The following is a 112,551-nucleotide window of genomic DNA, read 5'->3' as shown; positions in this document are numbered from 1 at the left end:
CTGAAAGTCAGTCTACCGCTGTAAATTATTCTCAGGCGGTTTTAACCAACCCTCAGGGATTTTCCGGTCTTGATGGGGTCTTCCGCCTCCATGTAGATGGGCGGAGTGAACGCGGTCTTGCGATTTTGACGCTTGAACGAGATTTGATAAACGTGGTTGAACCAGCGCCATCAACTTTCACACCATTGGTTAACTAAAACCGGGGAGCGGGTGTGGCCTATATTTTGGTAACCAATAGGATCTTGGCGTGGTAGAGAGTAGTCACAAAGACTGTAAGTCTGGGGCAGTAAAAAGTAATTCGCTGATAAATCAAGATGAAGCTGATTGTTGTTTTGGGCTGCCTGAACTTGGGGAAACGGGACTTGTGAACCTCAGCGGGATCTTTAGGACCTTGGGCGACGAAGGTCGGCTTAAATTATGTCTTTGCTGCTTTGAAAAACCCTGTTCTGTGAATGAGTTATCTGAAGCGACAGGACAATCCCAGTCCCTCACCAGTCATAATTTACGTCAATTGCGTGAATCCCGTATTTTGGTTTCCCGCAAAGAAGGACGCCGTGTGCTCTACGAGCTTGCAGATGACCATATCCGCCATGTTATCGCGGATATGGCGCATCATGTATTGGAAGACCATAGTTAACTCTAATATTATCCAAACAAACATCTGATACTATTTTGGATGGCAGTGATTTACACGCTGTGTATAGTGACGTCAGTTTTATTTCTAACAAAGAATGAAAATGATGCCGCTTTCTTATTACCCTATGATTTTATTGGGCTTCTTATTCTTAATCTGGCTCTTCTCCGCTTTGTTGAGTAGAAAAAGATGCCGACCGCCAAGTAACCTGTTGATATGTATGGTTTCTGATAACTTTACATAGAGCAGGTATATGACAATCAACATCTCGCAGCATATTTTAGGCCTCAAAGGGCAACGTGTAAATGAAATTAAACTGGATGACGGCGGTGTTAAGATTGTCATTCACTGCAGCCGAGACGCGCGTAGGAGGGCTATAGACCCTGCTACAGGCCAGAAGGGAAGCATCAACCAGCATGTCCGCCGACAAGTAAACGACATCCCCCTTTTTGGGTATCCTTGTGTGGTCGAGATTGAGCTGGCGCAGGTTTATATTAACAAGGGCGAACGCCGCATTGAGGGGTGTGATTTTGTTGATAAAGGGTGCCGTTTCACTCACCGATTTTGCCGACTGATCAGTGGATTATGTCGGCATATGTCTATTCAAGCGGTTTCCAGACATTTGGATATACGATGGGAAACGGTCAAGAATATCGACAGGGCATACCTTATTGAAACTCTCCCTACGCTTGATCCTGCAGAGCTAACTGGCTTGGAATATATTGGTGTAGATGAAGTTGCCCGGGCGAAAGGTCATGACTACATGACGGTGGTCTACGATATGGTTGGCGGTCATCTGATCTGGGTTGAAGCAGGCCGAACTGCCGAGGTTTTTTCAAGGTTTTTGAAACAACTGCAACCAGATACAGCCTGCAAAATAAAGGCCGTAGCGATGGATATGGGGCCTGCCTACCAAAAGGCTGTCAGAGAGTCCTTGCCGTTGGCCGACATAGTATTTGACCGTTTCCACGTCATGAAAAACTACAGCAAAGCTATCCATAATCAGCGTCGACTTGAGTTCAGAAAGGCCGATCCAAGTGGTAAAGAGTTGATGAAAGGGACACATTATCTGTTGCTCAAAAATGCGGATAAGTTGAGTGAAAAACAAAGTGACAAGCTGCAAAGGTTGCTGGAGAGCAATAGCAACCTGAATGCACTTTACGTCTTGAAAGAACAGCTTCAGCTGCTGTGGAGTGCCGCTTCATTTGAGGCGATGGCGGAGCAACTGGAACGTTGGTGCCTGATAGCAGATCAGTCACAGATGCTCTATCTAAAAAAGTTCGCGAAATCCCTACGGAAACATTGTGTGGGCATCTGCAACTACGCCAAACACAAGCTCACAAGCGCCAGGATAGAGGCTGGTAATGTCAGTATAGGAATGATCCGTAAGCGAGCCAGAGGCATCAAGGATACCGAATACTTCAAACTCAAAATTAGACAATCATCCATTCCAGATAATCAATCTATGCTCTATTTGAAATCCTAAATCTACTCAACAAAGCGGAGAAGTGCCCTTAATCTTGTTTTGGGGTGTTTTAATCTACAACCGGCTTGTGCGATTTCGTCAGCAAGTATCTGAGGGCTGGAGCGGAATAGATGTTCAGCTCAAAAAACGCAGTAACCTTATTCCAAATTTAATTGAAACGGTTAAGGGCTATGCAAAGCATGAAAAAAATACCCTGACCGAAGTTATCGAGTCTCGAGGCCAATGTGTTAATGCCCGCAAAGGCGGGGTATTGGAACGTGGAGAGGCTGAAGGAAAGCTCGCCAATTCTCTGGTGAACCTTTTTGCTGTCGTTGAAAACTATCCGGATTTGAAAGCAAATGATAGTTTCTTAAACCTCCAACATTCTTTGACGGAAATAGAAAACGATATTGAGATGGCCCGAAGGTACTATAACGGGGCCGTGCGCATCATGAACATTGGGGTTGAGGCTTTCCCTGGTGTTTTGATTGCCAAGCGTTTTAACTTTACGCGCGCAGATTATTTTCAAATTGAAAACCCCCAAGACAGGCAGGCCCCTGGAGTAAAACTATGAGTATTTTCTCTACACGGTTATTACCTTTTGTATTCTTCACTTTAATTCAGTTTGCTTTTGTTATTCCAGAGGCCGCAATGGCGGTTGAAGAACGTATCACCCGTTACGTTTCGGACATTGTTGTCAAAAAAAATGCCAGTTTGATTATAACTGAAACCATAACGGTCCAAGCACAGGGGCAAAAAATCAAACGAGGCATCTATCGGGATTTTCCGACTAAATACAAGGTAGATGGCAAGAATTACAACGTTGGTTTTGAACTGATTTCTGTGAAACGCGATGGTGTTCCTGATTCCTACCATACCGAAGATTTACGCAACGGGATCCGCATATATGTTGGTCAAAAGGATTATTTTTTACCAAAGGGAAGTTACCAATACGAACTCCGTTATAAGACGACACGCCAAATCACGTTTCTTGAAAATGTGGATGAACTTTATTGGAACATAACTGGCAATGGTTGGGATTTTCCGATCGATGAAGTCAGGGCCAAAATAAACTTACCCTTGGGGGCGGATATTATTCAGTCAACTGCCTATACCGGGTATCAGGGAGAGCAGGGAGCTTCTTATAAGAGCGACATAAATCAAAACCAGTTGACCGTTGAAACCACGAAGATATTGCGTAGTCGTGAAGGACTATCTGTTGCAGTTTCATGGCCCAAAGGATTTGTGACAGCACCAAGCGCTTATGAGCAAACCGAAATGGTGATCAGAGACAACCTGGGCCTTGTTGCTGGTTTTGCCGCGTTGGTTATCATGACATTTTACTACCTCATCATTTGGTACTTTTATGGGCTCGATCCCGAAAAGGGCATAATCATTCCTCAATTTTCAGCGCCTAAGGGTATGTCTCCTGCCGCAGTTGGTTTTGTTCTTAACCATGGGTTTCGGAATGAATTCAACGAAGAAACAGCTTTTAGTACAGCGTTAACAAGTTTGGCGACAAAGGGCTTTATAACCATCAGGCAAGAAGGCAGTGATTATCGTATAACGAGATGTGATTTCGGGAACATATCCAAATTACCAAAAGGTGAGAAAAAAATTCTTGGTATGCTGGTTCCTCAAGTCGGAGAAGAGTTTTGTTTGGATAATGTTTATAGTTCTACCTTTTCTTCGACGTTTGATAATTTTCAAGAAGAGGTTCGCTCGGAATACCGCGAAGGATATTTCTCAATAAATATGGGCAAGTGGATCTTTGGCTTTTTGATTGGCTTTATCGGAGTGTTTATGTCTTTGGCTAATTCCAATCTCGACATGATGGTGCCGGGTGTCTTTATCATGGGTTTTATTGGCATATTTGCCGGCGTTTATTTGCCTGGCGTTAGCATATTGGTTGCCTGGTTATTAAACACAATTGGGTTTTCAAAGTCCCTGGCAAGTAAGTTATCTCTTTCTATATACTTGTTAATTCCAATGTTGGCTTTAACCTTGATCGAAGAAATTACAGGGGAAAGTCTTTCGATAGAAATCTATTGTATCATCACCTTGATTTTTACTGTGGCTCTTCTTTTTCGACACCTCCTCGAAGCCCCGTCTGTTAAAGGGCGTAAAGTTATGGATGTGCTCGAGGGATATCAGCACTATCTCACTGTTGCTGAGAGCGATAGGCTCAAAACGATAGGAAAAGAACCCGAGTTTACCGAAAAATTATTTGAGCAGCACTTACCCTACGCCATGGCTTTGGGGGTGGAAGATCAGTGGCTGGATAGATTGAACGGTCACTTGATTGCAATGAATAAAGAACCCTCACAATACGAGCCTGACTGGTATAGCGGAAATTATGATTCGTATGGGTCGGGTTATGGAAATTCAAATTTTGTATCAGGCCTAAGAAGAGGAATCTCCCATACTGTCTCTGCAGCATCGACCCCGCCGAGTTCATCTTCCAGCGGTAGTGGCTTCTCTGGAGGGGGCGGTTCTTCAGGCGGCGGCGGCGGCGGTGGTGGCGGCGGAGGTTGGTAAGTTACCGGGAAATTCTAAATCAAACGGTCAAAGGCTTGACTTACGCTATATATGAAAATATATTCATATGAATAATTGTTCATGTGTAGGTATTTTTTATGTCTCATAGTCTATCGCTCGCTGACTTCATGCCCGAAGCAGAAAACTGTAATGATTGTCGACAGAGGATTTTCGATCGTCTAACAGAATTTCCAGAAATTTCTGAGCTGGAAGTAACCCGTAAAGTTGTTGCGTGGGTCGGTGGTGAAGATGCAAGAGCTGTTATTGAAGCTGTTTTGGATGAGATCAAGGCAGCACACCATCACCGGGCTTGGATCATTAGCGGGATGGATTGCCCCAGTTGTGCCAAGACTATTGAGAAGGCAGTTGAACGGGCATCAGGTGTTCATAGCGCGCGCATATCTTTCGCGCGGGAGAGACTGAACGCAGACTTTGATCCGGCCCAAGTGTCAGCTATGCAGCTTGAGGGTATCGTCAAAGGACTGGGTTACAGCCTGTCCAATGATAATGTTGAAAATGCCCCTGCAAAAATTAAAGAAAAATCTAGTTGCTGTTCTTCGAAAGCCGTTGAACACGATCACCCTGTTTCCAGTTCAAAAGCTAAAGCAAAATTTGGTTTGATTGAGCAGTTGAAAAAAAGCTTAAATCAAAGTTGGAGTAAGGTCGCTCTTGCTGGTGGTTTTTTAATTCTTGCTGTTGCTCTCAGCCAGGTTTGGCCTGAAAATTCTCGCATTTTCTACAGTATTTCGGCCCTTATTGGTATGGTACCGATCTTCTTAAACACAGTGCGCTCCATTCGATTTGGTCAATATTTTGGCATTCAAACCCTTATGACAGTGGCGGCAATTGGCGCTCTTCTTTTAGGTGAAGCTCTCGAAGCATCAATGGTTCTTTTCCTCTTCTTAATTGGGGAGGCATTAGAGCAACGCGCGGCCAATAAGGCCCGTGAAGGCGTGACCCTGTTGTTGGAGTTGCAGCCAAAGACAGCTCGCCTTGTTAATGGAACGAACAGTCATGAAGTTCCCGCCGATACTCTTTCTATAGATGATGTCATCGAAGTTCGGCCGGGTGAGAGATTACCTGCCGATGGTGTTGTTCTGGACCAAATTGCAGTACTGGACGAATCAGCGCTTACGGGTGAATCAATTCCCTGTAATAGAGAAGAGGGCGAAGCTGCTCTGGCTGGGGCGCTGGTTTTGGAAAACCTGACCCGTTTTCGGGTTTCATCGGAAGCAGGCGATAACACCCTTGATCGAATTATTCGCCTGATTGAAGAATCTGAAGAACACAAGGCGCCGTTCGCCCGATTTATCGATAGATTCTCATCCTGGTATACGCCAGCAATGATGATTGTAGCATTGTTGGTGGCGGTCATCCCGCCGTTAATGTTTGCTGAGAGTTGGTCGGTTTCGGTTTATAAAGCTCTGACACTCCTTATTATTTCCTGCCCCTGTGCGTTGGTTATTTCTGTTCCCGCGGCGGTAACTTCATCTCTTGCAGCTTCGGCACGTAATGGCCTTTTGATCAAGGGGGGCGCTGCCTTGGAAATCTTGTCTCGGACTAAAGCCATGGCCTTTGATAAAACGGGGACACTTACAGAGGGGAAGCCAGAAGTAACTGACGTATTTTCTTTGCTTGATGAAGTGGAAATGATCACGCTCGCAGCTGCAGTTGAGAGAGGATCAAGCCATCCTCTGGCATCCGCAATTGTCTCCTATGCTGAGAAACAAAATATAACCATCCCAGCGGTGACCTCTGCCCAGTCCATCACGGGAAAAGCCGCTAGTGGTGCGGTCAATGGTCATGACATCATCGTTGGATCTACGGACTATTTATCTGAAGATCTTGCGAACAACAAAGCCATATCAGATAAGGTGAAACAGCTTCTGGAGCAGGGGAAAACCGTTGTTCTCGTGAGTGTTGACGGAGTGTTGAGTGGGCTGATCGCTTTACGTGATAAACCTCGTGAGGCGGCCCCGGATGTCTTAGCTCAGTTAAAAAATCTTGGAATTGAGACCATTATGCTGACCGGGGATAATCCCAAAACCGGGGCAGCTCTGGGACAGCAACTCGGCCTCGCAGTGAAAGCGGGATTAATGCCACAGGATAAACTGGCTGAAATAGAAAGCCTGCGTCAGAGCGGTACCGTTGTTATGGTGGGCGATGGTATTAATGATGCCCCGGCGTTGAAGATTGCGGACGTGGGAATTGCCATGGGCGGAGGAACCGATGTTGCCCTCGAGGCCGCAGATATTGCTCTGATGCAAAACAGGCTAGAAGATCTTCCAAGTTTGATCCGACGCGGTCGTGAAACCATGACCAATATCCATCAGAATGTGACGATTGCCTTAGGCCTAAAGGGAATATTCCTGGTGACGACCCTATTGGGAATGACGGGCCTGTGGATGGCCGTGGTCGCAGATACGGGGGCAACAGTGTTGGTAACGCTTAACGCTTTGCGCCTGTTAAGAGGGCGCCTGTAAATTCTCCGCCTAGCTTGTAATGTTATCCGGTAGATCGGCGATATGTTTGTATTTATCGAACTGCTGGATAATCAGGCTTAGACGCTCTTCCGGAGTAGGTGGGTTTTGAGGATCAAACAAAGGCTCACAGAGCGGATCCAGCGCGGCGTTTTGGAACTCAAGGGAAAGGCTTAGTCTCGGCTCTTTGGCAGAGGCGTGGCTACGTCCTCCCCAATGGAATAAGTCCTGTCGCCAACCGAGAAGAGATCCTGCCTTTGCCGGTAAACAGAGGACATCCTGTAGGGGGATCTGTGAAGGTTCCGTTATCGGAGCATCGTATTGCCGTTCGTAACTCAGCGGCAGGACAGACATGCAGCCGTTATCCGGAGTGGCATCCGTTAACGGAAGCCAAAGACTGAGAGATACCAGCATTTCCTGACCGTATAACTCTATTACCGACTGGTCGGCGCTATCGCGGTGAGGCGGCCAGCCCTTACCTTTTCCGGGTTCAATATACCAAGCCCAAAAATGTGGGAGTATGCGGTAGTTATCGCCGAGAAAGTTACTCAAGAGGGTGCGAAGCCTGAGAAACAAGGTCCAGGTTTCATCATAGAGATAGATAAATGCCTGAGGAATTTGTTGTTTGTGGAACTGATTCATGGCCTCGCGGACAGGTAAAAGTTCTTGTTCTGAAATGAGCCCCGGACAATTGAGGTAACCGTCCTGCCAAAGAGTGTCAGATACGTTGCTAAGGCACTGGTCGTTGATAGTTGGGAGCGGGGCGCATTCGAGTTTATTGTTTGTGATTGATAAGTGTGGGTTTAGTTTTCGCCAGAACTCTAAATCTTGATAATGTTCTCGGTCTATCTTCATCGCGCGTCTATCCCCTGGAAGAACCTGGCTCTAACCCACCTATGAAATGATGCGTTTTAGCGAAGCATCCAAAATGGATCTAGCCATCGCCTGGGCAGTATCGGTTAAAAGCTTGCCATCATCAGCTTTGGGCCCGACAAGTTTTTCCAAAACATAATCAGAGGGTAGGTCATCAATACCTGCTGATATAACATCTGGGTGCGATTTCAATTCATCGATTAGCGATATACAGCCCAACCATTTATGGGTCAGGGTTTGAATGACACGATCTTTGTCTTGTGACAATTGTGAGAGCTTGTCATCTGGGGCGAGATCAGAAAATCCAGAGCGTCTCATCGCTTGTGCGTAAATGACTTCAGCAGCTTTTTCCAGTTTGATCATCACCAATTCCTTTGTTTTAGCCCTTGTCTCAGAAATGGTCGTTAGAGGCAACCAGACGAATGTAAAAACTTAATGAGCTTATCGATCAGATGAAAGATTTCGGAAGGAGGAGAATGAGCCTGTAGAAGAGGTTAGAGAACGGCAATAAGTAATAAAAAACTCAGGTGATTTATTATCCAACACTTAGGTTTAAAACCACCGACTTTCAGTCGGTAGAGTCGGACTTTAGTCCTTTTTTCTCAGTCATTGTATACTCCCAAGAGGTCGTCCCGGAGGGGTGAAACCTCTTGGGAGTATACAATGACTTACACAGCCTCTGGCCATGCCGTTTTTCACAATCGCTATCACCTCGTCTGGATTACGAAGTACAGATACCGGGTATTGACCAGGGAAATGCGCCTTCGTATCCGTGAGATTACCCGCCAGATATGCGCTCAGTTGGGTGTAACTATCGTCAAAGGCGTATTGTCTGATAATCATGTCCATATGTTTGTCGAAATACCTCCCAGGTTGTCTGTCAGTGATTTCCTGCAAAAAGTTAAGGGCTGTACATCCCGGAAGATCCAGCAAGAATTTCCAGAGCTACGCAAACGCTATTGGGGGCAGAGGTTTTGGGCGCGGGGCTATTTCTGTACAACAGCTGGAAACGTCACTGAGCAAACCATTCTGGATTATATCGAAAACCACACCCCCGAACCTACCGGCTTAAGACGGTAGTCGTTCAGGTGTTGATAAGTGATCATGAGCGAACGGAAGTACTACTCGTAGGTAGTGATAATCACCTTCGCTGACTGTATATGAAATCTCCCAAAGCAGGGGGTTTTCAGTTTCAAAAGTTGTTTTAAACTCATCAAAATGTTTTTGATAAATTGGGGTTGGAGTGCCATCCAAGATGCTTTGTCCTGCCAGATCTTCGTTAGAGGCCGCAGATATTTCAGTGCCATCTAAGCGGTAGATGAAGTCCAGTGGATCTTGTTGGATCTCGATAATACAAAGACGACCGAGATAATCCCTGAAATCAAAAGGATTTAACTCACTTTTTAAAGGAAATTTGTTTTCCGCTTTTAAACGCTTCCAGATACCTAAGAGGTTGATAACGTCCTCTGGGGCATCCTCAATATCTGTCATAGATGAGCGGTACGAGAAACTAGACATGAATAATAACTGAATTTAATTCGAAGGAATGTCAATGTTTCTATTGTGAAGAAAAAGAAACCCGGGTGGGGGAATTCAATTGGTTTTCGATTGTAAATTCATATGGAGTTTGCATTTTCCACTGAGCTATATCTGCCATTTTATTTTCGGACTTCTAGAGTCATTTCTTTACTGTTTGGAAGTATCGAATTCAGGTCAATTAAATCAAACTCTGGCTTAAAGTTATATGGCTCTTCTCCGCTTTGTTGAGTAGAAAAAGATGCCGACCGCCAAGTAACCTGTTGATATGTATGGTTTCTGATAACTTTACATAGAGCAGGTATATGACAATCAACATCTCGCAGCATATTTTAGGCCTCAAAGGGCAACGTGTAAATGAAATTAAACTGGATGACGGCGGTGTTAAGATTGTCATTCACTGCAGCCGAGACGCGCGTAGGAGGGCTATAGACCCTGCTACAGGCCAGAAGGGAAGCATCAACCAGCATGTCCGCCGACAAGTAAACGACATCCCCCTTTTTGGGTATCCTTGTGTGGTCGAGATTGAGCTGGCGCAGGTTTATATTAACAAGGGCGAACGCCGCATTGAGGGGTGTGATTTTGTTGATAAAGGGTGCCGTTTCACTCACCGATTTTGCCGACTGATCAGTGGATTATGTCGGCATATGTCTATTCAAGCGGTTTCCAGACATTTGGATATACGATGGGAAACGGTCAAGAATATCGACAGGGCATACCTTATTGAAACTCTCCCTACGCTTGATCCTGCAGAGCTAACTGGCTTGGAATATATTGGTGTAGATGAAGTTGCCCGGGCGAAAGGTCATGACTACATGACGGTGGTCTACGATATGGTTGGCGGTCATCTGATCTGGGTTGAAGCAGGCCGAACTGCCGAGGTTTTTTCAAGGTTTTTGAAACAACTGCAACCAGATACAGCCTGCAAAATAAAGGCCGTAGCGATGGATATGGGGCCTGCCTACCAAAAGGCTGTCAGAGAGTCCTTGCCGTTGGCCGACATAGTATTTGACCGTTTCCACGTCATGAAAAACTACAGCAAAGCTATCCATAATCAGCGTCGACTTGAGTTCAGAAAGGCCGATCCAAGTGGTAAAGAGTTGATGAAAGGGACACATTATCTGTTGCTCAAAAATGCGGATAAGTTGAGTGAAAAACAAAGTGACAAGCTGCAAAGGTTGCTGGAGAGCAATAGCAACCTGAATGCACTTTACGTCTTGAAAGAACAGCTTCAGCTGCTGTGGAGTGCCGCTTCATTTGAGGCGATGGCGGAGCAACTGGAACGTTGGTGCCTGATAGCAGATCAGTCACAGATGCTCTATCTAAAAAAGTTCGCGAAATCCCTACGGAAACATTGTGTGGGCATCTGCAACTACGCCAAACACAAGCTCACAAGCGCCAGGATAGAGGCTGGTAATGTCAGTATAGGAATGATCCGTAAGCGAGCCAGAGGCATCAAGGATACCGAATACTTCAAACTCAAAATTAGACAATCATCCATTCCAGATAATCAATCTATGCTCTATTTGAAATCCTAAATCTACTCAACAAAGCGGAGAAGTGCCAGTTATATGTTGTCGGACAGATCGCGGTAGGTGTGAAATGTACCTTGGGAAGAATTTAAAGAATAACAATAATTGAGAAAAAAACCGGGAACTTCTGAAGACGAATTTCGGTCTTCTGCAAAGGGTAGAATTAAGCGATAATAATCATAAGGCTCATCAGCTTCATAACTAACGTGCCATACTTGGGGTACGGCTGCTTTATAAGCACTTTTAAATTCATCGAAATGCCGTCGATAAACTTCCTTTGGTGTGCCCTCTAGAAGGCTTTTACCACAGAGATCTTCGGGTGAGGCCGCTGATATCTCTGATCCGTACAAACGGAAGATAAAATCCAGGGGGTTGTAGAGCGTCAACCACTTTGTCCGGTTGCGTCAACCACCTTGGCCGCTTTTGATGCGGCTGTGATCTGACGTTTATTTACGATGCTTCAGGCATATTTTTCACCTTTTTGTTTGTGGTTTTCCGCAACATTTTTTTGAGATTTTGGGCGGCTTCCCATTGTCTGTAGCTGTCGATATTCATCTCAAGAATGGTTGAGTGGTGAACAAGACGATCGATTGCTGCAACGGTCATGGCCTTATCTTGAAAAATATTGTCCCATCCGCTAAAAGGTTGATTGGCAGCAATTGCAATACTTCGGTACTCATATCGTCTGGCGATCAATTCAAAGAGCACGGATGTTTCAGATATATCCCTTTGTGCATAGGTAATATCATCGAGAATGATGAGATCAAATTTATCGAGTTTTGCGAGGGCGTTTTCGAGCATAAGTTCACGTCTGGCAGCCTGGAGTTTTTGCACCAGATCACTGGTTTGCGTATAGAGCACACGGTATCCAGCCTCTATAAGAGCATAACCTACGGCGCATAGGAGATGAGTTTTTCCTCCCCCTGAATTTCCAATGGCAATCAGATTTGCTCTTGCGTCAATCCAGTCACCGGCAGACAAGGCTTCGACCTGCGCCTTTTTCACGTTAGGCAGCCGCTTGAAGTTAAAAGTGGCCAGAGTTTTTCCGCCCAGCAGGTTTGATGCGTTGAGATGGCGTTGAATGCGTCGCGTGTCCCTTTCGGCCAATTCATATTCGGCCAAAACGGCAAGGAACCTGGCTGCTGACCAGCCCTCCTTGTCGGATTGGATTGCGATATCTTGCCAGTGTTTGTGAAAGCTGGGTAATCGTAAGTCAGTTAGCATAAGAGGCAGCTTGTGCTGATCCACTTCAATGTTTGTCATGCCCGATCCTCCAACAGAGTATCAAAGACTGATAATGAAGGTTGAACCACGGGAATATCAGGAGGTAAATCCGTGTTCTTTTTTGTGATATTCAGCTTAAGTTTTTTTGCGCAAGGTAGCCTTCCTGCATTGATTTCTCTCGAAATCAGGTGCGCGACTTCGGCCTCACAAGCCTCTTCGTGCGCAAGGAAAAGTATCCCAACCATCTGACGACACGCATCTCTGCGGGACAACTTTTTCTGAAACAATGTCCAGGCCAGGGAGTACTCGGTTCTTGGAAAAATACTGTCACGATAAATAGAATTGGCGAGTGCCTGAGGTTTACGTTTGAGAGCATGAATGACGTGATGATAATTGATAACATGAATGCGGGGGCCTTTGCCGTGCCCCCGCTCACGAGAATGGCTGACGACATGAGTGCTGCCTAGATAGGCTTCTATCCGGTTATCGTAAATATGGACACGCAAGCGTTGACCAATTAGGCGAGAAGGGGCGCTATAAAAAACCTGCTTAACTAAAAAACCACTTGTTTTGGTAACTCTCGACACGACTTCAGTGTAATCTGTTGTTCGCCGAGGAGGTAACGCCTTGAGAGATTTCAACTCTGTTTGGATATCTTGGTCACGATGTTTGTTCCGTCTAGCAATCAGCTCGTCCAAAAATCGCCGATACTCATCCAAAGTGTCAAAGTCATTACTGCCACGCAAAATCAGGGCCTGCTTTATCGCAGTCTTAAGGTGACCGTGGTGAGATTCAATGGCACCGTTCTCGTGTGATTCCCCTCTGTTATTTCGACTGGCCTCCATACCGTAGTGCTCAACAAAAGCAGAATAACGTTTGGTAATGTCCTCCTTTTCCTCAACGCTCAAATTCCGAAAGGCCGCAGACAGGCTGTCGGTCCGGTGGTTTTCAGGAGCGCCCCCCAAGGACCAAAGCGCATTTTGTAAGTTCTCCGCAAGGGCTGTAAAACTCTCACCGCCAAGTACGACCCCAACATGTTCCCATCGGCTATATACCAGAACAAAATGATAGAGCCGATGCACCAAAGGATCTCCTGCAATGGTAATACTTAAGTCGGCTGCATCCGTGAAATCTGATTGGCCCATGTAACCCGGCTCAGGTGTTTGCCTGAAAATGATATCCTTTTCAGGGCCATTCAGAGCCCGCCATCCCCGAACTCGGCGCTCTAACGTGCGCTTGACACGGTCATCGGGAAAACGGAGCGGATAGAGGCTCTGTATGTGGCGCAACAAAGTAATGGGTTTGACCGAGTTGTCTTTATCCAAAATGGGAAGGATGTCCTTATCCCAGATATCTTCAAGCGGATCAGAAACTGTTCGCCCTCGCTTTATATTGCGTTGTGACGGTAAAGTCGCATCAACGTCAAATCGGCGGGCCGTGCGTTCGCTAAACCCTGCGCGGGCAGCGGCGGTTCGTTGACCATGAGTTTTTCTATCTGTCATGTAAAGTCTCAGTTGTTCATCTGTGATAAATTTATACGGCAAACAGGTTCCTCCAATTACATCTAGAGGTTCCTAATTTATCAACTCACAGCAGCTTGTAACTAACACCAAATTAAGCCTTGGCCGGTGGATCTGATTATCAAACGGGCACGCCCTTTTTAATGATCAGATCCACCGGCCAAGGTGGTTGTCGCAACCGGCCAAGGTTATTGTCGCTGAACAGGGGGTCTTGTTGAATTTCAATAATGCATATTCTACCAAGGAAATCCTTGTAATCTACCGGGTCCATTTCATTTTTTAAAGGAAAGCCGTCCGCAGGTTTTTGATCATTCCAGATTTTGAGTAATCGGGATAAGTCTTCGGGTAACTGATCCGTTTCTATAAGAGAGGATTGGTAGGTATTTTTTTGCATCTAATTTATCGGGCTTAAATTATATCTGGATAGACTAATTCTATCGACATTATAACGCATATTTATTTCCTTGGCTTCGTAAATGTCACCAGGATTTAATTTTGAAGCATCATGTGGTGTTTGCATTTTCCACTAAGCCATCTCTGCCACTTTTTCGGATTTTTCTCGAGCCATTTTTCTGCTGCTTGTCGAGGGGTGTATCCCTCAAGGTTCACCAGTAGAGATAGGTCTTCTATCATCTTATTGTTGGCTTCTATTCTTTGAAGAATGTTGTAAGCACAGGGCCACACCTTGGGGAATTCGTGCCAAACGACCTTTTTAAGCCACCCATCAATGGGGTTACCACAATCATAGGCAAGATTGGGATTGATTCCCCATGCGGGATCTGTCGCACACTCTTTTGTATAGGCTGGGAACTTTATAAATTTTCCTGGATAGTGGTGATCTATCCAGTTTGGAGTCCAGTTATAGACGAGGATAGGACGCCTGGCAGCAATATGCTTTTTAATCTCTTCGCGTAATTCAGTCGAATTCCTCAGACGCTTTATAGTGAAGGGAAGATCAAGAGCAATGATGCGAAAATGTTCAAACTTATCCCAAGGGCCTGTAATGTATAGACCTTTCTCAGGATCGGAACTTCCTTCGAAAATTGTGGCGCATTTACGAAGAGCTTTCCAGTTGGGCAGGCCGGGGCACAACGCCTCAACGTAGATAGGGTACCACCACTCTTCTTGCGTAGTTGCTCTGTGTGTTCCCGCAGAGACAATCAATCCTTTTGCGAGCATTTGATGTAATTGGTGACTTTGTGAACCTTCCCATACTTCTATCTGGGCGTGGATGCGTCCTCTTCCCAGAGCGCCCCATTGTTCTGTTATATCGACAGGGGCAAATATTACTCTGTAACCAACGCGTTCTAGTACGCTTCGATAAACCTCTGACAAGACGATCTGACTGGACCAGTTATTAATGGCAATAACGATGGGTTTATCATGTTCTAGGTGATTGGCCACAGTACCACTAATACCTGACAAGATAAGGCAAGCAGTCATCGTTACGAATAATAAAGCCTGACGAAAGTAAGCAATCATTACTCTTACGATAACATCAGGGCGGTTAATTAATTATGTGGGTTATGTTTTTTATAAATCCTCAAAAGAGGCGGGGGATGAATCAGGTTAACAGGTAAGACAACAGGCTGTTTAATCTTGTTCGTCCAGAAGGTGTCGCCCGGATTTTATCATCACTAAGGACCAATAACTGCTCATCACAAAGCTGTTTAAGCCTTGAGTGGTCTATTCGGTTGGTAAAATCATCACCGGTTTCCTCGGAAATAGCTTTTAAAGAAATGCCTTCTTCAAGACGCAGTCCCATCATCATCATTTCTTCAAATCGTTCCGCTATCGAAACGGTGCTGTAGGTTCTGGTTGCATGTCCGGCTTGCTCAACAGTATCGAGCCAAATTTCCGGAGCACGGTGTTGTCTTGTCGCCATTTTAGTGCCCAATGGACTACCGTCTGACAAGGTTAGACGTCCGTGGGCACCGGGACCGATACCAATATAATCTCCGTATTTCCAGTAGGTTAGATTGTGGCGGCTTTCCTGACCTGAGCGGGCATAATTAGAAATTTCGTAATTTAGCAGACCTTTTTTTTCCATGATTTCGTTAGTCAGATCATAGAGTTCAGCTGCTTTGTCGGGGTTGAGCTCTGTGAGCTCGCCACGACGTCTTGCACCGTGAAAAGCTGTGTTTTCTTCAATGGTCAATTGATAGAGAGAAAGGTGTTCGGTTCCCTCAGCCAGGGCCTGTTCCAGTTCTTGTGTCCAGACCTGTTTGTCTTGTTCTGGGCGTGCATAAATGAGGTCGAAAGAAAATCGGTCAAAGTTTTTTCGCGCAATATCGATTGCTTTCAGGGCTTCCTGGGCGGAGTGTTCGCGCCCGAGAAAACGCAAGTCTTCATCGTTTAGAGACTGGATGCCCAAAGAAACCCTGTTTATTCCTGCCTGAGCAAAAGCGGCAAACTTGCCTGCTTCGACAGAAGTCGGGTTTGCTTCCAGAGTGATTTCCAGATCATTGCGGGCTGGCCAGTGTTGACGAATGCGATCTATCAGAGCTCCTGCTGTCTGCGGTGCCATAAGAGAAGGAGTTCCACCACCAAAGAAAATCGAACTGACAATTCGCCCTTCCCCGCCTTTGTTTTTGAGTAATTCTGCATAGTGATCAAGCTCTTGTAGAAGAGCTGTTCGCCACCGCTCCTGAGACACTTCTTCTCTGACGTGGCTGTTAAAATCACAATAGGGGCACTTCTTCAGGCAAAAGGGCCAATGAATGTAAATTCCAAATCCTCGTCTGGCAGCTGCAGGTAAGGGGGTGGATGATTGCAAAGATGTTTCCATTTATTTGCCTGACATTGAAGGAAGCAGAATAGATCTTGGCCTCCCTTCGATATAATTTACATAATCAACCGATATTTGATTATGGATGCTTTGCTAAAGGCAAGTCTATCACAGGCCTGATTTAGCTTAAGCCTTAAACTTCTCTTCGACCAGAAGAGCAAAAGCGCGTGCACGGTGGCTCATAGAGTGTTTACGAGCCGGGTCCATTTCGCCAAAGGTGATGTCCTCACCTTCAGCCTGAAACACGGGATCGTAACCAAAGCCTGAAAGACCTCGTGCTGGGTGGACAATCGTGCCATCGACGCGACCTTCATAGACTTCAGTTGTACCGTCAGGCCAAGCCAGGCAAAGGGCGCAGACAAAATAGGCTGCCCGATTGCTATCGCCATTTTTTGCCGCGACTTGAAGTTCTTGTTCTACTTTTTCCATAGCCAGGCCGAAGTCTTTACTTGGCCCCGCCCAACGCGCAGAGAAGATCCCTGGATCACCGTTAAGAGCAACTACGGCAAGTCCACTGTCGTCGGATAAAGCTGGCAGGCCTGAACCCTTTGCTGCGGCAAGTGCCTTTATTTCAGCATTGGCAGCAAAGGTATCACCGTCTTCTATTGGTTCAGGCAGGCCGAGATCACCCGCAGATACAACATCTACGCCATAAGGCGCGAGAAGTTCCGCAATTTCCCTGAGCTTTCCAGGGTTATGGCTGGCTAGAACTAGCTTGCCATCCCGTAATGATTTATCGGCCTGTGCCATGACCATCTCCAATAGATTTTTTATATAAGTAATATGAGCTGAAGAATTAGCTTTACTTACTCAATGCCGATGGCCTGTTTTTGAAGAACAACAAGCTCTGAAATACCTTTTTCTGCGAGGTCGAGAAGTGCATTGAACTCGTCGCGTGAAAATGGTTTTTCTTCGGCTGTACCCTGGATTTCAACAACCCCGAGATCGCCTGTTAGAACGAAATTGGCATCTGCTTGTGCGTTGGAATCTTCAGGGTAATCAAGATCGAGAACCGGTGTGCCTTCGAAAATACCGCATGAAATCGCTGCAACGTGATCGGTCAGAGGAATGTTTTCTATCATGCCAAGTTTTTTCATGTGCTGAAAAGCAAGGTGCAAGGCGACAAAACCACCCGTAATGGAGGCTGTACGTGTGCCGCCGTCAGCTTGTAGAACATCACAGTCAATTTTAATCTGACGCTCGCCAAATCCTGTCATATCGGCAACTGCTCGAAGAGAACGGCCAATCAAACGTTGAATTTCCTGGGTTCGACCAGACTGTTTACCACGGGCAGCTTCACGGCTTGAGCGACTGTGGGTTGCGCGGGGGAGCATGCCGTATTCAGCGGTGATCCAACCCTTGCCAGAATTGCGAAGCCATGGCGGAGTGTTGTCTTCTACGGATGCAGTACAAAGAACATGGGTGTCGCCAAATTTAATCAGGCAGGAGCCTTCAGCGTGTTTGCTGAAATTGGTTTCAATAGTGACCTGACGCATCTGGTCTGGTTTGCGGTCTGAAGGACGCATGGTTTACCCTCGAGTTGGAAAAGATGTTTCGCGGAAGCTACCTTATGGCTCATGTGAGGTCCAGAAAGATTGCGTCAAAATTCCCTAACTGAAGGCAAAATACTCTAAATTAACTCCGGTGTAGAAGACATAGGTGTTGCCTCGATCTCTTTCCGCTTAAGGCGGACCATGTTTACAGCCAAAATAGTTGCGATGATTAATACAGGTATAAAGATGGCATGAACCCAATAAGCGGTTTGTTCAATGATTTCGAGATTTGCATTTTCACTAAAACCAATAATCGCGGCTGGAATTCCGGCAATTGCTGGACCAAAAGCTGCACCGCACATTTGAAGAGTTGGTACCGCGCCGGATCTTCGATCTTGTTCTTCCTTGTTTCCCGTTTCAATAATGACAGAGGAAAGATCGTGAGCGTGACGTTAACCGCACCTATTTTTGCATGATGTAAGGTGTTACGTTGTTTCTGTTGACGTTCCAGGGCAGCAGAGCTTCAAAGTCTTCGACGGTTTTTGCTTTAGGTAATTGGGTAAAAATGTGTCGAAGATATGAATATGGCTCGATCCCGTTAGCCTTGGCGGTCTCGACGATAGAGTAAAGATTTGCACTGGCCTTGGCACCATTTTGGGATTTTGAGAACAGCCAATTTTTCCTTCCTATTACAAACGGCTTAATTACGCGCTCCATTTCATTGTTATCAATTGGCAAGCGGCCATCATCAAGGTAGCGAATGAGCCGAGGCCACTGCTTATCAATGTAGTGCAAAGCCTTGCCAAGTAACGATGTCGGCGGCACCGACGATTTGACCTTGGTAATCCACTCTCTCAAGTCTTTAAGGATTGGTTTGGCCTTTTCCTTGCGTAATAGCCGACGTTCGTTATCGCTCATGTTTTTTGCGAGCTTTTCAATGCGGTACAAAGCTCTGATGGCCTCCATGGCATGATCGGCAAGGCCGGGTTTTCGCCTTTTGGACTTCTTCCGTGCCTTGATGACATCATTGAACTTACGCCGGGCGTGAGCCATGCATCCGACGCCGATGATTGTGCTGTCGGATGTCACATTCAGATAGACCTGATATCCATCACTAACAAGATACCCAGTGTAACCTTCCAACAATCGCCTTGCCACATCCTCCGCCCTGGAGGGATCGTAGTGGAACAGGATCACTGGCTGGTCCGGAGGGCCTCCTTTTTGCCCCCACATGTAGGATTTGCTTTGAGGTTTTTTCCCAGGTTCTTTCAAGACCTGAACGCCAGTCTCATCCATGGCAATGATGGCTCTTCTCCGCTTTGTTGAGTAGAAAAAGATGCCGACCGCCAAGTAACCTGTTGATATGTATGGTTTCTGATAACTTTACATAGAGCAGGTATATGACAATCAACATCTCGCAGCATATTTTAGGCCTCAAAGGGCAACGTGTAAATGAAATTAAACTGGATGACGGCGGTGTTAAGATTGTCATTCACTGCAGCCGAGACGCGCGTAGGAGGGCTATAGACCCTGCTACAGGCCAGAAGGGAAGCATCAACCAGCATGTCCGCCGACAAGTAAACGACATCCCCCTTTTTGGGTATCCTTGTGTGGTCGAGATTGAGCTGGCGCAGGTTTATATTAACAAGGGCGAACGCCGCATTGAGGGGTGTGATTTTGTTGATAAAGGGTGCCGTTTCACTCACCGATTTTGCCGACTGATCAGTGGATTATGTCGGCATATGTCTATTCAAGCGGTTTCCAGACATTTGGATATACGATGGGAAACGGTCAAGAATATCGACAGGGCATACCTTATTGAAACTCTCCCTACGCTTGATCCTGCAGAGCTAACTGGCTTGGAATATATTGGTGTAGATGAAGTTGCCCGGGCGAAAGGTCATGACTACATGACGGTGGTCTACGATATGGTTGGCGGTCATCTGATCTGGGTTGAAGCAGGCCGAACTGCCGAGGTTTTTTCAAGGTTTTTGAAACAACTGCAACCAGATACAGCCTGCAAAATAAAGGCCGTAGCGATGGATATGGGGCCTGCCTACCAAAAGGCTGTCAGAGAGTCCTTGCCGTTGGCCGACATAGTATTTGACCGTTTCCACGTCATGAAAAACTACAGCAAAGCTATCCATAATCAGCGTCGACTTGAGTTCAGAAAGGCCGATCCAAGTGGTAAAGAGTTGATGAAAGGGACACATTATCTGTTGCTCAAAAATGCGGATAAGTTGAGTGAAAAACAAAGTGACAAGCTGCAAAGGTTGCTGGAGAGCAATAGCAACCTGAATGCACTTTACGTCTTGAAAGAACAGCTTCAGCTGCTGTGGAGTGCCGCTTCATTTGAGGCGATGGCGGAGCAACTGGAACGTTGGTGCCTGATAGCAGATCAGTCACAGATGCTCTATCTAAAAAAGTTCGCGAAATCCCTACGGAAACATTGTGTGGGCATCTGCAACTACGCCAAACACAAGCTCACAAGCGCCAGGATAGAGGCTGGTAATGTCAGTATAGGAATGATCCGTAAGCGAGCCAGAGGCATCAAGGATACCGAATACTTCAAACTCAAAATTAGACAATCATCCATTCCAGATAATCAATCTATGCTCTATTTGGCTCTTCTCCGCTTTGTTGAGTAGAAAAAGATGCCGACCGCCAAGTAACCTGTTGATATGTATGGTTTATGATAACTTTACATAGAGCAGGTATATGACAATCAACATCTCGCAGCATATTTTAGGCCTCAAAGGGCAACGTGTAAATGAAATTAAACTGGATGACGGCGGTGTTAAGATTGTCATTCACTGCAGCCGAGACGCGCGTAGGAGGGCTATAGACCCTGCTACAGGCCAGAAGGGAAGCATCAACCAGCATGTCCGCCGACAAGTAAACGACATCCCCCTTTTTGGGTATCCTTGTGTGGTCGAGATTGAGCTGGCGCAGGTTTATATTAACAAGGGCGAACGCCGCATTGAGGGGTGTGATTTTGTTGATAAAGGGTGCCGTTTCACTCACCGATTTTGCCGACTGATCAGTGGATTATGTCGGCATATGTCTATTCAAGCGGTTTCCAGACATTTGGATATACGATGGGAAACGGTCAAGAATATCGACAGGGCATACCTTATTGAAACTCTCCCTACGCTTGATCCTGCAGAGCTAACTGGCTTGGAATATATTGGTGTAGATGAAGTTGCCCGGGCGAAAGGTCATGACTACATGACGGTGGTCTACGATATGGTTGGCGGTCATCTGATCTGGGTTGAAGCAGGCCGAACTGCCGAGGTTTTTTCAAGGTTTTTGAAACAACTGCAACCAGATACAGCCTGCAAAATAAAGGCCGTAGCGATGGATATGGGGCCTGCCTACCAAAAGGCTGTCAGAGAGTCCTTGCCGTTGGCCGACATAGTATTTGACCGTTTCCACGTCATGAAAAACTACAGCAAAGCTATCCATAATCAGCGTCGACTTGAGTTCAGAAAGGCCGATCCAAGTGGTAAAGAGTTGATGAAAGGGACACATTATCTGTTGCTCAAAAATGCGGATAAGTTGAGTGAAAAACAAAGTGACAAGCTGCAAAGGTTGCTGGAGAGCAATAGCAACCTGAATGCACTTTACGTCTTGAAAGAACAGCTTCAGCTGCTGTGGAGTGCCGCTTCATTTGAGGCGATGGCGGAGCAACTGGAACGTTGGTGCCTGATAGCAGATCAGTCACAGATGCTCTATCTAAAAAAGTTCGCGAAATCCCTACGGAAACATTGTGTGGGCATCTGCAACTACGCCAAACACAAGCTCACAAGCGCCAGGATAGAGGCTGGTAATGTCAGTATAGGAATGATCCGTAAGCGAGCCAGAGGCATCAAGGATACCGAATACTTCAAACTCAAAATTAGACAATCATCCATTCCAGATAATCAATCTATGCTCTATTTGAAATCCTAAATCTACTCAACAAAGCGGAGAAGTGCCGCAATGATATCGTAGTTTAGGAGATGGTCGGTAAACAGATTAATCAGGGGCTGAACAAGATCACCACATTTGATCACCCACCGCGAGAGTAATGTACGGTTAACTCCACACCGGAGCGGTTCAGAACAGGTACCATACGATAGAGAGGCAGGCCATCCACATACTTTCCCGTTACCACATAAGCAAGAAGTCCAGCAGAAGCGATGCTTTTGGGGATGGGCTGTGGTGGCAAGGGCGCGATTGTTACGCCTTCTTCGCATGATTTACAGGCGTATTTGAAACGCACATGCTGAAGAACCTGCATTTTAGCCGGAATTATATCCAATTGTTCGGTGACTTCTTCCCCAATTCTGGCCATAAGACCACATCCGCAAGCGCAAATCTTTTCTTCTTCGGGGATATCGTGTTCAATCCGCACACGGGGCAAGTCTTTTGACAAAGAGCGGCGTCCACCCCTTTTACGGGTATGAGCTGGAACTTTGATCTCTTTATCATCGTCTTCTGCCCCTGTGTCGTCCTCAGCCGCTTCCTCTGCTTCATCAAACAAGAGACCTTGCTCTTGCGGGGATGTCTTCTCACTGGAAGCGGCAAACTGCTGATGACGCAATAATCTGTTTTGCTCTTCAAGAATATCAATACGCGCATGAAGACCACCTATTAAAATACGTGATTCTTCAAGGCTTTCAGGGAAAGAAATGGGCGCTTTTGACATAGCCGAAGTATACCAAATTTATACTCTTCAAAACAGTATAAAGTGCTGTAAATATTTAATATATCTCCGAATAATTTACAGGCTTATGCTCTTTCACATGACGGAGGTCAACACCATCCAGCAACCAGTTCAATTGGCGACCACTGAGCTCTATACGGGCTCCTTTGCTCAAGTGTCGTGGCCAATGAAACCGATCTTTTTCAAGGCTCTTTTGCCACAAACAAAATCCGTTTTTCTCCCAGTAAAGTAACTTGACCTTGTTGCTTAGACGATTAGAAAAAACAAAGAGGTAGCCAGAGAATGGATCAAGGCTGAGGATGTCGTCAACAAGCATCGACAAACCATTTATGCCGCGACGAAAATCAACGGGATTTGCGCAAAGATAAATGACGGGCAAAGCATCTGAAGGCCGCCGCATCACAGACCTTCAAGTGCATCTACAATAGATGTTAAATCCGATGTTCTCCCCGAAACAGGCCATTTGACTTCTAGCCCGTTACGAAGGCAAACCTGACAATACAATAAGCCTGGGCCATCAGCTGAACCATTTACAATCTTGTGTAAATTTTCATCTCGACTAGAAACAACAAAAAGACCCCGCTTAACAAGCTCCCCCTTTTGATGATAAAAATCCTTCAGGTCAAGATCGTGTGCCTCGGCATAAGCTTTCATGCCCACCCCGTTTAACTCACACGAACGCGCATGCTCAAGCCAATGGAATTCTGTTCGCGATAAATCGTTCTCAATTGCTGACATTAAACGCTCCATTCAAAAGAAAAATGAAGCATAACCATTATTCATTAGCTCAAACAGATGCGGTTAACGTCACGCTCACGAAAGATCGGCCCAGAAAACACCAAATCCAGCACCGGCAAGGAAAATGGCAATACTCAGGAGCCACAGAGGGCCGCCGTAAAGGGTTACGGCAATGCCATAAACACCGAGCAGGGCGATAAAAACGCCTACTGGGATCAGGTAAAGGCGCCAATGGGTATTCTGAGGCAATTTGGCACACAGCATTGCAGCCAAAGACCAGGACAGGGATTCTACCGCGACCATAAAACCAGCGGAAAGAGGTGAGAAACCATGTATCTTCTGGAGTATATACGGTCCATAGACCACGAAAGACATCGCTGAGGCCATGGTCAGAAAAACAATCGCCAAACCGGTGCCGGAGGTGTGGAGTAGGCTAAGGCCATGTCGAGGTAACAAAGTGGTAACTGCTTTTTTGTCACGGTACAGGAATAGAGCAAACAACACGAAACCGAGAATTAACAGTAAAATGGCATATTCAGGCACACGGTTAGCCATTGCCACGATCAGAACGGAACTGGTTAACAATCCCAACCGTAATAGGGGGAGTGATTGTTGGCCTGTTGTAGACGCATCACTGGGTGCGATTTTGTCGCTTGGAAAGGTTGTTCTGACCAGAATGACAAACAAAATGGAGCATGCGGTTACAACATAAAATCCACCACGCCACCCGATTGTTTCTGCAAATATACCTCCTGCAAGGGGGCCGCCAATGGAAGCAACACCCCAGACGACTGATTCCATTGCAAATACTGTAGGCCAAAGGTTTCGCGGAAATAGATCACTTATGACGGTATAGCAGCTCGCCAGGATTAAACCTCCACCGGCTCCCTGAACAATTCTGGAAAGAAGAAAGAGCTCTATTGAAGGGGCAACACTTACCAAAAGAGAGCCAATGGCAAAGACTGCACCCGCCATGGTGAGGATTGCCCGGCCGCCAATTTTAGATTTGGCCGTTCCTGCCGCCAGTGAAGCGATCATGGCAGCTGTCGTATAGAGTAAGGCTGACCAGTTTAGAAACTCGACGCCGCTAAGATCATCCACAGCAGAAGGGAGTAAAGTAGAGGTAATAAGGCTGTTGAGGGCATAGAGAGCAACACCCATGCAGATAATGACAAGATGTAAGATGTTCGTTGCTGTCATCTTTGGGGCATCAAGTTTGTTTGCAGATGTTGATGTGCTCATCATTTTGCCTTTAATATAAAAGTAAAATCTTTTGTAATTATACTTATACGCAATAATTAAAAAAGCAAATCCTTTTATATTTGTTTTTGTGGTTTATACTCTTGCTCATGAAAAAGAACGCTAAAACAGAAGATGCGATCCTCGCTTTATTAAAAGCGCGTGGAATTATGTCGGCAGTTGATCTTGCTGACAAATTAAACATGACGTCAATTGGGATGCGTCAGCATCTAAAACGCATGGGCGAAGCAGGAATGATTAAGGCAGCTTCTGCGAATCATGCTTCGCAAAAAGGCGCTGGAAGACCTGCTGCGAGTTGGGAGTTAACGGCTGATTCTCATAATAAATTTGGGGATTCTCATGCACTGTTAACCAAGGATTTGATCGAGGGAGCCAAGGCTGTTTTTGGCGAGGAGGGTGTAGAGCAACTTGTTGCTTACCGAGAAGATCAAACTTTAAAGTTATATACAAAGAATATGTCTGAGGCCTCATCTCTAAAAGAGAGAGTCGCTAAGCTTGTCGAATTACGGGAACAAGAAGGATATATGGCCGAAGCTGAGGAGGATGGAAACGGTGGCTTTTTGTTTATCGAAAATCACTGCCCGATCTGTACAGCAGCCATGGCATGCCAAGGATTTTGCCGTGCAGAACTAACCGTATTCCAAACGGTTCTTGGAACAGATGTTATCGTCGAAAGGGTAGAATACCTGCTAGAAGGGGGGCGAAGATGCAGTTACTCTATTCGCCCGAAATAGTTCCAGAAATTGCCCCTGAAATAGATTGGGAGTTCAGCAGGTGTATTTATCACCCTGCCTGAAGGTCTCTCTATAATCCTGGGGCTCTCTCAGCAATTAAGGGGCTTAGATGCAAACACACTTTAGAGGTGGGAAACCATTAAATCCAACCGAAGAATAGGTTGAGGTATAGGCCCCTGTGGAGTGAATGCGTATTTTGTCGCCGGCTTTTAAATCGAGCGGCAGTTGGTAGGCAACATCTTTGTAGAGAACATCAACTGAGTCACAACTCGGACCTGCCAAGATAACAGAGCCAACTTCGGTGTTGGATTCTTTACCGACAATGGATATCGGGTATTTAATGGCCTCATCCATACATTCAGCAAGACCTGAGAATATACCGATGTCCAGGTAAACCCAACGTCGTTCATCTTGCGCTTGTTTTTGCGCTACCAAGATCACTTCGGCTTCGATAATCCCTGCATTACCAACAATATACCGGCCTGGTTCGATAAGTATTTTTGGAACTTGTTCACCAAATTGTTGCTCTAGGGCGAGCTCTAATCCCTGGCCATAAGCTTCTATGCTTGGGATATCTGTCGTGTATTGAGTTGGAAAACCGCCACCGAGGTTAATGTGGGTGAGGGGGATTCCTCTTAATTTCAAAGAGCTGTAGAGCATCTTTATTTGGTTTAATGCCAAACCCCACTGATGGATTTGGGTCTGCTGAGAGCCGACATGAAAAGAGAATCCAGTTGGTATCAGACCTAATTGCTGAGCCTCTATCATCAACTGCTCTGCCATTTCCAAGGAGCAGCCAAATTTATTGCTTAGCGGCCACTCTGCGCCTGCACAATTAACGAGCACGCGGCAAAATACATGGGACCCGGGAGCGCTTTCGGCTAACTTGCGAAGCTCCTCGGCGCTATCAAAAGCAAAAAATCGGATACCTTTGTTAAAGGCAGCAGCAATATCACGTTGTTTTTTTATCGTGTTTCCAAAGGAAATTCGATCTGCACTGATACCAAGAGCCAAACAGCTTTCAATTTCGCTCAGGCTGGCGGCATCAAAGGATGATCCCAGGTCGGCAAGTTCTTGAAGAATCTGTTGTTCCGGATTGGCCTTTACCGCATAAAATATCTCTGCCTGAGGCATGGCTTTATTCAGGTTTTGGTAATTGAGCGATACCTGTTCAAGATCCACAACGAGGTGGGGATCTTGAAAATTAGCCTCGGTAAAAAAGGAAGATACCTTGGGGCTTAACTGATTGTTGGCCATAGGAATGGTTACAGTCTCACCTTGGGTAGGCTCAACAAGAGCAGGCATAAAATCAGTTGCCATTACGTAAACTCTCTCCGGGTGTTGCTCTTTTGCACAATGTTCAAGGAACCATGGTAGTATAACACTTGTTTATAATACGTGCTTCCATGCATTAGCTTATCAGTCTTCAATACCTGATTTGTTGCCTGATAAGGCCAATTGAAACGGCATGCAAGAATTTAATGCTGTGACCTAGGAACTGATAGCATTGACCACCGCTTGGGCCATCACTACATTTATTGATGGGAAAGGCGTTTAGGGTTGTTTTGTTTATGGAATCCATTCGTCTAAATGAGAGCTTATTGGTGAAGGCAAAGTGGTCAATTTGAACGATAAATCCTTAATGCCATTTGATGTGCCTGATATGAACGATAGATCGCGGGAGATTTTTCGCCTCGTTGTTGATGCTTATGTGGAAACCGGTGAACCCATTGGATCAAGAACGCTTTCAAAAAAACTAGGTATGGACCTATCGCCTGCAACGATCCGTAACGTCATGGCGGACCTCGAAGATATGGGGTTGCTGTTTTCACGTCATACGTCCGCAGGCCGACTCCCCACAGATGTGGGACTAAGACTTTATGTTAACGGTCTGCTTGAGCATGGTAACCTGAGTAAAGACGAAAGGTCCCAGATCAAGGCCCAGTGTGCTGCTGGTGGTAAATCGATGCCTCAGCTTCTAGAAGAAACCACGGGCATGCTTTCTGGTTTGTCCCAGTGTGCAGGCCTCGTCGTTGCGCCAAAGCTTTCTGAGCCGCTAAAACATATAGAATTTGTATCATTGGCTCCGGGGCGGGCACTGGTGGTCATGGTTTCGGCTTCAGGCTCAGTTGAGAATCGAGTCGTAAACATCCCATTGGGGTTGCCTCCTTCTGCTTTGGTGGAAGCTTCCAATTTTCTATCGGCACGTTTGATTGGCCGAACCTTGGAAGAGGCTATTGTTGAAATTCATACGGAGCTCAAGGCCCATCAGGTTATGTTGGATGAGTTATCGCAAAAAGTGGTGGAACTTGGTCTGGCGACCTGGGCGGAAGATATAAATGGTAGTTCTCACGGGGCTTTAATCGTTAGAGGGCAGGCTCAGCTCCTTGAAGATATAAATGCCCTTGAAGATTTAGATCGGGTACGCCATCTGTTCTCTGCACTGGAAAAACGTGAATCGTTGGTTCGATTGCTCGAGATGACCAAAACAGCTGAAGGCGTACAAATCTTTATCGGCTCTGAAAATGAATTGTTTGCTCAAGCAGGCTGTTCTGTAGTAATGGCACCGTATAAAAATGCTCGACAGCAAGTTGTTGGTGCGATCGGCGTCATTGGTCCTACGAGAATTGATTACGCACGGATAATTCCCATGGTGGATTATACCGCCAAGATACTTGGTCGAATGGTAGGGTAAGCAAGGCTGAAATCTTGTGAAGCTTTGAAGATAGTAACTTTATATATAGATGGGTTTACGGAAAATGTCCGAAACGGAAAAGAAATCTCCGGAAGAGAATGTTGTTGCCGAAGATCAGATTCCTGACGATCTGGTAGCTGAGGAAGCATCTGAAGTTGAAGCTCCAGAAGAAGTTGTTGCAGAAGATGAAACGCCTTCTGATGCTGTAAGAGTTGCTGAACTTGATGCCCAAAATGCACAGCTGACAGATAAACTTTTGCGCACCATGGCAGAAATGGAAAACCTCCGTAACCGTACCCGCCGGGAAAGAGAAGACACGGTTAAATATGCACCGCAAAAACTGGTGACGGATCTGATCGGTGTTATGGATAATCTTCAAAGAGCATTGTCATCTGTGTCGGAAGAAATTGCAGCAGGTCACGACGACTTGAAGAATCTGCGCGATGGTATTGAGATGACCAACCGCGAAATGTTGAAAGTTTTCGCCCGTCACAATATTACCGAAGTAGAAGCTCTGGGTAAAAAAATGGACCCTCATAGTCATGAGGCTTTGTTTGAAATTCCAGACCCATCACAGCCAGAAGGCACCATTATTCAGGTAATTCAACCTGGTTTCCGCCTTCATGATCGCTTGCTACGTCCAGCACGTGTGGGTGTTGCCAAAGGCGGCCCCGTGTCTGGATCTGAAAAGGTTGATACGACAGCGTAGTTATTAAAGCTGACGAGTTTGATAAAGAGCTGATACAGATTTGTATCAGCTCTTTTTATTTGTACGTTAGGGAGTTGTGACCCTTCTCATCGTCAAATTGATTCTGCCACCATGTTTTAAAAGCTGGCTGGAACCGTGGAGTATTCGGTCTACGCCGTGGTAAGCTTTTCTCGCTTCTCCGCCCAAAACAACAATATCGCCTGACGCCAATTTAATAAAATTGGATGGACCTTTCCTGGTTAATCCCCCTAGCCGAAACACAGCTGTATCACCAAGGGATAGAGAGAGTACCGGAGCCAACATCTCCTCCTCGTCTTCATCGCGGTGGAGGCCCATTTTTGATTTTTCGTTGTGATAATAATTCAGCAGGCAACATTCTGGTAGGACAGGATATCCCGTTATCTTTTCCCATAACTTTAACAGTGTTTCTGGAATTGGTAACCAGGGGTTCCCTGTTATGGGATGAATCGATTGGTAACGATAACCCTGGTCCTTATCCGAAACCCAGCCAAGAGATCCAAAGTTTGTCATCTTTACTGAAAAAGGTTTCCCGGTACCTGGCATTTGTGGGTTGAAGAGGGGGCTTTTCTGGATATTAACTCGTAATTCGTCCAGTAATGCTTCTTGCTCATCTCTGTCCAAGTATTCTGGTAGGTATTTGAATCCTGAAATCATCTTTTAATAGCTAATTTATTTTTCGGGCATCACGCCTTTCCAGAAGGCGTATGGTTACAAAGAGCAATCCCCCTATCAAGGCGACGATCGATCCGAACCATTGAACTACTCCGGCATCAAACTTGTAATAACCGACCAACATGACGGCGACGCCAAAAAATACATCGCCGATGGCAATCCATTTAATCATGGTTCGCATTGAAAGAGAGCGTGTGGAGGGGGTGTTATCGGAGTCTTTTTGATCCATTCAGGCCACTTTCCTTAAGGGGTTTTCATTTTTAACCAAAAGTGCCTGATCCCTTCGGTCAGACATCATAACAAATTTCTGTTGTTTTGTAACGTGATGATGATTTTCTTAAAAACCTTATTTTTTTAAGCATATTGCTTCTTGCAGTCCACGCACTGGCTGCATATATAGTGCCTGAGCCCGAATAAATGGACTTCATCCCTTAAAGGGACCAGCCGGCAGTGCTTGCCAACAAGGCTGCCAAATCGGTTTGCTAAATTAAGTGTGAGGAAAGACATGAGCAAAGTTATTGGTATTGATCTAGGGACCACAAACTCCTGTATCGCTATTATGGACGGAAAAGACGTCCGCGTTGTTGAAAATGCTGAAGGTGCGCGTACGACACCTTCCATGGTTGGCTTTACTGCTGAAGAACGCCTTGTAGGCCTTCCAGCTAAACGCCAGTCTGTAACTAACCCAACAGACACACTCTTCGCTATCAAGCGCCTCATTGGCCGCCGTTTTGAAGATCCGCTGACGAAAAAAGATATGGACCTGGTTCCATACAAAATCGTCAAAGCTGATAACGGCGATGCATGGGTTGAAGCTCATGGCGAAAAATACAGCCCATCCCAGATTTCTGCTTTTATTTTGCAGAAAATGAAAGAGACCGCTGAGAGCTATCTTGGCGAGCCCGTTACTAAAGCAGTTATTACTGTTCCTGCTTACTTCAACGATTCACAGCGTCAGGCAACAAAAGATGCCGGTAAAATCGCTGGTCTTGAAGTTCTTCGTATTATCAACGAGCCGACAGCTGCAGCGCTTGCTTATGGTATGGAGAAAAAAGGTTCCGGTACTGTTGTGGTTTATGACCTTGGTGGTGGTACTTTTGATGTTTCCGTTCTTGAAATCGGCGACGGTGTATTTGAAGTGAAATCTACCAACGGGGATACTTTCCTTGGTGGTGAAGATTTCGATAGCCGTATCATTGATTATTTGGCTGATGAGTTCAAAAAAGAACAGGGCATTGACCTGCGTTCTGATACTCTCGCGCTTCAACGTTTGAAAGAAGCTGCTGAAAAAGCCAAAATTGAACTTTCTTCTTCTACACAAACAGAAGTTAATCTTCCTTTCATCACGGCTGATGCGACAGGTCCTAAGCACCTTAACGTCAAGCTTACCCGTGCGAAACTGGAAGCTCTTGTAGATGACCTCATTCAGCGCACAATGGGCCCTGTTAAAGCGGCTCTGAAAGATGCGGGTGTTAATGCTGCCGAGATCGATGAGATCATCATGGTCGGCGGTATGATCCGTATGCCTAAAGTACACGACACTGTTAAAAACTTCTTTGGTAAAGAACCACACCGTGGTGTGAACCCTGATGAAGTTGTGGCAACTGGTGCTGCTATTCAGGCGGGTGTTCTTCAGGGTGAAGTTAAAGACGTTCTTCTTCTTGACGTTACGCCACTGTCTCTCGGTATTGAGACACTAGGTGGTGTAATGACCAAGCTGATCGATCGTAATACAACGATCCCAACCAAGAAAAGCCAGACTTTCTCGACTGCCGAAGATAGTCAGAGCGCAGTGACTATTCGCGTATTCCAAGGTGAGCGTGAAATGGCTGCAGACAACAAAATTCTTGGTCAGTTCAACCTCGAAGGTATTCCAAGCGCACCACGTGGTGTTCCGCAGATCGAAGTTACCTTTGACATTGATGCCAATGGTATCGTGAACGTGGGTGCCAAAGATAAAGCAACTGGTAAAGAACAGTCTGTTCGTATCGAAGCTTCTGGTGGTCTCAGCGATGCTGATATCGAACAGATGGTTCAAGATGCGGAAGCGAATGCTGAAGAAGACAAAGCAAAACGCGAAGCTGTTGAAGTCAAAAACCAAGCTGAAGGTCTGGTGCATCAGACTGAAAAAACTCTTAGCGAAGTCGGGGATAAAATCTCTGACGAAGAGAAAGCTGGTATTGAAGCTGCGATTGCTGAACTGAAGACTGCTTTGGAAGGTGATGATGCTGAAGACATCAAAGCCAAAACCGAAGCTCTTGGCCAAGCATCTATGAAACTGGGCGAAGCTCTTTATGCTGATCAAGCTGGCGCTGAAGGCGGCCCAGAAGCTGAAGGTGCTCCAGAATCAGAAGCAGATGACGGTGTTGTTGATGCTGACTTCGAAGAAGTTGACGACGACAAGAACAGCAAAAGCGCTTAAGGCGGTTTTGGATTTGAAGGGGTTGGCGCAAGCCAGCCCCTTTTCACCTTCTTATTGAGGGAAAATCGTACTGATGTCCAAAAGGGATTTCTACGAGATATTAGGCGTTTCACGCTCGGCAGATGCCAAAGAGTTGAAAGCTTCCTATCGTAAATTAGCCATGAAATATCATCCGGACCGCAACCCGGATAATGCTGAGGCTGAGCACAAGTTCAAAGAATTGAACGAAGCTTATGGTGTGCTCAAAGACGAGCAACAGCGCGCAGCCTATGATAACTATGGCCATGCTGCCTTTGAAAATGGTGGTCCTGGTGCTGGTGGCGGCGGTGGCGGCTTCGGTGGCGGCGGATTTGCTGATATTTTTGAAGAAATGTTTGGCGGTTTTGGCGGCGGTGGTCGTCATGCAGGTGGCGCTCAACGTGGCGGCGATCTCCGTTATAACATGGAAATATCACTCGAAGATGCTTTCAAGGGCAAGCAGGCGGAATTCAAAATTCCAAGTGCTGTTTCCTGTGATTCCTGTGATGGAAGTGGTGCAGCTAAGGGATCATCTCCGGTAACATGCGGAACTTGTAAGGGGAACGGCCGTGTGCGTATGCAGCAGGGCTTCTTTACTGTTGAACGTACATGTCACAGCTGTCAGGGCGTCGGTAAGGTTATCGAAAACCCTTGTGGCAACTGCCATGGCTCAGGCCGTGTAGAGCAGGAAAAAACCTTACAGGTTAATATCCCCGCAGGTGTGGAAGAGGGCAACCGAATCCGTTTAGCGGGAGAAGGTGAACTTGGAAATCAGGGCGGAACACCTGGGGATCTCTATATATTCCTGGCGATTGAACCGCATCGGATTTTCCAACGCGATGGTGCTGACATCTATTGTCGTGTTCCAATTTCAATGACCAAATCGGCCTTGGGTGGTAGAGTTGAAGTCCCAACTATCGATGGCGGACGTGCCAAAGTGACCATCCCTGATGGCACTCAAAGTCGTCAACAGTTCCGTTTGCGCAACAAGGGTATGTCGGTCTTACGCTCAGGCTCACGTGGTGATATGTATGTTGAAGTCACCGTTGAAACACCTGTTAATCTGACCAAACGCCAGAAAGAACTGTTGCAGGAATTTGAGAGCGAAGCAGAAAACAATTCACCGCTTAGCTCTGGATTCTTCAAGCGCGTCAAAGAATTCTGGGAAGATCTTACAGAGTAATAAATTTCAGGGATTATAGGACCTTACGGAACATATCCTGATTGAATATAGAAAGGCCTGGTTGGATTGTAATGATCCTGCAGGCCTTTTTTATTTATATTGTCTATCTCTACTGGAATCAGCCGTTTGTTCTGTTAACCTGCTTTCAGGTTATTCCATTACGAGACTTTCAATGTCACTTCCACCCATAGAATATCTTTTGGCCTATTGGGTCGCAAGCACTCTTCTTGCGGCAACTCCTGGGCCAACCTGGCTTTATACCCTTACGATTAATATTTCGGATGGGTGGAAAAAATCTTTATGGATCCCGATCGGTAATGGGCTCGGTCTCCTTGTGCATTTGGTGGCGGCACTCGTCGGCCTGTCTTTGCTGATACAGCAGTCTGCAGTGGCCTATGAAGTCTTACGTTGGTTAGGTGCGGGATATCTTTGCTTCCTTGCCTGGAAAATCCTGACCGGGAAATCTGACCTGAGGGTTAATGATGATCGCTTGGTGAAGTCCAATTCTGCTTTGAAAATTGTATTTCAATCTGCGCTCATCAACATTACCAACCCAAAGGTCATTATTTTTATGATCTCTTTTTTGCCCCAGTTTGTTCGCCCTGAAGCAGGGAATTTTGAACAACAGATCATGATATATGGTGCAATACACATCGTGAATGCAGGCTTTATTATCAGTTTGGTTGTTTTGTTTTCAGAGAAGATGAAGTTCTTGTTCTCAGGGGCGGGACGAGTTGCCAAATCTTTTAGAGCACTGGCCTCCATGGCAATGGTTGGGGTTGCTCTTCGTGTCGCTCTTTCTGACCGTTAGAGACCCGTTTATTGATGTTTATCAGATTTGTTTGTCTGACAGCTTGGTTCATTACGACTTAACTGCTAATGCTTTGGGCAATAATAACGGTCTATATGACCGAGTTTCTTTACGGGATATTTGGATATGAGTAACAAAATCGGGATTGTTGGTTGCGCAGGACGTATGGGGCGTATGCTAACAGAAGTTATCGGGCGGACTGATGGTTGTGTCGTTGCTGGTGGAACTGAACTGCCGGGCAGCCCAAATCTCGATAAGGATTTAGGTGAACTGGCTGGCATTGGAACCCTCGGTGTTGTTGTCGGTGAAGACCCTACGGCCTTGTTCCAATCCTGTGATGTTGTGATCGATTTCTCGGTTCCTACTGCGACGCTCAATCACGCTAAGCTTGCTGCTGAAACCGGTTGCTCCCTGGTTGTTGGAACAACAGGGATGACAAACGAGCAAGTCGCCGAGCTGGAAGCTGCTGGTGCGAATACGTCAATCGTCTTTGCCCGTAATATGAGCTTGGGTGTGAACCTCTTGATGTCCATTGTTGAGCAAGTCGCAAGCTCTCTTGATGAAGACTATGATATCGAAGTGGTTGAAATGCACCATCGTCACAAGGTTGATTCGCCCTCTGGAACCGCGCTGGCGCTAGGTGAGGCGGCAGCAAGCGGCCGTGGCGTGGACCTGGATAAAGTGGCAGATAAAGTCCGTGATGGTATTATTGGTGCGCGTAAACGGGGTGATATCGGCTTTGCCACACTCCGGGGTGGGGATGTCGTCGGTGATCACTCTGTGATTTTTGCCGCAGAGGGTGAGCGGATCGAACTCGGGCACAAGGCAACAAACCGCGAAGTGTTCGCTCGTGGCGCCGTTAAAGCAGCCAATTGGTTAGAGGGTAAACCAAACGGCTTTTATGACATGCGAGATGTGTTGGGCCTGAAATAAAAGCGGCCTGAAGTAATCGCGAATATTTATTGAGATGTATAAAAGAGGGGCGTAAAGCCCCTCTTTTATGTTCATAGCGTGGAGTACTATCCCTGCCCGACCCGTTTTCGTTCACGGTAAAGGGTGTAGAGGCCACTGGCGACAACGATCAGGGCGCCAAATATGGTCCAGGAATCCGGTAGTTCGTTGTAAAATAACCAACCAAACAAAGTCGCCCAGACCAAAAGGGTGTAATTAAATGGCTGAACGGCTGACGGTGTGGCGTACTGGAAGGCAAAGATCAGAAACAGGTGGCCGAGACTAATGAAAATCCCGCCGGCGATGAGAGCAATCCAGCCGTTAAAATCTGGTTGAACCCAGAAAAAGGGGACTAAGAACGTAACAAAGATAAGCGGAACGATCCCGGTATAAAACTGGGATACCTGCCCATCGTCATATCGGCTGCTTATTCTGAGCAGGATTTGGTAAAAGGCAAAGGCTGCTGCGGCTACCAAGGGAAGTAAAAAGAGCTGATTAAAGCCTTCAAAACCAGGGCGCAGTATAATCATTACACCTGCGAAACCAACTAACACGGCGGACCAACGGCGGAGCCCGACCTGTTCTTTGAGCCATAGGGCTGATAGGGCCGTTACGAATATCGGCGCGACGGCAACAATGGCGTGGACATCGGCGATGGGTAGTAATTTGAAGCTAAGAGTGAAGAGAAAAGCTTCCCCCACCAGAAAGATGGAGCGAAAGATCTGGAGTTTCAGGTTATTGGAGCGTGAAATTCTGATAACACCCCCCGGACCTTCACGGTAAATCGCCATTCCAATGACAAAGACCGATAAAATTAAATATCGTACCCATAACAGTTGAGGCAGGGGATAGGTTTGGGCCACGTGTTTAACCACGGCATCTCCCGAAGAAAAGGCAGCCATTGCAATGATAGCCAACAGGATGCCCTGTCTGGTGGTGTCAGCAATGGATCCCTCGGAATTGAGTGTCTGAGAGTGGGAAGAAGACACAGATTTTTTTTCTTCACTGGTAAGAGAGCCGCTCATCGACGGATAACCCCCGGAATTGGTGTTTAAGAGTATAAATTTTAATGAGTTGAGCAGCATATCGGCTCTTTTGAAGTGACTGTGATCTGAAATTCTTCATCCGGCAAGGGGATTTATATTTTATAATATTCTTTTTGCTGAAAAGGCCCCAACATTTAGAACTGTTCCCTGTGCATAGGAGAGTTGCGGCTTTGTGCTTGCCCGAAAAATGGAAGTGGCTATACTCCGCGCAAATTGTAATCCGAACGTAATCTACCCCGGACTGTAAAACGGGTGCCTTAAAACGGAATTCTTAAATGAGCGAAAACGCGAAACTTGATGTAGTCGGCATTGGTAATGCAATTGTCGATATCGTTGCCACAGCTGATGATGCGATGCTTGTACAACAGGACATTATCAAAGGCGCAATGAACCTGATTGATCAAGAACGCGCGGATGCTCTTTATGAAGTGATGGGCCCAGCTATTCAGCGTTCTGGTGGCTCTGCTGGTAATACCATGGCCGGTATCGCGTCTTTGGGCGGTAAGGGTGGTTACTTCGGTAAAGTACGCGATGATCAGTTTGGCGAAGTTTTCCGCCACGATATCCGCGCAGAAGGTGTCGAGTTCAATACTTCAGCAGCGACAGAAGGCCCTTCTACGGCCCGTTGTTTGATTTTTGTAACGCCAGATGCACAACGTTCTATGAATACTTATCTCGGCGCATGTGTTAACCTGACGGTCGATGATATTGACGAAGAGATGATTCGTTCGGCAAAGGTAACCTATATGGAAGGTTATCTTTGGGATCCGGAAGAAGCCAAGAAGGCTTTCATCCACGCTTCCAAAACGGCACAAGCCGCTGGACGTCAGGTGTCTTTGACACTCTCAGATTCCTTTTGTGTTGGTCGCCATCGCGAATCTTTCTTGGATCTGGTTAAAAATTACGTAGATATCCTCTTTGCGAATGAAGAAGAGGCTATGGCGCTTTTCGAAGTTGATAACTTTGATGAGGCGCTACAACAGGTCAGAGCTTGTTGTTCTGTCACAGCAATTACCCGTAGTGAAAAGGGTTCTGTAGTCTGTTCTGGTGACGAAGTTCACGTTATTGACGCTGTTCCTGTGGAACAGGTGGTTGACACAACGGGTGCAGGCGACCTATATGCAGCAGGATTTCTTTACGGATACACGAACGGTTACAGTCTTTATGACAGTGGCCGGATCGGTTCAATAGCCGCCGCCGAAGTAATTTCCCACTTTGGTGCCCGCCCAGAAACTTCTCTGGCGGAACTGGTAGAGGAAAAACTTAAGTAGGTCATCGCACTGTCACACGACTGCGCTACAGACCTTATAGGTTATGTAGATTAGGTGTTACATGTGTAGCGACCAGGACTGGGCCGTAAGGGGCTGGTTTCTGGATGACTGAAGGATAATGCGGGGCGCAGTAGCCCCTCTTTAAATACATGAGAGAATAAGGCAATGAGCACAGCGCTTCGCAACGTGGCGATTATCGCGCACGTCGATCACGGTAAAACCACTTTGGTGGACGAGCTACTAAAACAATCTGGTACTTTTAGCGAGCACCAAAAGGTCAATGAACGTGCGATGGACAGCAACGATCTTGAAAAGGAACGTGGTATCACGATTCTTGCCAAGTGTACTTCTGTTACCTGGAAAGACACACGGATCAATATCGTTGATACACCAGGTCACGCCGATTTCGGTGGTGAAGTTGAGCGTATTCTTTCCATGGTTGATGGTGTTGTTCTGTTGGTTGATGCCGCAGAAGGTCCAATGCCGCAAACCAAGTTTGTGACATCCAAAGCTCTTGCCTGTGGCCTGAAGCCAATTGTTGTTATCAACAAAGCAGACAAAGCTGATGCGCGTCCTGATTGGGTTGTCGATCAGGTTTTTGATATGCTTGTGAACCTCGATGCAACTGAAGACCAGCTCGATTTCCCGGTTCTTTATGCTTCTGCAAAACAAGGTTGGGCGATCACTAATCTTGAAGATCCAAAAGAGAACATGGAATCACTCTTCCAGTTGATGATTGATGTTCTTCCTGCTCCGACTGAAGAAGTTGATGCACCTTTTTCTATGTTGGCGACAACGCTTGAAGCGGACAGTTTCCTTGGTCGTATCCTGACCGGTCGTATCCACTCTGGTGTTGCTAAAGTTAACATGCCAGTGAAAGTTATCACTGCTGATGGTAAAACAATTCCTAATTGTCGTTTGTCCAAGTTGTTGGCTTTTGATGGTCTAAAACGTGTTCCAGTTGAAGTGGCACGTGCGGGTGATATCGTAGCGATTGCCGGTATTCCTGATGCAACTGTTGCAGATACAATCTGTGATCCTGTTGTTGAGCACGGTATTGAAGCGCAGCCAATTGATCCGCCAACACTGGCGATGACTTTTGCTGTTAACGATTCTCCGCTAGCTGGTCGCGAAGGCGACAAAGTTACCAGCCGTATGATCAGGGATCGTCTTGCCCGTGAAGTAGAAGGCAACGTTGCGATCCGTGTTACGGAAAGTGAATCGAAAGATGGTTTCGAAGTTGCTGGTCGTGGCGAACTTCAACTTGGTGTTTTGATTGAAAACATGCGCCGTGAAGGTTTTGAACTCTCCATTTCTCGTCCACGTGTTCTTATGCACAAAGATGAATCCGGCGTTACCATGGAACCGCTTGAAGAAGTCGTTATTGACGTTGATGAAGAGCATTCAGGCGTTGTGGTCGAAAAAATGGCCGAACGTAAGGGTGAGCTCACTGACATGCGTCCATCTGGTGCAGGTAAGACACGTATTACCTTCCTTGCCCCGTCCCGTGGCTTGATCGGTTATCACGGTGAGTTCCTAACGGATACACGTGGTACCGGCATCATGAACCGTCTGTTCCATAGCTTTGGTCCATACCGTGGAGCCATTCAGGGACGTCGTCAGGGCGTTCTGATCTCTAACGGTACCGGCGCTGCTTCTGCCTATGCTTTGTGGAACCTTGAAGATCGTGGCCTGATGTTCGTTAACCCTGGCGATGCACTTTACGAAGGCATGGTCGTTGGTGAACATACCCGTAGCAACGATCTCGAAATCAACCCGCTAAAAGCCAAGCAGCTTACAAACGTTCGTGCTTCTGGTAAGGATGATGCGATCAAGCTTACGCCACCACGTATTCGTTCACTGGAACAGTCTCTTGCTTATATTCAAGATGATGAGCTGGTTGAAGTAACCCCTAAATCCATTCGTCTACGTAAACGTTACCTCGTTTCACATGAGCGCAAACGTCACGCACGTACGAAAGAAGTTATCGGTTAAGTCTTATTAAGACGAACCAAGAATAAAAAAAAGGGCTGCTCTTGGGCAGCCCTTTTTGCATGTTTAAAGAAGACTTGGTTTATAGTTTTGGCGCTTCAGGTTTATCTTCCGGCTTGGTCCCAATGGGGTAGACGAAGCGCTGGTAAAGAAAGCCGACCCCGATCAGGCAGAGGCCAAGGCCGATAAAGGAAGCCACACGGTAAAGTCCGCTTAGCGCGGCCATATCCCACAGGAAGACTTTGGTCGTGACCAAAAGTACGAGCGCGAGAGAGGCATGTCGAACCTTGGAGATGTCCCGGAAAATCCCAACGGCGAGTAAGAGCCCTGCATAGATCAGCCAGGCTGCGGAATAGCTGTAACCCTCAGCATTGAGAATATCGCCTGATGCCATGGCTTCCGGATGAAAAGCTCTGCGGACTTCGAGCGTGATGTCCAGGAAGACCAAGACAAGGGCTATCCCTCCGAGCCAAGGCAACAGGAATAAGTGCTTTTGGTTCCGTGCTTCGCGGTAGATCAGAACGGCGATTAAACCCGGCAGTAAATATGCCAGGGATAACAAATTAAACAGGGGCCAGTTGCCAACAAACTCGTTGGTGAAAGCAGGGTTGCTGGTCAGAGATTGCACCAACAGAACCTGTAGCACAGCGACACTCAAAAGGATTTTTGATCCCCAATTGCTAAAGAAACGCGGGGTCACCCGGTTGCGGTAATAGAGGAATGTTCCGGTAATCAGCCAGGAAAGGGACTGGAGACTTTGTTCCAGCAGGCCGTAATGTGTGGCATAGAGATTATTATCGTTCACCAGATACCTGATTTCCAGGCTCACCAACGCGACGCTGATCGCCAGTGCACCCGATTCCAAAATCGTAATCAGTTGATCGTCCTTTTCCCGCACAAAATAGCGCGCGGCGATGGCAAAGGCGATCGCGGGAATGCCAAAGCTATAAAGCAACCAGAGAGCATCGACCTCTGTCTGCGGCGTTAAGGGGTCAAAGTGATTGAGCGCAAGCAGCCTGATTCCAACGATAACGGCGATAACCAGGGCACTCTGTCGGATAAAAGGAATACGGATTTGCGAAGCCACCCAACCGGCAGAAGGTAAGAGAAGGGCGAGAGCAATGGTCAGGCCACTTTTTTCAAAGGCGATCGCAAAGGCCATGCCAATGGCTGCGAGTACTGCGAGGGCATAGACTCCAAGGGCAGCCTCCATCCCTGGATAGCTACGTTTAGGCAGGACGGTTTTTGCGGCCATAAAGGCAAGCCCTGCGAGGACAAGAGAGAAAAACGACCAACCGAGATCGGACCCGATGGCGGTGACCCTTAAATAGGTAAATAGGAATGCCGTTAGAGGGACGATAACCGATAGAGCGGCTAAATAAGCCGGCGTTTTGGTTTTTCCTAGGCCTTTAAAGCCAACCCCGGCAGCAATGATAGCGATGAAAGCGGAGAGCAAGAGATAGAAATTCAGCTCTGGTGGAATAATCGGGTTAACCAAGGTTCCCGCTTCTATGCCCGAGACATAAAAGGTTTCGGGGAGCTCAATTGATCCGGGGAAGGGGTAGCGGGCTACGATATAAAGTGCGACCAAAGCCAGTGGCACCAATAGGGCCTCGCAATGGTTCAGTTTAAAGGCGCCATAACCGATGCCCCCTGCGATCAGGAAGAAGAAGACCAGGGAAGGTGTTGAGAAGCCATCAAATGACAACAAGATCAGCTGGAGAACAAGGACGCCAAGAATAGCACTTAACCCCACGATCTTTTCAGGCGATAGTGTGCCTGATAAATGCAAGGGGTGCTTGAGGCCGTCGGTCGAGACCAGAAACTGTTCGTAACGCGGTGCGATAAAGAGCCCGATAATTAGTATTTGGTGTAAAGCCAGGGGATAGACGTCTGAGCTTTCCCACATCGCGCTAAACCAGGCCAGCTGCCAGAACAATGAACCAGCAAGCGACATCCAGCCCAACCACCACCAGTTTTGATATCGAACCACGGCCAAGGCAGAAGCGGTGATGAAGGTCAGGTAGCTAAAGAGTGTCCAGGCGGATGAATTGCCGGTACTGACCAGCAGAGGGATGACAAAAGCCCCTGCCATGCCCATAGCCGCGATTAAAGGCCCCTGAAGTAGTGAGAGGCCCAATCCGGCGATGGCGACAACGGTTAGCAGGATAAACGCCAGCAGAGGCGGGATCAGGTCATAGAGGCCATAGGCGGAATAGATACTGCCATAGGTGATGGCAAGGCCTGCTGCCGTCAAGGCAGGCGGAACATGATTGGGTTTAAGCGCAGCGATTGCCTGTTCAATTGGTCTTCGACGGAACCATTCGCCGCCAACCATCAGGCCGATGCCAAAAAGCACACCCATGGTAATTCTAAAGCCTGGGGAAAGCAGATCATTTTCGATCGAGTATTTGATCAGGAATACACCACCAATCATCACGGTTAGACTGCCAAGCCAAACCAGCCATTGCCGGGTAAAGGCTTCTTCAAAGGATTTCCAGGGGCTTTCTTTACTCTTGCCCTCGATATTTTTCTCTGGGATCACGGAAGCAGCGACATCATCGAGGATAGGCTGGTCAGTTTGATCTTCTGGTTGGGAGTCTGGTGTTTCTTCTGTTTCCGGATCAGAAGGTTTCTGAGGTGACTCCGATGAAACCAGAGTTTCGTCGACGACGGGTTCTGGTTGGGGAGTTTCTGTTTTGATGGGTTGTTTGTTTTGCTGAGGTTGGCTTGTCGCTGGCTCAACTTTGGGCTGTTCCAAATTGCCTAAAGATCGTTTAAGGGAGGCAACTTCTCTACGCAGGCTCCCAATTTTTACAAGCGCAACGCAGGCGAGGATCGGACCCCCGAAAATGACGGCAAGACCGAGTAATACCAACAGAACTTCTTCCAACAGACCCCCTCAAACCAAGGCTTTAACAACACGCAAAGCTGGTTAGATTTGAAATATTTTCACGGGATCATAGCGTTGCTCGGCCGTTCCCGACAACAGCTACCTTTGAATTACTTTTCTGGAGAAAGGTAAATATAACAGAGTTGGTTATCTGAAAACTCTTCTAACTTCAGTAGGTTGATATAGGGATCCCCCACTATTCCGAGGAGTTTTGCAAAAGCGGGCTCAGTTTTGATGCCTTGTTTTTTCAGCGCGATAACGGATTGTTTGAAAGAAGGGCCAAAGAGTTCAAGCAACCGCTTTTCTATGAGAAAGTGCCGCACGCCATTTTGTTGCTCCAAGGGTTGGTTGCTAACGAAAAACTCTACCTGCCAGCCCTCTACTTCAAAAGAAATGATCTGGGTTTTGTAAGGTACCGAGACCTTACCTTTCTCAATGTAGTTCCCAAGGTGACCATAGTGTTTCCGTAAAAATTTGGTCAGCTCATCCGGATCGTCTACAAAACAGGCAATATCGATATCACTGGTTTCCACATCTATCTCTAGAGGAGGTGTGCCAATGATATGGAACTCATGCTCAGAAAGAACGGATGAAAGCATAAGGTTCTCAAGAACCCGATTGTAATCAGGACGCATCGTCGGTCTCAAAACCTCTAAAGGGCATACCCGGGCTGCGGGATAACCAATTGTTATCAGGATAATCGCAGGCGCCGTCGATCAGATGAAGAGTATATGCCTGTCGGGATTTATCAGATGTATTGGGGCCGCTGAGGTGGGGCAGTTGACCATGTAGCACGATCAATGATCCCTGTTTGACCTCGAGCGGTACACGGTCCTCTTCCGGCCATGGACTGTCATCAAGCTTTTCTGTGATCAGCTTTCCGGCTTCATTGCGGTAGTGGCGCTTTTTCAAAGGCGCTTTGTGATGCCCGGGTAAGCCCCACATACATCCGTTTTCCAGGGTCGCATCTTCCATGGCAAACCACATGCCAATGCAGGAATGTGGCTCGGTATAGAGAAATGTGCTGTCCTGATGGCAGATGACCTCTCCGCCGATACGCGGTTGCTTAAAGATATACATGGATTGGCTGAGAAGGGGCTGGACCATGCCAAGGTCTTTAGCGACTTGGGCGAGGTCAGGATTGCGAGAGAACTCGGAAAAGACAGGATCAAGGTCATGTTGAGCGTGACCAATTTTATTGATCGACAAAGCTTTCTCTTGCTTTAGGTTGCCTTGATCATCAAAAGCACCTTCTTCAAAGAAACAGCGGATCTTGTCTCCTGATTGCTCGAAGTAGTTGTTACCTTCGTGGCTTTTATTCGTAGTCGAAAACACAGCCCTGAATTCATTGGGATCAAAGGCTTCAACAATCGATCCAGCTTGAGCCATGAGCTTTTCACAAGCCTCTCTAGAGACAAAATTGGCTCTTCTCCGCTTTGTTGAGTAGAAAAAGATGCCGACCGCCAAGTAACCTGTTGATATGTATGGTTTCTGATAACTTTACATAGAGCAGGTATATGACAATCAACATCTCGCAGCATATTTTAGGCCTCAAAGGGCAACGTGTAAATGAAATTAAACTGGATGACGGCGGTGTTAAGATTGTCATTCACTGCAGCCGAGACGCGCGTAGGAGGGCTATAGACCCTGCTACAGGCCAGAAGGGAAGCATCAACCAGCATGTCCGCCGACAAGTAAACGACATCCCCCTTTTTGGGTATCCTTGTGTGGTCGAGATTGAGCTGGCGCAGGTTTATATTAACAAGGGCGAACGCCGCATTGAGGGGTGTGATTTTGTTGATAAAGGGTGCCGTTTCACTCACCGATTTTGCCGACTGATCAGTGGATTATGTCGGCATATGTCTATTCAAGCGGTTTCCAGACATTTGGATATACGATGGGAAACGGTCAAGAATATCGACAGGGCATACCTTATTGAAACTCTCCCTACGCTTGATCCTGCAGAGCTAACTGGCTTGGAATATATTGGTGTAGATGAAGTTGCCCGGGCGAAAGGTCATGACTACATGACGGTGGTCTACGATATGGTTGGCGGTCATCTGATCTGGGTTGAAGCAGGCCGAACTGCCGAGGTTTTTTCAAGGTTTTTGAAACAACTGCAACCAGATACAGCCTGCAAAATAAAGGCCGTAGCGATGGATATGGGGCCTGCCTACCAAAAGGCTGTCAGAGAGTCCTTGCCGTTGGCCGACATAGTATTTGACCGTTTCCACGTCATGAAAAACTACAGCAAAGCTATCCATAATCAGCGTCGACTTGAGTTCAGAAAGGCCGATCCAAGTGGTAAAGAGTTGATGAAAGGGACGCATTATCTGTTGCTCAAAAATGCGGATAAGTTGAGTGAAAAACAAAGTGACAAGCTGCAAAGGTTGCTGGAGAGCAATAGCAACCTGAATGCACTTTACGTCTTGAAAGAACAGCTTCAGCTGCTGTGGAGTGCCGCTTCATTTGAGGCGATGGCGGAGCAACTGGAACGTTGGTGCCTGATAGCAGATCAGTCACAGATGCTCTATCTAAAAAAGTTCGCGAAATCCCTACGGAAACATTGTGTGGGCATCTGCAACTACGCCAAACACAAGCTCACAAGCGCCAGGATAGAGGCTGGTAATGTCAGTATAGGAATGATCCGTAAGCGAGCCAGAGGCATCAAGGATACCGAATACTTCAAACTCAAAATTAGACAATCATCCATTCCAGATAATCAATCTATGCTCTATTTGAAATCCTAAATCTACTCAACAAAGCGGAGAAGTGCCTCAATTGTTGATTTCAACCTCCAGTTTCCATCAACTTCACCGGTTATGATTACTCCAATTGTAGAGAGCGAAATAGTTTGATCTTCTGCGACAAGCTCGCCCTTGAGAGCCTTAACTTCAGCTCTCGCAGTAACATTTTGCAAGACGGGACTGCTATCATGAGACGAAGATAAATTAAGCGAACTCTCAAAGCCTTTAACATCAATAGCAACGGCATTTGATGTCTTTATTTTTTTCGGGATACGCAGCGAAGAAATTATAATGCTCCCATGCCCCTTATCCAACGCCAACGTATTTTCAATAAGATGATAGTTCGCGCCCAATGTAGCATCAGACACCTTCAAATGCCCCTTGCCCCTCGCAATGAGACTTGGAAATTCTGCACCTTCAAGGTTTGTGCTCCAGTCACCTTCCCACCCCTCGTTAGCTTCGTGAGATGTGCTCGCGCTGATACGTGCTTTACTAACTTTGATTTCTGGCAAGACTACATTCTTTGCAAGAAGGGATAGCTTTCCCTGGATTTTTTCTATTGCAGTAAAGTCTTCTGCCAGATTGCCAGATGCCTCTCCCACATATTCCAGGTCCGCCTCGGTTTGCCCTTTGACCTTTCCACTCAATTTACCAGAATAAGGTCGTTCCCCATCCAGAGATAAAGAAAAATCCGTCCCATCTTTCAATAATTCACCCGTAACCTCCTCCCCAAGTAAATTACCTATTTCGGGAAGAAGAGACCTGTCAGATCCCAGGTTAACCACTGAATAGGTCGCATTTCTAGTTAATTTGAGGAGTGTTTCTTTTCCATGTTGTTGAATTTTTAGGGGGACATCACCCTCAATCAACATGCCTCCAGCCAAGCCAATTTTTGTCTGCGTTTCTACAGACAAATTCACTGTCGCAGTTTTCAACCCCTTGAGGATAGGGCCAATGGCCGTGCGCCATCTGTCAGGCATCGGGCCAGAAACCTTTATCGAACCGGTACCGTCTAGTTTGATTTCTCCGCTAACATTTTTGATTTCAGGAACAGAGTTTCTAATAAACCCAACAGGTAAATTACCCGCCACATCCCCATAGACATTCCAGCTCAGTCCGGGATCATCTAAAAAGAAGGATGCAGAACCACCACCTTTTATTCCGATTTCCATCCAATCGATATCCCAATCGAATTGCAAATCTGATGGTGAAAAAATCAATCCTAGGTAAAATTCTTCCGGTTCGCGCTCGCCCAATGTTCCGCCATCGAAACTCACCCAACCTTGGAGGTTATCCTCGGAAGACCCGATAACTTCAGCGGCCAAAGGGAGATGGATTACCCCAGGTTCAGCCATTATGTTCAGGGCGCTATTCGTTAAATGGAGTTCGGGCTGAAAAGGTAAAGTAGGCATCGGTCCCGTTGCATCTCCCCCTCCTTCACCAAACAGAACATCAAGCGAACCCAACAAAGGTTTAGCCCCAGTAACATCCAGCGCCAACACCAACCCATCAATATTGACCTCTAAAATTCCGCCCTGCCACAAATCAATGATGTCAAAATTCAGTTGCACTTTATCCGATGAAAATTCTTCTGCAGTGCCGGCTACAAGCTCTTCTACAATTATTTCATCTAGTGATATTTCAGAAACCCTGATTTGGAAGTTTGGAATTTTTGCCTGCAGAGCCGCATGATCAATTAGGTACTGAGCAACGGGAACCCGATAGTAAACCAAAGAGCCACTTGTAAGGATCAGAAGAACCCCTAATCCTGAAACGGCTCTCATTATTTTTTGCCAGCGTTTTGTTTTTGAAACCATTTAGCCACATTAACACAAGCAACAGGCGAAAAAAGGCCAGAAACACTTTAGTTGTTACAGGGTGGGTATTTTTATCTTTCTATAAACAAACACTTAACCATGCCTCCACCTGATCCATGAAGGACGAGGCGTTGCACTCTTTCACCCAAAGCACCAATTTAATAGATATCCAGTTTTTTGGCGGGTATTGGATAGCAATTGAAAATAAAAACGGTAAGAGTAACTGTAAGACAATAAAAGATAACCACTCAGGAAAGCCGAAATAATGACCCAAAGGATTACTGTCCTTATCAATGCTATCAAGGATCAGGCTCTCAACATTCGAACCTTTGAGCTTGTCAGCCCAGATGGGGAAGCGTTGCCGTCCTTTACAGCAGGATCACACATTGATGTTTTTCTTGAGAACGGACTGGTCCGACAGTACTCACTATCAAACTCCCAAGATGAACGCTTACGTTATGTTGTTGGCATCCAGAAAGAAGAAGAAGGTCGCGGGGGCTCAAAGCACCTCTACGATAATCTTCAAGTCGGCGATGAGATCGAAATTTCTATCCCTCGAAATCATTTCGAACTCGATGAAAGTGCGCAAAGATACAAGCTCATCGGCGGGGGCATTGGCATCACCCCAATCCTGTCCATGGCCAGACGCCTAAAGGCTCTCGGAAAACCCTTTCAGCTGTTTTACGCCTGCCGGAACGAAAACCGTGCTGCCTTTATGGATGAGTTGAAGTCCGGTGAACTTTCCAGCCACGTAATACTATCTTTCGATGATACCCACGGACCGTTGAAAACCCAATCGCTGTTTGGCCGGGTAGATCCCGGTGTTCAAATTTATTGCTGTGGCCCCACAGGCCTTATGGATGCTGTAAAAGAAGCCACCACGGCCTGGCCGGCGAGTACCGTTCGGTTTGAACACTTTGCTGCAGACGAAAGCACGGGCCTAAGGGAAGATGACGAAAGCTTTGAAGTTGTCATACAGAGTTCAGGGAAAGTCTTTCAGGTACCTGCGGATAAAAGCATTCTCACCGTATTAGAGGAAAACGGCATCTTCGTTGATCATGCCTGCTGTGAAGGAATTTGCGGCACCTGCGAAACCGGCCTGCTAGAGGGGAACGTCGACCATAGAGACATGATTCTGACTGATGATGAAAAGAATGAAAACCAAGTCATAATGGTCTGTTGCTCCAGAGCGAAAAGTTCGCGCCTGACACTCGACTTGTAATGCGCAGTCTAATTTGCACGCCTGAGATGGTCATTTCATAAAAAAACAATCCTTTTTACGCATCCGTAAAATCACGTGGTAGTCAGATAAGGAAATCTGACTTAGAATGATCAAGATCTTATGACACTCATTTGCTTATTAGACCCATTTTGGGTAGGGGGAAAAATGAACTATATCAAGCTGGCCTTGGCCGCACTTTTCATTTCAGCACTTACGGCTTGCTCACCAGAAGTTGGTAGCCAAGAGTGGTGCGACGGCTTGAAAGAAAAACCTAAAGGCGACTGGTCTGCTAACGAAGCAACTGACTTCGCTAAACACTGCATTCTCTAATCGGCAATCAATTTCACAGGTATATAATATGAGTAGTGGACTGGATCTAGAACTGCGGGATTTTGTGAGTGAGACGGAAAGTTTCTCAACACCTGACACAACAGAACTCGAAGATATTAGGCACGGCTATAACCAGATGTGCCAACATTTCCAGTCCCCTCACTCAGAAAACCTAACAATACTAGAAGGCGCAGTTGAAGGCCCTGATTGCGATATTCCGATTCGGGTTTATCGCCCTAAAGATCTCATAGGCCTGCTGCCAACACTTCTGTATTTTCATGGCGGGGGCTGGATCCTCGGTGGTCTGGATAGTCACGATTCTATTACAGCGGATCTTGCCATTCAGGCTGGTGTGCAGGTTATCGCCGTAGATTACCGGCTTGCACCAGAACACCCATATCCTGCAGCAGTAGATGACTGTTGGGCCGTATATCAAACAATTACAGAAGTCCCCAAAATATTTGATGTCGATATTAATCGCTTGGTCATAGGTGGAGATTCTGCGGGGGCGAACCTGGCTGCCGTGGTCACATTGATTGCCCGTGATATCCATTTGCTCGGCTTCAACGCCCCCTGGATAAATGGTCAACTTCTCCTGTACCCAGCTCTATCAAGTGAGCCATTGCCATCTCGCCTCCATCAGGTAAATGCACCTTTGTTTAATGCATCTGAAATGGATACTTATATCGATTTATACCTTGGTCGGACGGCAACAGCGCAAGATAAGGCGGACTTCAAGATATTCCCGGCACAGGCCAAAGATTTCACCAACCTGCCGCCAGCTTATGTTTCATCCGCCGAACTCGACCCACTCGCAGATGATGGACCTGATTTTGTCGATAAATTAAAAGCTGCAGGTGTTACGGCGAAATCTGTCGTCGAGCCTGGCCTAATGCATGGCTGGCTTCGAGCACGACACAAAACCCTCGGGCAGAAAAAGCCTTTGCCCGCATAATACAAGCACTTAAGGATCTTACTGCTTAACGGCTGTTATTGTTGAAGCTTCTTTTTCACGAGGGTCATGCCGTCTGAAAAGGGGAGCATCACCATCTCGACTCTTTTGTCCGTGACGATAGTCTCATTTACAAAACGAATGGCCTCGGTTATGGGCTCGGTTACCGACGCCTTTGCAACATTTCCATACCAAAGAACATTATCAACGACGAGCAGGCCACCCGGTTTTAAAATCGCGAGACAAGCTTCGTAATAAGCTGGATAGCGCTCTTTATCTGCATCGAGGAAAATCATATCAAAATTCGGCGCCTTTTTACGAAGCCGGTTAATCTCGGCCAAGGCATCGCAAAGCTTGAGTTCTATTTTGTTGTCAACCCCGGCTTCTTGCCAATAAGCCTGTGCTATATCCGTAAATTTCTTCTGATTATCCAGCCCCAGCAGCACACCGTCTTCAGGGAGAGCGCGTGCCATACACAAGCTACTGTAGCCCGTAAAAACACCAATCTCCAGAATCGACTTCACACCGAGAAGATCGACCAAAAATGCTAAAAACTGACCTTGTTCTGGGCTAACCTGCATATGCCCAAAGCGCATTGCCAGAGTTTCATCTCTCAACCTAGCAAGCAAAGAGTCTTCACGCACACCTACGTTAAGAAGGTATTTCTGCAACTCATCTGTAATGGGCACATGCCGTGAATTCATAAAAAAAACATCCTGAGTAATCAAATAATCACGACTACTTTTACCATAGCAACGACTGATATTTACAACGTTAAACACCCTTGTCGCAAACGCTAATCTGCCAGTCGTTTTTCAGGGCGAATCAGCCGGGAGTTTTCGTAAAACTCCCCTTGTCGAAAGAAATAATAACGACAACTCCTCCAGGTGTTACTCAAGATCAAGTTATCGATGTTGGGTAAATAATTGGGAAGTCGGTACGCGTAAATTTAGTCTAAGACGCAAACCAGACACTGCCCCCGCAACGGTAGGAGAGGAATAGGTTCGCATATAACCACTGGAGCACAGCTCTGGGAAGGGTGCGTACTTTGGCGGCAAGCCTCCTCTCGAGTCCGGAAACCAGCCTGAGGCAAGTCGATAATCGCGGTGGGCGATTGGAACGACCTCAAAGCTATCATCCGTGCACCTGCGCGGCTGTCGCTGAGTGCGTATCCATACCCCACTGTAAGCTTTTAAAACATGCACCAGATATGGTGAGCCAATAGTGGTGATTAGGACCAAGAGATGAGTATATCAGCCCACGATAAGATGTTTGATCTACTTCGTAGTAAAAAGCAGAACTACAGCCTCCCGAGAGAATTTTATAACGATCCCGATTTCTTCAATCTCGACATGGAACACGTGTTCGGCAAGTCCTGGATTTTTGCTGGCCTCGTTTGTGACGTTCCCAAATCTGGTAATTTCTTTACCCTAACTATCGGCGATGACCCGTTAGTCATTGTCAGAGATGATAACAACGAAATCCATGCAATCTATAATACATGTCGTCACCGCGGCTCAAAAGTTTGCCTGGAAGAAAAAGGCCAAAAGGCCAAGCTTGTCTGCCCTTACCACCAATGGACTTACAACCTGGATGGGAACCTTCTTTTTGCCGGCAACATGGGAGACGGCTTCAACCCTGCAGATTTCCCGCTCAAAAAAGCGAATATCGGTATCGCCGGCGGCATGATCTTCGTCTGCCTGGCCGAGAACCCTCCCGCCTTTGACCATTTCAAAGAAGCGGTAGAGCCTTTCTTGAAACCGCACTCTCTCGAACGGGCCAAGGTTGCCCATGAAATCACCATTAGCGAAAAAGCGAACTGGAAGCTCGTGATTGAGAACAACCGCGAATGTTATCATTGCAACGGTTCTCATCCTGAACTCCTCAACTCCCTGCTCGAGTTTGACAATACTGATGATCCCCGGGCCACACCTGAGTTCAAAGAACTGGTCGCCAAGAAAACACGCGATTGGAATGCTTTGGGGATCAAACACGAATCAACCCCTCATAACCTCCAATATCGCGCTGTTCGCATGCCTCTTGCTGGCGGTACTGTCTCTATGACCATTGACGGCACCCAAGCGTGTCAAAAACTCATGGGCGATCTAACCGATCCAGATATGGGTTCCATGCGCTTGTTACACCTCCCCAACACCTGGAACCATTTCATGGGTGACCACTCGGTTGTCTTCCGTGTCCTACCCGTTGGGCCTCAGGAAACCCTCGTCACAACCCAGTGGATTGTGCACGAAGACGCCGTTGAAGGCGAAGATTACGACATCGATAAAATGGTTCAGGTATGGAATGCGACCAACCATCAAGACAGAGAGCTGGCTGAAAACAATCAACTCGGCATCAACTCCAAAGCATACCAACCCGGCCCTTACGCTGAAGGCGCAGAGTTCGGTGTAATCAACTTCATCAACTGGTACAGCGCTGACATGCTTGGGAAACTATTTGACCCGGCAAAACTACAAGTCGTTGCTGGCGAATAACTTCAAACAAATCAAAACAGGGGTGCCTAGTGCACCCCACAAAAAACAAAGCCTTAAAAGGCATTAGTTGGGGAAATAACAATGGCTGTTAAACAGGCTATCAGAGAACTAAACACGACTACACCCTGGGATAGTCATTCGCAAATGCTTGAATGCGTGATGATCCTTCAGGATACACACGATGTGAAAACTTTTTGTTTTCAGACAAATGATAGCAGCTGGTTTCGCTACCTTCCCGGGCAGTTTATAACCATTGAATTAGAAATCGACGGCAAACCTGTTTTAAGAACTTACACCCTGTCATCCAGCCCTTCACGTCCTCTTTCCATCTCCATCACGGTAAAGGCGACAGAGAACGGGTACGCTTCTAAATGGCTACATGCCAACCTTAAAGAAGGCGACAAAATCAAGGCACACGGCCCCGCTGGTCTATTTACACTTCACGACCACATGGCTGATAAATATCTGTTCATTTCTGGGGGTGCCGGAATCACACCAACGCTTTCCATGACACGATGGCTCTTTGACTACGGCATCCACACTGATGTCCACTTCATCCACTGTGCGCGTACCCCCTCTGACATCATCGCCCGTCGGGAACTGGAAAGCATGAGCGCGCGGGTAAGTGACATCAAAGTCGCCTTTGCCTGTGAAGAGCCCGACCCCTATGGCGCTTGGACAGGTTACACCGGTCGGCTCAATCAACTGATGCTGGAATTGATGTCTCCCGATTATCAGGAGCGTGAAATTTTCTGCTGTGGCCCCGCCCCCTTCATGCAGGCGGTACGTGACATTCTAAACACTGCCGGTTTCGACATGGACCGGTACCATGAGGAAAGCTTCGATAGTCCTATTATCGAAGAAGAAGATCGCCCAGAACACGACGATGTCATTATTGATGATGATGCGAAATCCTCGGTTAGTTTCACAAAATCTAAAAAAGATACACGCGTTAAAGAATCAGACACAATTTTGGCCGCAGCGAAGAAAACCGGACTGCACATTCCAAGCGCCTGCCAGTTTGGCGTTTGCGGAACCTGTAAGGTCAAGAAAGTTTCTGGCGATGTCCACATGGTGCACAACGGCGGCATCACTCAGGAGCAGATCGACGATGGCTACGTCCTGGCTTGTTGCTCTAATCCACTCGGCGATGTTGTGATCGACTTTTAGAACTGATTATATAGGAATAAGAGCAGGGGCGAGTTGCGAACTCCGTCCCTGTTCCAGTTTGTCACAGGTATTTCGTCTACCTCTCATGACACAAATAATCGCCAAACACCCTAACCAGGGTTACTATACGGCAAACTAAATCAATCAATTGGTCCGATAAGTAGTATAGGGATGGATAAGAGATGAAATTACTGCGCTATGGCCCTGTCGGTCAGGAAAAACCTGGCTTGCTTGATAATCAACAAAACATCCGCGATATCTCATCTATTATCCCCGATATTGATGGTTCAAACATTGATGATACCACCCTCGAAAGACTAAGAGCCATAGACCCGCTGAGCTTGCCCGTTGTCGAAGGCAATCCCAGAATTGGCCCTTGTGTCAGCGGTGTGAACAAAGTCGTCTGCATCGGGCTCAACTACCACGATCACGCTGCTGAAGTAGGCGCCAAACCGACCCCTGAACCCCGGATATTCATGAAGGCGAACTCTTCCATTTGCGGTCCCAATGATGACGTAGAAATTCCCCGGGGATCCGAAAAAACCGATTGGGAAGTTGAGCTTACAATCGTAATTGGTAGCAGAGCTAAGTATGTCGATGAAGCTTCTGCCATTGATTATATTGCAGGTTACTGTCTGGCAAACGACGTCTCTGAACGGGATTACCAAATGCGTCGTTCTGGCCAATGGGTTAAAGGCAAAAGTCACGATACCTTCTGCCCAATCGGACCTTGGTTGGTGACCAAGGATGAAATCGACGACCCGCATAATCTGGGTATCTGGCTCGAAGTCGATGGTATTCGCCGTCAAAACGGTACCACCAAAAATTTGGTCCATAACATTCCGACAATTGTCAGTCATCTCAGCCAATTCATGACCCTCGTCCCCGGAGATATCATTCTAACGGGCACCCCTGCGGGCGTTGGTATGGGCATTAAACCAGAACCGATTTTCCTTCGCCCTGGAATGACAATGGAACTGGGTATAGATGGTTTGGGGACACAAAAACAAGTTACGGTCGCAGCCGACTAACCTCCGAAATCAACAACCCATTTCCACAAACCACTTAATCAATCAAGGGGTGCATAATAGCGTTACCATACATATTTACCTTCCGTTTTGGGGGTAAATATTTAAACTCACCTCGTTAGGTTGACCCTTTGAGTATTGGTCAACGGGTAGGCAATGTTTAGACGATAGTTAAAGTGTGGTATCGACGTTATGACAAACCTAAAATTGCTCCATACCTATTGGAGCAAAAAAAAAGGAAACAACTGGTTTCCCGGACGCAAGGACATCGACCCGGTTGATTTTCCTTACGCACTGGGTGACGTGTCTCTTATTGACGTTATAAGAACCAGTGACCTTGATGCCCCTCAATTCAAGGTAAGGCTTCTGGGTAGTAACATTCAAGAAAGAGTTGGTGGATCTTTTACCAATAGAGATATTGATGATTTTCCAGAACAAGATTCCCTAAACAGAATGCGGATCGCCTATCAGGATGTTCTCAAAACGAAAGAACCCGTAGCCTATCCCAGCTTCTTTAAAGTAGGCGAAGATTATAGGGCTTTTATCTGCTGCATTTGGCCGCTGTCTAACGACGGAGACAACGTCGACATGCTGTTATGTTGTCGTGAAAAAATAACAGAAGAACAATATATCCCTGACCGAACTGGGCTGTACAGCCAACATCCCACCTGGCCTTACCAAGATTGGGCAACAAACAAGTTACTCAATAAAATTGCTTACCAATAAATAGAATCGTGACAAAAAAAGACCCTGCATCTGCAAGGCCTTCTTAGCTAGTCTTGGAATAATTCAGCCCCGACCACGATAAGGTGGCACACCTTGATCTGGAATCCATATTCCCTCTGGGGCTGGACCCGATTGGTAGAAGACATCAATTGGAATACCGCCACGTGGGTACCAGTAACCACCAATTCGTATCCACTTTGGATCTAAAAGTTCTTCCAGACGCTTCGCAATAGAAACCGTACAGTCCTCATGAAAAGCGCCATGGTTTCGAAATGAACCAAGGAAAAGCTTAAGTGATTTACTCTCAACCAACCAGTCCCCTGGCACGTAATCTATCATCAAATGCGCAAAGTCAGGCTGGCCTGTCATTGGACATAGCGATGTGAATTCTGGCGCCGTAAACCGCACAACATAACCCGTTCCCTTTTGCGGGTTGGCTACGCGTTCCATTACCGCCGCTTCTGGTGTTTCCGGAAGCTTGGTCTCACTACCCAATTGGGTAAGGTTTGAGTAAATATTTTCTTCAGTCATTTTCAACTAAGCTCCGTGCTTAAGAGCAGCTATCTGTTTCGTCACAGACTGCTGAGTATGTAATTCGTAACCAGTGCCTAACGATTCTCAGACACCGCGTTCATTACCCCAAATCAAGACATGAAGCTGGGGCAGTACAGTCGCGTCGTACCAACCATCTTCAACGACCTTGTCAACCAGCCACCGCATGCGATCCATTACGCCTGAAATGTCAATTGTCGGTTCGGTCTCTTCAATGGTGCCCGGTGTATGATTTCCGGGTTGAAGATAGATCCGAAGTTGGGGATGTCGATGATGTACTTCTTTGGCATAGGCATAATCGATGTCATCAAAGACCACGACCTTCAAGACCGTTTCTGTATCCGGACCAGCCGCAGCAACACAATCAGCAAGCAGTTCCCAATCGGTTTCCATCTCTGATGAAGGCGGTTTCGGGCTGAGGGTCAGGTTGTCCAGTTTGGAGAACCAGTCCTTTACCACGCTGCCTTGTGTTTCCAAAGCAAAGCGATAACCTTGCTCTTGCCCTATCTCTATCAAACCGCCTAGTGGTTGAATCGCAGGATTTCCACCCGAGAGCGAAACCAACAGGGGCTTGCCCCCTGACAGGGAAGCAACCTCTTCCATGATCGCAGCTGGTGACATCGGTTTCCACTGATCGCGAAAGCTTGAATCTACGGCATAGAGCGTATCACACCAACTACAGCGATAATCACAGCCACCCATACGAACAAAAACTGTTGGTACTCCGGTCAGGGAACCTTCACCCTGAATAGTCGGGCCAAATATTTCGCTAACCCGGATGGTTCGCGTATTAGGCAACTCATTTGCAGATGGTTTTATCTCTGACGCATTGTCATTGGAGATACTGGCAATCATGGCCTGTACTCAGCCCAGGTTTTCGGCGTTTCACTGATACGCATAGCCGTCACTTCAGGCCAACGCTCAAATGACCAGTCAAACAAAAGCTTTGCAAGACGTTCAGCCGTGACATTGTCATCTCCGAGAACTTCATTAAGGTGACGATGATCGAGGACCTCATCAATGTATTTTTTCAGCTCTCCAAGCTCGAGATAGTCCCGAACAAAACCAGCTTCATTCAGATTTTCACCCGAGAGTTCAATCTCAACGATATAGTTGTGACCGTGAAGACGTGAGCAAGGATGCCCTTCAGGCACGCCCATGAGCTGATGCGACGCAGAAAAAGCAAATTGTTTGGAAATCCGGTACATACCTCAGCTCTCCTTTGCTTTTTCAACGGCTTCGAGCCAATAGTCTGGATCTTCATATACCGTCGGATCATCTACTCCAGAGACATGGAAGGCTTCCCGGCGCTCCACACAGGTTCCACAGCGTCCACAATGGTGTTCATGGCCTTTGTAACAAGACCAAGTCTCCTCAAAAGGAACCTTGAGACGAGATCCCTCGGCTGCGATATCACTTTTGGGAATATGTACAAAAGGCGTATAGAGTTTTACCGCGGCATAGCCATCAAGGGCGTGACGTTGCATTTCTTCGAAGGAATCAATGAAGGTCGGCCGGCAGTCCGGATAAATGAAATGATCACCACCATGTACAGCAGCGGCAACAGCGTCTGCATTTTCAGCAGCGGCCGCACCAAAGGCTATGGCGAGCATAATCGCGTTACGGTTGGGAACAACCGTAACCTTCATTGTTTCTTCTGCATAATGTCCATCAGGCACATCAAGATCATCTGTCAGCGCTGATCCTGAAAGTAAAGCACCAACGTTTGAAATATCTATGATGTTGTGAGGAACCCCCAAGCGCTCAGCGCAAAGGCGGGCATAATCGAGTTCTTTCTTGTGAAGTTGTCCGTAGTCGAAAGATATCAGGCGCGTTAACTCAGCCTCCGCAGCAACCTTGTGCGCAAGCGTGACCGAGTCCAAGCCACCTGAACAGATGACGAGTGTTTTCATTCGTTCCAATCCTTGTTTTTCTACCGGGTAGGCTGCGACCGGGGAGCCCGACATTGCGCTGATGGCTCCAGTTTCACGTAAGTAGCGCAGGGTTCGTATACCCTAGTGTAACACAAAAGCAAAGCGATCTAGTAATTCCATAATGGAAAGGCACCTATGCATTCCAGCAACAAGCTCAAATGACCTCTCTCTAATCAATTGAAATTACGCTTTAATTTTCAAAAAAAACTTACCCTTACAGACAAGCCTCTACAAACTCCTCTTTTCAACTTCTGGAACTAAATAAATATTCGCTCTGGGCCGTTGTCCTAGGCAATGTGCTGTGTCTATGATGCCGTTCTTCCTATCTAATCCGTGAGGCCACTATGGAACTTAAAGACCCTTCATTGCTGCGTAATAAATGCTATATCGATGGTACTTGGGCAGACGCTGACAGTGGAGAAACCTTTGCTGTTACCAACCCTGCGAATGGCGAAATCATCACCTCTGTCCCAAAAATGGGCGAAGCAGAGACGATCCGAGCTATTGAGTCCGCGCAAACAGCCTTTGGCCCCTGGAAAGATAGAACAGCAAAAGAGCGCGCCCAAATCATGCGCAAATGGTTTGAATTGATCATGGAAAATCAGGCCGACCTTGCTTTGCTTATGACCCTGGAACAGGGCAAACCTTTAGCCGAGGCTATGGGTGAAGTTGCTTATGGCGCAAGCTTTGTGGAATGGTTCGCCGAAGAATGTAAACGTATCTACGGTGATACCATTCCAGAACACCTACCGGGTCGTCGCCTGGTTGTCACCAAAGAGCCAATCGGTGTTGTTGCAGCAATCACCCCTTGGAATTTCCCCATTGCGATGATCACACGCAAATGCGCCCCTGCAATCGCAGCAGGTTGTACAGTTGTTATCAAACCTGCTGAAGACACACCACTTAGTGCCTTTGCTCTGGCTGAACTCGCAGAACGCGCAGGCATTCCCAAAGGCGTTGTAAATATCGTTTCAGGCATTCCCCAACAAATTGGTAAAGCCCTGACGGAAAGTCCAATTGTTCGTAAGTTGACATTCACCGGATCAACACCGGTTGGTAAACTGCTCATGAAGCAGTGTGCTGACACCGTCAAAAAGACTTCCATGGAATTGGGCGGCAATGCGCCCTTTATCGTATTCGAAGACGCTGATCTTGATGCCGCAGTCGAAGGCGCAATGATGAGTAAATTCCGTAATGCGGGCCAAACTTGTGTTTGTTCCAACCGTGTACTGGTTCAAGAAGGTGTTTATGATGCTTTTGCAAAGAAACTGGTTGAGAAGGTAGCCGCTCTGAAGGTTGCTCCTGGCACTGAAGAAGGTGCACAACAAGGTCCACTGATTAATGCAGCCGCATCCAGCAAAGTCAGCGAGCTCATCGGTGATGCCACGAGTAAAGGGGCAACAACTGTCATTGGTGGCAATCCTCACGATCTCGGGGGAACCTTCTTTGAACCAACCGTGATTACCGGCGTTACAGATGATATGCGTATTTTCAGTGAAGAGATTTTTGGCCCGGTAGCACCGCTTTATAAGTTCAAGACTGAAGAAGAAGCGGTGAAGATGGCCAATGACACCCCCTTTGGTCTCGCCGCATATTTCTACAGTCGGGACATCGGCCGTGTTTGGCGCGTATCCAGAGCCCTTGAATACGGTATCGTTGGTATCAACGAAGGCATCATCTCTAACGAAGTCGCGCCATTTGGCGGCGTTAAAGAAAGTGGCGTTGGTCGCGAAGGCTCAAAATACGGTATGGAAGATTTCCTCGAAATCAAATACCTGTGCATGGGCGGAATTTAAATCCCCCAAAGCATGAATAACTAGATCAAAAAAGGAGCCTAATCAGGCTCCTTTTTTTGTTTCCGTTCTGAAACCCTACTTATGGACCGAACAACTTTTCCTTGATAATTCGCCACCCGAAAATCAAGGGTATAAAGATCAAAAACCATCCCTTTTTAGCAAAAGCCGCTAGCATTACAAATAGTCCTGTCTTGGCTAATTTAGATCCAAACACAGCTGCAAGCAGGCCCGCGGCCCCAACAGCGGCCACTTTATCACCATCCCTATAGTCGGCGTAACTTGCGTCTTTCCCAAAATCAAATGAGCTCGCCACTTTTAGCGCCACTCTTTCAGCCTCAGAATCTGATACGGCATCAGCTCCAGCAACCAAAGTGATCTCTTCATAGCCATAGCGACCAAACTTATAGATCACGAGATTAACAAGGGGCTCCTCTTCGCCAAATTTTAGTTTAAGGGAGTAATAGGCTATCGCTTTATTTTTAGATAAAGTCGGTGGAATAGCCCAGCCAAGAACTTCAACTTTATGGCCCATAAGTTTGCTTTGCTCTTTTGTCCCCTCAATGTAGGATTCTAAAAGAGCATCAGCATCCATATCCCCCCAATCGTCGAGGCTGACATACCCCTCTTCATGTGATTCGTAATAAACCCCGCCATCATCGGAAAACCATATTCCCTCGACATCAGGATCTGGCTTTCCCGACACTTCTGTCATTGTCGCGTCGAGACCAGCTTGGTCCGTGATAACTTCAGAATCCAAAGGCACATCAATAACGCCTCCACTTGGAAGCTTATGTTGCGCTGCCAACACCGGGGTTGGTAGTGCAAAGAGCAATACGGCGAATAAACGGATTATTTGAATTTTCATTTTTCCTCCTTATTCCACACATACTCTCTGCAAACACAAATCATGATAGTCTGTGGAGCATCAGCCCCCCAAAATACAACCTTAGGCACAAGAAACCCCATTGTGAAGCATTGTTTATGGGGAAGCTTTTACCTTGCGGCGTCCTTCACCAAGCATGCGTACCACCATATATACAGCCACAGCAGCAACGAGATGTTTAAGACTATGACCGCTTATAGTGTTTCCAAGCGCAGCATAAATTTCTCCGTCGAGGAACTCTAATACTTTGGCAACTGCGTACCAAACATACATCCAGATCAAGTACTTTGCCGGCGTAAACTTGGCTTTGGGATAAAGCCAACATATGAGAGGCAAGGCGATCATGGGATAAAATTGAACTAAAACATATGGCCTGAGATCTCCAACACCATTCAGTTCTGTTTGCTGCCAATAAACCAACGATGCGACACCAAGAACGATCATTCCCCACAGCGCTTTACCACTGAATAGCGGATGAACACGATCTGCTAAAATACCGGCGAAGAGCGACATAAAAGCAACTGTCATCGGCAGGCGATCCCAAAACAGGCGATCATTATCTGGCGCTGCATGATAATAAGCCGACCCAGGTGCAACAAGGACAACTGCGACAAAGAAAATTAAAAACGGAAGAAGTTGGTTAAAACTTGAAAATCGCCCTTCGCCCCAAAGGGTTCTTAGTTTTATCAACCCGATAAACCCAATTAACAAAAACCCAGCATTCGACGTAACATCACCAAAATTTACCAACCCGAGACAACTCCGCATATCGGCAAAAAGGTGATAAAGAGGGTCCTGAGGGATTGGTGGCACAAAAAGCATTGCCACAGATGTTAAGGCTAAACTAACGAGCAGAACCAAACTTCTCTTTTCTAACATCAGAATTCCTTAATTGGTTAACTCACCCGATTGAATGTAATTTAAAGCTGCCGTAATAACATCACTTTGGCTACACAGGGATGAGTGTAATCCGGGCAACACCAGAAACTCATCACACCCCAAGAGCTTGGCTTCTTCTACTGTCACCACGCCATCATCATCCCCTGAAAGCAGCGGATTATAGCCCTTACCATCTGATCGTCCCCCAGCAATAATCCCCACCTCACACAAAGGTATCGGAAGATTCTGCACGGCATCAGGGATGAGTTCCTGGCCCGACTTTCCGTAGATTAATTGATAAAGAGTTCTTTGCTTTACATATTCAGCAATCATTGAACCCTGGTTAGGAGGAGCAATCATAACAACGCGCCCCAATTTTGTATGGGATAACCAGTTGTTTTTTTGGGCCAACAATTGACGAACAATCAACCCACCCATGGAGTGCGTGACAAATGATACTTTTGTAACATCAGGCCTGCGATTAAGTATTTGGTCTAGTTGGTCGGCGTGTTCTTGAATAACTGCTCTTGTCGAAGGATAGGTAATAGCGGCTACCTCCATCCCCTGTTCAACAAAAACAGGCTCCATCTTGGAAAAACTATCACCCGAACGCGTAATTCCGTGAACCATCATGACCAGATGAATACCACCCTCTTTGGGATCGACAGGAGCCTTAATTCCCTTTTCTCTTATCACTTTTTCTAATTCGAAGAGGCAGACATCATAACTTCCCCAGGCTTGTCGAAAATCATCCGGGTCTAATAATCTGAAGTGGCCGCTATAAAGGTTGGACTGTATCCGCCATCCGACAAAAACGCATTCATCACGCCAAAGCTGCTTGCCCCCCAATGTCGGCATTAATAAATTTAAAGGAACCCCATCTTCCAAACACAAAGTATCAGCGGCGTAAGACATACCTTTCTTGAGATATTTCTCCATATCCCTCATGGCACTCTTAACTTTTAACCGTATTGGTAAGGCCCGATAAAAAGCTCCTTACCAGTAGTCGGCATAAATCGAGAGGAGCTGCAGTAGAAACAACTTCTAGTTTACGACTATCGGCCAGAGAAATAATTCCATGTACACCGGCCCATAAAGCCGCGGATATTTCTCGGAGTTCATTTTGATGAATATCTGGGGCATGAGGCTCTATTACGCGATCAATTAACCCCAGTAGCTTTGATACCTTATCATTATACCACTCCGGCAGTTCTTCTTCGGTTGATGGCCTATGATCGAAAAGAATGCGCCACAGATTCCTGTTCTGTTCGACAAATTCCAAATAGCCGCGCAAAAGCCCGTCAAAATTATTTTCAACTGACTTATCCGGATCCGGTCTTGGTAAATGCAAATATAACCGCTCAAGTGTTCTTCCATTAAGGCGCAGTATCAGGTCGTCCAAATTATTAAATATGTTATAGATCGTGCCTGGAGAGTAGCCGATAGTGTTGGCTACTTTTCGGGCCGTCAACGCGGAACTCCCTCCAGCCTCAACAAGCTCACACGCAGCAGAGAGTATCATCTCTCCTAATTCTTCATGACTGTGATCCACACGCCGCGCCATAATTATTCCTCTTTAAAATAAGCTTACCTTTACAATAATGAACATCGTTCATTATTCAAGTAAAAAACAACGCCGTTGGATCAGAGATCTTTCGACGCTGTTTCGTTCTGTACTTAGTTTTTAGACTAAAGCACTCAATTCTTTCGAAATTTTCGCCGCAAGAACGGCATTGTTTTTAACCAACTCAATGTTAGATTCAAGGCTTCGCCCCTCTGTTAGCTCAACTATTTTGCCAAGAAGGTAAGGCGTGATGGCTTTACCTATCACACCCTCAGCATCGGCACTCGCAAGGGCAGTAGCGATAACCTGATCCATCTCTGCCTTGTCCATAGCATGGCTTTCAGGAATAGGATTAGCAACAACCGCCCCCCCTTGATAACCAAGGTCATTTTGAACAGAAATCATGGCAGCAATCGCCTCAGGATTATTGGCAGACAAAGGCGCCTCAAGGCCACTCTCTCGACAATAGAATGCTGGGAATTGCTTGGTCTTATACCCAATCACAGGAACACCTCTTGTTTCCAAAAATTCGAGCGTCTTTGGAAGATCCAGTATCGATTTTGCCCCGGCACAAACAACGGCCACGGGTGTTTTTGCCAACTCTTCCAAATCAGCAGAGATGTCAAAATCATTTTCCGCACCACGATGAACCCCTCCGATACCTCCGGTGGCAAATACAGAAATTCCTGCGAGTGCCGCACAGATCATGGTCGCTGCAACTGTTGTCGCACCATCCGCTTTTTGGGCGATAATCATGGGCAAGTCGCGGCGAGATAACTTGGCGACGTCATCCGCACGCCCCAATTTCTCGAGGGATTCATCATCAAGCCCGATACGAATCTCCCCATCTAACACAGCGATTGTGGCAGGCACAGCTCCTTCTCTGCGGATGATACCCTCGACTTCCCGCGCCGTTTCAACATTTTTTGGGTAAGGCATTCCATGGGCAATAATCGTAGATTCCAATGCCACCACGGCCTGTCCATGAGCCAATGCAGTGGCAACTTCGGGTGCAATTACAAGGTGTTTGTTTAATTTAGAGTTCATTATTGTAGCCATTAAATTAGAAACGAATTTTTTGAATATTTAAGTATTAAGAATTGCCAATAACGCTCAAACTTAATTCCCGCAAGTCCTCTGTGGTCGCACCTTGCTTTTTCAGTGTGAACGCAGCGGTGGCCAGACCAAGCTGAAGAGAGCGGTTTATATCCAGTCCCCTGGATATTCCATGCAAGGTGCCCGCGATCAAAGCATCCCCTGCACCTGTGACATCGACTACCTCGACAGATTTTGCCTCAAAATGCTGGTGCGAACCAGTTTCGAACAAATAAGCTCCCTTAGATCCGGTAGAAATCATCACGACTTTAGCGCCCATCGATACCAAATGTTCACCTGCACTAAGCAAGTCTTCTTCGGTTTCAATTGTTTTATTGGTTAATGCAGAAGCTTCATCACAATTGCAAAACAGAAGATCCAAGCGATCCATAATCGTTATTAACTTAGAAGATTTCGCAACTGAAACCGCATCCGCAGCAATAAACCCATTCCCCTTTTGCCAATCCCCAATACCTCCAGGGTTTCTTCGGGTAAATTCGTGTCCACAAACCAAATCGGGAAGGATGTCAGATCATCTTTTAATGGACCAAGAACATCGGCGTTAAAATCATCATAAATCTCCATATCTGCCAAGCCAAAGGCGAGCTCACCGCTAGGTTCCAACACAGCGGTATAGGTAGCCGTTGGACAAAGTTCTGATCTGGGCAAGGAGATAACGTTTAACCCTGTATCTGTTAAGAGGGACTGCAATGCATCTCCAGCGACATCCTGCCCCCAGCGACTAACCAATCCGGTAGAACTGCCAAGGCGGCATAAATTTACTGCAACATTATGAGCAACACCCCCTGGATATCGTGACACAGAAACAGGGTTTGAGGTTCCTCTTCGAACCGGTTCCCGGCTTTGCGAACGCACATCCCAATGGGCGGCACCAATACAAAGTACTGGAGAATGTTTCAGTTTTGACAAATTAAGCACTCTTTTTGATCTGCAATTATCTCTGATAACTTTTACCGATAAGTCATGACAATAGGAAGACATCATTGATCAATATCAATGCTTGCTCCCAGCGAGCCCTCTAAATTTACATTATTGGAATGATTGGCTTAAATAATTTCACACCGAGCAGGTCAGCCATCTCAATAAATATCAGTGACCTTTGGAATAAGTATTCCGATTTCAAAGCCCTGAAATTAATTTGTAGGGATCCACGTTTGCCAGAGAAAATAAACATAAGGGGAAAGCTAAGAGGCGACATCTCACCTCGCCTTAACGCACGTCACCCTTTGTTTGCTCTTATTGCAGCACTGTCCCTGATTCTACAGCTCATTGTACCGTTGGAACAAAGCTGGGCAAATCCGACCCTTGATCCTGATGCAGATTTAACAGACGTGTTTATTATCTGCACGCCAACTGGATTAAGAATCCTCTCCTTGAATTCAGGCGAGGAAGGCCAACCGATCGAAAGCAACTTGGATATATCCTGTCCTGCTTGCTCACTGGCATCAGTAACGATTGCTCCTCTACCCGTCAGTGATCCCATCTCGCAGAGATATGATATCACCAATTTGACGACTTGGCTTGATTACTCTGACCCGGCTTTCATTGCGCCATCGGCCCCACCTCCGGTACGAGGCCCTCCTCAGAAATCAACATTCCATACACAAATTCTTGTCCTATTAGGTTAAGGGTCGCAGATGATTTATCTGACGACCTTTAATCTTATTAGCCCTTCTATTTTTTGATAATCACGTCTTATTTAATTACCTTCAAATTTCTAACCAGAGCTGCACCTCACCTATAAATAGAATTTTAATCCCGCACCCTTATCATTAATTGATAACTTATTTATCCACCGACATATTTCTTCTGGAATGGATCCTTGGATACTCAACAGCCGAATGACACAACAACTGCCAAAGAACAGGGGAACGCTTCTTGGCGTGTAAGTTGGAAGCAAAGCCTACAGTTCAAGATGACTGTCGGATTTGTATGCGTTTCCCTCGCGATAATTATTGCTGTTATCAGTATCTTCCAGATCATTATCAAACCAATTTTAATCGAAAAAAACCGTTTGATAACTGAAGAAACCGGGGCAAGGCTTGTTGCAGAGCTTGGCAAACATTTAGAGAAGACAGAAACACTGACGCGCGCCATAAGCCACCTTGGTGAGACCCTTCCTCACGACGAGAAAAGTTACTACGAAATATTTCCCCATTTGCTGGGTGAGAACGATTTCGGCTCAGTTATTGCTGGTGGTGGTATATGGCCTGAGCCCTATCAATTTGACCAAACGATTGAGCGACGTAGTTTTTTCTGGGGGCGTAGCCCTGATGGAACTTTAAAATATTACGATGACTACAATACCCCAGAAGGCTTGGGTTATCACAATGAAGAATGGTATGTACCTTTACGCTTCGCCCATAAAAATCAATGTTTTTGGTCAAAATCCTATGTTGACCCCTACTCATTTGAGCCGATGGTTACCTGCTCCGTCTCCATGAGAACTAGGGACAAACATGACGGTGTTGTAACCATAGACCTAAGGCTGGCTAGTCTTCGCGATTTCTTGAGCACAGTATCTGAAGAAATTAACGGGTATGTCTTTGCAGTTGATCGAAACAATAAGTTTTTGTCATTCCCGGACCTGACACGAGCAAAAATAAAAACTAAATCGCTAACTGGAAAATTTGTGGAAGATTTCACAACGGCACTTCTCCGCTTTGTTGAGTAGATTTAGGATTTCAAATAGAGCATAGATTGATTATCTGGAATGGATGATTGTCTAATTTTGAGTTTGAAGTATTCGGTATCCTTGATGCCTCTGGCTCGCTTACGGATCATTCCTATACTGACATTACCAGCCTCTATCCTGGCGCTTGTGAGCTTGTGTTTGGCGTAGTTGCAGATGCCCACACAATGTTTCCGTAGGGATTTCGCGAACTTTTTTAGATAGAGCATCTGTGACTGATCTGCTATCAGGCACCAACGTTCCAGTTGCTCCGCCATCGCCTCAAATGAAGCGGCACTCCACAGCAGCTGAAGCTGTTCTTTCAAGACGTAAAGTGCATTCAGGTTGCTATTGCTCTCCAGCAACCTTTGCAGCTTGTCACTTTGTTTTTCACTCAACTTATCCGCATTTTTGAGCAACAGATAATGTGTCCCTTTCATCAACTCTTTACCACTTGGATCGGCCTTTCTGAACTCAAGTCGACGCTGATTATGGATAGCTTTGCTGTAGTTTTTCATGACGTGGAAACGGTCAAATACTATGTCGGCCAACGGCAAGGACTCTCTGACAGCCTTTTGGTAGGCAGGCCCCATATCCATCGCTACGGCCTTTATTTTGCAGGCTGTATCTGGTTGCAGTTGTTTCAAAAACCTTGAAAAAACCTCGGCAGTTCGGCCTGCTTCAACCCAGATCAGATGACCGCCAACCATATCGTAGACCACCGTCATGTAGTCATGACCTTTCGCCCGGGCAACTTCATCTACACCAATATATTCCAAGCCAGTTAGCTCTGCAGGATCAAGCGTAGGGAGAGTTTCAATAAGGTATGCCCTGTCGATATTCTTGACCGTTTCCCATCGTATATCCAAATGTCTGGAAACCGCTTGAATAGACATATGCCGACATAATCCACTGATCAGTCGGCAAAATCGGTGAGTGAAACGGCACCCTTTATCAACAAAATCACACCCCTCAATGCGGCGTTCGCCCTTGTTAATATAAACCTGCGCCAGCTCAATCTCGACCACACAAGGATACCCAAAAAGGGGGATGTCGTTTACTTGTCGGCGGACATGCTGGTTGATGCTTCCCTTCTGGCCTGTAGCAGGGTCTATAGCCCTCCTACGCGCGTCTCGGCTGCAGTGAATGACAATCTTAACACCGCCGTCATCCAGTTTAATTTCATTTACACGTTGCCCTTTGAGGCCTAAAATATGCTGCGAGATGTTGATTGTCATATACCTGCTCTATGTAAAGTTATCAGAAACCATACATATCAACAGGTTACTTGGCGGTCGGCATCTTTTTCTACTCAACAAAGCGGAGAAGAGCCTTCTTTTCACACTTTTGTTTATTGTTGCGGTCGGGGTGATTCCTCAAAAGAATGCTTATGCTTTTGAGGACCTTGGTCGTGAAGAAACCCTTGATTTTTGCGTGACCGAGTTGGGCCGGAAAATAGGTGCCGAGAATGCTCTCAAGATGGAACACCACTGTCTATGCGCTACAGATCTCGCATTGGAAAAGACACCGGACAGTTTGCAAGAACCCTTTACGCGGTTGGTGCGCAGACAAAGTTTAAGGGTAGAGGATAAGGCTGCATTAAAGGCTGAATCGAGTAATCTGTTTCTTTACCTTGCAATGCTGGACAGTCGTTGCCCAAAAATCCTGTCTGATCCCGTACTTCAGAAGCTACTGCTACCCGCGCCATAAAGATTACACCCTGCTATAATCTTGCCTGTGGAATCTTCTAGCTCGATTTGAAGAGCCTCAAGTTTTGTTTTTTTAATCAACCATTTGGCAAATGGTGTCATCCAGTGCGGATCAATATCTGCTTCAATAAGAATACAGTATCGACCTTTACCATCCGAGACCGGTTGAATTTCGGGCTGTTCTATTGACGGGTTGTAACCCCGGTCTTTAAGTAGCTTTATAAGGGGTTCCAAGGGCTGTGACCCAAGACAAATATAAAGTCGAACAGATTTGTCGGAGTTAGGACAGTTATGCGCTAGGGATAGTACGGAAGCATTCATAATCGGATCTCATAGAGCGTAATTTCAAACGAGCGGGCGTAGATATGGGCGTCGACATTTTCATGCCGCCGGTCATTCGCGTGCTCGTGAACATTCGCGTATATGTTTCGTTCTTGATCCGATACATGTTCATACAGTTACTCCTTCTCGCGAATACGTGCAAGCTTTGTCCGTAATCTATTCGGTGACTCTCTCCCTCGAATTGGATGTCTTTAGATCAGAAAGTAGTCCTGAAATATGGAGATTTTGGGGAGAGATTAGGTCCTTTGATTGAATCCAGTACTGAGACAACGATTATTGGCCTTACGATGCTCGGCCTGGAATCGATAAAGTCGATAAGTGCCAGGTCGAATCTGTATAGAGGCGTATGAAAAATTGATTGTTTTAGTCCATAGCAGAAATAGAACTATTCAATGAGCTTCTTTTGTTCTCATAACAAAGGGAATAAGTCACTTTTATTAGCAATCTATAGGTGAATAATTTTCAAAAGTATTTACGGTTTAATAAGTATTGAAAAAATATCCTGTGAGCGACGCATTTTTTACTAACATTGATTTTTAAATAGGTTAACGTGGTTTTGTCCTTCGCCTTTTGGCGCGGACCAGGGGTGGGGACGTCGAATAGAGCAATAACCTAATAATTAATAAGCGACAGCGGTCCGAGGAAAGAGCAATGGCCATTCATGGCATCGACACGACATCTGAATGTATCGAAAAAGTAGTCGAACTGGTTCATAAAAAAATAAGTGCAGCTAAAGCACCAATGGTAGAGCAGTTTGTCAGGACTTTTTATGAAAATGTTCCTCCGGATGATTTGAAGGAAGAGACACCAGATAACCTTTTCGGTTCTTCTCTGTCACTTTGGGGGCAGTTACAGCAACGAAAAGCAGGTGAAACCAAGGTAAAGGTTTATAATCCGAGGCCCGAAGAGCACGGGTGGAAATCGTCCCATACCATTATCGAAGTTATCAATGACGATATGCCGTTTTTGGTTGATTCGGTGACATCTGCGTTGGAAAGGTTGGATGTAGAGGTTCACCTTATTATTCATCCGGTAATTACCTGCATTCGTGATGGAAAAGGAAAAATCAGCGCGCTTAATTGCAATGGTGGTGGGGAAGGAATCCTTACTGAATCTTTGCTACACATTGAAATCAGCGAGCAAGTCGTTGAAAGTCATACTCAAATAGCTCATGAGTTGTCGAACGTATTTGCGGATGTAAAAGCTGCCGTCGCTGACTGGCCCTCCATGCTCGAAAATATGGATGAAGTCATCCGTGGTTTGAAGAAATCCCCTCCGGCTCTTTCCGAGGGGGAAATTATGGAATCGATAGATTTCCTCGAGTGGATGAACCAGGATAACTTCACCTTTCTGGGGTATCGTGAATACGAATTTGAAGGCACAGGTACCAATTCAATACTGAAGGTTCAGCCGAATTCTCTGGGTGTTCTGCGTGATATTGATGTTCACGTCTTTGACGGCCTTAGGGATTTTGGATCTCTGCCTGCTGAAGTACGCTCTTTTATGACGCAACCCGTATTGTTGCGAATTACCAAGGCGAACAGGCGCTCCACGGTTCACCGTTCTGTGCATATGGACACTGTTGCGGTTAAGCGTTTTGACAGTAAGGGAAGGGTCATAGGCGAAATCCTCTTTGCCGGACTTTTAACGTCAACGGCTTATGCCCGTTCACCAAGTGATATTCCTTTACTACGTCACAAGGTGCAGAAAGTGCTGAGCAAGTCAGGTTTTAAACCTGGCAGCCATGATAGCAAGGGTCTGGCACATATCCTTGATACCTATCCTCGTGATGAGCTCTTCCAGATTTCTACGGATGAACTCTTTGATATCTCTCACGGTATTTTACATCTCCAAGAACGTCGCCGCATTGCGCTTTTTGTACGCAAAGATCCCTTCGAGCGATTTATTTCTTGCCTGACTTACATTCCACGAGATCGTTTTGATACGGCTCTCAGACGCACTGTCGGTGACATTCTCTGCAAGGCATATAATGGACAGATTAGTGCCTTCTTCACTCATTTGTCTGATACGGCTCTTGCTCGGGTACATTTTATCGTCAAGACAACCCGGGGGCAGCTTCCAGATGTCGACGTCCAGGAACTAGAAACCCGTATTGCAGAAGCGGGTAGGTCTTGGCAGGACCGCCTGGAAGAAGCCTTGATCGAAGGGCGCGGTGAAGAGCAGGGCATACGCACAATGCGTCGTCTCGGTGCTTCATTCCCGGTTAACTATCAGGAACACTTCAACGAAAACGATGCGGTTTTCGATATCACAAAGGCGGAAGATGCTCTTGAAGGTGATGGCCTTGCCATGAACCTTTATCGACCACTCGGTGCTGATCCGGAGCAGGTACGCTTTAAAATCTACCTCACTGATAACCCTGTCCCCCTATCAGATGTTTTGCCGATGCTGGAAAACATGGGGTTGAAGGTTCTTAGTGAGATTCCTTACCACTTCCACTCGGCAGAAACCGGTGAAAGTGTGTGGATGCATGATTTTAATATGGTCTTATCCGATGAATTGGATATTTCCATTAGTACTCTTAGGGAAGGATTTCATGAGGCCTTTTCTTCTGTCTGGCATGGCCGGATGGAAAATGATGGCTTTAATCGTTTGGTACTGGGCGCTGGCTTGAAGGTACGTGAAGTTACGATACTGAGAGCATATTGTAAGTATTTGCTCCAGGCACGCATTCCGTTCTCCCAAGCTTATATGGAACAGACGCTTGCCAGTAACCCCCAAATTACCCGTCTTCTGGTTGATCTTTTTCTGGTCAGGTTTATGGGTAAAGGTACGGAGCGCGATGATCAATTGGCGCAAGATACCAACAAGAAGATCAATTCATTACTGGAAAAAGTCAGTAATCTGGATGAAGACAGAATTATCCGCCGATTCCGCAATGTGATCGAATGTACCCTGCGGACGAATTTCTTGCAGAAAGATGAAGAAGGGGACTTTAAAAAGTACCTTTCTTTCAAGCTAAATTCACAAAAAATTACCGATCTTCCCCTGCCAAACCCCTATCGGGAAATTTTTGTTTACAGCCCGGATGTTGAGGGGGTTCATCTCCGTTTTGGTTCTGTTGCCCGTGGGGGCTTGCGCTGGTCTGATCGGCGTGAGGATTTCAGGACAGAGGTTCTGGGGCTGGTAAAGGCACAGCAGGTTAAAAACTCTGTCATCGTGCCAGTTGGTTCCAAGGGCGGTTTTGTGATGAAGAACCCTCCGGCAGCTTCTGAAGGCCGCGAAGCTTTTCTTGAAGCCGGGATCGAATGTTACAAGACCTTCATTCGTGGCTTACTCGATATAACAGATAACCTTGTTGGCGGTGAAGTTGTTCCGCCAGAGCGTGTTATTCGTCGTGATGGTGATGACCCGTATCTTGTTGTTGCCGCAGATAAAGGAACGGCTACGTTCTCTGACATTGCGAATAGTGTTTCTGCCGATTACGGTTTTTGGTTGGACGATGCCTTTGCTTCTGGTGGGTCAGCTGGTTATGACCACAAGAAAATGGGAATTACCGCCAAGGGCGCTTGGGAATCCGTTAAACGTCACTTCCGAGAGCTGGGTAAAGATATCCAAAACGAGCCTTTCACGGCCATTGGCGTTGGCGATATGTCCGGCGATGTTTTTGGTAACGGTATGTTACTTTCAGAGCAAACCAAGTTAGTGGGTGCTTTTAACCACCTTCACATCTTTGTTGATCCGGATCCGGATGTTGCAAAAAGTTTTGCCGAACGTCAGCGCTTGTTTGATCTACCTCGATCATCCTGGACGGATTACAATGCCAAACTGATTTCCAAAGGCGGTGGTATCTTTGACCGCAAGGCAAAATCACTGAAGATCAGTAAGGAAATGAAAACCTTATTTGATATCAGCGAAGATGAACTGGCGCCGATTGATTTGATGCGGGCGATGTTGAAATCTGAAACTGAGCTTCTGTGGTTCGGGGGCATTGGTACCTACATTAAGCAATCAGGCGAAACCCATGGCGAGGCAGGAGATCGTGCCAACGATGCCATGCGTATCAATGGTAAGCAGTTGCGCTGTAAGGTTATAGGCGAAGGCGCTAATCTTGGTGTGACGCATCAAGGACGTATTGAGTTTGCTCAAAATGGTGGCCGGGTTAACGCTGATTTCCTTGATAACTCTGCCGGGGTCGATTGTTCTGACCACGAAGTGAATATCAAGATCCTACTCGGTGCTGTTGAAGCCGATGGTGATATGACGCGTAAGCAGCGTGATAAGCTGTTGGAAAGTATGACGGATGAAGTTGGTGAGCAGGTCCTTCGCGATAATTATCTGCAAAGTCAGGCAATTTCGGTTACCGCGAATATCGGTGGGCGTCTTCTCGATCGTATTGCGCGTTACATGCGTTCACTGGAAAAGAAAGATCTCCTCAACCGAGCCATTGAATTCCTCCCGGATGATGAAATGGTTATGGAGCGTATGAAGCAGGGGGTGGGTTTTGAAAGGCCAGAGCTTGCGACATTGATGTCTTATAGCAAAATTTCGCTTTATGATGAGCTCCTGGTGTCAAACCTTCCGGATGATCCCTACATGGAAGATACGCTCATCGATTATTTCCCGGCTCCTTTGCGTAAGAAATTCGCAAAGCAAATTGGGCAACACCGTCTACGGCGGGAAATAATTGCCACTGCAGTCACCAATGACATGGTCAATCGGGTGGGTCTTATCTTTGCCTATGAGGTGCAGGAAAAAACCGGTATGGCCGCCTGTGACATCGCTCGGGCCTATACCATTGCCCGCGAAGTTTTTGGTATGGATGATCTTTTTGCATTGATCGAAGGGTTAGATAATAAGGCACCTGCTTCTTTACAGGCAGTATTACTTGCTGAATGTGGCCGTTTGATCGAACAGGGCACGGTTTGGTTCCTTCGTCATGGTGCGCATCCTCTCAATATCAGTAAGGAAGTTGGGGCATATGTGAAGGAAGTTTCGACAATCTCTGATCATCTGGAGAAGCTTCTCTCCAAAGAGAATACCGAACTCCTAAAGGATAAAATCAAGAACTTCACTTCACAGGGTGTGCCTGCAGATATCGCCAAACGGATCGCAGGTTTGCGCCTGTTGACGCCTGCTTGTGATATCGTACGCCTGGCACAAACCTTGAAGATGCCGGTGGATACTGTTGGCAGCACTTACTTCTCTATTGGGGAGCGTTATGGCTTTGACTGGCTGCGCAGTGCTGCGGCACGTCTTCCAAGTGAATCCGCATGGGACAAGCTTGCTGTTACAGCCATTGTTGATGATCTCTATGGTCATCAGGGAGAGCTTACGGCGCGGGTTCTTGAGGATGCAGGTAAGGTCGACCGGGTTGAGGCGGCGATCAAGGAATGGGCTGAATCGAAAAAACCATTGGTTAATCGGACAGAGCAGATCCTTGCGGAGCTTAACGCCGCGGGTAAGCCCGACTATGCCATGTTAGCGGTTGCCAATCGCCAGCTGAAGAACATGGTCTCTTCTTAAGGGCGTGACCTGATATCTCCGTTTCTCGTAAAGAGACGGTTCTAAGAAAAAGCCAGCTGTGTTTTGCAGCTGGCTTTTTTTATGGCTTGTCTTCCCGGTGCTGTCTTTCATAGTTCGTTCGCAAGCGTACCATTTCATTGAAATCTTATGCTATCTGAGGGACAGAAACTCAGAGGAGAGCTTTTATGATTGTTATGGTTTTTGAATACCGGGTAGAGGACGACTTTTACGATGAATATCTCAAGGAGGCGATGGATCTGCGTCCTCATCTGAAAGAGATTGAGGGTTTTGTCTCAATCGAGCGGTTTGAAAGCAAAACCGAGCCTGGAAAGTTTGTTTCCATTGGTTACTTCGAAGATGAAGAGGCGGTCACCGCTTGGCGAAATACCCCACAACACAGGCGGGTACAGGCTTTAGGCCGCAAGCGTTTGCTTAAGGATTACCGTCTTTGCATGGCGGATGTCAGTCGTGATTATTCCATGACAAGAAGGGGTGATGCTCCACAAGACAGCAAAATGGTTCACGGTGGTGAGGAGATGACAGATGTATGATCTTGAAATAAATTTGGATAACAACCCTGGTGCTTTGGCGCTTATGGGGCGCGCCCTTGGTGAAGCGAAAGTTAGTGTCGAGGGCGGTGGCGCCTGGGTTGTGCAAGGGCAAGGAGTTGCGCATTTTTTGTTTGAGGACGGCGAAGCCGCAAGGGCCGCTTTAGAGGGCGTTGGCATAACGGTTGTCACCTGTCGCAAAGTGCTCGTGCAGAGGCTTAAACAAGCCGTTCCTGGCCAACTCGGCATGCTTACGGGGTTAATGGCTGCAGCGGGAGTGAATATTGAGGTTTTGTATAGTGATCACGATAACCAGCTTATTCTGGGTGTCGATGATTACGAAGCCGGAAAGATTGTTTCTGATCAGTGGATGTCTCAGCTGTGAGGCCTAAATCCTCTTTTGCTGACACTGCTTTGATTAACAAGTTGATCTAAAACCAAAAAGGCCCCGTAAATACGGGGCCTTTTCAAATCATAAGTAGGTAAGGTGCCCTAAGCGTCTTCAAGTACCACGGCAGTGCCGTTTGCGCTTACCATAAGCATGGTGCCGCCGATTGATTCGTAATCGAGGTCAACACCGATAACGGCATTGGCGCCAGTAGATTGCGCTTGTTCGATCATGTCGTTCATCGCGTGCTCTTTTGCACCGCGGAGAGCCTTTTCATAACCCCCAGCGCGGCCGCCGAGGACATCAGTGACTTTGGCAAAGAAGTCTTTGATAAAGTTCGCGCCGACGATGGCATCTCCGCTGACGATGCCTTTATAGGCCACGATACGTTTTCCCTCGACGGAATCAGTTGTTACGATTTGCATTGTTTTCCCTGCTTCTGTGTAGATAACTATTCTACCCTTATTCATGCCTTTTCTATTTGGGTAAGGCAATGAAACTATTGAAATCGGGGCAATGAGATTCTTAACCGATCTGTGTCATTTCGTTGAGGGCAAAGCTCTCAACGGCACCATCGGTAGCTGCCATATAAGCGGCTAGATGGGGGGCGTTCATATGGGTTTGCCAAAGCTCTCGGCTCTGCCACTTTTCAAAGAACATGAAATGCGCCGGGTTTTGATTGTCTTGATGGAGATCGTATTGAATACAGCCCTGTTCAGCCCGGGTGATTTCAATAAGCTTAGTTAACTCGGTTTGTACCAATTCAATTTTGTCAGATTTGGCATGAATGTTGGCTACGATGGTTAAAATTGACATGTTGTTCTCTTAATTTCTTATTGGGTTTCTGTTGAGGTAAACATATATTTCTTAGATGACATATTAACAAGTACGCACAAATTTGTGCTATACCCACATAAAGTATACTGTAAGCCATGAGATTTGATAATTACAACTGCTCGGAAGGCTGCCCTGTAGAGGCGGCCTTGGAAGTTATTGGTGGCAAGTGGAAGGGCGTTGCCCTTTATCATTTGTTAGAGAGCACAAAACGCTTTAGCGAACTGCAACGGGATATTGGAAACATAACCCAGCGCATGTTGACCAAGCAGTTGAGAGAGCTGGAACAGGATGGTCTGGTGCATCGCGAGGTTTATCCTGTGGTGCCGCCGAAGGTGGAATATAGCCTGACTTCAAAGGGGAATACACTTCGCCCCATTTTGTTGGCGCTGAGGGACTGGGGAGGACAGTATGTATTGGAAACCTCTAAATAATTGCTCAAAAATTTCCCGTCTGGCTTCCATAATTTAAATCCACTATGCTGGAATTTCCACTAAGGCCGACTTCAAGGGTAAATATCGATGGCAGCTAATCGCAAGGGCGTTCCGCAGATCGGCGACAAGGTTCGTGATGCGCGTAAAGAAAAGAAGCTGACCTTGGATCAGCTCGCCAAGCTTTCCGGTGTCTCCAAATCCATGCTATCGCAAATCGAACGCGGCCAAGCCAATCCGACCTTTGCAACACTTTGGAGCCTGACGCAAAGCTTCGGCATGGATATCTATGAGCTTCTTGAGGGCGCCCCGCGAGAGCCTGAAGTGATCAAGGTGGAGGTCGTGCCCGCAAACTTGACTCCCACCATGTCGAGCCCAGACGGAAGCTGCGTTATGCGTATTCTCTCACCCGTAGAGAGCGCCGCCCTGTGCGAGTGGTATGAGCTCACGTTTGAGCCCGGCGGTGCCTTGCGATCAGCGCCGCATGTGGAGGGTACGCGAGAACATTTAACGGTCCTGTCTGGCCGGCTGGAAGTTGAATCAGCGGGAGAGAGCGATACCGTTGAGGTTGGGGGCACGGCCCGTTATCCGGCAGATTGTGACCATGCGCTGATTAATCCAGGCGATAAAGAAGCTGTTGCTCTGCTTGTTGTCGAGCGCCTACAGGGACTTTAGGTTCAGCTCACAATCTTATTTTTTAAAAGGCGCCGCACTTTAAGTGAGGCGCCTTTGTTATTTTGGCACAGACTGTCTGGTTTTAGGTGTTTGATGCCAACTCAAAGCCTTCATCTTTCCAGCCTTCCACGCCGCCGATCAGTTCTTTGACCTGATAGCCGAGCTTTGCCAGGCGTACGGCGGCTTTGTTGGCGCCGTTGCAGTGAGGGCCGGCGCAATAGACCACAAACAGGGTGTCGTCAGGGTAATCCCTCATTTTCCGAGCGATGATTTTACCGTGCGGTAGGTTTATCGCCTTTGGAATGTGGCCCTGACTATAGAGGTCGGGGGAGCGCACGTCCAAAAGCACAAAGTCTTGAATCTGCTCGGTCAGGGCATAGTGGGTATCCCAACAATCAGCTTCCAAACGCAGGCGTCTTTCAAAGTGGGCCAAGGCTTCTTCGGGCTTTGCGGCGGGGACGAGGGCGACGGCTGAAGGCATTGATCTTTCTCCATAATTTCAAAACTAAACATCTCAATGCAATCAACATAAGGCATCATTTTATGCTTGCCCATTGGCATAAATGCCTATATACATGCATATTATGCCAAATAAGAATTGTTCGGCTCTTCTCCGCTTTGTTGAGTAGAAAAAGATGCCGACCGCCAAGTAACCTGTTGATATGTATGGTTTCTGATAACTTTACATAGAGCAGGTATATGACAATCAACATCTCGCAGCATATTTTAGGCCTCAAAGGGCAACGTGTAAATGAAATTAAACTGGATGACGGCGGTGTTAAGATTGTCATTCACTGCAGCCGAGACGCGCGTAGGAGGGCTATAGACCCTGCTACAGGCCAGAAGGGAAGCATCAACCAGCATGTCCGCCGACAAGTAAACGACATCCCCCTTTTTGGGTATCCTTGTGTGGTCGAGATTGAGCTGGCGCAGGTTTATATTAACAAGGGCGAACGCCGCATTGAGGGGTGTGATTTTGTTGATAAAGGGTGCCGTTTCACTCACCGATTTTGCCGACTGATCAGTGGATTATGTCGGCATATGTCTATTCAAGCGGTTTCCAGACATTTGGATATACGATGGGAAACGGTCAAGAATATCGACAGGGCATACCTTATTGAAACTCTCCCTACGCTTGATCCTGCAGAGCTAACTGGCTTGGAATATATTGGTGTAGATGAAGTTGCCCGGGCGAAAGGTCATGACTACATGACGGTGGTCTACGATATGGTTGGCGGTCATCTGATCTGGGTTGAAGCAGGCCGAACTGCCGAGGTTTTTTCAAGGTTTTTGAAACAACTGCAACCAGATACAGCCTGCAAAATAAAGGCCGTAGCGATGGATATGGGGCCTGCCTACCAAAAGGATGTCAGAGAGTCCTTGCCGTTGGCCGACATAGTATTTGACCGTTTCCACGTCATGAAAAACTACAGCAAAGCTATCCATAATCAGCGTCGACTTGAGTTCAGAAAGGCCGATCCAAGTGGTAAAGAGTTGATGAAAGGGACACATTATCTGTTGCTCAAAAATGCGGATAAGTTGAGTGAAAAACAAAGTGACAAGCTGCAAAGGTTGCTGGAGAGCAATAGCAACCTGAATGCACTTTACGTCTTGAAAGAACAGCTTCAGCTGCTGTGGAGTGCCGCTTCATTTGAGGCGATGGCGGAGCAACTGGAACGTTGGTGCCTGATAGCAGATCAGTCACAGATGCTCTATCTAAAAAAGTTCGCGAAATCCCTACGGAAACATTGTGTGGGCATCTGCAACTACGCCAAACACAAGCTCACAAGCGCCAGGATAGAGGCTGGTAATGTCAGTATAGGAATGATCCGTAAGCGAGCCAGAGGCATCAAGGATACCGAATACTTCAAACTCAAAATTAGACAATCATCCATTCCAGATAATCAATCTATGCTCTATTTGAAATCCTAAATCTACTCAACAAAGCGGAGAAGTGCCTTTCAGCTCAACTATTACCCAGATCGTTTTGCCGATACACCAGCTGATGAGCCGAGCGCACAAAGACGTGGAATCCGTCGGTTGAGGGAGACATGGAAAGTCATTGATGATCAGATTGGGGGCAACCAATGGGTGTTGGGCGATCAGTTCAGTGCCGTCGATATTTATCTTTTCATGTTGACCACTTGGCTGGATCCGATGCGGGGGCATCCACCAACGGACGAGTTCCCCAATGTTAAACGCATTGCCGACGCGGTTATGTCACGACCAAGTGTCCGGTTTGTCTATGATCAATGGATTGCAGAGAATAAATAGAGCTGTGAAATCGGTATCACAGGTGGATGAAAACGATTTCAATGTTCTTATAAACATAAATAACTATTGATGCTTATCCCTCTACGCGCTTTGATGGTGCCCAAGGAATTTTAACCCATAACGAATAAATGGCCGAAGCAATGAATGAAGAACTCAAAGCCGTCGAAGCACTTCTGGAAAAGTTGATCGAATTCAGTGTGGCCTATGGCTTCCAGCTCTTGGGTGCTGTTATTGTTCTGCTCATCGGGCTCAAAATAGCAAGCTGGATCGGCGGCAAGGTCAGTGGTCTTTGTCTCAAAAAAGAACTCGATCAAACCCTTTCTCTATTCATTGGTAACATCGTAAAAATCGTCATTATCGCCTTTGTCATTATTATCACCCTCGGCAATTTTGGCATCAGCACCGCGCCCTTGATTGCCCTGGCTGGTGCCAGTGCTTTTGGCGCGACCTTGGCATTGCAGGGGCCTTTGTCCAACTATGGCGCGGGGCTTTCGATTATCCTGGCCAGGCCTTTTACGGTTGGGGATACCATCATTGTTAAGGGCGGCAGTGGTGTAGTCCACGAGGTGAAGTTGGCGCATACGCAGCTGATTGGCGAGGACAAAGAGCTGATCACCATTCCCAACAAAAGCATTGTCGGGGAAGTCATCACCAACTCTCACAGCAGTACTATTGTCGAAACCCGCATCCCGGTCCCCCACACCGAAGATATCGACAAGGCCATTGCCATCTTAGGAAAGGTTATGGAAACAGATCCTGACGTGCCGAAGTCACCAAGCCCGCAAGTCGGGGTGCACGATTTTACCTACGGCGGGGTCATTATCGGCCTGCGTTATTGGGTGCCGAGCCAGCAGTATTTCCAAAAAAGATATCGCATTAATACCGCTCTTCTTTCTGCCCTCAAGCACGAGAACATTACCCTGCTCGCCATGCGAGATGCGGCTTTGGATCCGCTCGTCCCGAGTGCTGATCTTGAAGAGCAGTCTTAAAAAGTCTTGTAATTGATAAGGGTCAATCACCTCGCTCCCCAAATCCTGTACCGTCATTTCGAAGAATATTAATGTAGAAGAAAACCAATTAGAACTTAAAATCCTTGGGGGGAATAATGAAAAATTATCTGAAATCACATCCTGATCGCGACGGCTTTTTTGGTAAGTATGGTGGGTCGTTTATTCCGCCCGAGTTAGTGCCGCATTTTAAAGAAATTGAAATTGCGTATGACAGGCTATCCAAATCTTCAGAATACCTGAATGACCTGCGCTATATCCGCAAGCACTTTCAGGGCCGTCCCACCCCGATCAGTCATTTGAAGAATATTTCGGATGAAATCGGCGGCGCGCAGATTTATGTCAAACGCGAAGACCTCAACCATACGGGTGCTCACAAGCTCAATCACTGTATGGCAGAAGCTTTACTTGCCAAGCATATGGGGAAAACCAAGCTGATTGCAGAAACTGGTGCCGGTCAACACGGCGTCGCGTTGGCAACGGCTGCGGCCTATTTTGGTATGGAGTGCGAAATCCATATGGGCGAGGTGGATATCGCCAAAGAGCACCCTAATATGGTGCGCATGAAGTTACTCGGGGCAACTGTTGTCCCGGTTAGTTTTGGGGCAAAAACCTTGAAGGAAGCTGTGGACAGTGCATTCGGCTCCTATCTCGCGCAAACAGATAACGCGATCTATGCGATTGGTTCTGTCGTCGGTCCGCATCCCTTCCCCATGATGGTAAGAAATTTCCAGAAAGTTGTCGGGCTTGAGGCGCGGGACCAGTTCCTTGAGATGACAGATGAGCTTCCTGATCATGTGGTTGCCTGTGTCGGTGGCGGATCGAACGCCATGGGGCTCTTTAGCGGATTTATCGAAGAGGAGCAGGTCAATCTTCACGGTGTGGAGCCGATGGGAACGTCAGATAAACTGGGAGATCACGCCGCAACCATTACTTTTGGTGAAGATGGCGAGATCCATGGGTTCAGAAGTATCATGCTCAAAGATGACAATGGAGAACCAGCCCCAGTACATTCGATTGCGAGTGGGTTGGATTATCCCGGTGTTGGGCCAGAACATGCTCATCTACATTCAATCGGTAGAGTGACCTATGGATCGGCGAGTGATCCGGAAACTCTCGCGGCCTTTTATGCCCTCAGCCGCAAGGAAGGCATCATCCCAGCGTTGGAAAGTTCTCATGCCGTTGCTTACGCTATGAAGTTGGCAAAAGGAAACCCAGGGCAAAGCATTCTTGCTAATTTGTCCGGCCGCGGGGACAAAGACATTGATTATGTCACCGAAAAATTCGGCTTTGGAGAATAACAGCAGGGCGTAATGACCCGAAAAAAATCACGAGCCCATAGAGTTTTAGATTTTGTGAGCTCGTGAAAATCGCAAGTTGTCGAGCCTCTCGGCGTTACGTGAAAATTGTTATTTATTCTGTCTTTGCAGACGCGAGCTGATCAATTTTTTCATCCAGTTTATCAAAGCGAGAGATCATTTCTTTGAGGTCTTCATGAGTGATATTGGCCATCTCGGTTATCTTTTCATCCGTATCGCTTTCGTGGGATGTCTGCATGGCATCAACGATAATACCAATGAAAAGGTTTAACACTGCAAAGCTGGTGATGATGATAAAGGGGATGAAGAAAATCCATGAGTGAGGGAAAATCTCCATGGTTGGTCTGACGATACCCATTGACCAGCTTTCCAGTGTCATGATTTGAAAGAGGGTATAGGCCGAAGACGAAACTGATCCGAACCATTCTTGCATATTTGGATCAGGATGCTGGCCGAACAGTTTGGTTGTTAAGACAGCTGCAACGTAAAAGACAATGCTCAAAACCCCAACGACAGAAAGCATTCCCGGTATGGAGGTCACAATCGCCCCGATCACCCGGCGCATTTGCGGAATAACGGATATAAGGCGCAGGACACGTAATATTCTGAGTGCCCGGAGAACAGCAAAGGCACCACTGGCGGGAACCCACGCGATGGTAACGATGAGCAGATCAAAAATATTCCAGCCGGATTTAAAGAAATTCAGCCGATAAGCAAAGAACTTCAACGTGAGCTCAATCGAGAAGATGACCAGGATTATTTTATCAGCCCAAAAGAGGAACTCGGCGTTGGATGGACTGAGAGCTGAATTGGTTTCAAGGCCCAAAGTTACAGCATTGATAAGGATAAGAGCCGTGATTCCGACCGTGAAAGCTGTGCTCTCAAGGAAGTTTTTGAGTTTCTGGGTAAAGGAGAACGGTAGCTCTTTTGTAGGTGTATTATCCATTGATCCAACCAAGTCTGATTAAGTAGCCGAGATTTTTTTATACTTCTAAAGAAAGAGTGTATTTGGTCAAGGGGGGCAGAATTTAAAGACCCTTTCGGATTTTGCATGACTTAACTGTTCTTGTGTTTGGCTTATTGTCAGGGTGTTGCCTCGCCAGGTATTTTATTAAGTCCGGGACTTTTATTAAATATTGACTTTGGCCTTCTGAGACCCCCACATTATGAGAATGATTAATAAACCCGCCATACAGTTTAAAAATATGCGCAAGCGGACCTGTTCCGTTGCCTATATGCTGCTGGTTTTTGGGTCCATTCCTGAGCTTCGCGATACTTCTGATACTGTGTGATCCGTTCAGAAGACGCCTTTTTCTCGTATTATATAAGCCGATGCTTTTGAATTGATTGCACTGATTCCGGTGTGATCAGAAGCCTTTAATTCGCTATTTTAGACAGTTGCTTCTCGTCCGCCTTTTTGAATGGCAGTTAAAGAGGCATCAATGCTGTATTTGCAAAAAATTGTTTCGATACGACCTGCTCTCGTGCCGAGGGCAGTAGGCTCGATAGTACAAAGACCATGGCAACAAGCTCCAAATTTATCGATGAGGAGAATGTAATGTTGATTGATGCCATTGGTATGCTCGGCGTTTCAATGATCTTGAGCACCTATGCCCTTGTTCAGCTGGACCGTATTGACGTCAAGAATATCAGCTATTCCCTTGTGAATGCTTTGGGCGCAGGTTTGATCCTTATATCGCTGGCGGTCGACTTCAATTTGTCCGCCTTTGTGATCGAAAGCTGTTGGTTGCTTATCAGCATCGGCGGTATTTACGCCTCGCTCAAAAAAAGGAGAAAGGGATGAGGGGACTGCGATTCAACTCCACTTCTATTCAAGCTCCTAAAATCAACGAACACGGGCCTGAGCCCGTGAATTGTGTCCTATCGTGTTGAGGTAAAAAATGACAAGTTTAACAAACCCCGGTGACTTCCCGCTTACGGAAACATGGTCTTACATGAATGCGGCCAATGTGGCCCTCATGCCTATGAGCTCGGCCAAGGTGATTACAGATTGGCAAACCGATGTTGCTCTTAACGGCAGTAATAATTTCAATGATCATGCCGAAGATACCGCCTTTGATGGACTACGGGTTCAAGGAGCAAGACTGTTTAATTGTCGTGAGGAAGATATCGCGGGGGGATCAAGTTGTACCGAACTACTGAGCTCTGTTGCCTGGGCTGTGATGCCGGGAAAGCATGAAAATGTAGTGAGCACGGATATCGTATTCCCAAGCACCATTTATCCCTTCACGCGTGTCTCTCAACATACTGGGTGTGAAATTCGATTGGCGAAAGGAGAGAACGGTTACGCTAGTTTTGATGAGATTGTGAAAAATATAGACAGGAATACCGCTGTCGTTTCTATTTCTCATGCTGAATACACTGGCGGGCAGCTCTATGATCTCGCTGCTCTTGCAGAAGTCGCGCATGCAAATGACGCTCTTTTAGTCGTGGATGCAACACAGTCCGCGGGGGCAATTCCTATTGATGCTCCTGCAAGCGGTGCTGATGTAATTATTTCCGGCTCATACAAATGGCTGTGTGGCCCCTTCGGTGCTGCCGTCATGTATCTTGCACCGCATTTACATGAAAAGCTTGTCCCTGGTTTTGTTGGCTTTCGGAGCCACGAAGATATGTGGAATTTAAGTCCTGAGCGCCTTGAATATCCAAGCACGGCAAAAAGATTTGAATCCGCTACGATGGCATTTGGTTGCATCAAAGGGCTTGGGAAGTCTATTGAATACCTCACTGATATCGGCATTCAGCGTATTTATGATCATAACATTATGCTGGCAGATCGTCTTATCGAAGGCCTTAATGGATTAGATCTCGAAGTGGTGTCGCCGAGCAATATCAAAGAGCGGACATCGATTGTTACCTGTCGGGTAAACGGTTTTGATCCTGCCGGTATTGTGCTCGGGCTAAAAGAGCGCAATGTTGTCGTACACAAACGGCAGGAGTTCGTTCGCTTCTCCCCACATCTGTATAATTGTGGGGATGATATTGAACGAGCGGTCACAGAGTTAAGTCGGTTACTCAAAAAATAGCCTGACTTCTTTTTTGCTTAACTCGTGTATATGAAAGCTGGCGGTTGGTTAATCCGCCAGTGATCCCCTTAACCATAGCGAACCATTTCATAAATAAATCATAATTACTTCATGTGGTTCAAATGACTTCACTCAAAACTGTTTCCTGCCAGAAGTAAAAAGAAATCGAGGATGTCATTTTTTACGGCGCTTTTAAGCTATTTTTGGTCGCAGATGTATTTGTATGCATGCTTTAGTCTCTAAAATGTGTTAGTAGGATCGCGAAGACTAAAAAATAATGTTTTCAGATACAGTTTGGTTGTTGTTTAAGAAGGAAGAAACAGTTCCTACAAGTTGGTAAAACAATAGATGTTTTTACAGCTTGAGAATCTGTTTGGGGGGCTACTTCTATTATGCTGGAAATTAAAAGTCCAAGTCAGGTACTTGGGCTTGATGATTTTATCTACGGAAAAGGGGGAAGCGGCAAAAGCTATATTACCCACACAAAGTTTCCACGTTTCGTTGCATTAATAAATATAGAAAAACTTAAAGTGGATGTTTCGAATGTGGTCTGGTGGGATGAAAAACCCTTAGGACAGGTTCTTGATAACCTTCTCTCCCGAGCTGCGGCTACAATAGAATCTGCTGTTTTAGAAGAAGAAAGTCGGATTTGTACGAAAATAAAATCCGCGATGGTTCAGTCAGAAGAACAGTTCAATATAGAAATAGATACCCTAAGAGATAGTGAAGAACGGCTGCAAGATCAGGCGCAGCAGTTAGTGAGCTTGGCGGAAGAGCAGCAGCTTAATATCGAAAAGCGAAAAGCGGCTGAGCTCGCGCTTATTCTTTCTGAAGAACAATTACAAATTCAGATTTCAGAACTGAGAGACAGTGAAGAAAGGATGGCCCTTCAAGCGCAGGAATTGGTTTGGCTGGCAGAAGATCTTCAGACCGCAGAGCAAGAAATGAAATTCCTTGCCCATCATGATGCTCTGACCAAACTTCCCAGTCGACGACTTTGTATGGATCGTCTTGAACTCGCCATGACGGAAGATCGAAGAAACGGTTCTAAAACGGCTGTATTGTTTATTGATCTAGATGGTTTTAAGGCCGTAAACGATACCATTGGCCATGAAGCCGGTGACACCGTTCTCATAGGTGTGGCTGAAAGAATAAAATCGATTGTTAGAGAGAACGATACCGCAGCACGTATTGGCGGGGATGAGTTTATTCTCCTGCTCCGCGATGTCGGGCGACACTTGGATGTTGCGGTAATAGCCCAAACGATAATTGCGGAACTTTCCCGACCATTTTTAATTAAGGGGCAAGAAGTAAAAATTGGCGCGAGTATTGGTATCGCCTTTTCTCCCGATGATGGTTCTACGTCAGAAGACATTCTAAAAAATGCGGATCAATCGATGTATGTCATAAAGCATCAAGGAAAAAATAATTTTGGTTTTTTCTCAACTGATCTGAATGAGCTAAAATAAAGAGCCTCAGAATCCACATGTCCAAGGCTCTTTATAGAGATTTGTGGCTCTGCTAGAGAGCTAGGATTAGTTGTCCCGAACCGTATTGAGGAAGTCTTTAACTTCTGATCTTAAGTTCTCTGCCATGGATTGCATTTCACTGGAAGATTCCAAAAGATTTTTGGCTTCAGAGCTTACTTGAGACGAAGCATCGGTAACAACTTCGACATTACTCGATACCTCCTGGGTACCAGCTGCTGCCTTTTGTACACTGTTGGATATCTCCTGAGTGGCGGCACCTTGCTCTTCTATAGCTGCGGCAATCGCGTTCGCAAATTCATTCATGCGCTCAATTGTCTTACTTATGTTATTAATCTCCTGCACTGATTGAGTGCTGGCGCCTTGGATGCCATCAACCTGAGTTTGGATATCGCCAGTCGCTGAATCGGTCTGATTGGCCAGTGTTTTTACTTCTGATGCGACGACAGCAAAACCTTTGCCAGCATCACCCGCTCTGGCTGCTTCAATGGTTGCATTTAGGGCTAATAAATTCGTTTGCCCAGCCACATCGGAAATCAAACTGACGACCTCTCCAATGCGTTGAGCGGCATCGGCCAGTTCTGTAACGGTGTCATTGGTTCTGTTTACGCCGGCCACGGCTTCACTCGCGACCTGGATAGACTGTGTTACCTGAACGCCAATTTCGCGGATGGCAGCGGAAAGTTGCTCTGTCGCCGCAGCTACGGTCTGAACGCTTAGGCTGGTTTCTGATGCTGCGTTTGAAACGGCTAAGGCACGTGCGTTAGATTCTTCAGCACTAGATGTTAATTGGCTCGCGACGTTTTGTGTTTGACCTGAAGCTTGAACAACACTTTCAACAATAGACAAAACCGACTGTTCGAAGGAATCAGCCATCTGATGCAGGGTGTTCCGCCTTTCCTCAGCAAGGCGTTCGGTTGCCAGTTCATTTTCTTTGGCCAACCGCCCCATTTCAATTGCATTGGTTTTGAAAACATCAACCGCCGCAGCCATGGAGCCGATTTCATCGGTTTGATCTTGGCCAGGAATATTGACATCAAGATTACCACTCGCGAGATTGGTCATAGCATCTGTCATGGCTATAACGGGCTTGGAGACCCATAATCTAACGAGGATGCCAAGGAGGCCCATGATTGCAAGAACAGCAACGATAGCCGTAATAATCGCCGTCAGACGAAAATTAGAAAGCGCTTCAAAGGCTGCATCTCGATCTATTTCAAAGCCGAGATACCAGTTAACACTTGGTAGGCCTTCCACCTTGAAGAAAGCAAACATTCTGTCGCTGGAACCTTCGGTGAAATTGATCAAATCAGTGGTAACCTTTGGTGTTTCTTCTGGGTAAACCTCTGTGATCGGTTTGAGTGTCCATTGTTTGTCAGGGTGTATCAATACAGTTCCCTGATCGTTCACAAGGAAAGCGTGCCCAATCCCTCCGAGGTCAACACTTCGGATTAAATCCCCTAGGACTGTGATTTCAATATCACCGCCTACAACACCCAGAACTTTGCTGCCATCCATCACAGGACTAGCCATAGTAACAATCAGATTTCCTGTTGAAGCATCTTCGTAGGGCTCGGTTAGCGTGCTCGAGCCTGCTCCTATTGCCCCTTTGTACCAAGGGCGAGCTCTGGGGTCGTATCCGTCAGGCAAGGCATCGTTAGGAAACATTGTCATGACTCCTTGATCACTGCCGAAGTAAGTGAACATAAAAGTGTCACCGAGAACTTTTCGGTTTACGTATGTATTGACTTTGTCAGGTGAGGGGTCTGAGAGGATGTTTTGCCCAACGTTTTCGATTAATATTTGACGCCCACCAATCCAATTGGAAATGCCAGTGGTTGCAAGATTCCCTGTTTCGATGACCTTGGATTTTAAAGATGCTCGAATTTCTGTGTTCTGATTGATATCAAAATATAAGATGAAGGCAGAGAAGGTAACCACAACAATCAAAGCTGCAGCGGCTAAGATACGGCTACCAATGTTAAAAGACATTGTACCAGACTCCTTTTTACCCCACTCGGTTGATCGACTTAGGTGCAAGAGTTGGGCTTCATTATTTATCTAATTCATAAATAAATACATAAAACGCGTAATAAATTATAGAAATGAGAGAAATATGAAGTCGTTTGTTCTTGGGTCTGGAAGTCAGGTGTAAACTGAAATCCCCAGTAGAATTTCACACTGGTTATTTTTATCGACCAAAGGCATCAACAATCGTTCAATTGTCTTATATTCAGGGACTATGTATTGAGGTGTTCCCTTGCGATAGAGCGCATTGTTTGTTTCCGCAATATATCTGTAGTCATTAAATGCGCCGCTATCCATAACGCCCGGAAAAGCTTCATCCAACCACTGACCTGTAGGCTCTTTCCCGAGGATGGGAGCAAGTGCAGTGCCGAGAAGGCGAAACTTAAAGCGAAGAGGGTTTCTATAGACATCAAGCATCCACACTATGGGAAGAAGATCGATAATATCCATAGGGTCAAAGTCTTGGCGGGAGGGAAGCCCCTCACCTTCAGGATGAATTGAAAGCCAGTAGTTATAAAACTTTCGTACTTTCGGGCTCCACTCACTTGGCGTAAGAGGGATGCTTGTATCGGTTTGGCTAACCATTAGTACATCACTTACTATTTATTCTATTAATATCATGATCCTTTTGTGGTTAGGAAGCCGTTAATAACGGAGTGACGAACGCAAAGGCCATGAATAAATCTCTTTGAGCGAGGACAATACTGTAAGGCTGATGATGATTAATCGCTATTGAGATGAGGGGGTGAAAACTCTTTTAATTTCTTTTCCAGAGTCACTTTCTAAAAAACCGAGGGGAGCAACCAGCCAATAGCCTCTTTCAGAGGAAAGGGAATGCTGCTGCAGAGTTACCAATGCCCCGCCATCTATTAGGTCCTGTATTACCTCAATCCATCCCAAGGCAATTCCTTGTCCCTGAAGGGCTTGATGAATCGCCAGACCATGGTTGGTAACACGTATTCCATCTGAAGACAGTTTTGATCTCGGTGCAAATTTGTGACGCCAGTCTGACCAGTCAAACCACCGTTTTTCATCGTCTTCGAGATGGATAAGCGGGGCTGTTTTTAACATTTCATCCGGTGTAAGGTTTTGTAATCGTACTGCGAGGGAAGGGGCCGCAATAGGCTGGACGTTTTCTGAAATGAGTTTCAAACAATCTCTGCCAGGCCAATCGCCGTTTCCAAATAAAATGGCACAGTCAATCTGATCCCAATGAATATCAGCGTCACGGTCAGTGGTAATAATTCGGACGGACAATTTTTTGTTTTCGTTTTTAATTTTAGATAATCTTGGAAGGGCCCAATAGGCCGCAATCCCAGGATAAGTTGCCAGTGTTACGGTATTGTCAGCCGTTTTGTTTCTTAAAACTTTACTCGCCTCTGCAATGCGCCCAAGAGCAGGGGCCGTTTCTTGATAGTAGCTATCGGCCTCTTTCGTGGCGGATATCAAAGAACCTCTTTTTTCGAAAAGTTTAACGCCCAGGTCTTGCTCTAACTGGCGAATTTGGTGGCTAATTGCTGGCTGTCCAACATTGAGTTGTTCTGCAGCTCTCGTGTAGCTTCTCAGTCGGTAACAAGCTTCAAACGCTCTCAGGGCTTTTAGGGGGGGTAAATCACGCATGCCATTATCAATTTAATCAATGATGATATGAATCTTATAAGCCTTCCCTCATCATCATGCATCTGTTTTGTTTTGCTCATAACAAGTTAATGCTTGGCAAGAGTTTTGCCTGGATAAGCATACCTAGCAGAGGATTTAATAAATGGTTGTAACACCAACCCTTTCTCGGTCTCGCCGATTGCGCCAAACCCCGTATTCCGATCGTGTGGAAGCCTGTGGTGCTAAAGCCTATACAGTGTATAACCATATGCTGCTGGCGACGGTGTTTAGATCCCTTGAAGAAGACTATCAGCACTTGTGTGAAAATGTTCAGATTTGGGATGTGAGTTGCGAGCGTCAGGTCGAAATTACCGGGCCTGATGCGGCGGCTTTGACACAGTTGATGACCTGCCGCGATCTTTCAAAGGCAAAGTATGGGCAATGCTTTTACGCCCCCCTTGTTGATGAAAACGGTGGGATGGTAAATGATCCGATTATCTTGAAGCTCGCCGAAGACCGTTATTGGTTATCGATTGCAGATAGTGATGTGCTGCTCTGGGCTAAGGGGTTGGCCAGTGGGCGTGGCATGGATGTAAAAGTTTTTGAACCCGATGTTTTTCCTCTCGCAGTTCAGGGACCCATGGCCGAAGAAGTCATGGCAAAGGTTTTTGGTGAAAAAGTCCGGGATATAAAATTCTTCCGCTTTGCTGAACTCTTTTATCAAAATCATAGAATGGTTGTTGCGCGTTCTGGGTGGTCTCGACAGGGGGGATTTGAGATTTATTTGGATAATTCGGCATTGGCTTTGGATTTATGGGATCGAATTTGGGATGTGGGTAAGGATTATAATATCTTTGCTGGTTGTCCAAATGGGATTGAAAGGGTCGAAGGTGGGCTTCTTTCCTATGGCAATGATATGTCCTCGGAAAATACCCCTTATGAATGTGGCCTTGGTAAATATGTAAACCTTGAAGCGGATATTGAGTTTGTGGGCCGAAAAGCTTTGGAGATTGCTCGAGATCAAGGTCTTGGGAGAAAAATTTGTAACATTCGCTTCGACAAGCGCCTTGAGACATCGGTCTCAAAGTCCTGGGATGTCTTGAATGTTGGAGGTGATCATATTGGGAATATTTCCTCGGGCTGTAACTCAAAAAAAATGGGTGGTTTTATTGCCATAGCCATGTTGGATCAAGAATTTTGGGACGAAGGAACCATTGTCCTGGTGCAAACCCCCTTGGGAGATCTAACAGGGACAGTAGCAAATTTCCCTTTTGACTAAAGTGTACTTTTCAAACTCCCGGGCTTTCGGGGTAGGGAAGGAGTGAGTAAGATAATCTCAATACCTTTCAAATCCCTGCCGGGGCTGACTAATAATCTGAATAATCATAAACAACATATCAAGGAGTAGTCATGTTTAAGGCTCTTGTTGTCGATAAATCCGAAGATGGTGTCGTAACTTCTGAAATACAGCAGCTTGATGATAGTCGCTTGCCGGCAGATGGAAATGTCACCGTCGCGATCGAATATTCTACCGTAAATTATAAAGATGGCCTCTGTATTACAGGCAATGGTGGTCTGGTTCGTAACTATCCTCATGTCCCGGGCATTGATTTTGCGGGCACTGTCGAGCAGTCAAGTGATGATCGCTATAAACCGGGGGATAAGGTTGTCCTGACAGGATGGCGTGTCGGCGAGGCCTGGTGGGGCGGATATTCCCAAAAAGCCCGCGTAAAAGCGGATTGGCTCGTGCCATTACCTGAAGGATTAACAGCACAACAAGCTATGGCGGTTGGCACTGCTGGTTTTACCGCAATGCTCGCGGTAATGGCGCTGGAAGATCACGGTCTTACTCCTGATAAAGGGGAGGCTTTGGTGACAGGGGCTGCGGGGGGTGTTGGCTCTGTAGCTACCTCAATACTGTCTAAGTTGGGCTACGAAGTTGCCGGTGTTACCGGGCGACCAGATACTGCCGATTATTTGAAAGGTATCGGAGCAAGCCGGGTTATTGCGCGTGAAGAGTTAAATGAAACTGTGAAGCGTCCGCTTGAAAGTGAAGTATGGGCAGGATGTATCGATGCTGTTGGAGGTGATATGCTCGCCCGTGTCCTTGGCCAAATGAAGTATGGCGCTTCTGTCGCGGCTGTTGGGCTTGCGGGGGGCGCTAAACTTCCTGCAACAGTGATCCCCTTTTTGTTGCGTGGGGTAAATCTGTTGGGCATTGATTCAGTGATGCAGCCGTTTGAAAATCGTCAACGCGCGTGGCAACGAGTGGTTTCTGATATGCCATTGGATAAGCTGGAGGCTATCGTTCAGCCTGCCAAATTGAGTGATTTACCAGATCTGGGTCCGGCGATTTTGAAAGGTGCTGTTAAAGGGCGCGTCGTTGTCGATGTCAACGCCTGAGCCTTCCTGCCAAGGTATTGTCTCTTTAACACAAAACGATATTCCCGAGATTTTATGCCTTGTGGAGAAGCTAAATTGGACCCATGTAGAAGCTGATCTCAACGTCATGTTTCGTGCAGGGTCTTTTTTAGGTTTGCGCGAAGATTGTGGGAAAATTATCGCCACGGGGGCTATCTTTCCCTATGGCGATAATCTCGCGTCTATAGGCATGATCATGGTTGCGCCTGACCATCAAAGGAAAGGTTATGGCAGAGCCGTGATGCAAGATTTGCACGATAGCAAAACTGCCCAGGGCCGCAGACTGTGTCTGATTGCCACAGATGAAGGCGAGCAACTGTATAAAGCTTTGGGCTATCATGTAACCAGTCGAATTAGGAAATTTTTTGCTGATCCGGAACTGCTGTTAGAGACGTCAACGACGGTAGTGAATTTTGATTGCAAAATGCGTCATCTCACTGAGAACGATTTCTCTGACGTAATCGAACTTGATAGCCAATCCATTGGCGCATCTCGAGAAAAGTTATTGCGCTTAAGGTTTGCTCAATCAGGAGTTGGGGTTGTGATCGAAGGGCAAAATGGAAAGTTAATAGCCTTTGCTCTATCCAGCCTTCAACGAGAACAATGCCATCTGGGGCCAATAGTAGCGCCTGATCGGGATACTGCTTTGATCTTGATCCTGGGATTAGCCGATAATAATCGACGAGAGCTTCGAATTGATATCCCAGAAGAACAATCAGTTTTATACGAGCTTTTGCCCGAGCTCGGATTTCGGTTGATTGCTAATCCCCCTGCGATGACGCGGCCAGTTGTTGGTGCTACGGAATTTGATTCTCAGATATCTCGCAGTCATTACTGGGCGATTATGAGCCAAGCTTATGGTTGATGTTTGGTGTTTTTAGTCCTCCTTGGGGAGGATTGTTCGGCTCTTCTCCGCTTTGTTGAGTAGAAAAAGATGCCGACCGCCAAGTAACCTGTTGATATGTATGGTTTCTGATAACTTTACATAGAGCAGGTATATGACAATCAACATCTCGCAGCATATTTTAGGCCTCAAAGGGCAACGTGTAAATGAAATTAAACTGGATGACGGCGGTGTTAAGATTGTCATTCACTGCAGCCGAGACGCGCGTAGGAGGGCTATAGACCCTGCTACAGGCCAGAAGGGAAGCATCAACCAGCATGTCCGCCGACAAGTAAACGACATCCCCCTTTTTGGGTATCCTTGTGTGGTCGAGATTGAGCTGGCGCAGGTTTATATTAACAAGGGCGAACGCCGCATTGAGGGGTGTGATTTTGTTGATAAAGGGTGCCGTTTCACTCACCGATTTTGCCGACTGATCAGTGGATTATGTCGGCATATGTCTATTCAAGCGGTTTCCAGACATTTGGATATACGATGGGAAACGGTCAAGAATATCGACAGGGCATACCTTATTGAAACTCTCCCTACGCTTGATCCTGCAGAGCTAACTGGCTTGGAATATATTGGTGTAGATGAAGTTGCCCGGGCGAAAGGTCATGACTACATGACGGTGGTCTACGATATGGTTGGCGGTCATCTGATCTGGGTTGAAGCAGGCCGAACTGCCGAGGTTTTTTCAAGGTTTTTGAAACAACTGCAACCAGATACAGCCTGCAAAATAAAGGCCGTAGCGATGGATATGGGGCCTGCCTACCAAAAGGCTGTCAGAGAGTCCTTGCCGTTGGCCGACATAGTATTTGACCGTTTCCACGTCATGAAAAACTACAGCAAAGCTATCCATAATCAGCGTCGACTTGAGTTCAGAAAGGCCGATCCAAGTGGTAAAGAGTTGATGAAAGGGACGCATTATCTGTTGCTCAAAAATGCGGATAAGTTGAGTGAAAAACAAAGTGACAAGCTGCAAAGGTTGCTGGAGAGCAATAGCAACCTGAATGCACTTTACGTCTTGAAAGAACAGCTTCAGCTGCTGTGGAGTGCCGCTTCATTTGAGGCGATGGCGGAGCAACTGGAACGTTGGTGCCTGATAGCAGATCAGTCACAGATGCTCTATCTAAAAAAGTTCGCGAAATCCCTACGGAAACATTGTGTGGGCATCTGCAACTACGCCAAACACAAGCTCACAAGCGCCAGGATAGAGGCTGGTAATGTCAGTATAGGAATGATCCGTAAGCGAGCCAGAGGCATCAAGGATACCGAATACTTCAAACTCAAAATTAGACAATCATCCATTCCAGATAATCAATCTATGCTCTATTTGAAATCCTAAATCTACTCAACAAAGCGGAGAAGAGCCGAAAAGAAATACTTTACTGACCACCATCATTTTCCAACCTGTCTCGCTTACGTTTAAGCCAAAACATTACCTTAATAACCGGATAAATCCAGATCAATCCAACAAAAGGGTAATACAGGAGATGCACAAACGGATGGTCAGGCAACCAGTCAGTACCAATCGTGATCACCAAAGCTGCATAAAACCCTAAAAATATAAAAAACAACACATAACCCGTTAGGTTCTTAATCACAGCTTAATTGCCTTTGTACTGATCACATCTGAAATTTGTGATTCAAATATTATAAACGTTACAAGAAACGCAAAGAAAAACTTCCCAACAATATCGCCAGGAAGTCACAACATTATATGGAAAAAGACAGAGCTCTTAAAGTTTTTCCCTAAAAGCCTTATGTTCTAAGTTTACCTTCACCCAACCTTCGGCATCTGGCTCATCTTCCATATGGGATGAATCGGGACCTGGCGGACTGTAGCCGGAAATCACATCAATGCCGTTATACTCAAAGTCAGTGAGCACTTCATCAAGAAATTCCACGATCTTTTCGTCATCTGTTGGAATGTCTAGAGACTGGCTGGAAACAGAAAGGTGTTCAATTTTTGACTGATCAAAACTCCGTTCGAGGCTACAGGTAACACGTGCCTCTTCATAATTTCCATTATGTAACACAGCGTAGCGTTCTTCGGTTACCCGGCTTACCTTATTCTTACCATCATCAACAATTGTCTGCACAATAGAACGATAGGCGTTTCTAAGCCTCTCTTCACCATGTTCGCGAGTCAATCCAGGTTGCTTCATCCCCTCAACATCAATGAAAGACGCTTGAGAATGATGCTGGGCCTGTTGGCTTAACTCTTCACTTGAGATCAGATGTTCTTCAGCAACCTCTGGCGGTAGCATTATCCCGCCGCCTTCTTCGGCGGGAACTTGGCGAAGTAAGATCCAAAAGGGTTGATCTACGCCGACCTTGTTAGCTGCCGTATAATAAGATTCTTCCCATTTACCATGGGTACGGTATTTTAATACGGCTTCAGTATAAGCAAGTTTGGAATTCAATAAATCCCTTAGGCTTTCCAGGTCTGGCTCTGAAACCAGTTGCAGAAGTGATGAACCGATCAAGCCATGCAGGGAAATACCTAAAAGCTCTTGTGTGTTTCCTCGGCCATCTTGTATGGCGCCATCAGCATCGGACATAAAAAGCATGTCCCACTTACCTTTGGGTAGATCCATAGCAAAGTCCTCCATTTAACTTTAGAGACCACACATAGACACCCCCATATATAGACGAAAATCATTTCGATACTTTTAAGGTTGATACCATTGAGGTAAAACCACTAAGTAATAAATTGCAGTGGTAGAAGGGCAAAGAGGAAGAAAGATAAGAAGTAGAATATAGAAAATCTGTAATCAGAATTACTATTCTCAAAAACAAAAAAACCCAGCCGAAGCTGGGTCATTTTTAAGCAACACTGGAGCGGGCGATGAGATTCGAACTCACGACATTCTCGTTGGCAACGAGATGCTCTACCACTGAGCTACGCCCGCGTTCTCTGTGTTGGTGGAGGGGTATTTACGCCACGGTGTTTGACATTGCAAGTGCTTTTTTCACAAAAAAATCATCCTTCTTGTTTCTTACTTGATTCTTGCTCGTGCCAAGGGCTAAAAAACCTAACGAGACCCTTGGTTCAAAGAGATTTTTGGGTTCTAAAAAAATTTGCACAAAGCCTGAGGCCATAATCGATGACAACCCATACACCGACGACACCAGAACAACTTCTTGAGAAATTAACTGCACTTGGAATCGAAGCAACGACTATTAACCACCCTGCGGTCTACACAGTAGAAGAATCCAAAGCTCACCGTGGGGATCTTCCTGGAGCTCATACAAAAAATCTCTTTTTGAGAAATAAAAAGGGAAAGATGTGGCTCTTGGTTTGTCTTGAAGATCGAAAAATTGATATCAAACTTCTTGGAAAAGCCCTCGAGGCCGGAAAGCTATCTTTTGGGTCTGCCGCTCGCCTCATGGAATTTCTAGGAATTGAACCAGGCTCAGTCTCTCCCTTCTCGGCGATTAATGATCGCGAAGGGCAGGTCAAAGTGGTGCTGGACACACAAATGATGACACAATCACCGATTAACGCTCACCCGCTGACCAACACAATGACAACGGCGATTACACCAACTGATCTCGTTCGTTTCCTCGAATCTATCGACCACGCTCCTGAAGAACTGGACATGAATAATTTGGCAGAACTTGCAACTAAAGCAGAGTGATCCCTTGCAGTGAGCCTCTTTCAACATCATCTTGTTCAAGAAGAACCTCACTTGTACTCTAAGTTATAGATTTGCCCCGCATCAGGGACGCCCATTTTAATACACGGACGCAAACACCATGGAAGAACTCATCGGTAACTCTCCAGAACAGCCAGCGGATTTGATCAAGGATTCTAATCAACAGGATTTTGCCAAAGATGTTATGGAAACATCTATGAATCAGCCTGTTCTGGTAGATTTTTGGGCGCCTTGGTGCGGCCCGTGCAAACAAATGATGCCCGCACTGGAAAGTGCCGTTCTAGCGGCCAAAGGGGCCGTAAAACTCGTAAAAGTTAACATCGATGAAAATCAGATGCTGGCTTCGCAGTTACGCGTTCAATCCGTCCCTACCGTCTATGCTTTTTTCCAAGGCCAACCCGTAGACGGATTTAACGGTGCACTCCCCCCAAGCGAGATTAAAAAGTTTATCGATACCCTGGTCGCAAAAACTGGTGGAGCCAAAAAAGATCCTGTTGCCGATGCCCTTGAACAGGCGGCCGCCGTTCGTGAAAACCAAGACTTTATGACTGCGATGTCCATATACAGTCAAATCCTGGAACACTTCCCAGATAATGAGCCAGCCCTTATCGGTATGCTTGAATGCCAGCTTTCATCTGACATGGCAGAAGAAGCACAAGCCCTCTTTGATCAGTTACCCGAGGAGCTAAAGACCAAGGCAGATTTTTCTGCTATCATCGCCAAGCTGGAATTGGCCTCACAGAGTCTCGATAACGAAGAGATCCTGGAGTTGAGAAGAAAAATCGAGCAGGACCAGTCAGATAACCAAACAAGATTTGATTTAGCCTTGGCGCTCCAGGCAGAAGGAAATCATGAAGAGGCTGCGGATCATTTACTCCACATTATCAAAACTGACCGTAGCTGGAATGAAGATGCAGCACGTATTCAACTCCTGCAATTTTTCGAAGCCTGGGGTATGACAGATCCAATGACAGTTAAGGCTCGCAACCGACTTTCTTCTCTATTATTTTGTTAAATCCCCTATCGGGTAGAAGATGTCTGCGAAGTTAAACAAGCACCTAATAGCTAGGAATTGACATGACAGGCGTTAACTTCGATCCCAAATTTGATGAACTCCCAAGGGAAATCCCAATATTCCCCTTGGGAGGCGCGCTTCTTTTACCCGGGGGAACTTTACCCCTCAATATCTTTGAGCCTCGATATTTGACAATGGTTGATCAGGCACTCGGAAACTCCAGATATATTGGCATGATACAACCAAGTCAGCCTTCAGAAGACGAAGGCACCGCCCATCTATATAAAATAGGCTGTCTCGGCCGGATAACATCCTTCATGGAAACAGATGATGGTCGATATCTAATTTCGCTTCAGGGTATCATACGCTTTTCTCTCACCAGTGAAACCACCAATGGTTTTGGCTATAGAAATGCGATCTGTGACTACAGTAACTTTCGTGCCGACACAGGGGAAAGTGGCAAAGATGACATCGATAGAGACAAACTACTCCGGAGCTTGAAAGCCTATTTTGATACAAACTCTATAGATGCCGACTGGAAAGCTATCGAACACACGAGTAACTATCGGCTTGTGAATACACTTGCGATGATTTGTCCCTTTTCAGCAGCCGAGAAGCAGGCGATATTAGAAGCAGCTACTCTGGATGAACGCGCCAATATCATGGAAACAATCATGGATATGGCTGTGCATCAAAAAAGTCAAAAATTTGCCAGACAATAACTCTATCAATCGAACAGATATTACATACTAAGTGGACACAACATGAGCACAAAGCCCCGCGTCGACAGAAAACTGTTAGAAATACTCGTCTGCCCTGAAACCAAGGGCCCGTTAGAGTATGACGCAGAAAAACAGGAACTTATTTCCAGGCAGGCAAAACTCGCATATCCCATCCGTGATGGTATTCCAGTTATGCTCACAGATGAGGCAAGAGCCCTCGAAAATTAAATCTTGATTCCAAAGCGAATTATTTGATTCGCACTGGAAAATAAATCAATGAAAACAACGAAATACAATTAGAAAATAGGCACTTCTCCGCTTTGTTGAGTAGATTTAGGATTTCAAATAGAGCATAGATTGATTATCTGGAATGGATGATTGTCTAATTTTGAGTTTGAAGTATTCGGTATCCTTGATGCCTCTGGCTCGCTTACGGATCATTCCTATACTGACATTACCAGCCTCTATCCTGGCGCTTGTGAGCTTGTGTTTGGCGTAGTTGCAGATGCCCACACAATGTTTCCGTAGGGATTTCGCGAACTTTTTTAGATAGAGCATCTGTGACTGATCTGCTATCAGGCACCAACGTTCCAGTTGCTCCGCCATCGCCTCAAATGAAGCGGCACTCCACAGCATCTGAAGCTGTTCTTTCAAGACGTAAAGTGCATTCAGGTTGCTATTGCTCTCCAGCAACCTTTGCAGCTTGTCACTTTGTTTTTCACTCAACTTATCCGCATTTTTGAGCAACAGATAATGTGTCCCTTTCATCAACTCTTTACCACTTGGATCGGCCTTTCTGAACTCAAGTCGACGCTGATTATGGATAGCTTTGCTGTAGTTTTTCATGACGTGGAAACGGTCAAATACTATGTCGGCCAACGGCAAGGACTCTCTGACAGCCTTTTGGTAGGCAGGCCCCATATCCATCGCTACGGCCTTTATTTTGCAGGCTGTATCTGGTTGCAGTTGTTTCAAAAACCTTGAAAAAACCTCGGCAGTTCGGCCTGCTTCAACCCAGATCAGATGACCGCCAACCATATCGTAGACCACCGTCATGTAGTCATGACCTTTCGCCCGGGCAACTTCATCTACACCAATATATTCCAAGCCAGTTAGCTCTGCAGGATCAAGCGTAGGGAGAGTTTCAATAAGGTATGCCCTGTCGATATTCTTGACCGTTTCCCATCGTATATCCAAATGTCTGGAAACCGCTTGAATAGACATATGCCGACATAATCCACTGATCAGTCGGCAAAATCGGTGAGTGAAACGGCACCCTTTATCAACAAAATCACACCCCTCAATGCGGCGTTCGCCCTTGTTAATATAAACCTGCGCCAGCTCAATCTCGACCACACAAGGATACCCAAAAAGGGGGATGTCGTTTACTTGTCGGCGGACATGCTGGTTGATGCTTCCCTTCTGGCCTGTAGCAGGGTCTATAGCCCTCCTACGCGCGTCTCGGCTGCAGTGAATGACAATCTTAACACCGCCGTCATCCAGTTTAATTTCATTTACACGTTGCCCTTTGAGGCCTAAAATATGCTGCGAGATGTTGATTGTCATATACCTGCTCTATGTAAAGTTATCAGAAACCATACATATCAACAGGTTACTTGGCGGTCGGCATCTTTTTCTACTCAACAAAGCGGAGAAGTGCCACAATTGATAAAGCTTCGTTGCCCGATATTCAGCTCGAATTTACAGATATATCGAATGCACTCGTAACACCTTTTACACCACATGGGTTGCCCCAGAATAAATCTGATGTTCCTGTCGATATGGCCTTGTCCGGGACTGTCCGATCAGTTGATGAGAGCTTGGGTTTGCCTCAGGTTCAATTCTCAGCAGAGGGGGCGGGTAATCTTCGAAAGGTGGATTTAAGTGGAAAGGTAGGGCTTCTGAAGGGGGCAACCATTTTGGCTGTTGAGGGGAGCTTCGTGCCAGAAACTCTCGATGGTGAGTTTGATGTTGTTATTCCAACAATCTTATTTACAGATGGAGGTGTTCAGCCCACGACTTTTTCTCCCGCATTATCTGAGGTGAAAGTGGAAAATGGAACATTTTCTGGTCACGCTGAAATCAAGTTGGAAAAAGGAAAACCCGATGGCCATGGTTACATAAATGTTGATATCACCGATGCAATAATCAGTGATTTACCGATTAGCGGTCTTGCAGGACGGTTTTTCTTTCAGGGCGTAACGGCCCCGACTTTACCTCCCGGACAGAGTTTGAAAGTTAAGGCGCTGGATGCGGGGGTCCCTATTACCGATATCGAGTTGTTGTTTGGAGCTTTTCTTGAGCAGGAACAACCCGTCATAGATCTTCGTGGTGCGGGTTTAATGATTACGGGCGGACAGATCAGTCTAAGGCCCGATGTGTTTCAAATTCTTGCCAAAAAACAGAACATTGAAATTCAGGTTGATAAGCTGGATGTAAAAGAGCTTTTTGCTTTAATTGGAAGAGATGATCTCAGTGGGACAGGTCGCCTCTCCGGACAAATTCCAATAACAATTGAAGATGATCATGTGGTTATTAAGGCGGGACACTTGGCGACAGAGGGGCCGGGAGTGTTGCAAATTAGATCTCAGGCCATCGCCAATGCTTTAGCCTCGGGCGGGGAACAGGTTGAGCTTCTTATCAAAGCTCTTCAAAATTTTGATTATACAGAATTGTCTCTTGATATCGATAAGCCTCTAAATGGTGCGGCCCAAGTTCGCCTTGGTATAAGTGGGGCCAACAAGGATGTCCTGGATGGTCATCCATTCAGGCTGAATATTAATCTTGAAACAAGGATCGAGCCTTTATTAGATGTCCTCTTGAAAGGGCAGCAGATCTCGCAAGGATTAATTTCTGGCTTTATGAAAAACCGTTGAGAGTAAAATAGTAACAGCATAAGTCCCTAAATAGCGGTGTCGTTTTCATTATGCCTTTCCCTTGCCTTATTTAGACGGTTATTCTTCTATTGAATTAAATTACTTTTACAAAAGGATCGCGCCTTGCATGGCCTTCTGAATGATAATTTGTGTCAGCGGTTATTGATATTGACCGCTGTAACTCTTGGCCTTCAGGCTTGTGCCCCGACTGTAAAAGTCGAAGCACCTCAAGAGCCGATTACGATCAACCTGAATATTAAACTGGATGCCGAAGTTCGGGTGCGTCTGGAAGATCAGGCCAAAGACGATATTAACAATAACCCGACTCTCTTTTAGTTAGTCGGTGGAGGAAACTGAAACAATGGTTCTACAAAGCATGAAAATGTTAAGGGTTCTGTTTATTGCGCTTGCGGTCTTGTCAGTTGTCCCATCTGCTTGGTCTGCTGATCTTGATAGTTTGAGACGTTCCGGTGCTGTGGGGGAAAAATATGACGGGCTTGCTGTAGCCAGAGACGGTTCTGCTTCAGAATTTGTCTCGTCCGTAAATGCCCAACGCTCAAAGATTTATCAACAACGTGCTGCGAAAGAGGGCGTTACAGCTCAGCAGGTCGGCCAAGTCTACGCGAAGCAGATGATGGCAAAAGCGCCAGCTGGAACATGGTTTCTTCTTGAAAACGGTTCCTGGGCACAAAAATAGCCTCAAATTTAAGTGATTTCTCAGTAAATGAAAAAGGCCCTGTCAACTGACAGGGCCTTTTGTCTTATGCGTCTATTGAACTATTGAACTATTGAACTATTGGTGACGTGTACGCTTGATGGCCAGATCCCATCCCTGAAGATTTTGGGCCCGAGTTTGCTCTGACATCTCAGGCTCAAACCGATGGTCTAAAGCCCAATTTTGTTTGATGTCATCGAGTGATGAATAAATTCCATGCTGTAATCCGGCCAAATATGCAGCTCCTAGAGATGTTGTCTCGGCAACGGCCGGGCGATTAACCTGAAGGTTCAGAGTGTCGGACAGGAATTGCATGGCCCAGTCATTGGCAACCATACCACCATCAACACGCAGCGCGTTCGGTGTCATGCCATCGTCGGCCATTGCTTCAAATAGATCGCGGGTTTGGTAGCAAACGGCTTCAAGGGTAGCGCGAACAATTTCAGCTGGGCCACTGTCGCGGGTGAGGCCATATATAGAGCCGCGGGCATGAGGATCCCAATAAGGTGCGCCTAAGCCGGTAAACGCGGGGACAAGATAAACGCCTTTGTTGTCGGGAATGCTTTTTGCCAAGGCTTCGGTCTCACTGGCAGACTGGATGATTTTGAGGCCATCTCTCAGCCATTGGACAGCAGCTCCAGACATGAAGATCGCACCTTCGATAGCGTATGACGTCTTGCCGTTTACACGATAACCAACGGTGGTTAATAGTCTGTTCTTGGAGCTGAGAGGCTTTTCGCCGGTATTTAGGAGGACAAAACACCCGGTGCCGTATGTGCTTTTAATATCCCCCGGTTCAAAACAAGTTTGTCCAAAGCTCGCGGCTTGTTGATCGCCAGCGATTCCTTGAATTGGAAGAGGGCTGCCAAAAAGTTCAGGATCGGTAATGCCAAAGTCAGCAGCGCATTCTTTGACTTCGGGGAGCAGGGATGCAGGAATGTTGAAGAGTTTGAGGAGTTCTTCATCCCAAGCGAGTTTGTGTATGTCAAAGATCATCGTGCGGGAGGCGTTGGTAACGTCGGTTGCATGTTCTTTGCCACCAGTTAATCGCCAAAGTAGGAACGAATCTACCGTACCAAATGCCAACTCTCCCCGTTCTGCCTTTGCTCGGGCGCCCTCGACGTTATCAAGAATCCAAGCAATCTTGGTGGCTGAAAAATAAGGATCGAGTAAGAGGCCGGTTTTGGCTGTGACCATTTCTTCCAAGCCATCAGCTTTCAACTTAGCGCAAAGATCTGCTGTCCGACGGTCTTGCCATACAATAGCATTGTAGATAGGTTTTCCTGTTGTTCTATCCCAAACAACGGTGGTTTCTCGTTGGTTGGTGATACCAATGGTCGCGATACTAACACCTTGATCAGTGGCACTTTTTAGGGCTGATTGAGAAACGTTTAGCGTAGAGGACCAAATGTTTTCCGGATCATGTTCTACCCATCCATCATTGGGGAATATTTGGGGAAACTCTTCTTGGGATTTTGCAAGGCTAGAGCCTTTGCTGTCAAAGACGATGGCCCGGCTACTTGTCGTGCCTTGATCAATAGAAAGAATATATTTTTTATCATTCATGCCGGATTCCTTATGAGCTCCTCTTGGATTTTCATCTTTACTTTCGTATGTTCGTTTATGAAAGTAAAGTGAACATGACTTCCTTTCATTAAGGAGTTCATGTAAAAGCGAAGCCCAATTGCCGGAAAGTCGGCTAAAAGGTGTGTTGAGGAGAGGTTTAAATGAATTTGGATAGTTTAAGTCGCCGCCAACGGCAGATACTTGAATTAGCAAAAGATCAGGGCTTTGTTTCTATTGAAACATTGGCGCAAGACTTCTCTGTGACAACACAAACGATACGACGGGATATCAACGAGCTTTGTGATACCAAACTCTTAAATCGTTTTCATGGCGGCGCGAGTTTCAGCTCTTCAGTCCTTAACCTTGACTATACACAACGCCAAGGGATCAATGCCCAAGAGAAAGAAGGGATTGCTCAACTTGTTGCAAAAGAGATCCCAAATAACGCCTCTATATTTATTAATATGGGGACCACCAACGAAAGTGTTGCTCATGCATTAATGGGCCACACAGGTTTGCGGGTTATTACCAATAGCCTCAGCGTTGCGCACATTATGAGTCCTAACCCCAGTTTTGAAATCATTGTTGCGGGTGGTGTGGTCCGGAGTCTGGATCGCAGTATTATCGGGGAGGCGACGATCGATTTTTTCCGCCAATTCCGAGCTGATTACGGCATTATTGCGGTAGGTGGTATCGATGAAGACGGGAGCCTACTCGATTATGATTATGGTGGTGTGAGGGTTTCTCAAACTATTATTGAGAACGCCCGGCATACTCTTTTGGTTGCGGATAGCAGTAAATATGGCCGAAATGCTTTGGTTCGTTTAGGTCACCTTTCTCAAATCGATACGCTGGTTACGGACAGTCTTCCGATGGAGCCTCTTTCGTCGGTGATCAAGTCGTTGGATATTGAGGTCCTTTGTTAGGGTTATCGATTCTTTCAGGTTCAGTGTAACTGAACATTCATAATTCAAATTAATTTCACTTATATTTTTACGAGATAACTCTTTGTGTCTATCGCATAGAGAAAAGCTATGTTTCCAATTATGGTTTTAAAATCAATAAGGTATATTTATAACGGAATGCCATTTTCTTTTATATTTTAGGCACTTCTCCGCTTTGTTGAGTAGATTTAGGATTTCAAATAGAGCATAGATTGATTATCTGGAATGGATGATTGTCTAATTTTGAGTTTGAAGTATTCGGTATCCTTGATGCCTCTGGCTCGCTTACGGATCATTCCTATACTGACATTACCAGCCTCTATCCTGGCGCTTGTGAGCTTGTGTTTGGCGTAGTTGCAGATGCCCACACAATGTTTCCGTAGGGATTTCGCGAACTTTTTTAGATAGAGCATCTGTGACTGATCTGCTATCAGGCACCAACGTTCCAGTTGCTCCGCCATCGCCTCAAATGAAGCGGCACTCCACAGCAGCTGAAGCTGTTCTTTCAAGACGTAAAGTGCATTCAGGTTGCTATTGCTCTCCAGCAACCTTTGCAGCTTGTCACTTTGTTTTTCACTCAACTTATCCGCATTTTTGAGCAACAGATAATGTGTCCCTTTCATCAACTCTTTACCACTTGGATCGGCCTTTCTGAACTCAAGTCGACGCTGATTATGGATAGCTTTGCTGTAGTTTTTCATGACGTGGAAACGGTCAAATACTATGTCGGCCAACGGCAAGGACTCTCTGACAGCCTTTTGGTAGGCAGGCCCCATATCCATCGCTACGGCCTTTATTTTGCAGGCTGTATCTGGTTGCAGTTGTTTCAAAAACCTTGAAAAAACCTCGGCAGTTCGGCCTGCTTCAACCCAGATCAGATGACCGCCAACCATATCGTAGACCACCGTCATGTAGTCATGACCTTTCGCCCGGGCAACTTCATCTACACCAATATATTCCAAGCCAGTTAGCTCTGCAGGATCAAGCGTAGGGAGAGTTTCAATAAGGTATGCCCTGTCGATATTCTTGACCGTTTCCCATCGTATATCCAAATGTCTGGAAACCGCTTGAATAGACATATGCCGACATAATCCACTGATCAGTCGGCAAAATCGGTGAGTGAAACGGCACCCTTTATCAACAAAATCACACCCCTCAATGCGGCGTTCGCCCTTGTTAATATAAACCTGCGCCAGCTCAATCTCGACCACACAAGGATACCCAAAAAGGGGGATGTCGTTTACTTGTCGGCGGACATGCTGGTTGATGCTTCCCTTCTGGCCTGTAGCAGGGTCTATAGCCCTCCTACGCGCGTCTCGGCTGCAGTGAATGACAATCTTAACACCGCCGTCATCCAGTTTAATTTCATTTACACGTTGCCCTTTGAGGCCTAAAATATGCTGCGAGATGTTGATTGTCATATACCTGCTCTATGTAAAGTTATCAGAAACCATACATATCAACAGGTTACTTGGCGGTCGGCATCTTTTTCTACTCAACAAAGCGGAGAAGTGCCGTTAATCCAATACGAAAATACTGATTTTACACGATATTTTAATAGTTCTATTCTATCCCTTTAACCTTGTTTTTTGCTTTGTAACGAAAGGTTCTGTACATGACATCATGTCGGCGTATCTTTGTCAAAGGCGTAATAAGCGTCGTGTACCCGTGTTTATTCATTCTCACTATACGTCATGAATTTTGAATGTCAAATAATAATAATTTTGACTGGTGGAGCTTCCATGTTTTTGCGCTATTACAAAATTTTTGTAAGGTAAATCTTCCCACCACAAAAAGGTTCAAGGCTTTCGCTATAATGTCTGTTGTTAATGCAAGGGGTGGCGGCTTTAATGAATCTTCTAACTTGTGTTCTGCGGATGTTGCGAGAGAGCTTGGCGTTGCTGCTACAGGGTTACAGGCTACTTTAGTGTCGCTTGAGAAGTTAAATATCATTAGAAGAGATTTTGCTGGGGGTCATGGTAATCGCATGGTTATCACCCCTCTCTCCCCTGATCACTGGCGGTTATCTGATGGTAGCCGGTTTGAATACGATGGTGGGGACTTGGTGGGCAGAAGATCTGAAAATAGGCTAAAAAAATCAAGCTCAGTAGGCGGAGAATTTGAAAATACCTATAATAAAACATCTAATAAAGCAGGGAAAATTGAGTTGTTCGAGGTAGAATGGCGACCACTCTTTGGTCATCTTCAGGACTTTATAGTTGCTGATACTCGGTTGCCGCCTAGTTATGGTCCAAAGATGGTGAATGCTCTTGTTCTTATTTCTGAGTTTACGGACCAGGTTGGATTTAGGTGTTCTTTAAATATTAAAGAGATTGCTCTAAGGATGAATTCTCATGCCTCTAACCTTGGTCCAATTTTTCGGGAATTAGAAAAAATTGGTGTAATCAAGCTTTCAAAAGAAGGCCGAAATGTTGTAATCACCCCCACGTTACCTAAAAATAAGTAGCAATATGTCACATGTAAGGCGTCATCGCATGGTTTGTTCGTAGAATTACCCTAAGGAGGAACAAAGCGAGAATTTATGTCTTTTAGTATCATGAATTCCACTTTCTCGCGTTTATGATGTTCAGCGGCCGGACATTTACTCGTTCCGCAGCTCCAGAATACCAATCGAAATCACCAGACAGATTAATATGTTCCCAGCCCAGAGGTGAGACGTGTTTGAGTAAATCTGGGTTTGGCTGTTCAGCGACAATAACCTTGGCCGGTTGCGACAACCACCTTGGCCGGTGGATCTGATCATTAAAAAGGGCGTGCCCGTTTGATAATCAGATCCACCGGCCAAGGCTTAATTTGGTGTTAGTTACAAGCTGCTGTGAGTTGATAAATTAGGAACCTCTAGATGTAATTGGAGGAACCTGTTTGCCGTATAAATTTATCACAGATGAACAACTGAGACTTTACATGACAGATAGAAAAACTCATGGTCAACGAACCGCCGCTGCCCGCGCAGGGTTTAGCGAACGCACGGCCCGCCGATTTTACGTTGATGCGACTTTACCGTCACAACGCAATATAAAGCGAGGGCGAACAGTTTCTGATCCGCTTGAAGATATCTGGGATAAGGACATCCTTCCCATTTTGGATAAAGACAACTCGGTCAAACCCATTACTTTGTTGCGCCACATACAGAGCCTCTATCCGCTCCGTTTTCCCGATGACCGTGTCAAGCGCACGTTAGAGCGCCGAGTTCGGGGATGGCGGGCTCTGAATGGCCCTGAAAAGGATATCATTTTCAGGCAAACACCTGAGCCGGGTTACATGGGCCAATCAGATTTCACGGATGCAGCCGACTTAAGTATTACCATTGCAGGAGATCCTTTGGTGCATCGGCTCTATCATTTTGTTCTGGTATATAGCCGATGGGAACATGTTGGGGTCGTACTTGGCGGTGAGAGTTTTACAGCCCTTGCGGAGAACTTACAAAATGCGCTTTGGTCCTTGGGGGGCGCTCCTGAAAACCACCGGACCGACAGCCTGTCTGCGGCCTTTCGGAATTTGAGCGTTGAGGAAAAGGAGGACATTACCAAACGTTATTCTGCTTTTGTTGAGCACTACGGTATGGAGGCCAGTCGAAATAACAGAGGGGAATCACACGAGAACGGTGCCATTGAATCTCACCACGGTCACCTTAAGACTGCGATAAAGCAGGCCCTGATTTTGCGTGGCAGTAATGACTTTGACACTTTGGATGAGTATCGGCGATTTTTGGACGAGCTGATTGCTAGACGGAACAAACATCGTGACCAAGATATCCAAACAGAGTTGAAATCTCTCAAGGCGTTACCTCCTCGGCGAACAACAGATTACACTGAAGTCGTGTCGAGAGTTACCAAAACAAGTGGTTTTTTAGTTAAGCAGGTTTTTTATAGCGCCCCTTCTCGCCTAATTGGTCAACGCTTGCGTGTCCATATTTACGATAACCGGATAGAAGCCTATCTAGGCAGCACTCATGTCGTCAGCCATTCTCGTGAGCGGGGGCACGGCAAAGGCCCCCGCATTCATGTTATCAATTATCATCACGTCATTCATGCTCTCAAACGTAAACCTCAGGCACTCGCCAATTCTATTTATCGTGACAGTATTTTTCCAAGAACCGAGTACTCCCTGGCCTGGACATTGTTTCAGAAAAAGTTGTCCCGCAGAGATGCGTGTCGTCAGATGGTTGGGATACTTTTCCTTGCGCACGAAGAGGCTTGTGAGGCCGAAGTCGCGCACCTGATTTCGAGAGAAATCAATGCAGGAAGGCTACCTTGCGCAAAAAAACTTAAGCTGAATATCACAAAAAAGAACACGGATTTACCTCCTGATATTCCCGTGGTTCAACCTTCATTATCAGTCTTTGATACTCTGTTGGAGGATCGGGCATGACAAACATTGAAGTGGATCAGCACAAGCTGCCTCTTATGCTAACTGACTTACGATTACCCAGCTTTCACAAACACTGGCAAGATATCGCAATCCAATCCGACAAGGAGGGCTGGTCAGCAGCCAGGTTCCTTGCCGTTTTGGCCGAATATGAATTGGCCGAAAGGGACACGCGACGCATTCAACGCCATCTCAACGCATCAAACCTGCTGGGCGGAAAAACTCTGGCCACTTTTAACTTCAAGCGGCTGCCTAACGTGAAAAAGGCGCAGGTCGAAGCCTTGTCTGCCGGTGACTGGATTGACGCAAGAGCAAATCTGATTGCCATTGGAAATTCAGGGGGAGGAAAAACTCATCTCCTATGCGCCGTAGGTTATGCTCTTATAGAGGCTGGATACCGTGTGCTCTATACGCAAACCAGTGATCTGGTGCAAAAACTCCAGGCTGCCAGACGTGAACTTATGCTCGAAAACGCCCTCGCAAAACTCGATAAATTTGATCTCATCATTCTCGATGATATTACCTATGCACAAAGGGATATATCTGAAACATCCGTGCTCTTTGAATTGATCGCCAGACGATATGAGTACCGAAGTATTGCAATTGCTGCCAATCAACCTTTTAGCGGATGGGACAATATTTTTCAAGATAAGGCCATGACCGTTGCAGCAATCGATCGTCTTGTTCACCACTCAACCATTCTTGAGATGAATATCGACAGCTACAGACAATGGGAAGCCGCCCAAAATCTCAAAAAAATGTTGCGGAAAACCACAAACAAAAAGGTGAAAAATATGCCTGAAGCATCGTAAATAAACGTCAGATCACAGCCGCATCAAAAGCGGCCAAGGTGGTTGACGCAACCGGACAAAGTGGTTGACGCTCTACAGTTTGGCAGTTTTCCAGCCCGTTGAAGATGTTTTGTGGCTTTATCCATGTACTGTGTATTCCAGTATACGGTGGCCGCTATAACAAGGTTGAGCGCCATAGCACGTTTCTGTTGAGCAGCTGGAGAGAGGTCGCGGATCCGACCTTGCGAATGAGCAAAAATAGCGGTTGCAAGGGAGTGGCGAGCTTCTCCCTTGTTTAATCCTCCCTGGCATTCCATGCGCAATTTGGGGTTTTCCATCCAGTCCAGCATAAACAGTGTACGTTCAATGCGTCCAATTTCACTCAAGGCAAGGTAAAGACGATTTTGTTGTCGATATGCACCTAATTTCTTCAACATTGCAGAGGGCTTTACGGTACCATTTTTGGCACTGGCGGCTAACCTGATAGCATCATCCCAATGACCCATAATAACGTCTTCATTAATTGGCTTTCCCATGATCAAAGCAAGCCCTTTCCATTCATTAGCTTTTCCAAAGCATGCCAGGCGTCGATGCGGAAAATCTCTGAGGCGTGGAGCCAAACTGAGCCCCAGAAGATAGAAAAGAGCAAAAACATGATCTGAAACGCCGCCGGTATCAACATAATGGACAAGCGGATTAAATTGGGCAGCATTACCCACCAGACCATCCAAAACGAATGGAGCTTCCCCTGATGTGGCCCCGATCACGTTTGAATTAAACGATCCATATTGGCCCGAGAGAAAGGAATATATTTTGAGACCAGGATCGGGCCCGTATTTGGCATTAATCTCCCCGGAATTGCGACCGGATGCGAAAAACTGAGCATCAGAGGATGTATGTTGAGCCGTTCCCCATACCTGCGAGAACGGTAAATTATGATGGGCATCAATAATCCGGGCCAGTGCATCAGTATATGTTTCTGGTCGAAGATTCCAGGCGGATGCCCAGGATAACTGCGCGTGAGTTAAATCCTTTGATGCCAAAGCCATACGTTCTAAGCCAAGGTTGGTTGCTCCTGCCAATATAGAAGCGAGTACTGCTGTTGGGTTAGGGTGAGGTCGTCCTGAACGTAAATCTGTAAATGCATCCAGAAAGCTTGTCTTATTCACGACATCCCACAAAAGATCCGTAATTTGGATCCGTGGCATTATAGCATCAATAGCACGATCTAATTGTTCAGCCTCAGGAGGAGTGACTGGTTCGTGTGGGGTGATTTTCAATTCTCCTTTTTCTATCCGGACACCCTCAAGCTGGCCACGAACAAGCTTGTGTTCCACTTCATGCAAACGACGACGCAACAGATCCTTGCGTTCAGTTAGCCATGCCCACTTATTGGTCTGTAGGCCGGCCTTATCCATAATTTTCACGGCTTCCGACTTTGGGACAAGGTATGCATCAAACGGGCGATAATCCCGACTACCTTCAACCCATGCATCGCCTGCTCTGAGACGATCCCTCAGGGTTGCTATCACAGCGGTTTCATAAACACGTCGTTTGGGTTTTCCATCCTCAAAGATCAAGGGCTTCCAATGTTTTGCTGAGAATGGCATGGGGACGATATCCGGTAGTTTACGTTTGCCCGTACTATTATGTTCTTTCAAAAGTTCCAGTGCAGCATTTAAGTCTGCTCCTGCTTGAGGGACGTTGAAAGTGAAAGCTTTGAGAAATGCAGGGGCGAATTTTCTAAGTTGAGTATAGCGTTTGGAAGCAAGGAAAAGAGGGTCCTGTGTTGCCATATCACCAAGTGCGTCTATCTCGGGCCTGGATTTTATAAGGCGTTCCCAGCCAATCATTTCGTCTAACGCCTCAAAGGGATCCTTACCGTTTTCTCGCGCTAATTCCATAGCATCAATTGTTCCTCCAAAGAGGCGCATCAGGCGCCCAACCTGAGACTGTTTAGTTTGCCAGGTTAGATCTTGTTTTCGTTTTGACCTGGTAAAGAGCTGCCCGGTTAGACGTTCAAATGTTGCAATAGAGGCATCCGTTAACACAATGTTCAATTCTGCCAGTTGAGCTGCCAAGGTGGCAATTCGTCGGCGCTCTCCGAAATCACTGAGTAATTGAGTTGGTGCCACCATCCCCTCTCGTGCAAATTTTTTAAGACGATCCGGATGAATGTTCTGTCCAAGTGCGCTTGGCAACTCAAGCGAGCGAACAAATGTTAGACGTTCAAGTAAAGCCAGCATACTTGCCACGCTTGTTGAATGTGGCATACCGCGCAACCAAGCCAACCGTGAGAGACCAAGACTGGTGTCATTTTTGAGAAGGCAATTGAGTGTTACTTTCTGACTTTCACTCAAATCATCATTCAATGCCTGTGCTGATAAACGCCGTGCTCGAGCACGGCCGGCTATTCCGATCCGTTCCAATGTATCAACGCTAGGTAAAACCAGTTGTGCTTTGCGTATATCTTCCAGGAGAAGCGCCATGATAGTCCGACCATCATCCGTACCAAAAGCTGCTTTGGTGGCATATTCCAAAGCAGTATCAAAACCAGTTTGCGTGAAGGCTCTAAGGCCAAGATGCTGCATTGCCTGATTGCGGTGCATGGTCTGTGTGGCTTCACGCATGCCATAATTTGATAGAACTGAGGGCGATACACGTATTTGCTCACAGAGCCAATGAACAACGGCCTCTGGGAGTTCAGTAGAGTTATACCAGCCTTGGCCAGGATGCCGTAAAAGAGCCAGATGAATAGCCAAGCCGAGTTGGTTTTCTTGGCGTCGCCGGGAATGGACCAAATCAAGATCATCTTCTCCCAGAACGTAAAATTGCTCCAAAGATAAAGTGTCAGAGGGTATTCCAAAAAAGAGCTCACGAGTAGAAGAGGAAAGTAAGCGACGTCTTGCCATTATGTGTCCTTAAAATGTTGTTAATCATTTTGGGACAAGGTATAATATAGGGACGATTAAAGAGACAGTTTTTACTGTTGAATGGATAAAGATCCTGGCGACAGGTAAGACGTCTCTAAATGGATCATTAAAAAGACAGGACTTATGAAAAGAAAAGGCGATATTCTCGGCTATACTCGTGTGTCAACCGCTGATCAGGATGCATCAAGCCAGAAAGACCGGTTAGAGGCCATCGGCGCAATCCGCATTTTTGATGATGTGATATCAGGTAAAAAATTTGAACGTCCAGGATTGAGTGCGTTGATAGATTTTGCGCGTCCTGGCGATAGCCTCTGTGTGATCCGTCTTGATCGTCTCGGACGATCTCTTAAAGAGCTTTTGGAAACCG

Annotated in this window: 116 protein-coding genes, 1 tRNA gene and 1 riboswitch (1 of these 118 only partly in view); of the genes, 59 read left to right on the top strand and 58 right to left on the bottom strand. The window is 46.4% G+C overall.

What is annotated here, in order from left to right; all coding sequences use genetic code 11:
* Positions 1-197 carry the final stretch of a penicillin-binding protein activator gene (locus ACOGW3_RS10860; RefSeq protein ID WP_419902985.1) on the top strand. It extends 1,231 nt beyond the left edge of the window, so only the last 197 of its 1,428 coding nucleotides appear in the window; its start codon lies beyond the left edge, outside the window; its stop codon occupies positions 195-197.
* A gap of 50 nt (positions 198-247) precedes the next feature.
* Entirely contained in the window at positions 248-637 is a 390-nt protein-coding gene (locus tag ACOGW3_RS10855) for an ArsR/SmtB family transcription factor (RefSeq protein WP_419902984.1), read from the top strand.
* A 117-nt stretch (positions 638-754) separates the two neighbouring features.
* Here the strand turns inward: ACOGW3_RS10855 and ACOGW3_RS10850 are convergent, their stop codons facing one another.
* Complete coding sequence (locus ACOGW3_RS10850) at positions 755-901, bottom strand: hypothetical protein (RefSeq protein WP_419902983.1); 147 nt, start codon at positions 899-901, stop codon at positions 755-757.
* Here ACOGW3_RS10850 and ACOGW3_RS10845 point away from each other — a divergent pair.
* The 4 genes from ACOGW3_RS10845 to ACOGW3_RS10830 all read left to right on the top strand — a co-directional run bounded on the left by ACOGW3_RS10845 (position 888) and on the right by ACOGW3_RS10830 (position 7,120).
* Positions 888-2,120 carry an ISL3 family transposase gene (locus ACOGW3_RS10845; protein WP_419901077.1) on the top strand — a complete coding sequence of 411 codons (1,233 nt, stop codon included), beginning with the start codon at positions 888-890 and terminating at the stop codon, positions 2,118-2,120. The two genes, ACOGW3_RS10850 and ACOGW3_RS10845, sit on opposite strands and share 14 nt — an antisense overlap.
* A 34-nt stretch (positions 2,121-2,154) precedes the next feature.
* The gene (locus tag ACOGW3_RS10840; RefSeq protein ID WP_419902982.1) at positions 2,155-2,673 is read left to right on the top strand and encodes a LemA family protein; all 519 of its coding nucleotides are present in this window, start codon (positions 2,155-2,157) and stop codon (positions 2,671-2,673) included.
* On the top strand, positions 2,670-4,637 hold the full coding sequence (locus ACOGW3_RS10835; protein ID WP_419902981.1) for a DUF2207 domain-containing protein: 1,968 nt from the start codon (positions 2,670-2,672) through the stop codon (positions 4,635-4,637). The genes ACOGW3_RS10840 and ACOGW3_RS10835 overlap by 4 nt, the downstream gene beginning before the upstream one ends.
* A gap of 98 nt (positions 4,638-4,735) precedes the next feature.
* Positions 4,736-7,120, top strand: a complete 2,385-nt coding sequence (locus tag ACOGW3_RS10830; protein ID WP_419902980.1) for a heavy metal translocating P-type ATPase — start codon at positions 4,736-4,738, stop codon at positions 7,118-7,120.
* Between the two features lie 9 nt (positions 7,121-7,129).
* On the opposite strand, the gene ACOGW3_RS10825 is transcribed toward ACOGW3_RS10830, so the two are convergent.
* Positions 7,130-7,759 (bottom strand): phytanoyl-CoA dioxygenase family protein, encoded by a 630-nt coding sequence (locus ACOGW3_RS10825; RefSeq protein ID WP_419902979.1) that lies wholly within the window; start codon positions 7,757-7,759, stop codon positions 7,130-7,132.
* 252 nt (positions 7,760-8,011) lie between these two features.
* Positions 8,012-8,353, bottom strand: a complete 342-nt coding sequence (locus ACOGW3_RS10820) for a hypothetical protein (RefSeq protein ID WP_419902978.1) — start codon at positions 8,351-8,353, stop codon at positions 8,012-8,014.
* Between the two features lie 300 nt (positions 8,354-8,653).
* Between ACOGW3_RS10820 and tnpA the strand changes: the two genes are divergently transcribed.
* Positions 8,654-9,070, top strand: coding sequence for an IS200/IS605 family transposase (gene tnpA / locus ACOGW3_RS10815; protein ID WP_419901640.1), 417 nt, complete (start codon positions 8,654-8,656; stop codon positions 9,068-9,070).
* Here the strand turns inward: tnpA and ACOGW3_RS10810 are convergent.
* Both ACOGW3_RS10810 and ACOGW3_RS10805 read right to left on the bottom strand, forming a co-directional pair.
* Positions 9,059-9,481 (bottom strand): PAS domain-containing protein, encoded by a 423-nt coding sequence (locus tag ACOGW3_RS10810; RefSeq protein ID WP_419902977.1) that lies wholly within the window; start codon positions 9,479-9,481, stop codon positions 9,059-9,061. The genes tnpA and ACOGW3_RS10810 overlap by 12 nt on opposite strands.
* A gap of 226 nt (positions 9,482-9,707) precedes the next feature.
* Positions 9,708-9,845 carry a hypothetical protein gene (locus ACOGW3_RS10805; RefSeq protein WP_419902976.1) on the bottom strand — a complete coding sequence of 46 codons (138 nt, stop codon included), beginning with the start codon at positions 9,843-9,845 and terminating at the stop codon, positions 9,708-9,710.
* On the opposite strand from ACOGW3_RS10805, the gene ACOGW3_RS10800 reads away from it, so the two are divergent.
* Positions 9,832-11,064 (top strand): ISL3 family transposase, encoded by a 1,233-nt coding sequence (locus tag ACOGW3_RS10800; protein ID WP_419901077.1) that lies wholly within the window; start codon positions 9,832-9,834, stop codon positions 11,062-11,064. The two genes, ACOGW3_RS10805 and ACOGW3_RS10800, sit on opposite strands and share 14 nt — an antisense overlap.
* Before the next feature lie 444 nt (positions 11,065-11,508).
* On the opposite strand, the gene istB (ACOGW3_RS10795) is transcribed toward ACOGW3_RS10800, so the two are convergent.
* The 10 genes from istB (ACOGW3_RS10795) to ACOGW3_RS10750 form a co-directional block, all read right to left on the bottom strand.
* On the bottom strand, positions 11,509-12,321 hold the full coding sequence (gene istB, locus ACOGW3_RS10795) for an IS21-like element helper ATPase IstB (RefSeq protein ID WP_419901088.1): 813 nt from the start codon (positions 12,319-12,321) through the stop codon (positions 11,509-11,511).
* The gene (gene istA / locus ACOGW3_RS10790) at positions 12,318-13,826 is read right to left on the bottom strand and encodes an IS21 family transposase (protein WP_419901087.1); all 1,509 of its coding nucleotides are present in this window, start codon (positions 13,824-13,826) and stop codon (positions 12,318-12,320) included. The genes istB (ACOGW3_RS10795) and istA (ACOGW3_RS10790) overlap by 4 nt, the downstream gene beginning before the upstream one ends.
* 97 nt (positions 13,827-13,923) lie before the next feature.
* Positions 13,924-14,196, bottom strand: coding sequence for a hypothetical protein (locus tag ACOGW3_RS10785; protein ID WP_419902975.1), 273 nt, complete (start codon positions 14,194-14,196; stop codon positions 13,924-13,926).
* A 95-nt stretch (positions 14,197-14,291) separates the two neighbouring features.
* Positions 14,292-15,284 (bottom strand): ABC transporter substrate-binding protein, encoded by a 993-nt coding sequence (locus ACOGW3_RS10780; RefSeq protein ID WP_419902974.1) that lies wholly within the window; start codon positions 15,282-15,284, stop codon positions 14,292-14,294.
* A gap of 82 nt (positions 15,285-15,366) precedes the next feature.
* Positions 15,367-16,590 (bottom strand): radical SAM family heme chaperone HemW, encoded by a 1,224-nt coding sequence (hemW, locus tag ACOGW3_RS10775; protein ID WP_419902973.1) that lies wholly within the window; start codon positions 16,588-16,590, stop codon positions 15,367-15,369.
* A 126-nt stretch (positions 16,591-16,716) separates the two neighbouring features.
* The gene (gene rdgB / locus ACOGW3_RS10770) at positions 16,717-17,340 is read right to left on the bottom strand and encodes an RdgB/HAM1 family non-canonical purine NTP pyrophosphatase (RefSeq protein WP_419902972.1); all 624 of its coding nucleotides are present in this window, start codon (positions 17,338-17,340) and stop codon (positions 16,717-16,719) included.
* A gap of 56 nt (positions 17,341-17,396) precedes the next feature.
* Entirely contained in the window at positions 17,397-18,116 is a 720-nt protein-coding gene (gene rph / locus ACOGW3_RS10765) for a ribonuclease PH (RefSeq protein WP_419902971.1), read from the bottom strand.
* Between the two features lie 104 nt (positions 18,117-18,220).
* Positions 18,221-18,445: a hypothetical protein gene (locus tag ACOGW3_RS10760; RefSeq protein WP_419902970.1), complete on the bottom strand. Its 225-nt coding sequence runs from the start codon at positions 18,443-18,445 to the stop codon at positions 18,221-18,223.
* Positions 18,446-18,545: 100 nt separating this feature from the next.
* Positions 18,546-19,379, bottom strand: a complete 834-nt coding sequence (tnpC, locus tag ACOGW3_RS10755) for an IS66 family transposase (protein WP_419902969.1) — start codon at positions 19,377-19,379, stop codon at positions 18,546-18,548.
* Positions 19,372-19,497, bottom strand: coding sequence for a hypothetical protein (locus tag ACOGW3_RS10750; protein WP_419902968.1), 126 nt, complete (start codon positions 19,495-19,497; stop codon positions 19,372-19,374). Before ACOGW3_RS10750 ends, tnpC begins: the two co-directional genes overlap by 8 nt.
* On the opposite strand from ACOGW3_RS10750, the gene ACOGW3_RS10745 reads away from it, so the two are divergent.
* Positions 19,484-20,731 (top strand): ISL3 family transposase, encoded by a 1,248-nt coding sequence (locus ACOGW3_RS10745; protein WP_419902967.1) that lies wholly within the window; start codon positions 19,484-19,486, stop codon positions 20,729-20,731. The two genes, ACOGW3_RS10750 and ACOGW3_RS10745, sit on opposite strands and share 14 nt — an antisense overlap.
* A gap of 70 nt (positions 20,732-20,801) precedes the next feature.
* A complete protein-coding gene (locus ACOGW3_RS10740) occupies positions 20,802-22,034 on the top strand; it encodes an ISL3 family transposase (protein WP_419901077.1) in 1,233 nt (410 codons plus the stop codon).
* Positions 22,035-22,134: 100 nt separating this feature from the next.
* On the opposite strand, the gene ACOGW3_RS10735 is transcribed toward ACOGW3_RS10740, so the two are convergent.
* From ACOGW3_RS10735 to ACOGW3_RS10720, 4 genes are all read right to left on the bottom strand, one after another.
* Positions 22,135-22,773 (bottom strand): transposase, encoded by a 639-nt coding sequence (locus ACOGW3_RS10735; RefSeq protein WP_419902966.1) that lies wholly within the window; start codon positions 22,771-22,773, stop codon positions 22,135-22,137.
* Between the two features lie 55 nt (positions 22,774-22,828).
* Positions 22,829-23,191 (bottom strand): IS66 family insertion sequence element accessory protein TnpB, encoded by a 363-nt coding sequence (tnpB, locus tag ACOGW3_RS10730; RefSeq protein ID WP_419901111.1) that lies wholly within the window; start codon positions 23,189-23,191, stop codon positions 22,829-22,831.
* A complete protein-coding gene (locus ACOGW3_RS10725) occupies positions 23,191-23,529 on the bottom strand; it encodes a hypothetical protein (protein WP_419901112.1) in 339 nt (112 codons plus the stop codon). The genes tnpB and ACOGW3_RS10725 overlap by 1 nt, the downstream gene beginning before the upstream one ends.
* Before the next feature lie 75 nt (positions 23,530-23,604).
* Positions 23,605-24,771, bottom strand: coding sequence for an MFS transporter (locus ACOGW3_RS10720; protein WP_419902965.1), 1,167 nt, complete (start codon positions 24,769-24,771; stop codon positions 23,605-23,607).
* A gap of 107 nt (positions 24,772-24,878) precedes the next feature.
* On the opposite strand from ACOGW3_RS10720, the gene ACOGW3_RS10715 reads away from it, so the two are divergent.
* Positions 24,879-25,523, top strand: coding sequence for a helix-turn-helix transcriptional regulator (locus tag ACOGW3_RS10715; protein ID WP_419902964.1), 645 nt, complete (start codon positions 24,879-24,881; stop codon positions 25,521-25,523).
* A 105-nt stretch (positions 25,524-25,628) separates the two neighbouring features.
* Here the strand turns inward: ACOGW3_RS10715 and ACOGW3_RS10710 are convergent, their stop codons facing one another.
* Complete coding sequence (locus ACOGW3_RS10710) at positions 25,629-26,843, bottom strand: type III PLP-dependent enzyme (protein WP_419902963.1); 1,215 nt, start codon at positions 26,841-26,843, stop codon at positions 25,629-25,631.
* Positions 26,844-27,165: 322 nt separating this feature from the next.
* On the opposite strand from ACOGW3_RS10710, the gene hrcA reads away from it, so the two are divergent.
* Both hrcA and ACOGW3_RS10700 read left to right on the top strand, forming a co-directional pair.
* The gene (gene hrcA / locus ACOGW3_RS10705; RefSeq protein WP_419903035.1) at positions 27,166-28,218 is read left to right on the top strand and encodes a heat-inducible transcriptional repressor HrcA; all 1,053 of its coding nucleotides are present in this window, start codon (positions 27,166-27,168) and stop codon (positions 28,216-28,218) included.
* A 64-nt stretch (positions 28,219-28,282) separates the two neighbouring features.
* Positions 28,283-28,927 (top strand): nucleotide exchange factor GrpE, encoded by a 645-nt coding sequence (locus ACOGW3_RS10700; RefSeq protein ID WP_419902962.1) that lies wholly within the window; start codon positions 28,283-28,285, stop codon positions 28,925-28,927.
* Positions 28,928-28,993: 66 nt separating this feature from the next.
* On the opposite strand, the gene ACOGW3_RS10695 is transcribed toward ACOGW3_RS10700, so the two are convergent.
* A complete protein-coding gene (locus tag ACOGW3_RS10695) occupies positions 28,994-29,602 on the bottom strand; it encodes an alpha-ketoglutarate-dependent dioxygenase AlkB family protein (RefSeq protein ID WP_419902961.1) in 609 nt (202 codons plus the stop codon).
* A gap of 10 nt (positions 29,603-29,612) precedes the next feature.
* Positions 29,613-29,849, bottom strand: a complete 237-nt coding sequence (locus ACOGW3_RS10690; protein WP_419902960.1) for a hypothetical protein — start codon at positions 29,847-29,849, stop codon at positions 29,613-29,615.
* A 276-nt stretch (positions 29,850-30,125) separates the two neighbouring features.
* Between ACOGW3_RS10690 and dnaK the strand changes: the two genes are divergently transcribed.
* From dnaK to dapB, 4 genes are all read left to right on the top strand, one after another.
* Positions 30,126-32,042, top strand: a complete 1,917-nt coding sequence (dnaK, locus tag ACOGW3_RS10685; protein ID WP_419902959.1) for a molecular chaperone DnaK — start codon at positions 30,126-30,128, stop codon at positions 32,040-32,042.
* A 73-nt stretch (positions 32,043-32,115) separates the two neighbouring features.
* On the top strand, positions 32,116-33,243 hold the full coding sequence (dnaJ, locus tag ACOGW3_RS10680; RefSeq protein WP_419902958.1) for a molecular chaperone DnaJ: 1,128 nt from the start codon (positions 32,116-32,118) through the stop codon (positions 33,241-33,243).
* 199 nt (positions 33,244-33,442) lie between these two features.
* Complete coding sequence (locus tag ACOGW3_RS10675) at positions 33,443-34,054, top strand: LysE family translocator (protein ID WP_419902957.1); 612 nt, start codon at positions 33,443-33,445, stop codon at positions 34,052-34,054.
* 126 nt (positions 34,055-34,180) lie between these two features.
* Positions 34,181-34,987, top strand: coding sequence for a 4-hydroxy-tetrahydrodipicolinate reductase (gene dapB / locus ACOGW3_RS10670; protein ID WP_419902956.1), 807 nt, complete (start codon positions 34,181-34,183; stop codon positions 34,985-34,987).
* Between the two features lie 86 nt (positions 34,988-35,073).
* On the opposite strand, the gene ACOGW3_RS10665 is transcribed toward dapB, so the two are convergent.
* Positions 35,074-36,030, bottom strand: coding sequence for a DMT family transporter (locus ACOGW3_RS10665; protein ID WP_419902955.1), 957 nt, complete (start codon positions 36,028-36,030; stop codon positions 35,074-35,076).
* 296 nt (positions 36,031-36,326) lie between these two features.
* Here ACOGW3_RS10665 and ACOGW3_RS10660 point away from each other — a divergent pair, with 296 nt between their 5' ends.
* Both ACOGW3_RS10660 and typA read left to right on the top strand, forming a co-directional pair.
* The gene (locus ACOGW3_RS10660) at positions 36,327-37,322 is read left to right on the top strand and encodes an adenosine kinase (protein WP_419902954.1); all 996 of its coding nucleotides are present in this window, start codon (positions 36,327-36,329) and stop codon (positions 37,320-37,322) included.
* 165 nt (positions 37,323-37,487) lie between these two features.
* A complete protein-coding gene (gene typA / locus ACOGW3_RS10655; protein ID WP_419902953.1) occupies positions 37,488-39,317 on the top strand; it encodes a translational GTPase TypA in 1,830 nt (609 codons plus the stop codon).
* Positions 39,318-39,396: 79 nt separating this feature from the next.
* Here typA and ACOGW3_RS10650 read toward each other — a convergent pair whose 3' ends face one another.
* The 4 genes from ACOGW3_RS10650 to ACOGW3_RS10635 all read right to left on the bottom strand — a co-directional run bounded on the left by ACOGW3_RS10650 (position 39,397) and on the right by ACOGW3_RS10635 (position 43,738).
* Positions 39,397-42,207, bottom strand: a complete 2,811-nt coding sequence (locus tag ACOGW3_RS10650; RefSeq protein ID WP_419902952.1) for a DUF2339 domain-containing protein — start codon at positions 42,205-42,207, stop codon at positions 39,397-39,399.
* A 110-nt stretch (positions 42,208-42,317) separates the two neighbouring features.
* On the bottom strand, positions 42,318-42,842 hold the full coding sequence (locus ACOGW3_RS10645; RefSeq protein WP_419902951.1) for a DUF4269 domain-containing protein: 525 nt from the start codon (positions 42,840-42,842) through the stop codon (positions 42,318-42,320).
* Positions 42,832-43,596: a phytanoyl-CoA dioxygenase family protein gene (locus ACOGW3_RS10640; protein ID WP_419902950.1), complete on the bottom strand. Its 765-nt coding sequence runs from the start codon at positions 43,594-43,596 to the stop codon at positions 42,832-42,834. The genes ACOGW3_RS10645 and ACOGW3_RS10640 overlap by 11 nt, the downstream gene beginning before the upstream one ends.
* Before the next feature lie 19 nt (positions 43,597-43,615).
* On the bottom strand, positions 43,616-43,738 hold the full coding sequence (locus ACOGW3_RS10635) for a hypothetical protein (protein WP_419902949.1): 123 nt from the start codon (positions 43,736-43,738) through the stop codon (positions 43,616-43,618).
* On the opposite strand from ACOGW3_RS10635, the gene ACOGW3_RS10630 reads away from it, so the two are divergent.
* Entirely contained in the window at positions 43,725-44,957 is a 1,233-nt protein-coding gene (locus ACOGW3_RS10630) for an ISL3 family transposase (RefSeq protein WP_419901077.1), read from the top strand. The two genes, ACOGW3_RS10635 and ACOGW3_RS10630, sit on opposite strands and share 14 nt — an antisense overlap.
* Positions 44,958-44,959: 2 nt before the next feature.
* Here ACOGW3_RS10630 and ACOGW3_RS10625 read toward each other — a convergent pair whose 3' ends face one another.
* Positions 44,960-46,771 (bottom strand): hypothetical protein, encoded by a 1,812-nt coding sequence (locus ACOGW3_RS10625; protein ID WP_419902948.1) that lies wholly within the window; start codon positions 46,769-46,771, stop codon positions 44,960-44,962.
* 265 nt (positions 46,772-47,036) lie between these two features.
* Here ACOGW3_RS10625 and ACOGW3_RS10620 point away from each other — a divergent pair, with 265 nt between their 5' ends.
* The 3 genes from ACOGW3_RS10620 to ACOGW3_RS10610 all read left to right on the top strand — a co-directional run bounded on the left by ACOGW3_RS10620 (position 47,037) and on the right by ACOGW3_RS10610 (position 49,278).
* Positions 47,037-47,993 carry a PDR/VanB family oxidoreductase gene (locus ACOGW3_RS10620; RefSeq protein ID WP_419902947.1) on the top strand — a complete coding sequence of 319 codons (957 nt, stop codon included), beginning with the start codon at positions 47,037-47,039 and terminating at the stop codon, positions 47,991-47,993.
* Positions 47,994-48,158: 165 nt separating this feature from the next.
* On the top strand, positions 48,159-48,323 hold the full coding sequence (locus ACOGW3_RS10615) for a DUF3012 domain-containing protein (RefSeq protein WP_419902946.1): 165 nt from the start codon (positions 48,159-48,161) through the stop codon (positions 48,321-48,323).
* A 28-nt stretch (positions 48,324-48,351) separates the two neighbouring features.
* Positions 48,352-49,278 carry an alpha/beta hydrolase gene (locus tag ACOGW3_RS10610; RefSeq protein ID WP_419902945.1) on the top strand — a complete coding sequence of 309 codons (927 nt, stop codon included), beginning with the start codon at positions 48,352-48,354 and terminating at the stop codon, positions 49,276-49,278.
* A 35-nt stretch (positions 49,279-49,313) separates the two neighbouring features.
* Here ACOGW3_RS10610 and ACOGW3_RS10605 read toward each other — a convergent pair whose 3' ends face one another.
* On the bottom strand, positions 49,314-49,979 hold the full coding sequence (locus tag ACOGW3_RS10605) for an O-methyltransferase (RefSeq protein ID WP_419902944.1): 666 nt from the start codon (positions 49,977-49,979) through the stop codon (positions 49,314-49,316).
* A gap of 164 nt (positions 49,980-50,143) precedes the next feature.
* Positions 50,144-50,378: riboswitch (cobalamin riboswitch) on the top strand.
* A gap of 141 nt (positions 50,379-50,519) precedes the next feature.
* Between ACOGW3_RS10605 and ACOGW3_RS10600 the strand changes: the two genes are divergently transcribed.
* The 4 genes from ACOGW3_RS10600 to ACOGW3_RS10585 all read left to right on the top strand — a co-directional run bounded on the left by ACOGW3_RS10600 (position 50,520) and on the right by ACOGW3_RS10585 (position 54,694).
* Entirely contained in the window at positions 50,520-51,770 is a 1,251-nt protein-coding gene (locus ACOGW3_RS10600) for an aromatic ring-hydroxylating oxygenase subunit alpha (protein ID WP_419902943.1), read from the top strand.
* An 81-nt stretch (positions 51,771-51,851) separates the two neighbouring features.
* On the top strand, positions 51,852-52,940 hold the full coding sequence (locus tag ACOGW3_RS10595) for an FAD-binding oxidoreductase (protein ID WP_419902942.1): 1,089 nt from the start codon (positions 51,852-51,854) through the stop codon (positions 52,938-52,940).
* Positions 52,941-53,122: 182 nt separating this feature from the next.
* On the top strand, positions 53,123-53,971 hold the full coding sequence (locus tag ACOGW3_RS10590) for a fumarylacetoacetate hydrolase family protein (RefSeq protein ID WP_419902941.1): 849 nt from the start codon (positions 53,123-53,125) through the stop codon (positions 53,969-53,971).
* Positions 53,972-54,160: 189 nt separating this feature from the next.
* Positions 54,161-54,694: a PAS domain-containing protein gene (locus ACOGW3_RS10585; RefSeq protein ID WP_419902940.1), complete on the top strand. Its 534-nt coding sequence runs from the start codon at positions 54,161-54,163 to the stop codon at positions 54,692-54,694.
* 63 nt (positions 54,695-54,757) lie between these two features.
* On the opposite strand, the gene queF is transcribed toward ACOGW3_RS10585, so the two are convergent.
* The 4 genes from queF to queC all read right to left on the bottom strand — a co-directional run bounded on the left by queF (position 54,758) and on the right by queC (position 57,213).
* Positions 54,758-55,225 carry a preQ(1) synthase gene (queF, locus tag ACOGW3_RS10580; protein ID WP_419902939.1) on the bottom strand — a complete coding sequence of 156 codons (468 nt, stop codon included), beginning with the start codon at positions 55,223-55,225 and terminating at the stop codon, positions 54,758-54,760.
* Positions 55,226-55,312: 87 nt separating this feature from the next.
* Positions 55,313-56,101: a 7-carboxy-7-deazaguanine synthase QueE gene (queE, locus tag ACOGW3_RS10575; protein ID WP_419902938.1), complete on the bottom strand. Its 789-nt coding sequence runs from the start codon at positions 56,099-56,101 to the stop codon at positions 55,313-55,315.
* The gene (gene queD, locus ACOGW3_RS10570; protein WP_419902937.1) at positions 56,098-56,454 is read right to left on the bottom strand and encodes a 6-carboxytetrahydropterin synthase QueD; all 357 of its coding nucleotides are present in this window, start codon (positions 56,452-56,454) and stop codon (positions 56,098-56,100) included. The genes queE and queD overlap by 4 nt, the downstream gene beginning before the upstream one ends.
* 3 nt (positions 56,455-56,457) lie before the next feature.
* The gene (gene queC / locus ACOGW3_RS10565; RefSeq protein ID WP_419902936.1) at positions 56,458-57,213 is read right to left on the bottom strand and encodes a 7-cyano-7-deazaguanine synthase QueC; all 756 of its coding nucleotides are present in this window, start codon (positions 57,211-57,213) and stop codon (positions 56,458-56,460) included.
* Positions 57,214-57,524: 311 nt separating this feature from the next.
* Here queC and ACOGW3_RS10560 point away from each other — a divergent pair, with 311 nt between their 5' ends.
* Positions 57,525-58,976 (top strand): NAD-dependent succinate-semialdehyde dehydrogenase, encoded by a 1,452-nt coding sequence (locus ACOGW3_RS10560; RefSeq protein WP_419902935.1) that lies wholly within the window; start codon positions 57,525-57,527, stop codon positions 58,974-58,976.
* A gap of 79 nt (positions 58,977-59,055) precedes the next feature.
* On the opposite strand, the gene ACOGW3_RS10555 is transcribed toward ACOGW3_RS10560, so the two are convergent.
* The 7 genes from ACOGW3_RS10555 to ACOGW3_RS10525 all read right to left on the bottom strand — a co-directional run bounded on the left by ACOGW3_RS10555 (position 59,056) and on the right by ACOGW3_RS10525 (position 64,327).
* Positions 59,056-59,841 carry a DUF2167 domain-containing protein gene (locus ACOGW3_RS10555; RefSeq protein ID WP_419902934.1) on the bottom strand — a complete coding sequence of 262 codons (786 nt, stop codon included), beginning with the start codon at positions 59,839-59,841 and terminating at the stop codon, positions 59,056-59,058.
* A 114-nt stretch (positions 59,842-59,955) separates the two neighbouring features.
* Positions 59,956-60,738, bottom strand: a complete 783-nt coding sequence (locus ACOGW3_RS10550) for a hypothetical protein (protein WP_419902933.1) — start codon at positions 60,736-60,738, stop codon at positions 59,956-59,958.
* A 9-nt stretch (positions 60,739-60,747) separates the two neighbouring features.
* Positions 60,748-61,677: an esterase/lipase family protein gene (locus tag ACOGW3_RS10545; protein WP_419902932.1), complete on the bottom strand. Its 930-nt coding sequence runs from the start codon at positions 61,675-61,677 to the stop codon at positions 60,748-60,750.
* A gap of 16 nt (positions 61,678-61,693) precedes the next feature.
* Entirely contained in the window at positions 61,694-62,302 is a 609-nt protein-coding gene (locus tag ACOGW3_RS10540) for a TetR/AcrR family transcriptional regulator (protein ID WP_419902931.1), read from the bottom strand.
* Between the two features lie 120 nt (positions 62,303-62,422).
* Complete coding sequence (locus tag ACOGW3_RS10535) at positions 62,423-63,349, bottom strand: pseudouridine-5'-phosphate glycosidase (RefSeq protein WP_419902930.1); 927 nt, start codon at positions 63,347-63,349, stop codon at positions 62,423-62,425.
* A 46-nt stretch (positions 63,350-63,395) separates the two neighbouring features.
* The gene (locus ACOGW3_RS10530) at positions 63,396-63,788 is read right to left on the bottom strand and encodes a PfkB family carbohydrate kinase (RefSeq protein ID WP_419902929.1); all 393 of its coding nucleotides are present in this window, start codon (positions 63,786-63,788) and stop codon (positions 63,396-63,398) included.
* A gap of 8 nt (positions 63,789-63,796) precedes the next feature.
* Positions 63,797-64,327: a PfkB family carbohydrate kinase gene (locus ACOGW3_RS10525; RefSeq protein ID WP_419902928.1), complete on the bottom strand. Its 531-nt coding sequence runs from the start codon at positions 64,325-64,327 to the stop codon at positions 63,797-63,799.
* Positions 64,328-64,572: 245 nt separating this feature from the next.
* Here ACOGW3_RS10525 and ACOGW3_RS10520 point away from each other — a divergent pair, with 245 nt between their 5' ends.
* The gene (locus tag ACOGW3_RS10520) at positions 64,573-65,046 is read left to right on the top strand and encodes a hypothetical protein (protein ID WP_419902927.1); all 474 of its coding nucleotides are present in this window, start codon (positions 64,573-64,575) and stop codon (positions 65,044-65,046) included.
* 194 nt (positions 65,047-65,240) lie between these two features.
* Positions 65,241-66,092: a cache domain-containing protein gene (locus tag ACOGW3_RS10515; RefSeq protein WP_419902926.1), complete on the top strand. Its 852-nt coding sequence runs from the start codon at positions 65,241-65,243 to the stop codon at positions 66,090-66,092.
* 2 nt (positions 66,093-66,094) lie between these two features.
* On the opposite strand, the gene ACOGW3_RS10510 is transcribed toward ACOGW3_RS10515, so the two are convergent.
* Positions 66,095-67,327, bottom strand: a complete 1,233-nt coding sequence (locus ACOGW3_RS10510) for an ISL3 family transposase (RefSeq protein WP_419901077.1) — start codon at positions 67,325-67,327, stop codon at positions 66,095-66,097.
* On the opposite strand from ACOGW3_RS10510, the gene ACOGW3_RS10505 reads away from it, so the two are divergent.
* Entirely contained in the window at positions 67,314-67,799 is a 486-nt protein-coding gene (locus ACOGW3_RS10505; protein ID WP_419902925.1) for a hypothetical protein, read from the top strand. The genes ACOGW3_RS10510 and ACOGW3_RS10505 overlap by 14 nt on opposite strands.
* Here ACOGW3_RS10505 and ACOGW3_RS10500 read toward each other — a convergent pair.
* On the bottom strand, positions 67,772-68,032 hold the full coding sequence (locus ACOGW3_RS10500) for a hypothetical protein (protein ID WP_419902924.1): 261 nt from the start codon (positions 68,030-68,032) through the stop codon (positions 67,772-67,774). The genes ACOGW3_RS10505 and ACOGW3_RS10500 overlap by 28 nt on opposite strands.
* 759 nt (positions 68,033-68,791) lie before the next feature.
* Between ACOGW3_RS10500 and ACOGW3_RS10495 the strand changes: the two genes are divergently transcribed.
* The 3 genes from ACOGW3_RS10495 (at position 68,792) to ACOGW3_RS10485 (ending at position 74,560) form a co-directional block, all read left to right on the top strand.
* On the top strand, positions 68,792-73,627 hold the full coding sequence (locus ACOGW3_RS10495; protein ID WP_419902923.1) for an NAD-glutamate dehydrogenase: 4,836 nt from the start codon (positions 68,792-68,794) through the stop codon (positions 73,625-73,627).
* Positions 73,628-73,812: 185 nt separating this feature from the next.
* A complete protein-coding gene (locus tag ACOGW3_RS10490; protein WP_419902922.1) occupies positions 73,813-74,178 on the top strand; it encodes an antibiotic biosynthesis monooxygenase family protein in 366 nt (121 codons plus the stop codon).
* A complete protein-coding gene (locus ACOGW3_RS10485) occupies positions 74,171-74,560 on the top strand; it encodes an amino acid-binding protein (RefSeq protein WP_419902921.1) in 390 nt (129 codons plus the stop codon). The genes ACOGW3_RS10490 and ACOGW3_RS10485 overlap by 8 nt, the downstream gene beginning before the upstream one ends.
* A gap of 107 nt (positions 74,561-74,667) precedes the next feature.
* Here the strand turns inward: ACOGW3_RS10485 and ACOGW3_RS10480 are convergent, their stop codons facing one another.
* Both ACOGW3_RS10480 and ACOGW3_RS10475 read right to left on the bottom strand, forming a co-directional pair.
* The gene (locus ACOGW3_RS10480; protein ID WP_419903034.1) at positions 74,668-74,988 is read right to left on the bottom strand and encodes a YbjQ family protein; all 321 of its coding nucleotides are present in this window, start codon (positions 74,986-74,988) and stop codon (positions 74,668-74,670) included.
* 100 nt (positions 74,989-75,088) lie between these two features.
* Positions 75,089-75,379: a putative quinol monooxygenase gene (locus ACOGW3_RS10475; protein WP_419902920.1), complete on the bottom strand. Its 291-nt coding sequence runs from the start codon at positions 75,377-75,379 to the stop codon at positions 75,089-75,091.
* Between the two features lie 116 nt (positions 75,380-75,495).
* Between ACOGW3_RS10475 and ACOGW3_RS10470 the strand changes: the two genes are divergently transcribed.
* Together ACOGW3_RS10470 and ACOGW3_RS10465 are read left to right on the top strand one after the other, a co-directional pair.
* Positions 75,496-75,831 carry a winged helix-turn-helix transcriptional regulator gene (locus tag ACOGW3_RS10470; RefSeq protein ID WP_419902919.1) on the top strand — a complete coding sequence of 112 codons (336 nt, stop codon included), beginning with the start codon at positions 75,496-75,498 and terminating at the stop codon, positions 75,829-75,831.
* An 87-nt stretch (positions 75,832-75,918) separates the two neighbouring features.
* The gene (locus tag ACOGW3_RS10465) at positions 75,919-76,503 is read left to right on the top strand and encodes a helix-turn-helix domain-containing protein (RefSeq protein WP_419902918.1); all 585 of its coding nucleotides are present in this window, start codon (positions 75,919-75,921) and stop codon (positions 76,501-76,503) included.
* An 82-nt stretch (positions 76,504-76,585) separates the two neighbouring features.
* Here ACOGW3_RS10465 and ACOGW3_RS10460 read toward each other — a convergent pair whose 3' ends face one another.
* Positions 76,586-76,984: a rhodanese-like domain-containing protein gene (locus tag ACOGW3_RS10460; protein WP_419902917.1), complete on the bottom strand. Its 399-nt coding sequence runs from the start codon at positions 76,982-76,984 to the stop codon at positions 76,586-76,588.
* A gap of 55 nt (positions 76,985-77,039) precedes the next feature.
* Entirely contained in the window at positions 77,040-77,216 is a 177-nt protein-coding gene (locus ACOGW3_RS10455) for a hypothetical protein (protein WP_419902916.1), read from the bottom strand.
* Between ACOGW3_RS10455 and ACOGW3_RS10450 the strand changes: the two genes are divergently transcribed.
* From ACOGW3_RS10450 to trpB, 4 genes are all read left to right on the top strand, one after another.
* Entirely contained in the window at positions 77,203-78,435 is a 1,233-nt protein-coding gene (locus tag ACOGW3_RS10450) for an ISL3 family transposase (RefSeq protein ID WP_419902915.1), read from the top strand. The two genes, ACOGW3_RS10455 and ACOGW3_RS10450, sit on opposite strands and share 14 nt — an antisense overlap.
* Positions 78,436-78,777 (top strand): glutathione binding-like protein, encoded by a 342-nt coding sequence (locus ACOGW3_RS10445; protein WP_419903033.1) that lies wholly within the window; start codon positions 78,436-78,438, stop codon positions 78,775-78,777.
* Positions 78,778-78,917: 140 nt separating this feature from the next.
* On the top strand, positions 78,918-79,766 hold the full coding sequence (locus tag ACOGW3_RS10440; protein ID WP_419902914.1) for a mechanosensitive ion channel family protein: 849 nt from the start codon (positions 78,918-78,920) through the stop codon (positions 79,764-79,766).
* Positions 79,767-79,882: 116 nt separating this feature from the next.
* The gene (gene trpB, locus ACOGW3_RS10435) at positions 79,883-81,085 is read left to right on the top strand and encodes a tryptophan synthase subunit beta (protein ID WP_419902913.1); all 1,203 of its coding nucleotides are present in this window, start codon (positions 79,883-79,885) and stop codon (positions 81,083-81,085) included.
* Positions 81,086-81,197: 112 nt separating this feature from the next.
* On the opposite strand, the gene ACOGW3_RS10430 is transcribed toward trpB, so the two are convergent.
* Positions 81,198-82,049, bottom strand: coding sequence for an ion transporter (locus ACOGW3_RS10430; protein WP_419902912.1), 852 nt, complete (start codon positions 82,047-82,049; stop codon positions 81,198-81,200).
* A gap of 612 nt (positions 82,050-82,661) precedes the next feature.
* Here ACOGW3_RS10430 and ACOGW3_RS10425 point away from each other — a divergent pair.
* The 3 genes from ACOGW3_RS10425 to ACOGW3_RS10415 all read left to right on the top strand — a co-directional run bounded on the left by ACOGW3_RS10425 (position 82,662) and on the right by ACOGW3_RS10415 (position 85,619).
* Positions 82,662-82,907 (top strand): CBU_0592 family membrane protein, encoded by a 246-nt coding sequence (locus ACOGW3_RS10425; protein ID WP_419902911.1) that lies wholly within the window; start codon positions 82,662-82,664, stop codon positions 82,905-82,907.
* A gap of 97 nt (positions 82,908-83,004) precedes the next feature.
* A complete protein-coding gene (locus tag ACOGW3_RS10420; RefSeq protein ID WP_419902910.1) occupies positions 83,005-84,150 on the top strand; it encodes an aminotransferase class V-fold PLP-dependent enzyme in 1,146 nt (381 codons plus the stop codon).
* A gap of 392 nt (positions 84,151-84,542) precedes the next feature.
* The gene (locus ACOGW3_RS10415; RefSeq protein WP_419902909.1) at positions 84,543-85,619 is read left to right on the top strand and encodes a diguanylate cyclase domain-containing protein; all 1,077 of its coding nucleotides are present in this window, start codon (positions 84,543-84,545) and stop codon (positions 85,617-85,619) included.
* 66 nt (positions 85,620-85,685) lie between these two features.
* Here the strand turns inward: ACOGW3_RS10415 and ACOGW3_RS10410 are convergent, their stop codons facing one another.
* The 3 genes from ACOGW3_RS10410 to ACOGW3_RS10400 form a co-directional block, all read right to left on the bottom strand.
* Entirely contained in the window at positions 85,686-87,629 is a 1,944-nt protein-coding gene (locus ACOGW3_RS10410; RefSeq protein WP_419902908.1) for a methyl-accepting chemotaxis protein, read from the bottom strand.
* A gap of 153 nt (positions 87,630-87,782) precedes the next feature.
* Positions 87,783-88,250: a PAS domain-containing protein gene (locus ACOGW3_RS10405; protein ID WP_419902907.1), complete on the bottom strand. Its 468-nt coding sequence runs from the start codon at positions 88,248-88,250 to the stop codon at positions 87,783-87,785.
* A gap of 144 nt (positions 88,251-88,394) precedes the next feature.
* On the bottom strand, positions 88,395-89,285 hold the full coding sequence (locus tag ACOGW3_RS10400) for a LysR family transcriptional regulator (RefSeq protein ID WP_419902906.1): 891 nt from the start codon (positions 89,283-89,285) through the stop codon (positions 88,395-88,397).
* A 142-nt stretch (positions 89,286-89,427) separates the two neighbouring features.
* On the opposite strand from ACOGW3_RS10400, the gene ACOGW3_RS10395 reads away from it, so the two are divergent.
* The 3 genes from ACOGW3_RS10395 to ACOGW3_RS10385 all read left to right on the top strand — a co-directional run bounded on the left by ACOGW3_RS10395 (position 89,428) and on the right by ACOGW3_RS10385 (position 92,550).
* On the top strand, positions 89,428-90,543 hold the full coding sequence (locus ACOGW3_RS10395; protein ID WP_419902905.1) for a dimethylsulfoniopropionate demethylase: 1,116 nt from the start codon (positions 89,428-89,430) through the stop codon (positions 90,541-90,543).
* A gap of 131 nt (positions 90,544-90,674) precedes the next feature.
* Entirely contained in the window at positions 90,675-91,667 is a 993-nt protein-coding gene (locus ACOGW3_RS10390; protein ID WP_419902904.1) for an MDR family oxidoreductase, read from the top strand.
* Positions 91,654-92,550, top strand: a complete 897-nt coding sequence (locus ACOGW3_RS10385; protein WP_419902903.1) for a GNAT family N-acetyltransferase — start codon at positions 91,654-91,656, stop codon at positions 92,548-92,550. The genes ACOGW3_RS10390 and ACOGW3_RS10385 overlap by 14 nt, the downstream gene beginning before the upstream one ends.
* Positions 92,551-92,562: 12 nt before the next feature.
* Here ACOGW3_RS10385 and ACOGW3_RS10380 read toward each other — a convergent pair whose 3' ends face one another.
* Positions 92,563-92,697: a hypothetical protein gene (locus ACOGW3_RS10380; RefSeq protein ID WP_419902902.1), complete on the bottom strand. Its 135-nt coding sequence runs from the start codon at positions 92,695-92,697 to the stop codon at positions 92,563-92,565.
* Here ACOGW3_RS10380 and ACOGW3_RS10375 point away from each other — a divergent pair.
* Complete coding sequence (locus tag ACOGW3_RS10375) at positions 92,684-93,916, top strand: ISL3 family transposase (RefSeq protein WP_419901077.1); 1,233 nt, start codon at positions 92,684-92,686, stop codon at positions 93,914-93,916. The two genes, ACOGW3_RS10380 and ACOGW3_RS10375, sit on opposite strands and share 14 nt — an antisense overlap.
* A gap of 40 nt (positions 93,917-93,956) precedes the next feature.
* Here the strand turns inward: ACOGW3_RS10375 and ACOGW3_RS10370 are convergent, their stop codons facing one another.
* The 3 genes from ACOGW3_RS10370 to ACOGW3_RS10360 all read right to left on the bottom strand — a co-directional run bounded on the left by ACOGW3_RS10370 (position 93,957) and on the right by ACOGW3_RS10360 (position 95,486).
* A complete protein-coding gene (locus ACOGW3_RS10370) occupies positions 93,957-94,175 on the bottom strand; it encodes a DUF2842 domain-containing protein (RefSeq protein WP_419902901.1) in 219 nt (72 codons plus the stop codon).
* 135 nt (positions 94,176-94,310) lie between these two features.
* A complete protein-coding gene (locus ACOGW3_RS10365; RefSeq protein WP_419902900.1) occupies positions 94,311-95,135 on the bottom strand; it encodes a hypothetical protein in 825 nt (274 codons plus the stop codon).
* 276 nt (positions 95,136-95,411) lie between these two features.
* Positions 95,412-95,486 (bottom strand) — tRNA-Gly (locus ACOGW3_RS10360).
* Between the two features lie 195 nt (positions 95,487-95,681).
* On the opposite strand from ACOGW3_RS10360, the gene ACOGW3_RS10355 reads away from it, so the two are divergent.
* From ACOGW3_RS10355 to ACOGW3_RS10340, 4 genes are all read left to right on the top strand, one after another.
* Positions 95,682-96,215: a prolyl-tRNA synthetase associated domain-containing protein gene (locus ACOGW3_RS10355; protein ID WP_419902899.1), complete on the top strand. Its 534-nt coding sequence runs from the start codon at positions 95,682-95,684 to the stop codon at positions 96,213-96,215.
* Between the two features lie 118 nt (positions 96,216-96,333).
* Positions 96,334-97,248: a tetratricopeptide repeat protein gene (locus ACOGW3_RS10350; RefSeq protein ID WP_419902898.1), complete on the top strand. Its 915-nt coding sequence runs from the start codon at positions 96,334-96,336 to the stop codon at positions 97,246-97,248.
* Positions 97,249-97,310: 62 nt separating this feature from the next.
* Entirely contained in the window at positions 97,311-97,970 is a 660-nt protein-coding gene (locus ACOGW3_RS10345; RefSeq protein ID WP_419902897.1) for an LON peptidase substrate-binding domain-containing protein, read from the top strand.
* Between the two features lie 42 nt (positions 97,971-98,012).
* Positions 98,013-98,198, top strand: coding sequence for a Trm112 family protein (locus ACOGW3_RS10340; protein ID WP_419902896.1), 186 nt, complete (start codon positions 98,013-98,015; stop codon positions 98,196-98,198).
* Positions 98,199-98,303: 105 nt separating this feature from the next.
* On the opposite strand, the gene ACOGW3_RS10335 is transcribed toward ACOGW3_RS10340, so the two are convergent.
* On the bottom strand, positions 98,304-99,536 hold the full coding sequence (locus tag ACOGW3_RS10335) for an ISL3 family transposase (RefSeq protein WP_419902895.1): 1,233 nt from the start codon (positions 99,534-99,536) through the stop codon (positions 98,304-98,306).
* Between the two features lie 113 nt (positions 99,537-99,649).
* On the opposite strand from ACOGW3_RS10335, the gene ACOGW3_RS10330 reads away from it, so the two are divergent.
* The 3 genes from ACOGW3_RS10330 to ACOGW3_RS10320 all read left to right on the top strand — a co-directional run bounded on the left by ACOGW3_RS10330 (position 99,650) and on the right by ACOGW3_RS10320 (position 101,543).
* Positions 99,650-100,846, top strand: a complete 1,197-nt coding sequence (locus tag ACOGW3_RS10330) for an intermembrane phospholipid transport protein YdbH family protein (RefSeq protein ID WP_419902894.1) — start codon at positions 99,650-99,652, stop codon at positions 100,844-100,846.
* A gap of 168 nt (positions 100,847-101,014) precedes the next feature.
* A complete protein-coding gene (locus ACOGW3_RS10325) occupies positions 101,015-101,182 on the top strand; it encodes a YnbE family lipoprotein (RefSeq protein WP_419902893.1) in 168 nt (55 codons plus the stop codon).
* A gap of 25 nt (positions 101,183-101,207) precedes the next feature.
* On the top strand, positions 101,208-101,543 hold the full coding sequence (locus tag ACOGW3_RS10320; protein WP_419902892.1) for a YdbL family protein: 336 nt from the start codon (positions 101,208-101,210) through the stop codon (positions 101,541-101,543).
* A 96-nt stretch (positions 101,544-101,639) separates the two neighbouring features.
* On the opposite strand, the gene glpK is transcribed toward ACOGW3_RS10320, so the two are convergent.
* Complete coding sequence (gene glpK, locus ACOGW3_RS10315; RefSeq protein WP_419902891.1) at positions 101,640-103,127, bottom strand: glycerol kinase GlpK; 1,488 nt, start codon at positions 103,125-103,127, stop codon at positions 101,640-101,642.
* Between the two features lie 161 nt (positions 103,128-103,288).
* Between glpK and ACOGW3_RS10310 the strand changes: the two genes are divergently transcribed.
* Positions 103,289-104,053, top strand: a complete 765-nt coding sequence (locus ACOGW3_RS10310; protein WP_419902890.1) for a DeoR/GlpR family DNA-binding transcription regulator — start codon at positions 103,289-103,291, stop codon at positions 104,051-104,053.
* 206 nt (positions 104,054-104,259) lie between these two features.
* Here ACOGW3_RS10310 and ACOGW3_RS10305 read toward each other — a convergent pair whose 3' ends face one another.
* Complete coding sequence (locus ACOGW3_RS10305; protein ID WP_419901077.1) at positions 104,260-105,492, bottom strand: ISL3 family transposase; 1,233 nt, start codon at positions 105,490-105,492, stop codon at positions 104,260-104,262.
* Between the two features lie 284 nt (positions 105,493-105,776).
* On the opposite strand from ACOGW3_RS10305, the gene ACOGW3_RS10300 reads away from it, so the two are divergent.
* The 3 genes from ACOGW3_RS10300 (at position 105,777) to istB (ACOGW3_RS10290) (ending at position 109,272) form a co-directional block, all read left to right on the top strand.
* Positions 105,777-106,538 carry a hypothetical protein gene (locus tag ACOGW3_RS10300; protein WP_419902889.1) on the top strand — a complete coding sequence of 254 codons (762 nt, stop codon included), beginning with the start codon at positions 105,777-105,779 and terminating at the stop codon, positions 106,536-106,538.
* A 416-nt stretch (positions 106,539-106,954) separates the two neighbouring features.
* Positions 106,955-108,463, top strand: a complete 1,509-nt coding sequence (istA, locus tag ACOGW3_RS10295) for an IS21 family transposase (protein WP_419902888.1) — start codon at positions 106,955-106,957, stop codon at positions 108,461-108,463.
* Positions 108,460-109,272 (top strand): IS21-like element helper ATPase IstB, encoded by an 813-nt coding sequence (gene istB / locus ACOGW3_RS10290; protein ID WP_419901088.1) that lies wholly within the window; start codon positions 108,460-108,462, stop codon positions 109,270-109,272. Before istA (ACOGW3_RS10295) ends, istB (ACOGW3_RS10290) begins: the two co-directional genes overlap by 4 nt.
* Positions 109,273-109,295: 23 nt before the next feature.
* On the opposite strand, the gene ACOGW3_RS10285 is transcribed toward istB (ACOGW3_RS10290), so the two are convergent.
* Positions 109,296-112,163, bottom strand: a complete 2,868-nt coding sequence (locus tag ACOGW3_RS10285; RefSeq protein WP_419902887.1) for a Tn3 family transposase — start codon at positions 112,161-112,163, stop codon at positions 109,296-109,298.
* Between the two features lie 144 nt (positions 112,164-112,307).
* Here ACOGW3_RS10285 and ACOGW3_RS10280 point away from each other — a divergent pair.
* On the top strand, positions 112,308-112,551 hold a 244-nt coding region (locus ACOGW3_RS10280; protein WP_419902886.1), incomplete at its 3' end, for a recombinase family protein.

The sequence above is a fragment of the Kiloniella sp. genome (assembly GCF_965205715.1).
Lineage (GTDB): Bacteria > Pseudomonadota > Alphaproteobacteria > Kiloniellales > Kiloniellaceae > Kiloniella.
This window is presented reverse-complemented; position numbering and strand designations above follow the sequence as displayed.

What these genes read in the sequence shown, in the direction of transcription:
- ACOGW3_RS10355 (WP_419902899.1), top strand. Translation starts at nt 95,682, where the DNA reads ATGACAACCCATACACCGACGACACCAGAACAACTTCTTGAGAAATTA.
- dnaJ (WP_419902958.1), top strand. Translation starts at nt 32,116, where the DNA reads ATGTCCAAAAGGGATTTCTACGAGATATTAGGCGTTTCACGCTCGGCA.
- ACOGW3_RS10340 (WP_419902896.1), top strand. Translation starts at nt 98,013, where the DNA reads ATGAGCACAAAGCCCCGCGTCGACAGAAAACTGTTAGAAATACTCGTC.
- ACOGW3_RS10310 (WP_419902890.1), top strand. Translation starts at nt 103,289, where the DNA reads ATGAATTTGGATAGTTTAAGTCGCCGCCAACGGCAGATACTTGAATTA.
- ACOGW3_RS10475 (WP_419902920.1), bottom strand. Translation starts at nt 75,379, where the DNA reads ATGTCAATTTTAACCATCGTAGCCAACATTCATGCCAAATCTGACAAA.
- ACOGW3_RS10590 (WP_419902941.1), top strand. Translation starts at nt 53,123, where the DNA reads ATGAAATTACTGCGCTATGGCCCTGTCGGTCAGGAAAAACCTGGCTTG.
- ACOGW3_RS10605 (WP_419902944.1), bottom strand. Translation starts at nt 49,979, where the DNA reads ATGAATTCACGGCATGTGCCCATTACAGATGAGTTGCAGAAATACCTT.
- queD (WP_419902937.1), bottom strand. Translation starts at nt 56,454, where the DNA reads ATGTACCGGATTTCCAAACAATTTGCTTTTTCTGCGTCGCATCAGCTC.
- ACOGW3_RS10490 (WP_419902922.1), top strand. Translation starts at nt 73,813, where the DNA reads ATGATTGTTATGGTTTTTGAATACCGGGTAGAGGACGACTTTTACGAT.
- ACOGW3_RS10410 (WP_419902908.1), bottom strand. Translation starts at nt 87,629, where the DNA reads ATGTCTTTTAACATTGGTAGCCGTATCTTAGCCGCTGCAGCTTTGATT.
- typA (WP_419902953.1), top strand. Translation starts at nt 37,488, where the DNA reads ATGAGCACAGCGCTTCGCAACGTGGCGATTATCGCGCACGTCGATCAC.
- ACOGW3_RS10465 (WP_419902918.1), top strand. Translation starts at nt 75,919, where the DNA reads ATGGCAGCTAATCGCAAGGGCGTTCCGCAGATCGGCGACAAGGTTCGT.
- ACOGW3_RS10690 (WP_419902960.1), bottom strand. Translation starts at nt 29,849, where the DNA reads ATGGATCAAAAAGACTCCGATAACACCCCCTCCACACGCTCTCTTTCA.
- ACOGW3_RS10620 (WP_419902947.1), top strand. Translation starts at nt 47,037, where the DNA reads ATGACCCAAAGGATTACTGTCCTTATCAATGCTATCAAGGATCAGGCT.
- istB (WP_419901088.1), bottom strand. Translation starts at nt 12,321, where the DNA reads ATGACAAACATTGAAGTGGATCAGCACAAGCTGCCTCTTATGCTAACT.
- ACOGW3_RS10535 (WP_419902930.1), bottom strand. Translation starts at nt 63,349, where the DNA reads ATGAACTCTAAATTAAACAAACACCTTGTAATTGCACCCGAAGTTGCC.
- ACOGW3_RS10455 (WP_419902916.1), bottom strand. Translation starts at nt 77,216, where the DNA reads ATGTTGATTGTCATATACCTGCTCTATGTAAAGTTATCAGAAACCATA.
- ACOGW3_RS10695 (WP_419902961.1), bottom strand. Translation starts at nt 29,602, where the DNA reads ATGATTTCAGGATTCAAATACCTACCAGAATACTTGGACAGAGATGAG.
- hrcA (WP_419903035.1), top strand. Translation starts at nt 27,166, where the DNA reads ATGCCATTTGATGTGCCTGATATGAACGATAGATCGCGGGAGATTTTT.
- ACOGW3_RS10510 (WP_419901077.1), bottom strand. Translation starts at nt 67,327, where the DNA reads ATGACAATCAACATCTCGCAGCATATTTTAGGCCTCAAAGGGCAACGT.
- queF (WP_419902939.1), bottom strand. Translation starts at nt 55,225, where the DNA reads ATGACTGAAGAAAATATTTACTCAAACCTTACCCAATTGGGTAGTGAG.
- ACOGW3_RS10425 (WP_419902911.1), top strand. Translation starts at nt 82,662, where the DNA reads ATGTTGATTGATGCCATTGGTATGCTCGGCGTTTCAATGATCTTGAGC.
- ACOGW3_RS10470 (WP_419902919.1), top strand. Translation starts at nt 75,496, where the DNA reads ATGAGATTTGATAATTACAACTGCTCGGAAGGCTGCCCTGTAGAGGCG.
- ACOGW3_RS10430 (WP_419902912.1), bottom strand. Translation starts at nt 82,049, where the DNA reads ATGGATAATACACCTACAAAAGAGCTACCGTTCTCCTTTACCCAGAAA.
- ACOGW3_RS10285 (WP_419902887.1), bottom strand. Translation starts at nt 112,163, where the DNA reads ATGGCAAGACGTCGCTTACTTTCCTCTTCTACTCGTGAGCTCTTTTTT.
- ACOGW3_RS10780 (WP_419902974.1), bottom strand. Translation starts at nt 15,284, where the DNA reads ATGATTGCTTACTTTCGTCAGGCTTTATTATTCGTAACGATGACTGCT.
- tnpC (WP_419902969.1), bottom strand. Translation starts at nt 19,379, where the DNA reads ATGGATGAGACTGGCGTTCAGGTCTTGAAAGAACCTGGGAAAAAACCT.
- ACOGW3_RS10335 (WP_419902895.1), bottom strand. Translation starts at nt 99,536, where the DNA reads ATGACAATCAACATCTCGCAGCATATTTTAGGCCTCAAAGGGCAACGT.
- tnpB (WP_419901111.1), bottom strand. Translation starts at nt 23,191, where the DNA reads ATGCGGCGGCCTTCAGATGCTTTGCCCGTCATTTATCTTTGCGCAAAT.
- ACOGW3_RS10805 (WP_419902976.1), bottom strand. Translation starts at nt 9,845, where the DNA reads ATGTTGATTGTCATATACCTGCTCTATGTAAAGTTATCAGAAACCATA.
- ACOGW3_RS10810 (WP_419902977.1), bottom strand. Translation starts at nt 9,481, where the DNA reads ATGACAGATATTGAGGATGCCCCAGAGGACGTTATCAACCTCTTAGGT.
- ACOGW3_RS10545 (WP_419902932.1), bottom strand. Translation starts at nt 61,677, where the DNA reads ATGGAGAAATATCTCAAGAAAGGTATGTCTTACGCCGCTGATACTTTG.
- rph (WP_419902971.1), bottom strand. Translation starts at nt 18,116, where the DNA reads ATGCGTCCTTCAGACCGCAAACCAGACCAGATGCGTCAGGTCACTATT.
- ACOGW3_RS10485 (WP_419902921.1), top strand. Translation starts at nt 74,171, where the DNA reads ATGTATGATCTTGAAATAAATTTGGATAACAACCCTGGTGCTTTGGCG.
- ACOGW3_RS10600 (WP_419902943.1), top strand. Translation starts at nt 50,520, where the DNA reads ATGAGTATATCAGCCCACGATAAGATGTTTGATCTACTTCGTAGTAAA.
- ACOGW3_RS10740 (WP_419901077.1), top strand. Translation starts at nt 20,802, where the DNA reads ATGACAATCAACATCTCGCAGCATATTTTAGGCCTCAAAGGGCAACGT.
- ACOGW3_RS10615 (WP_419902946.1), top strand. Translation starts at nt 48,159, where the DNA reads ATGAACTATATCAAGCTGGCCTTGGCCGCACTTTTCATTTCAGCACTT.
- ACOGW3_RS10835 (WP_419902981.1), top strand. Translation starts at nt 2,670, where the DNA reads ATGAGTATTTTCTCTACACGGTTATTACCTTTTGTATTCTTCACTTTA.
- ACOGW3_RS10385 (WP_419902903.1), top strand. Translation starts at nt 91,654, where the DNA reads ATGTCAACGCCTGAGCCTTCCTGCCAAGGTATTGTCTCTTTAACACAA.
- ACOGW3_RS10560 (WP_419902935.1), top strand. Translation starts at nt 57,525, where the DNA reads ATGGAACTTAAAGACCCTTCATTGCTGCGTAATAAATGCTATATCGAT.
- ACOGW3_RS10415 (WP_419902909.1), top strand. Translation starts at nt 84,543, where the DNA reads ATGCTGGAAATTAAAAGTCCAAGTCAGGTACTTGGGCTTGATGATTTT.
- ACOGW3_RS10735 (WP_419902966.1), bottom strand. Translation starts at nt 22,773, where the DNA reads ATGTCAAAAGCGCCCATTTCTTTCCCTGAAAGCCTTGAAGAATCACGT.
- ACOGW3_RS10420 (WP_419902910.1), top strand. Translation starts at nt 83,005, where the DNA reads ATGACAAGTTTAACAAACCCCGGTGACTTCCCGCTTACGGAAACATGG.
- rdgB (WP_419902972.1), bottom strand. Translation starts at nt 17,340, where the DNA reads ATGGCACAGGCCGATAAATCATTACGGGATGGCAAGCTAGTTCTAGCC.
- ACOGW3_RS10845 (WP_419901077.1), top strand. Translation starts at nt 888, where the DNA reads ATGACAATCAACATCTCGCAGCATATTTTAGGCCTCAAAGGGCAACGT.
- trpB (WP_419902913.1), top strand. Translation starts at nt 79,883, where the DNA reads ATGAAAAATTATCTGAAATCACATCCTGATCGCGACGGCTTTTTTGGT.
- dapB (WP_419902956.1), top strand. Translation starts at nt 34,181, where the DNA reads ATGAGTAACAAAATCGGGATTGTTGGTTGCGCAGGACGTATGGGGCGT.
- ACOGW3_RS10395 (WP_419902905.1), top strand. Translation starts at nt 89,428, where the DNA reads ATGGTTGTAACACCAACCCTTTCTCGGTCTCGCCGATTGCGCCAAACC.
- ACOGW3_RS10750 (WP_419902968.1), bottom strand. Translation starts at nt 19,497, where the DNA reads ATGTTGATTGTCATATACCTGCTCTATGTAAAGTTATCAGAAACCATA.
- ACOGW3_RS10530 (WP_419902929.1), bottom strand. Translation starts at nt 63,788, where the DNA reads ATGGATCGCTTGGATCTTCTGTTTTGCAATTGTGATGAAGCTTCTGCA.
- istB (WP_419901088.1), top strand. Translation starts at nt 108,460, where the DNA reads ATGACAAACATTGAAGTGGATCAGCACAAGCTGCCTCTTATGCTAACT.
- ACOGW3_RS10585 (WP_419902940.1), top strand. Translation starts at nt 54,161, where the DNA reads ATGACAAACCTAAAATTGCTCCATACCTATTGGAGCAAAAAAAAAGGA.
- ACOGW3_RS10830 (WP_419902980.1), top strand. Translation starts at nt 4,736, where the DNA reads ATGTCTCATAGTCTATCGCTCGCTGACTTCATGCCCGAAGCAGAAAAC.
- ACOGW3_RS10710 (WP_419902963.1), bottom strand. Translation starts at nt 26,843, where the DNA reads ATGGCAACTGATTTTATGCCTGCTCTTGTTGAGCCTACCCAAGGTGAG.
- ACOGW3_RS10665 (WP_419902955.1), bottom strand. Translation starts at nt 36,030, where the DNA reads ATGAGCGGCTCTCTTACCAGTGAAGAAAAAAAATCTGTGTCTTCTTCC.
- ACOGW3_RS10820 (WP_419902978.1), bottom strand. Translation starts at nt 8,353, where the DNA reads ATGATCAAACTGGAAAAAGCTGCTGAAGTCATTTACGCACAAGCGATG.
- ACOGW3_RS10480 (WP_419903034.1), bottom strand. Translation starts at nt 74,988, where the DNA reads ATGCAAATCGTAACAACTGATTCCGTCGAGGGAAAACGTATCGTGGCC.
- ACOGW3_RS10300 (WP_419902889.1), top strand. Translation starts at nt 105,777, where the DNA reads ATGTCAAATAATAATAATTTTGACTGGTGGAGCTTCCATGTTTTTGCG.
- queC (WP_419902936.1), bottom strand. Translation starts at nt 57,213, where the DNA reads ATGTCGGGCTCCCCGGTCGCAGCCTACCCGGTAGAAAAACAAGGATTG.
- ACOGW3_RS10350 (WP_419902898.1), top strand. Translation starts at nt 96,334, where the DNA reads ATGGAAGAACTCATCGGTAACTCTCCAGAACAGCCAGCGGATTTGATC.
- dnaK (WP_419902959.1), top strand. Translation starts at nt 30,126, where the DNA reads ATGAGCAAAGTTATTGGTATTGATCTAGGGACCACAAACTCCTGTATC.
- ACOGW3_RS10850 (WP_419902983.1), bottom strand. Translation starts at nt 901, where the DNA reads ATGTTGATTGTCATATACCTGCTCTATGTAAAGTTATCAGAAACCATA.
- ACOGW3_RS10440 (WP_419902914.1), top strand. Translation starts at nt 78,918, where the DNA reads ATGAATGAAGAACTCAAAGCCGTCGAAGCACTTCTGGAAAAGTTGATC.
- ACOGW3_RS10345 (WP_419902897.1), top strand. Translation starts at nt 97,311, where the DNA reads ATGACAGGCGTTAACTTCGATCCCAAATTTGATGAACTCCCAAGGGAA.
- ACOGW3_RS10375 (WP_419901077.1), top strand. Translation starts at nt 92,684, where the DNA reads ATGACAATCAACATCTCGCAGCATATTTTAGGCCTCAAAGGGCAACGT.
- ACOGW3_RS10400 (WP_419902906.1), bottom strand. Translation starts at nt 89,285, where the DNA reads ATGCGTGATTTACCCCCCCTAAAAGCCCTGAGAGCGTTTGAAGCTTGT.
- ACOGW3_RS10380 (WP_419902902.1), bottom strand. Translation starts at nt 92,697, where the DNA reads ATGTTGATTGTCATATACCTGCTCTATGTAAAGTTATCAGAAACCATA.
- ACOGW3_RS10320 (WP_419902892.1), top strand. Translation starts at nt 101,208, where the DNA reads ATGGTTCTACAAAGCATGAAAATGTTAAGGGTTCTGTTTATTGCGCTT.
- ACOGW3_RS10715 (WP_419902964.1), top strand. Translation starts at nt 24,879, where the DNA reads ATGAAAAAGAACGCTAAAACAGAAGATGCGATCCTCGCTTTATTAAAA.
- ACOGW3_RS10645 (WP_419902951.1), bottom strand. Translation starts at nt 42,842, where the DNA reads ATGCGTCCTGATTACAATCGGGTTCTTGAGAACCTTATGCTTTCATCC.
- ACOGW3_RS10610 (WP_419902945.1), top strand. Translation starts at nt 48,352, where the DNA reads ATGAGTAGTGGACTGGATCTAGAACTGCGGGATTTTGTGAGTGAGACG.
- ACOGW3_RS10700 (WP_419902962.1), top strand. Translation starts at nt 28,283, where the DNA reads ATGTCCGAAACGGAAAAGAAATCTCCGGAAGAGAATGTTGTTGCCGAA.
- ACOGW3_RS10640 (WP_419902950.1), bottom strand. Translation starts at nt 43,596, where the DNA reads ATGGCTCAAGCTGGATCGATTGTTGAAGCCTTTGATCCCAATGAATTC.
- ACOGW3_RS10785 (WP_419902975.1), bottom strand. Translation starts at nt 14,196, where the DNA reads ATGCAAAAAAATACCTACCAATCCTCTCTTATAGAAACGGATCAGTTA.
- ACOGW3_RS10595 (WP_419902942.1), top strand. Translation starts at nt 51,852, where the DNA reads ATGGCTGTTAAACAGGCTATCAGAGAACTAAACACGACTACACCCTGG.
- ACOGW3_RS10760 (WP_419902970.1), bottom strand. Translation starts at nt 18,445, where the DNA reads ATGTGCGGTGCAGCTTTTGGTCCAGCAATTGCCGGAATTCCAGCCGCG.
- ACOGW3_RS10630 (WP_419901077.1), top strand. Translation starts at nt 43,725, where the DNA reads ATGACAATCAACATCTCGCAGCATATTTTAGGCCTCAAAGGGCAACGT.
- queE (WP_419902938.1), bottom strand. Translation starts at nt 56,101, where the DNA reads ATGATTGCCAGTATCTCCAATGACAATGCGTCAGAGATAAAACCATCT.
- hemW (WP_419902973.1), bottom strand. Translation starts at nt 16,590, where the DNA reads ATGGAAACATCTTTGCAATCATCCACCCCCTTACCTGCAGCTGCCAGA.
- ACOGW3_RS10745 (WP_419902967.1), top strand. Translation starts at nt 19,484, where the DNA reads ATGACAATCAACATCTCGCAGCATATTTTAGGCCTCAAAGGGCAACGT.
- ACOGW3_RS10660 (WP_419902954.1), top strand. Translation starts at nt 36,327, where the DNA reads ATGAGCGAAAACGCGAAACTTGATGTAGTCGGCATTGGTAATGCAATT.
- ACOGW3_RS10625 (WP_419902948.1), bottom strand. Translation starts at nt 46,771, where the DNA reads ATGGTTTCAAAAACAAAACGCTGGCAAAAAATAATGAGAGCCGTTTCA.
- ACOGW3_RS10550 (WP_419902933.1), bottom strand. Translation starts at nt 60,738, where the DNA reads ATGTTAGAAAAGAGAAGTTTGGTTCTGCTCGTTAGTTTAGCCTTAACA.
- glpK (WP_419902891.1), bottom strand. Translation starts at nt 103,127, where the DNA reads ATGAATGATAAAAAATATATTCTTTCTATTGATCAAGGCACGACAAGT.
- ACOGW3_RS10390 (WP_419902904.1), top strand. Translation starts at nt 90,675, where the DNA reads ATGTTTAAGGCTCTTGTTGTCGATAAATCCGAAGATGGTGTCGTAACT.
- ACOGW3_RS10365 (WP_419902900.1), bottom strand. Translation starts at nt 95,135, where the DNA reads ATGTCCGATGCTGATGGCGCCATACAAGATGGCCGAGGAAACACACAA.
- ACOGW3_RS10635 (WP_419902949.1), bottom strand. Translation starts at nt 43,738, where the DNA reads ATGTTGATTGTCATATACCTGCTCTATGTAAAGTTATCAGAAACCATA.
- ACOGW3_RS10800 (WP_419901077.1), top strand. Translation starts at nt 9,832, where the DNA reads ATGACAATCAACATCTCGCAGCATATTTTAGGCCTCAAAGGGCAACGT.
- ACOGW3_RS10725 (WP_419901112.1), bottom strand. Translation starts at nt 23,529, where the DNA reads ATGTCAGCAATTGAGAACGATTTATCGCGAACAGAATTCCATTGGCTT.
- ACOGW3_RS10540 (WP_419902931.1), bottom strand. Translation starts at nt 62,302, where the DNA reads ATGGCGCGGCGTGTGGATCACAGTCATGAAGAATTAGGAGAGATGATA.
- ACOGW3_RS10450 (WP_419902915.1), top strand. Translation starts at nt 77,203, where the DNA reads ATGACAATCAACATCTCGCAGCATATTTTAGGCCTCAAAGGGCAACGT.
- ACOGW3_RS10505 (WP_419902925.1), top strand. Translation starts at nt 67,314, where the DNA reads ATGTTGATTGTCATATACCTGCTCTATGTAAAGTTATCAGAAACCATA.
- ACOGW3_RS10460 (WP_419902917.1), bottom strand. Translation starts at nt 76,984, where the DNA reads ATGCCTTCAGCCGTCGCCCTCGTCCCCGCCGCAAAGCCCGAAGAAGCC.
- tnpA (WP_419901640.1), top strand. Translation starts at nt 8,654, where the DNA reads ATGACTTACACAGCCTCTGGCCATGCCGTTTTTCACAATCGCTATCAC.
- ACOGW3_RS10720 (WP_419902965.1), bottom strand. Translation starts at nt 24,771, where the DNA reads ATGAGCACATCAACATCTGCAAACAAACTTGATGCCCCAAAGATGACA.
- ACOGW3_RS10555 (WP_419902934.1), bottom strand. Translation starts at nt 59,841, where the DNA reads ATGAAAATTCAAATAATCCGTTTATTCGCCGTATTGCTCTTTGCACTA.
- ACOGW3_RS10405 (WP_419902907.1), bottom strand. Translation starts at nt 88,250, where the DNA reads ATGGTTAGCCAAACCGATACAAGCATCCCTCTTACGCCAAGTGAGTGG.
- ACOGW3_RS10825 (WP_419902979.1), bottom strand. Translation starts at nt 7,759, where the DNA reads ATGAATCAGTTCCACAAACAACAAATTCCTCAGGCATTTATCTATCTC.
- ACOGW3_RS10495 (WP_419902923.1), top strand. Translation starts at nt 68,792, where the DNA reads ATGGCCATTCATGGCATCGACACGACATCTGAATGTATCGAAAAAGTA.
- ACOGW3_RS10305 (WP_419901077.1), bottom strand. Translation starts at nt 105,492, where the DNA reads ATGACAATCAACATCTCGCAGCATATTTTAGGCCTCAAAGGGCAACGT.